Genomic DNA, 114,616 nt, shown 5'->3' with positions numbered 1-114,616 from the left:
GTGGAAGAATGTGCGTTCTGCGCAGGGCAAAGTGTTTTTGCTGGCAGTTGTACATATGCTTAGAGAGTGATTTTTCGAGCCGTGGGCGATTCGCGTCCATACCCAGCGCATGAGTTATCCACCTCTCGGCAATGGAGCGAGATTCCTCCGCAGCAGGTGAAACTCGACGAGCTGGTGACCACCAAAACAGTGCTTGACTTATCGGCACTGCTTTCCGAGGACTCAACCTTCTACGGAGATCTGTTCCCGCACGTGGTGCGCTGGCAGGGAACTCTGTATCTGGAAGATGGGTTGCACCGAGCCTTGCGTTCTGCGTTGCACCATCGAGCAATAATCCATGCAAGGGTATTGGATCTTGAAGGCTAACGGGTAGGCTTCGACTCAAGATAGCCTCACGTCGCAGGCCGAAGGGTGCGCAGGGAAGGTGGGTTTATGACCGAGCCGAAGGATCGTCGCGATCCGAGCAGCTGGCATGGGCAACACATCGTCAGCGAAGCAGAGCTGGCCTTTCAATCCGATGGGCAGGCCAAAAAGCGTCGCCGCAGTCGACAGAACGTGGTTTTTACGGTCATGGCCTCGCTGGTCGTGGTCGTTTTTGTGGTTTCAGTGCTGATATTCACCGGCAACTGGCCCTGGAATAAAGACCAAACACCACAGGCAGCAAGCGATGCTCCGGCGAATATCGAAAATCCGGTATGCCCTGATGTGAACTTTAAAGTACAAGACCCGGGCACAGTGATGGTCCGCGTACTGAATACCACCGGTGAGTCAGGATTAGCTGGGTCCACCGCCGAACGTCTTAAGGAGCGCGGCTTCACCATTACCTCGGTCACCGAATCGGCCAGTGACTACGCCGATGAGGTGGGAGCGGTGATTGCCGGTCCCAAAGGTTATGCGCAAGCGCTGAGCATACAACGACAAGTCCCCGGTGCGGTGTTCGTCTTTGACAAAGACCGCCGCGATGATCGCATAGATTTAGAGGTCGGTGCCAAGTTCGAAGGACTGGAAAAGGAGCGCAAGTTGAATGACGCTCCCGGAAAGCTTCGCTGCGCCGAATCAAAATAGCGGCAGCGAAGCACCGGTGGAATCTAGCTGACGGTTTCGGCGTGAACCTGAGTTAGCGCGTTGGTGAAAGCCTCGGCAGGCTGCGCTCCGGAGATCCCGTATTTGCCGTCAATAACAAAGAATGGCACTCCGCTGATGCCCAACTGACGAGCCTGCTCGATATCTGCATTGACTTCTTCGGCGTATTTCTGCGAACTCAGCGTCTGCGCGGTAGCGGTCTCATCGAGTCCCACCTCCGCAGCGAGCTTGGCAAGAACTTGGCGGTCTCCGGTATCCAGACCGCGCTCGAAATGTGCCGAAAGCAAGGTCTCTTTCATCTCATTGCCCTTGGATTCGGTCTTGGCCTGCTCAAGTACGCGCAGTGCGGTGAAAGAGTTAGCCGGACGCAACTGGTCAAATCTGTAGTTGAGTCCTTCGCCGGCGGCCTGCTCGGTGACATGTTCCAACATGCCCTTCACCTGCTCCGGATCCATGCCCTTGACCTGGGAGAGGTACTGCACCTCATCACCGTCATAGTGTTCGGGCAGGCTTGGGTCCAACTGGTATGCATGCCAATAAACATCCACATTGTCGGAGAACTCAAATTCTTCGACACCCTTTTCAAAGCGGCGCTTTCCAATGAAGCACCAAGGGCAGGCAATATCGGACCAGATGTCCACACGGACTCGTTTTTCACTCATGTAAGTTTCAACGACTTGGAGTCCTGCAACATTCCCGATAGCCAAGTGGCAAGATAGAAGCCAAACGAAGCTCGAGGCAGTCAGGAGGAAAGTGGCCAAGTCATTGAGCTATAAAGGGATCTTCTTTGCGGGTGGGATCACCATGATGGCCGGTTTTGTCGATGGTGTGGGATTTTTGCATTTCTCCGGATATTTCCTCTCCTTTATGTCTGGAAACTCAACACGTTCTTCCGCTGCACTTGCAACTGGTGACGTAAATGGTTGGTTGCTGGCGATGGGTTTTGTGGCCAGCTTCGTTCTCGGGGTGATCCTTGCGACGCTGATTTCTGCCAAAGCGTCGCGCTTCAGGCGGCCCAGGGTGATGTATCTATCTGGGGCGCTCTTATTGGTCGCTGCGATTTTGGGATCATCGGGAGAAATAGCGACGGCTTGTTTGCTGGCAGCGGCCATGGGGGCAGTCAACGTTAGCTATACCCGCTCCGGGGAAGTGTCGTTGGGGTTGACCTATATGACCGGGACGCTGGTGAAGCTTGGACAGCACCTGGCAGGAGCCTTATCTGGGGCAAATCGAACCTTGTGGGTTCCTTACGCGATCCTCTGGGCCATGATTACCCTCGGTTCGGTATGCGGTGCGTTTGCCTATTTGCAGTTTGGGCTAGCGGCGTTATGGTTGGTGGCTCTGGGCATGCTTGGTTGGGCGAGCCTCGGATTGATACGTGAACGACGTCTGATTATCGGCGCGCGCTGAACACAAAAAATCCGCCAGGTGATAAACGTGGCGGATTTTTTGGTTATAGACGGTTTAGCTTATTTGCTTGAGGCAAGCTCATCTTGCGGTGTACGCACGAGGAATTTATAGGCCAGACCAAGCAAGACTAGCCAACCGGCACCGGCGTAAAGTGCGACGCGAGTCTCCGCACTCAAAGCCAGCAGTACGACCACAAAGGCCATAAATACCAACGCAATCCAAGCACTGATGGTGCCGCCGGGAACCGTGAATCCACGTTCGAGAGCAACGCTCTTTTTGTCCTCACGGCGCATCGCCAAGTAGGAGGTGAGAATCATGATCCACACCCAAACCGTCGCGAAGGTGGCGATCGAGGCGATGATCATGAACAGCGATTCTGGCAGCAGGGCGTTGAGAACTACGCCGACCAGCAACACCAAGGACATGATGACTACCGTCATCCACGGCACTCCATGGCGGGAGATTTTTGCGAAGGAAGCCGGAGCATGGCCTTCTCGTGACATCGCAAACATCATGCGTCCGGCACCAAAGGTATCGGCATTGATCGCAGACACTGCGGCAGTAATAACCACTGCATTTAATATGTGTGCAGCAGCAGGCAGGCCCAGTGCATCAAAGATCTGCACGAATGGTGAGGCTGATCCATCGATCTGACGCCAGTCGAAGAGCATCATGACTACGGCAAGCGATGCTACGTAGAACAGCAGGATGCGCCAGGGCACGGTGTTGATCGCAGCTGGTACAGACTTCGCTGGATCTTCGGCCTCACCGGCGGTGATTCCAATGGTTTCGATGCCACCGAAGGCGAACATCACTACAGCGAACGACAGAAGTAGCCCCATGAATCCATTAGGAAATAGCGTGCCGGCGCTCATTAAGGTTGCAAAACCAGTAGCTGTTTCCGAACCCGGTGCGGTGAAACCGAAGACGATTAATGCCGCGCCACCGATGATCATCGCAATGATTGCGGTGACCTTGATGACTGCCAACCAGAACTCGGTTTCGCCAAAGACCTTAACCTTCATCAAGTTGATGACCGCGATCAGTAGCACCACGGCAAGAACCCAGATCCACTGTGAGACCTGCGGGAACCAGAAACGCATGTAAATACCGAAAGCGGTCACGTCGGCAATGGCAACGATCGCCATCTCGAAGGTGAAGGTCCAGCCGGTGACAAACCCGGCGAAGCGGCCTAGATAGCGCGACGCGTAGTGTGCAAAAGAACCAGAAACCGGATGCTTCACCGCCATCTCGCCCATGGCGCGCATGACGATAAATACCGCCGCGCCACCAATCATGTAGGCGAAGAGTACTGCCGGTCCGGCGGCCTGGATGGCAGCGGAGGAACCGTAGAACAATCCGGTACCAATGGCAGAGCCAAGTGCCATGAAGCGGATGTGGCGGGCCGTGAGCCCGCGGGCGAGAGAGCCCTTAATATCGGTCACGATGAAAATCTCGGATCTTGTTTGAGGTGCATGTGATCAGTGGCTGTGCGCGTGATTCAAAGAATTTAAGCCAGCGAGTGCCTCAAGCATTTTACGTGCTGTGCGGTGTTGCTCGGGGTTGTTTGTGGTCAAGATCTATCGTGAGATAGCTCATCTCAGGCATGCGCAGTGGCGCAGAGTGGGAGAATGAACTTATGGAACTTGGATTCATCAGACACGGTCAGACTCGCTGGAACCTCGAAGGACGCTTGCAGGGAAGTAGCGATATCGAGCTGAATGACACCGGGCGGGCGCAAGCCAGCGACGCGGTGCAGATCCTTGGCTCCGCACGCTGGGACGTCATTGTTTCCTCTCCACTAAGCCGCGCACGTGAAACCGCGCAGATCATCGCCGACGGGCTCGGCCTAGAACTTGGCCCAGCCTATGATCTGCTCATCGAGCGTGATTACGGCGAAGGCGAAGGGGTTTTGGAAACTGAGGCCGCACAACGCTGGCCGGGTAAAATCGGTGGTGGCATCGAATCTTTGGAATCGGTGGTTGACCGCGGGTTGCGCGCCATCGAACAGATCGCTTCCGATTACCCGGGTAAAAACGTTGCAGTAGTCTGTCACGGCACGATTATTCGGTACACGCTCTCGCACTTCGCCGGTTACCAGCTGGACACTATCCGCAACGGGTCGGTAGCGATCCTAGAATATGAAATCGATGGTTGGGAACTAAAACTGGTCAACGACCAGATGCCACAACCGCCTGTCAAAACCCAGTAGTTAGTCGCGTTCTACGGTGCGCTGTACCGCCCGAGCAATACCCGAGTCAGATTGCTGACTCTTAATGTTAGACAGCCATGATCCCAGCCGTAGGTATGCGTCGGAACGTATCGAAACTGGTGAAAGAAACACGTCATGCAGTGCGTTGGGTAGTCGAACCAAATGCAGTTCGCGGCCTAGATTAATGCTTCGTTGCGCGACCACCTGCACGTTCAATGCCACATCGGAGCGGCTAGCGGCGTCATTCCAGCGCGGCAGCAGATAGTCTTTGGCGCTAAGCATGACCAGCACCGGTTGCTTCAGATCCAGGCCCTTCTTGACCTTTGCCTGGGCAGCGAATACCGCGGAGATGAACCCGGTGTGCAAGGGAAAACCGTTGGCCGGACGCCAAGCTAAGTTGTAATCCCATTCGCCTTCAAAACGGTTGGATACCGTGCGGGTGTAAAACCCCGGGTCGATGCCCGGGAGGTTTCGGTAGGGGTTGCGATGGCTGGTTGCTTTCAGGATTTTTGCTAATGCGGTGCGTCCCAGCTCCGAGGCCTGAAATTCCAGCCACGGACTATTAAGCGCCAACGCATCAACCTTGGTGGGATTCGCCGCCGCGTAGAGTGATGCGCTGAGTCCTCCGGTGGAATGGCCGAGCATCACAAACCGTGTGCCCGGATGAGCGCTGGAGATAATTCGGTGCGCCGCATCAAATTCTTCGAAATAATCTTCCAGGTTAGTGATGAACCCCGGCACGCTGGAGGCGCTGAGGTTGCGCCCGTAATGACGCAGATCTAACGCATAGAAGTCGGCTCCGGCCTCGGTGAGGAACTGCGCTAACTCGGTCTGGAAAAAGTAGTCAGACCAGCCGTGCACATATAGGATCGCTAACCCACGCAAGGGTGGGGCAAAGCGTAACCGGCGACCAACCGGACGGTGACGGATCAATGTCGCGGTGGAACCGTCCGTGAGGGGTAGCTTGCGACTGGCATAATCTGCGCCCAGTACATCGGCGCCCCAAAGCTCCTCGGTGGGGGAACGAAATTGGAAGGCCATAAAGATATCCTAACCGCGCACGAAAAACGGCATCCCCCGGATGGGCTGGTTACCATCCGATGAATGCCGCAGTTCGTGGCAGTGCGCATTAAGTTGTTGAGTTTAGGCGCGGACCGCCGAGTTACTGTCCTGGACTAGCTGGCAATTTCGTAGGCCGGTGCTGGGGTGTCCAGGTAACGCTGGTAGGTGTTGGATGTCAAGAAGGTGGGGAAGTCATCGCGCAGGGCGCAAGCTTCGAAGATTTCTACCGCTTGTTCGAAGCGGTCCCCTTCAAAACGCTCGATCTTCTCGATGGTTTCATCGGTCAGCTCGTGCATCCAGGCCCGGGTGATGACCTCACCGGTGTCGGTGATTGCCGACTGGTGGATCCACTGCCACAACTGGGAACGGGAGATTTCCGCGGTAGCGGCATCTTCCATCAGGTTGCGCAGTGCCACCGCACCGTTGCCGCGCAGCCACGACTCAACGTAGCGGATGGCGATCTCGATGTTCTCGCGGATACCGCGTTCGGTGATTCGACCTTCCAGGCCCTCCACGTTCAGCAGTTCCTTGGCCGAAACTTCCACATCCTCACGGGTGCGGGAGATCTGGTGTGGATTTGCACCCAATACCCGGTCATAGACCTCACGAGCTACCGGAACCAGATCCGGGTGTGCCACCCATGAACCGTCAAAGCCGTCGTTGGCTTCGCGGGCCTTGTCCTCGGACACCTTTTCGAAGGCGATCTGGTTGATTGAAGCATCCTTACGGCTTGGCACGAAAGCGCTCATTCCGCCGATTGCGGTAGCCCCACGGCGGTGGCAGGCACGGACCAACTGTTCGGTGTAAGCCCGCATGAACGGGCTGGTCATGGTCACCAGCTCGCGGTCTGGGAAGACGAAGCGCGGACCGCGGGAACGGAAGTTCTTGATGATCGAGAAGATGTAGTCCCAGCGTCCTGCGTTCAGTCCGGCCGAGTGCTCACGCAGCTCGTAGAGGATTTCCTCCATCTCAAATGCGGCGGTGATGGTCTCGATGAGTACCGTGGCACGAATGGTGCCGCGCTCGATACCCAACAGTTCCTGAGCCAGCACAAACACGTCGTTCCACAACCGTGCTTCGAGGTGATTTTCCAACTTCGGCAGGTAGTAGTACGCGCCACGGCCCGAATCGATCAGACGCTGTGCGTTGTGGAAGAAGTGCAAACCGAAGTCTACAAATGCGCCGGCAATTGGCTTGCCGTTGATCAGCAGGTGCTTCTCTGGCAGATGCAGGCCACGCGGGCGAACCACGATGGTTGGCAGATCGCTCAGCTCGTAGCTGTTCAGCTTGTATTCCCGGCCATCAGGGTCGGTGAAATCAAGTTCCCCATCCAATACCCGCAACAGGTTGACCTGATTCTTGATCACGTTCTGCCAGGTAGGGGAGCAAGCATCTTCCATATCTGCCAGCCAGACGTTGGCACCCGAGTTCAAGGCGTTGATTGCCATCTTGCGTTCAATCGGCCCGGTGATTTCTACGCGGCGGTCCTGAAGACCCGGTGCAATAGGCGCAACCTGCCATGACGCATCTTCGCGGATGTGGCGTGTTTCCTCCAAGAACTTCGGGTCATGCCCATTGGCAATGCGAGCCCGGTTCAGCTGACGACGCTGCATTAACTCAACACGGCGGCCCTCAAAAGCCTGGTGCAGGTTGGAAATGAAATCCAACGCCTGTTCGGTGAGGATCTGTTCCTGGTAACGAACTGGGGTAGCGGTGATCTGGATCGAGTTCAGGGAGGTGGGGGTAAACATGATGTTCTTCCTTAAAAGTTTGGGGTCGGTGGGGCCGGCGTCATTGCCGGCCCCACCGTCAGGGCCCCAAGGGGTCCTGATTTAGTGGAACTGTCCTTCTTCGGTGGAACCAACCAAAGCCAGGGTGGAGGCGTTGGGGTTCAACGTGGTGGCGATCTTGTCGAAGTAGCCGGTGCCTACCTCGCGCTGGTGCTTGGTTGCGGTGTAGCCGCGGGACTCGGAAGCGAATTCGCGTTCCTGCAATTCGACGTAGGCACTCATGCCCTCTCGGGCGTAGCCCTCGGCCAGATCAAACATCGAGTGGTTCAGTGCGTGGAAGCCGGCCAGGGTGATGAACTGGAAGCTGAAGCCCATCGCACCGAGTTCCCGCTGGAACTTGGCGATCGTTGCATCGTCCAAGTGCTTCTTCCAATTGAAGGAAGGTGAGCAGTTGTAGGAGAGCATCTGATCAGGGAATTCAGCCTTGACCGACTCAGCGAACTTGCGAGCCAACTCCAGGTCCGGGGTTCCGGTCTCCATCCAGATGAGGTCGGAGTACGGAGCGTAGGCCTTGGCACGGGCAATACATGGTTCGATTCCGTTGCGAACCTTGTAGAAACCTTCGGCGGTGCGCTCGCCGGTGATGAACTGCTGATCTCGTTCATCAACGTCCGAGGTGATCAGGGTGGCTGCCTCGGCGTCGGTGCGGGCGATGACTACCGACGGGGTTCCCGCCACGTCGGCTGCTAGGCGGGCCGCATTCAGCGTGCGAACGTGCTGCTGGGTTGGGATGAGCACCTTGCCACCGAGGTGGCCACACTTCTTCTCGGATGCCAGCTGGTCTTCCCAGTGGACCCCGGAAGCGCCGGCGGTGATCATCGACTTCATCAGCTCGTAAGCGTTGAGTGGTCCACCGAAGCCTGCCTCGGCATCTGCGACGATGGGGACCATCCAGTCCTCAACGCTCTGAATGCCTTCGGAAAATTCGATCTGGTCTGCGCGAAGCAAGGCGTTATTGATGCGGCGGACGACCTGTGGAACCGAGTTGGCCGGGTAGAGCGACTGGTCTGGGTAGGTCTGCCCAGAGAGGTTTGCATCCGCGGCCACCTGCCAACCGGAAAGATAGATGGCTCGAAGTCCGGCCTTGACCTGCTGGACCGCCTGGTTGCCGGTCAGTGCGCCTAGTGCGTTGGTGTAACCACCGGTGGGGGTTTCCTCGGTGAGCTGCTTCCACAGTTTCTCCGAACCACGCTTGGCTAGCGTGTTTTCTTCTTGAACACGACCCTGCAGGTTTACGACATCAGCGGCACTGTAATCACGGGTGACACCGTTCCAGCGTGGGTTGTTCTCCCAGTCGTTCTCGATAGTTGCGATGCGGTTGTCAATTGAATTCTGCTCAGTCATTGTGCTGGCCCCTTCGCCCACATGTTGGTGTTCGTCCGTATTCATTCGAATGCGGTGAACTTCTTCGTGACATTGACTATTCCGCAGATGCAAGGGGTGCAATAGGGGTCTTTAGAGGAAAGATTTGCAGTTCTTTGACAAAGCTCAAAAATATTAAGTTCTTCGCATAAATTCGCGTCATTAGGGCAAAACTGCTCAAAAAGTGGAGAGTAGAAAGGAAAGAAGTTAGTTTTTTCAGAAACTGGAGCGTGCTCTGGCTAACTCTTGGGCGCGCTAAAGGGTGGGATGGTGCGTAAATGAGTGGTTTTACCGGTTAGGGCAGATCCAGTGAGACGACTGCCATGAAACCGCGACCAGAGACGGTCGGTTCGGCCGTATCGCCACCGATGACGGTGTCGCGCACTTCCAGCTTTTGTTCTTCGCCGTTGAGTTTCAGAATGCCGTTACCCTGCACCAATACACCTAGCTGGCCATCGAACAGGTACTGATCGCGTTTCTTGGACAGTTCAACGATGCGCACTGTGCCGCGCACGCGTCCAGACTGGGTCGTTAGGTGCAGGACGAGTAATTCCTCAGCGGGCTGGCTGGTTGTCACGGGGTTGGACGTTTCAATTTTAAGTGGGCGCAACGGTTCAAGTCCGTGAATCTGCCCGTCAACATCAAGCTGGAGGAAATCTCCTGCAATGAGGGTTAGCGCCTGTGCAATACCAGAGCCCTGAAAGGAGCCTGCTTTTTCAATTGAACGAATCGAGAGGTTCCAGCTCGCGGAGTCTTGCACGACGGCGGTGAGCTGACCCTCGGTGGTTAGCTCGCCGGCGCATATCTGGCGTACCTGCCCCAGCTCCCATTGTTTTTTGCTGCTCTGGGCTAGTGGGAAGATGGTTCCTGGGGCGAACTGCGCGGCTGCTTCACTCATAATTCGAGTTTACTTGTCCAGAACTGCTAGTAGCTCATCAACCACACCATCAACGCGTTGGGCGGAGCTGATCACCGTCCATTTATGTCTCGCCGCCATCTCTAAATATGCGTTGCGGCTCGCCTCAAGGAATTCCTTGGTTTCGGTATCCTCGCCGCGCTGTTGAATTCGTGAATACGCCGTGTCCGCACCAACATCCAGCACAACCACGTCAGCATCTTTTGCACAGGCGAGAGCTAGCCAGAGGAAGAATCGACCTTGTGGCAGTCCGCGCACCTGGCGAAGCGCAAGCTGGCAGGCTACGTGACGATCCATCACGGTGACTCCGGAGAATAATGAAGCTTTGATCGTATTGCGTGCGACATTAAACAGTCGGAATATTGATTCGATGCCATCCTGGGTGGCGCGTGAAATTTCAAAACGAGAATTGGCGACTCGGTGATTCAACCATTTACGCGCTGCTGGATTCGCCACTCGCTGGGCGAGAACATCTTCTTGCTTCAGGGCGTGGACGAGTGCGGCGACGGCGGTGCTTTTGCCTGAACCATCGATGCCGAGCACAATCAGGGTCCCGCTGAACCGTAAAGCTTTGGGGTGATGAACGGGGCGCTGTGTGATTTCGGTGGTGATAATCGCAGGTCCTTAAGTAGATGTCTTAATCTCTACAACGTTCAAGTACCCGGTGTTGATAGCGAATTGTTGCTGAGAGTTTCACGTGAATCCAAACCTTTAAGTCCTAGGGCGCGAGCTCGATAATTCACAACATGCGGTGGAGGAATTTCCCCAATGTCATCCCTTGGGTTATTGAAGTTTGCCAAGGCGCTGACCTAGTATGAAGATCAGCAGGCCGGCGAGGAAAATTTGATGTCGTGCAGCCTGAGTCAGTGACCGGACCAGAGAATGGATCGACCTTGCGACCTAAATCCCGACTCCTCAGCCTTGGCCTACTAACAGCGGCGCTTTGTCTGAGCACGTCGTGTGTTTCAAGTGATGGGGCCGCGACAAATCCCGGCGCAATTGACAACGGTGTGACTCAACCGCAGACTCTTTCTGAGGTCCAATGGGGCAGTGGGAAGGAAGTCAGCGCACGAGTTGTCGAGCTGGGCGCTGCCACTGAAGTCGCGTTTGAAGATCAATTCACCGTGCAGGATTCAACGGATAACTGGCAAAAGCACTCGAATTTCCTCTCGGGGTTGGGGCTAAGCAGCCAAGGCGAGGTCCTAGGCGAGCTGTCACAGCAGATGAGACCTACACAAGCAGATACCAAATTGAGTGACCATGGTGAAATCGGGCTTGCAAAAAATGGAGAGTTCACTGCATTTGGAAGTACTCGGAAGCTGGTTGAAGGTGATGGTAACCGTACCGTCACCTCCGCGCTTTCCACGGATGATGGTTATCTCTGGGTAGAAAGCCCCAATTATGGATCCGCCTCTAGAACCTGGCGGCTGTTCACCGGCGGCCCAGGGAATCAATCAAAGTTATTGGCGAAGTCAAAAAACGATGATGAATTTGGCAACGATGAGTGGAATGTCGAGGTAGCCGTCCCGGTGGCGGACGATAAGTCCGTATATTGGTCAACTTTGACCACCAAGGCTAACGGGTCAACTTCATCCGCGGTCCTCCAACATTCGCTATCTGAAGATGACAAAAGCAAGATTTTCGCTGATGATGCCACCAATCCCGCCGTGCTGGATCAGGGGATCGCGGTTTTAGATTTGGTGACTGAAAATGGCACCGAAAAGAATTCCGAGAAGCACGTAGCAAAATCAATTTCGCTTCATACCAAGCAAGCGGATCCTGAAGTTCTACTCACCGGAAGCTCGTTGCTCGATGACACTGTGGCATTTACGGGATTAGTTGGGCAAGGGGAAACTCTGATGACTCAGCTGGCTGACAAGTTCTTAGTGACTAATCTTCAGAATAAGGATGTTATAGCCGTCGCACTGCCAGCTGATTCACGCGCTGTGGGCTACGCAATCTGTGGACAGCATGCTGCCTGGCAGGTGGCGGACAGCGGAGGCGCGAGTGATGGTTGGCAGTACTTACTGGATCTAGAAACCAATGAACTTTCTAAGGTTGCAAAGGAAGGGCTAACAGGCACGGCCTTCTGCAACGGCGACTACTTTGCCTGGGGCGTGCGCGGAACAGGGTACTCAACAAATGATGCGTACGTTGAAGTCATGAAATGGAAGAAATAATTGGTTGAGTGAAACAGAAGCCAGCTAACGCTGCGATCGGTTTAGAGGAAAGAACAGAAAATCTTTTGACGCGGTTGTTCTTGTCGCACGCAATTATTGTCATTTAGGGCGAATTCCTAGAAAAATTGATTGTTCTTCGCTTAGGCTGTGAATGTGACTGCATCCACATGGAATCGTAATTTCTCCGTTGACATCGAATCCGAGTCTGCTCTGGACCCGGAGCTCGATACGCTTGCGCTTGGCCGACGAATTCGCCACCTGCGCAAAGCAAAGTCGTTGACGTTAGACGATGTCTCGGCGCTAGTGGGAACGGCTCCCAGCCAACTATCACTGATAGAAAATGGCAAGCGGGAACCGAAACTTTCGCTGCTCAAGTCATTGGCCAGAGCATTGCAAGTGGGAGTTGATGATCTTTTGGGATCCGAGCCCCCTACACGACGCGCAGCATTGGAAATTGATCTGGAACGTGCGCAACGAGGCCCGCTCTATGAGGCATTGGGATTACCGAAGGTGCGCGTAGGTACGCGTTTACCCATGGACGTACTCGAATCACTCGTAGGATTACAAAATGAACTAGAACGCCGTCTTGAAGAACAGGCTGCAACTCCGGAAGAAGCGCGGCGTGCAAACACCGCGCTACGCCAAGAGATGCGTCAGCGTAATAACTACTACAAGGAAATTGAGCAAGAAGCCTCGAAGGTGCTTGCGGCAGTGGGCCATGACGCTGGACCGCTATCGCATCACCGTGCAGCTGATATCGCTGAACACCTTGGATTCAGCCTCCGATTTGTTGGTAATCTTCCGCATTCCACCCGCTCGGTGACTGACTTGAAGAACAAGAGAATCTATCTAACACAGGCCAGTCGCTCCGAGCATGACCCACGTTCGGTACTGCTTCAAGCGTTGGGCCACTACATTCTGGGCCACGAAGCCCCCACCAGCTATGCGAACTTTTTGGACCAGCGCGTCGCGACGAACTACTTTGCCGCGGCCTTGATGATGCCTGAGAAATCAACCACCGAGTTCTTGCGGCAGGCGAAGGCCAAAAGAGAAATCGCGATTGAGGATCTGCGCGACGCCTTTGCGGTCTCCTATGAAACTGCAGCTCACCGGTTTACCAACTTGGCAACAGAACATCTGGGAGTAACCTGCCATTTTCAGAAGGTCCACGAATCGGGGATATTGCATAAGGCCTATGAAAACGACCGAGTAAATTTCCCAGCGGATCACACCGGCGCTATCGAAGGGCAGAGCATTTGCCGTTATTGGACAAGTCGCGTGGTCTTTGAACAGATGGATAAATTCCGTTCCTTCGAGCAGTACACCGATACGGTAAATGGCACCTACTGGTGTACTGCGCGTACCGAACGGCACTCTTCGGGGCTGTATTCGCTATCCATCGGGGTTCCTTTTGAGCATGTCAAATGGTTTCGTGGCCGCGACACCAAGGAACGTTGCCAGTCGACGTGTCCAGATGAAAACTGTTGCAGACGCCCGCCGGCGGAGTTATCCAGCGAATGGTTTGGAAACGCATGGCCGTCTACTCGCGCAAATACGCACCTTTTGGCAGCGATGCCCACCGGAGCGTTCCCTGGCGTAGATGAAACCGAGGTTTACCGATTCTTGCAACAACAGCGATAGACAACCTGTGGCGATGAATCAAAGTGACCTGTTCTTGCCCGTGCGTCGTGTGGAGTCGCTGGATCCGGGAGCACCACTTGCGGTGCAATGGCCGTTAGTTTTGCCACCGGTGCGACAACTGCTTCTCGAAGGTCTGGATTTGGGTCGAGTCACCGTGATCGTGGGAGAAAACGGTGTCGGTAAATCTACATTGCTCGAAGCGGTGGCGATCGCCTACGGGATGAACCCGGAAGGTGGGTCTACCGGCGCGATGCACGTGACCCGAGCATCGGAATCTTCCCTCGCGCAAATGCTCAAACTCCAACGTGGTGCGGCTGCCTCGCGAAAGGGGTTCTTTCTTCGTGCAGAAACCATGCATTCCTTCTACACATACTTAGAACAATCGGCGTTGGGCTCTGCGTTGCATGAGCGCAGCCATGGCGAATCTTTCTTGGATCTCGTCGATGAGCGAATAAACCTCAAGGGACTATGGCTTCTGGACGAACCTGAATCAGCTTTGTCTTTAGCGGGATGTACTGCCTTGGTGCGGAAGTTGAGCGGAATATTAGAGCGAGGCTCTCAGCTAATCATTTCCACTCATTCGCCCATTCTGGCAGCGTTCCCTGGCGCGAAGATCTTAGAAATTGGTTCGTGGGGTATGCGCGAAAGTGAATACGATCGACTTGAACTCATTAGGCAGTGGCGAGAGTTTCTGTCCGACCCACACGACTTTTTGAAGTCTTAGCTAAGCCGGCTACGAATAAACGTGGCGGTGGGCTCGGCTAATGTGGCGCCATCCTGAGTTACCGAACGGCCCGAGTAGGCGACCTTGAATGAATGGTCCCCACCTTCAAACCAGACAATTTGGCTCTCTGCGTTCAGGTTCGAGACCACACGATTGATGATCGCTGGATTGGCGAATGGATCACGGGTTCCCTCAAGAAAAAGCATGGGAATAGTTAGTGGGTAAAGGTGCTCGTCGCGGAGCTTGTCTTCCTTCTTCGGGGCGTGCAGTGGGTAGCCTAAGAAAATCAATGCTTCGGCGGGCATCCCCTCGCTGACAGCAAGGGAAGCCATGCGTCCACCGAAAGATTTTCCTGCGGTAAAAATGGGAAGTCCGGCCGCAAGGTTATCCGCGGCCCACTGGTGGACTTGTTTCCACGCGGCAACGGCAATCGGCGCCTTGTCTGGGAACTTTTTACTGGCGTCCATGTAGGGAAAATTGAAGCGCAACACCGAGACCCTGTGCTGCACTATGGCTGAAGCAAACCCAGTCATAAAGTCGTGATCTTTCCCAGCGCCTGACCCGTGAGCCAAGATGAGAAACGCAAATGCATCATCCGCAACGTCTAGAGATGCGCTTAGGTGGCCGTCTTCCCCTGGGATAAGTATTTCCTGGCTCATAGGATCAAGCGTAGTTCTTTCTGGGGTGTTCAAGGGGTCGGGACTGGTGCCCGTGGCGAACCTACTCCGTGGGAGGATTTTTGAACTCGGTGCTCGTTTCATCGGATCCCTCGACGATAACGGTCAGCTTTTCCACCTGTTCATTTCCATGAGCCTTGCTATTGATCTTGAGCATCATGTTTCCGGATACAAAATTAACGCCCGGAAGTGATTTCGTGTCGTAGGTGTTGTCTTGCCAATTGCCGGGGGCCAAGGTCACTACTAGTTCGCCAAAATCAGGGGATTCTACGGAATCAATGTACGCGTGTGGGTCGGTCGGGATGCAGCTACGATAAGTTGCAAGTTTCTTGATGGTCGCACCGCAAAATGACTCATAAGTATCATTCATCGAATCGAGCCACTGCACATACTTCTCTTCAGCCCAAGCGTCACGATCATTAGGATCGGCACCAGTTCGGGCTCGGGAGTAAGTGCCCGAGTATTTCCCATTCTCGGTAGCAAACGTTACTGATTCTAATTCTGGTGATTGTTCACCGATGCTTTCGAACATCACGAGGCCCATTATTCGAAGTTCATCGGTGGGACGTTCGTAGCTTTGAAGCATTCCGTCTTGGTTGAATCGATAAGAGTTATCAAGGACTATTTCGAGATGCCCCGGTTCTGAACCGCTCCAACTGATCATCAAATTGTTTGGGGGATAGAACCCCTTCACCGACTTGATGCCCGAATTATCCAACCAAGCTTGGATTTTCGAATCAGCCCAGTCCTGTCCGCTTGCCTTTAGCGTGGGCGAAACAGCCGCCGCCTCAACAGATGAAGTAGCTGAAACTGAAGTTGAAGTAGAAGCAACAGGAGCGTGAGTCTCTTTGTCGTTCGGTTCAGATGCCGAGACAATCGCGTCGGGCTGACTTGAGCATCCTGCCAACACTAAAGACACGGCAGCAATGGTAAAAAGAAGACGCGAGCGCATGAAACCTCCGGAGTATTGGTCAATTGTCAGTCTATCGAGGCCTTCCTACAGGACAAGATGCGCGTTTATTGTTCCGTAAAGACATAGAGCTAGGAATTGATAGTGACGATTAAACACAAGCGGGGCTAACGGATCGAAATGATCCGTTAGCCCCGCTTGAGGGAATTTCTTAGCTGCCGAAGTAGTCCATGACCGGTTCGCTTGGTGCGATTTCCGTGGCTGGGACCTGCTTGGCAACCTTTAGCTGTCCTGCCGCGAAGTCGACCTCTACGGTGTCGCCGGCGTTGAGCTCGTCACCGATCAGCAGGTCGGCAATGGCATCTTGGACCTTGCGCTGAACCAGGCGACGCAGTGGACGAGCGCCGAATTCTGGATCGTAGCCTTCCTTTGCCAACCATGAAACAGCAGCATCGGTGACGTGAAGTTTCAGTTCCTGCTCCGCCAGGTGCTTGCCGGTCTCATCAAGAACCAGCTTCACAATCTGCGCAATCTCAGACTCGCTGAGCTTACCGAAGAGTAGTACCTCGTCCAGGCGGTTCAGGAACTCGGGACGCATGAACTCACGCACCTTGCCCATGACCTTGGCCCGAATTTCGGCCTTCTCGCTACTCGCATTGACCGAGGTGAAACCAAAGTTACCGGCCTTGTTCGCGAGGTATTCGCCGCCGAGGTTACTGGTCATCAAGATCAGGGTATTGGAAAAGTCGACGGTGCGTCCGGCAGTATCGGTCAAACGTCCGTCATCCAAGACCTGCAAGAGCACGTTGAATACATCGGGGTGAGCCTTTTCGATTTCATCGAGCAAAATCACCGAGTACGGGTTGCGGCGTACCTTTTCGGTTAGCTGTCCTGGCTCGTCGTGTCCCACATAGCCTGGAGGGGCACCGATGAGCCGCGAGACGGTGTGCTTTTCTCCGTACTCGCTCATATCGATCCGTACTAAGGCATCGGCTGAACCGAACAGGTTATTAGCTAGAGCCTTAGCCAGCTCGGTTTTACCCACGCCGGTCGGGCCGAGGAACAAGAAGGAACCAATAGGACGTTGTGCCGGAGCTAAACCGGTACGACTACGGCGCACCGCACGGGAGACAGCCGCAACTGCGTCGTGCTGACCGATAACCGAGGCATGCAATTGTTCTTCCAAGGAGGCCAACCGGTTCTTGTCATCCCCGTTGATCCGGGAGGTCGGGATTCCGGTGGAGCGAGAGATGACCTCGGAAATTTGGGCTTCATCAACTACACGAGTAATCCCAGAATCACCGGCCTTTTCGGCAGCGGTGATGCGCTCAGTGAGAGCGGCATTATGATCGCGCCATGCACTGGCATCTTCATAACGTTCCTCGCCGATCGCACGGGCCTTTTCACGGTCTGCCTCGACCAGCTCATTGCGTAGTGCCTGTACGTCCTCGGTGCCACCAGCGGCGATAGACCTACGAGCGCCAGCAATATCGAGCAGATCGATTGCCTTATCCGGCAACCGACGGTCGGTCAGGTAGCGCGCCGACAGCGAGACCGCAGCTTTTAATGCCTCAGGGGTGTATTGCACCTGGTGGTGATCTTCATATGATTCTTGCAACCCTTCAAGGATCGCCAGGGCGACTTCCTGAGAAGGTTCTCCCACGGTGACCTTGCCGAAGCGACGTACCAGAGCCGAGTCTTTTTCAACCTTGCGGAATTCATCTAGTGTGGTGGCGCCGATCAGGTGCAGTTCACCGCGAGCTAGACGTGGTTTGAGGATATTAGCTGCATCCATGTTCCCGGATTCTCCGGAACCAGCGCCAACTAGCAGGTGCATTTCATCAATAAAGATGATGGTCTGCCCCTCCGCGTCAGCGACTTCCTCGAGCAGTCCGGTCAAGCGCTGTTCAAAGTCTCCGCGGTAACGCGTTCCAGAGAGCATTCCTGGAAGGTCAATGGAGATCAGTTGAGTTCCGCGGATTTGCTCCGGGACTTCGCCGGCAACAATGGCGCGAGCCAGTCCTTCGGCGATCGCGGTCTTACCCACGCCAGCTTCACCGATAAGTACCGGGTTGTTTTTGGTGCGACGAGCCAAGATCTCAACGACTTGAGCCAATTCGTCATCGCGACCGATGACCGGATCGATTTGCCCGTCAGATGCCAAAGCGGTCAAATCGGTGCCGTAGCGTTCGAGCATTGACACATCTTGTTCTTCGCCAGTCTCAGCTTCGCCGGACTGCGCACGCTGGGCTTGCTCCATGGCTGCCTGTTGCAGGCTTTGGCCAGTGATGCCGTGTTGTGCGAGCAACATACCCACGGGGGAGTCTGGTGAGAAGACGAAGGCCAGGAATAGGTGTTCCGGATCGATATAGGTCGAACCGTAGTTTCGAGCAACCTGATAAGCATCAAAGAGACTGCGCTGCGCAGCGGAGGAGAGACGAGAAGGCTTCTCGGTTGACTCCTCGCGGCGTGGCAGGCGCTGAATTGCGTCCTTGGATAGGGCTTCAAGATCCACACCCATTGCGCTCAGGTGTTGTCCGGCAGGCTCGGTGCGGAGCAGCGCGACTAGCAGGTGCAACGCATCAATTTCTGAATGTCCGTTTTCGTGGGCGAATCCGGCGGCGATGGATACCGCTTCGTGGGTGCGCTGCGAGAGCAGACGAGTGATGTCGATGGGGCGCGCGGCCTGGGCACGTGAGGAGAGGAACCGGGAGAGGAATTCCTCGAACGAGCCGTCTGACGGTGGTCCGAAAAAAGCTGGCAAGATGAGCCTCCTAGTAGAAACTTGAGTGGTCTATGCTCATGTTCAACGTAATACGACAGAATCTATTCCCGCAAAGTGGAGTTAGGCAACTAGAAGAGTGGTAGTTCACAGCTTTTAAGCGTCACGAGGGATCTCGATGAGCCCCAGCCGTGTTGCTGCAATGAGTGCCTGGACTCGGTCGCGTACTTCTAATTTCATAAAGATCTTCGCCATATGGGTTTTTACCGTAGCCTCGGAGATATTCAAGCGCCGGCTTGTCTCCGTGTTATTGAACCCCTCGGAGAGAAGTCCAAGGATTTGCATTTCACGATTAGTTAGACCCAGATCATCGATAAGGTCCGCCGTATCTTGGGGCGTTCGTTGAACGTTTCTAACCGCGGTGATTAAATCAGCCGAAACCGACGGTGAGATGGCCGCTGAGCCATTGTGAACGGAATAAACCGCCTTAATAATTTCGCCTGGTTCAGTGTCTTTAACGAGGTAACCGCTGGCGCCCGCAACAAGGACCGGGACTAGGTAGTCGTCCGAGGAAAATGCGGTAATTGCAAGGATTTCTGGGCTGTCCTCTAAAGATTTAATGTTCTTTGTAGCTTCAATGCCATCCATTATTGGCATTTGTAAATCCATGAGTACGACATCTACTTCGTGTGCTTCACAGTAGGTCACCGCTTCTTGCCCATTTTGTACCGAATTAACAGTTACAATTCCCTGATCCGTTGCTAGGATCGTGCTAAGCGCGTGCCGAATAAGAGGCTCATCATCAACGATGAGGACCTTAATCTGTTCCATTGGTTTCCTTTGAATGGGAGGCAGCTCAGGAGTCAACCTGCCTTAAATCGAAGTATATAAGTTCAATAGTTTTGGGGTTTGAAATGAAAGCTTTAAAGATTTTGGCAGTGGCCGCACTTGTAGCGGCGCCTTTGGCTGTAGCTGCACCTGCAACCGCGGCACCGGTGGCCGAGTCTACCTATTCGGGACTGGCTGTTGCGACTCCGGCAGGATGGGGAAATGACTTTTCAACCTGGCTCTGCCGGAACTATAACGTGGCGTGTAACTAGCACCTATTTGACTTCACCACCCCTCCGGTGAAGTATTCGGCGTATGAATTCACGAGTCAAGGCTGCCCTGACCAAATGTTTTGCGGGCCAAGGCATAATCGTTTTGCCGGGTTTGACGGTTCTAATCGGCATTACCGCCACTGAATTCCTAACACTACTTACCAGCGGAATCGAAAATACTCCGGAACGGTCGATTCGCGGTGCGGTAGTTGGACTGCTGTTGTCGGTGTCATTAGCAATTGGGCTCAGGTGGGCGTCTACCTCACTTGGAGCGTTTCTCGCGATCCTGTATTTCGGTTTTTGGGATGGCGGCCTTTTCTTGTGGCTAGTTTTTTCGCTGATTATTTTTAGTGTTTTTGCCGCCACCGTCGATTCTCGAATCATCCGCAATTGGTTTCTGGTGCTGGTGCTCGTTTGGATGGGTCAATATGGAGTTCGCGCCGGTGATGACGCGATCCTTCTGGTGGCACTTGTACCGTTGTCTGTTCTCTCATTTGTTCTCGCGCGAATTATTTTCAACCTCCGCGAACGCAATCTCAATGCGGTTCAGCTGATGGAAGAGAGCCGCGAGCAAAACCGAGTCGCGATTGAACTCGAACGTAAAAACATCGCTCGGGACTTGCACGATATTGTCGCCCATGACATCACCGTGGTGGCTATGCAGTCTAAAGCTGCAAAATTTGCTAACAGTGGCCAGGCGGCCATGGACGCAATCGACATTATTGCAAAGCTCAGTACCGAGACGCTCCACGACTTAAGACTGATGCTCAATGTATTGCGAACCGACGGGACAATGAGTGATTCGTCGGGCGGCAGCGCCGATAAGCCCGCGGCAACCACTGTTTATGCAGTTCAAGGCCTGCAGATCTTTTCGCAACGGCTAAAAGATTCCGGTTTTTCTGTGACCTCTCACACCGACGAAAAAATCTCTGAACTTCCGCGTTCTGCACAGACTGCGTTGTATCGAGTGATGCAGGAAGCGACGACGAATATTATTAAACACGGCAAGCGCGAGGGTTCCTGTGATCTGCGTTTAGAGATCTCTGGGTCCAACGCGATCCTTGAAATGACTAATCAGATACCGAAGTCGAAACCTATAAAGGGTGACCAGCCGGTCGGTGGAATTGGCCTTATTGGTATGCGAGACCGGATGAATGCCTTCGGCGGACGGTTCAATGCGGAGGTTGTAGATGGACAGTGGGTACTCACTGCCAGTATCCCGTTCTAGGCCCTACCCTCCTACTTAAGTATGATTTCGCTTTTCTTGGAATCGCGATAAGTTATAGATGTATCGGTGAAGACCGATCACCGCAGGGAAATTGGTGATGTTTTGCGAGTGGCATCATCAAGAGTTCCGCAGTGATTAAAAGGTACGTTGCGTCATGGACGAACTGATCTTTCTTCGGCGTTGTGCCCCCATCGCACGCCTGAGTTTGTTAGTGGCGCGACGTACCTTTTATAACCCCACCGATACCTGTTGTGTTACAGCTCACATGGCTGATGCGGAATGTCCTAGGCCGAGTTTTCCGTTATACCTCTTGGATACAATCAACTTTCGAGAGTGAGCATCACATGTCGGTTCAGACTGAAACCCAGCCATACGAAATGCTAAGCATTAACTCGGACGCGGCGGATCAGCTGTTCTTCGAAGCCCGTAGCGCAAACGCCTTTAGCGATGAGCCGGTCTCAGATGAAGTTCTTGATGCAATCTACGACACCATGAAAATGGGTCCAACTCTCATGAATAACCAGCCACTGCGCATCACTTGGGTGAAAAGCGCTGAGGCTCGTCAAAAGGTTTCAGAGACTATGGCCGGCACTAACGCACAGAAAGCGCTGACCGCACCGGCCCTGGCCATTCTTTCGTTCGATACCGAGTGGCACGAAGAATTCCCATCATTCTTCCCACATGCTCCAGAACGCAAAGCAATGTTTGAAGATCAGGGTGCGCGCACCGCTATCGGAAATAACAACGCATGGTTGCAGGCCGGATACTTCATCATGGCAGTACGCGCCGTTGGTTTAGCCGCTGGCCCAATGGCCGGCTTTGATGCAGCTGCGGTTGACGCCGTGGTGAACGCCGATGGCCGCAACAAGTCGTTCCTAATAGTTAACGTTGGTAAGCCAGGTGCTGACGCATGGTTTGGCCGGCTTCCGCGCCACGACGCACAGTTCGCTACTCGCAGCATCTAAGCACTGTAAAAGCATAAAGGGGGGGGCCCGGGCAGCAAATTTAATTGCTGCCCAGGACCCCCTTTTGGCCTTTTGCGCGAGGGTTACTCGCCAGCTCCCGACGGGTCATTTTCAAGAACGTGGTCCGACACCTTAGAAAGCGCGCGCTCAAGTGCAGCCCGCAGGATCACCGGTACGGTGATTTCCTCTGCCAGAGTCAGTAGGCCTTCGCGTTCAAAGGTGCGCAGGATAATTTCAACCTGTGGGACCGCGACCTCAAGGCTCGAGATGAGGTGGTGTTGCTCAACCGGCAGGTCGTCTTCGGAGGGGATGTGCAATGCAAATTCGGTCCGCGGCGGCTTCGAAGAGGCAGCGTGGGTGAGAAGTCCGGCGACCATCTCCGCAACCTGGGCCTGTCCGGGGGTCTGCAAGGTATTGATCAGCACATGCGAGTAGATGATCTCGGCGAGCAGTTCCTTGATCAGACGAGCGCCAGCTCCGCTGGATGCAAGGAGAGCCTCGCGAAGTGAATCGGTCGGAACAGCCTGCGGTGAGCTGTAGCGAAGCATGGCAGTGCCGATAAAGGCATCCCAGTAAGCGGCCAAGCGGGGAATTGATGCCAAGTCCGCTACCACGGTTCCGTCTTCGGGCTCCCACGGATTCGCTTCTGGTGTACTGGATTCATCAACGGTGACCATGAGGCCCAGAGCTTCTGCTGCTTCTTGGAGCGTTTGCCCACTGATCATTCCTGTTGGATCACTCGGCTTGCCTTCGCCGACCCATTCAATCAGTTCACGTGCAGCATAAACGAATGGCATGGATTCTAAGACCGAGTTGGCTTCCTCGTCGTCCATGAATGGAACAACGATGGGCGAATCGCCGGCCATGCGAGAGAGAAACTCAAAAACTTCCTTGAATTCCTCAACGCTGCCGCCAAAATTCGCGGTGGTGCCCAAGAAAGTTAGGTAGTGCTTGAGGATGGCGGCGCTAGCCTCGGAGACTTCTTTGCCTATGGAAGCTAGGTGCCCCAGCTGTTCGCCAAGAATGGTGGGGTCCAATGTGGTGACATCTACGCTCTTGCGTAGTTGTGCATGAGCGACCAACAAGGTGGTGAGACCTTCCAAGCCGGCGCGTGTTTCGCTTGACGGTTGGTCATCAGCTTGAAAATGGCGGAATAGCTGAGATTTGAACGGCTGTAAGGCCTGTCGAACTTCAGATTCAAACGGTGCGCTACTAGCCCCAGCTTGGCGTGCTGGATGGCCCGAGGAGGCCTTTTTCTTGGCGGGCTTGCGTGATGCCATGATCTGTTGTTGTTCCTTCGCTAAACGGGAAAAGGTCGTCACTTCCAGTCTACGCAGGACGCTCAAATCGACGTTGTTCAGTGGGAGCCAGCGTAATCGCGAGCCGGGGATAGCAAGGGGATACTTTCAAAGACCCGTATTTTCTACGGTAGAAAGTGCGAATCGCAGTTAAAAATACAAGTCACACAGATATGTGGTTGCCGTCACCGTTGAATCCTCAGTGCTCGTTGATTTTCCCTGCAGTTCGCGCGACAGTGAAGACATAAGGCTCTTTTGATGAGCTAAAAAAGTCTTTTGAGGAGAGTAGCCCATGACGGTAACACCAGCACCGGATCATGTCGTAATTGTTGGTGCCGGATTCGTCGGATTGTCGACGGCTTGGTACCTGCAAGAATCCGGCGTCAAAGTTACCGTAGTGGACCGTGGCGGCGTGGCTTCGGGTTCGTCGTGGGGAAATGCGGGCTGGCTGACTCCGGCATTGACCTTGCCTATCGCAGAACCATCAATCTTCTCTAATGGTTTGAAGATGATGTTTGACCCGGCCTCACCGCTATATATTCCGTTGAAGGCTGATGGAAAGCTTCTGCGCTTCCTTCTTGGTTTCACCTGGCACTCCACTCCTAAAAAGTGGGAAGAAGCCATGCGTATTTACTCCGAAATTGGTACCCACGGGTTGGATGCTTTTGACGAGCTTGCCGAAGGCACCTCGGCTGGTCCTGGTGTGGCAGAAAAAACCAAGCCAGCAGATCCTTTTCTTACCGGTTTCACCTCGTTCAAGGACCGCGATGCGCTTCTGCATGAATTCGAGATGATTCAGAAAACCGGTGGTTCCGTGGACTATGAGTTGCTCAGCGGTGATGAACTACGCGCTATCGAGCCGACTCTCTCCAATAATGTTGCAGCTGGCGTAGCGATCAAAAACCAGCGCTACCTCAACCCACCAAAGTTCATGGAATCACTGGCCGAATCCGTTGTGGCCCGGGGTGGAGACATCATCGGGTCGTTCAACGTCACCGATGTGCGCGATAACGGTGGATCGGTGACCGTTATTGGCTCCGAGGGACGGGCGATCACCGCAGATCATGTGGTGATGGCTACCGGTGCATGGATGACCGATCTGGCTAAGAAGTTTGGTGTTAACGTGGTGGTCCAAGCGGGCCGCGGCTACTCGTTCACGGTTGAGCCAGAAAGCATGCCAACGCACCCGATTTACTTCCCTTCCCAGCGCGTTGCTTGCACGCCATTGGGGGATCGGTTCCGCATTGCCGGAACTATGGAGTTCCGCGACGTGAACCACAAACTGGAGCCAAAGCGCATCGAAGCAATTGTCGCCGCTGCAGCACCGGTATACCAAGGAATCAATTGGGAAAACCGCAAAGAAGAGTGGGTGGGAGGACGCCCATGCACCGCCGACGGCATGCCGTTGGTTGGACAGACCTCCTCTCCACGCGTCTCGGTGGGCGGTGGCCATGGCATGTGGGGTGTTGCGCTAGGCCCATTGACCGGCAAGATCCTCGCCGAGCAGATTACCGGGCAGGCCGTTTCCACCTTGGCGCGTCACTTCAACCCTTTGCGTAAGGGTTTCTAACCCCGCGCAAACATCTGATCGCTGAGGGCTCGGTTTTTCATTGTTGATCGATGATAAACCGAGCCTTTTGCATTGCGATTTTAGGTCCGGTAATTCCTGGAGCCTACTAGCGGGAACTGTACAGAACAGCGTGGACTTACAACCGGGGCTTTCGAAACCGCAAGTGATGGCGCAAAATCTTCAATGGTATTGCTACGACTCATTGAAGACTAGGCAGTTGGTTCCCAGCGTTCACGGAGCCAACCGATGGTCGCTTCACCCTGTGCTTGTTGGAAACTGCGTAGGGTGGGCAGACCAGACGGCGCGGGCTGCCGAGCACCATCTATGAAATATCCGGACATCCCGGCAAGAAACCCATCAATATTTTCTGCCGATAGCCCTACGAAAACTGGGTGGGTACCCAGGACGGATGCTACATCGAACCCGGCGTCATGCAAGCGCACATTTATGAGTACCGATAACGCATCAAACCATGGAGCCCCAATACACGCCCAAGGCCAATCGACGATGTAGGCGCCTTCTTCGGTCAGCAAAAGATTGTCTGAACGAATGTCTGAGTGCACCAAAGCCTGCCCTTCGAGGCAAGATAATCCGGTGCGCGCACTGCCCTGAAGTCGCGGGAGATGATCAGCAATCCACGGATCTAAGTTCGATGGCATATCGATGTCGATGCGGTCCCACCCGGTGAACTCAGCAGCCACCTCGGTGTGCAACGCGGGCAGATGAGTCAAAGTGCTCGGTACCGGATGGCTTCCTAGTACATGCAACGAATCGAGTACCCGTTCAAGTTCGACACGTGTCCACGGTGTCTTGGGATGGGAGCCCGGAATATCTTCAAGGACCAGTGCCACCCAGCCCTGTTTGTCATATGATCCTAGGTACTTCGGGACCGGCAATCTTCCGGGTAGTAGGGCAGAGATCTTCGCTTCGGCTCGATGCAGCCGCGGCGTGACAGCATTTAGTGAGGTACCGACGGCTTTAACAAACGCCCTACGTCCGTCGGCGGTACGCACCCTGTCGGCCGTGCCAGGAGAAAACCCGCCTTGCTGGCCGTGCGCTTCAACGACCGGTGAGCCAAGTATGACTTCAACCGCATTACGGACATGTTCAGGAAGCTGCGCCCAGCTGATTCGCGGTGTCCACAGAGTATTCACGCTGCGATCCTTCTTTCACTGGGGCTTCGAGTTTAGCGGGCTCATTGTTTCCATAGGCCTTGTTCAACTAGGCATGACGAGACGAATCATTGGCAAGAATTGATTTGTAACCTTCGCGGTAACTTGGGAAACGTGGAATGAAACCCGACGCTAGAAGCCGCGCATTATTTAGTCGACGGTCCGAGGCGTTTCGCGACGCTGGAGGTTCGGTTGAGATTTCGGGGATTTTTGAGCCAAGTTCCTCGGCGAGGAAGCGATAAACGTCTGCGAGTTGCGCTGGTTCGCTGTCGGTAGCCAAATACAGTGCTTCGGCCTTTTGGTCTAGCGAAGCCACATGGACGATGGCTTGGGCAAGATCGTCGCGGTGAATCCGGTTAGTCCAGTGAGACTGCGTCGGTAGCTGGGCCGAACCTGAACGCACCAGATCGATCAGTCTGGTGCGTCCCGGCCCATAAATTCCTGGAGCGCGCAGAATTGTCAGTGGCAAACCACTTGCGGCCAGCAACGTCTCGGTATCGGCGAGCACCTGCGCGGTAGGACGGGCCGGTGCAAGGGGCGCGGTCTCATTGACCAGTTGCCCCTCGGAACCGCCAAGGACCGCCGAAGAGGACACATAAATGAGTCGTTTGAGGCGTGGGCAGGAGACTTTTAAAGTATCAATTAATCGGTGCGCTGTATGCAGATAGCCTCGCTCATATCCGGTCACATCACGGGTGGCAGGTACCGGGGTGAAGAGGACAAGATCAGTTTCTGGATCAATCTGAGGCCAAGAATCCGCTTTGAGTAGGTCGACGTTATATCCGGTGAAGACCGCCGGGAGCTTCGAGCTATCACGACGCCACGCGGTGACTTGATGTCCGGCGGCATGAAAGCGTAGTCCTGCCTCGGTCGCGACATCTCCACAACTGATCAAAAGTATTTTCATCTGGCACCTCCAACGTAGCGAGACACCCGAAACGGTGCCTTCCTTCTAACCATAAAGCGTGACGTGGCGCGCGTTAAACGTGAAGAAGCCGAAGGTGCAACACAAAACTCGATAAATCGATAAAATAGGGTGGTTGTATGCCTTTGGCCGCCGGTCGAATGATCGCGGGGTGCGGGTAAAAAGCCGAATCGGGCGGATTGGCTCAAAACGATCACCATAAGGGGTGTAAGAAGATTCGTTCTTCAATTTTTCGTAAGGTCCATCCAGGCACGGCAGTCCTTGAAATTCTGATGGTCGCGGCACTAGTTGTTGTGCTGGTTGCCATTGAACCGACCGGGTGGGATCTATCGGTATATCGCGAAGGTGCCTTGACGCTATTGCGTGAACCCGAAGCCCTTTATGGACCGTTCGTGGGTCCGGTGAATTCGCCTGGGCTACCGTTTACTTACCCGACATTTGCGGCTATTTTGTTCTTGCCGATGGCATTTTTCCCCTACTGGGTGTCGGTTACGCTCACCATGGCTGCCTCGATTACCCTGACTTTTTTTGTTGCCAAAGACTTGGCCACACGAGTGGCGGGAAAATGGCCTGCACTTAATTCGGTGCTCACGCCGCTGACCTTGACCAGCTTAATGCTGATGTCGGCTCCCTTCCGCGACACCGTATGGTTTGGACAGATCAACATCTTGATTCTCGGTGCCTGTTACCTCACCTTCGTGCGTTACAAGTCGTTGATGCCGTTTGTGATTGCCGTAGGAATCTGTGCCGGGATCAAGCTGACGCCGATCGCGTTTTTGATCCTGCCCTTTGCCATGCGTAAATGGCGTGCGATGTTCGTTGGAATTGCCACTTTTATAGGCACCCAGCTTGTAGGCCTAATTTTCCAGACACAGAACACCTTGGACTATTGGCTGGACGTGGTGCAGGATCCATCGCGGGTAGGAAACGTGGGGTATATCGACAACGTATCTCTGCAAGGACTGCTTGAGCGGCTGAACGCACCATCCTTAGTGTGGCTCATCTTGGCGCTCGGTGTAGGGCTTTCTTTTGTTGCCCTGCTGTGGAAGCTCTATGGGCACCAAAAACCTGTGGTGTTGCTCGGCATTGCTTCCGCCTGCCCCTTGCTTGTATCCCCGGTGAGCTGGTCCCATCACTGGGTCTGGTTGCCGGTCATCACGTTTGCGTGGGTTGTCGTAGCGTTGGAGCTCAAGCCGGTACTGCGACGCACGATGTTCGGTGCGTTGGCTCTGAGCTACCTGATTCTGTCGATTGGCTCTAAACAAATTGTGGCTTTTGCCGGATATTTCCCGGATGGAGAACTGCCCGCCTGGTGCTATGTATTACCCGCGGTGCCGGTGCTCACCCAAATCTTATGCCTTGTGATTGCTCTGGCGAACACCAAAAGAATCGTGAACAGCAAGCCTGTTTCGGCGCCAACCCTCAGCTGAGTTTAGTTATCACACACGCACTGTACAATTCTTAGTATTCGAATGTTTGTTCTAGCTAAGGGTGGTGTCTAGATGCGGGATGCCGAATCAGTGATGCCTCCAGGAGCAGCCCAAGGGCCGGTGCAGGCCGTTTCCGCGATGGGGTTTCCATCCCCAGCGCGTGACTATTTTGATGGCGGGCTGGATCTGAATAGGTTGCTCGTTCATGATCGGGTTGCCACGTTCATCATGCGGGTATCGGGTCACTCGATGCACTCTGCCGGAATTTATGACGGCGATGAGATCATCGTGGACCGTTCCCTGCCGGTTAAACACGGCACCATGATTGTGGTGAGCTTGAACGGGCAGATGCTGGTACGCCGGTGGCAGACAGAGGGCTCACAAGTGGGATTACTCAGCGATGAGTCACCGTTACCGGTGCTCCTCACCGAAGGAGACGAAGTTGAGGTCTTCGGCGTGATCACTAGGTGTCTGCACTATGTCCGCTGAACCGCGAACATCCGGGCACAGTGATCACGTTGCTTTAGTAGACGTGAATAACTTTTATGTCTCTTGCGAACGCATCTTTGACTATTCTTTGCGTAATCGTCCGGTAGTGGTGCTCTCCAATAATGATGGTTGCGTCGTCGCCAGATCACAGGAAGCCAAAGACCTAGGAATAGCCACGGGCGAGCCATTTTTTAAAGTACGCCGCCTCATGGACAGCCACAATCTTGCGGTGCGTTCGAGTAACTACGAGCTATACGGGGATATATCGGCACGGGTGATGGAACTCCTGGGCCGCTTCGGCACCTGGCAGGAAGTGTATTCCATCGACGAATCATTTATCGGCCTCAACGGAACGCTGGAACAAGTCCGTGACACTGCCGTGCAGATCCGCGCCGCAATTACTCAGTCGATCGGGGTGCCGGTCTGCGTAGGGGTATCTGCGACTACCGGTATTGTCGCCTATTCGTCAGTGGCGTATTCCACCCGATCCAGTGAAATGCTTAGTGGCATAACGAAAGAGGTGAGTTGACCTGAAAATGGCTAGAGCCAATCTCAAAGCGCTCCAGTGCGGCGTCCAATTCATCGGTAAGCAACCCGCCAACGAATTCGACGATGAAGAGTTCTACCAGCGCCGAGGCATCAGGAAGCTCATACCGCTTAGATCGCATCCACGATGATCACGGTGATCACCGGCTTGCGCCGCAGTGCACGGTCCGTCCACCGCGTGAGCGCCTCGACAATTATGCCCTCGACGGAGGTTCCGGCCTTGGAGCCCTTGGCCCCGGAGCAGGCCTTCTGCACTACGCCGGTGGCCTTGCTGCGTTCCTGCGCGGAGAATTTGAATCCCACCGGGAAGAACTCAGGCGCTTCCTCCAGGACGCCGGTCTCCGGATCCAGGATAATCAAGACGCTCAACGCGCCGTCTTCGGCCAGTCGAACGCGGTCCTGGAGGGATTCCTCGGTGGCGGCACCGGCGACCATGTTCTCGACGTATACATAGTCGGACGGAATGCTGCCGGCAACGCGTGCGCGGCCGTTGACGAGGTCGACAACGGTTCCGTCCTGGGTGATCAAGACGTTGTCAGGATCGACTCCGGTGCGGATCGCCAGCTCGGCATTGGCCTTCAAATGGCGTGGCTCTCCGTGCACGGGCATGACGTTCTTGGGCCGGACCAGGTTGTAGCAGTAGACCAGTTCTCCGGCCGAGGCATGCCCGGAGACATGCACCTTCGCATTGCCCTTGTGCACGACGTTGGCGCCAAGCTTGGTCAGGTCGTTGATGAGGCGGTAGATCGCCGTCTCGTTGCCCGGGATGAGGGAGGACGCCAGCAGGATCGTGTCATCCTGGACGAGGTCAATGACATGGTCCTGGCTGGCCATCCGCGCCAGTGCCGCCATGGGCTCGCCCTGGGAACCCGTGCAGATGATGACTACTTTTTCCGGTGCCATTTTTTCGGCCGCCTTGAACTCCACCAGAACCCCGCGTGGGATTTTCAGGTAGCCCAGTTCTTTCGCGGTCCCCATGTTCCGGACCATGGATCTGCCCACGAAGGCGACCTTGCGCCCGTGCTGATGCGCGGAATTGATAACCTGCTGGATGCGGTGCACATGCGAGGCGAAGCTGGAGACTATGACTCGGCGTGGCGCGGTGCGCATGACGGTGTCGATGGCCGGTGCGAGGTCGGCTTCAGCTGCCATGAAACCCGGGACATCGGCGTTGGTGGAATCCACGAGGAACAGGTCCACGCCTTCTTCGCCCAGTCGGGCGAAACCGGCCAGATCGGTGATACGGCGGTCCAGCGGGAACTGGTCCATCTTGAAGTCGCCGGTATGCAGGATCTTCCCGGCCGGCGTGGTTATGGCCACGGCGAGACCATCGGGAATGGAGTGGTTCACGGCAAGGAATTCGAGGTCGAATGGGCCGACTTTTTTCTTCTCCCCTTCCTTGACTTGAACCGTCTTTGGGGTGATTCGGTGCTCCTGCAGTTTCGTTTTCACGAAGGCCAGGCTCAACCGTGCCGAGATCAGTGGGATATCGCTTCGCTCGCGGAGCAAATAGGGGATCCCGCCGATGTGATCCTCGTGGCCGTGGGTAATCACTAGGCCAACGATATCGTCGAGACGGTCACGGAGAGCCGAAAAATCGGGCAGGATCACGTCTACACCGGGATGATGCTCCTCGGGAAACAGGACGCCGCAATCAACGATCAGCAGCTTGCCGGCGTATTCGAAGACCGTCATGTTGCGTCCGATCTCACCGAGGCCGCCCAAGGGGGTGATCCGTATGGTTCCCGCGGCGAGGGGGCGTGGCGGTGAATGTCGTTTTCTGGTCATGAAAAACCGTTCTCTAGTTGTGGCGATGGGGATATTGCAAGTGGGCGCCGCAGCAGCCGTGGCAACCGGATCTGCAGCTCCGGTTCCGGCCGCGCGGAAGTAAGCCGTGCGGGGCGCACCGTGGCGCAGGAAACAGCAGCGAAGCTCAGCAAGCGCCGAGTCAGCCAAAGCACTTTCATCCAGGAACCTCCTGCCTCTGAACAGGCGCAACGCCGGGTTTTACGGCGCTTCCGGGTGCAACTTGCGACAGAGCAGATGTCGGCCGAGCTTCACCTTTTTGGGCTAATTCCCTGCATTGCCTTTCCAGTCATTCGCTCTGCCATGATCCGAAGTTTACTTGGATCTGTTGATGTTGTGACCTGGTGTGGACGATATTGGTATCGCATATGCCCGGCCATCGCGGCTACGGACATGCCGCCGGAAGCCTGTTCCCCGGCGGGGCCTAGGTCCACCCGCAGCCCTGGTATTTGTCGTTAATGAATTACTGCCACGGGGCACGCGGCACGCTCCAGCACAGACTGGGTGACTGAGCCAAGCAGCAACGTGCGGATGGGTCCTTGCCCTCGGGTGCCTATCACCAGCAAGTCGGCATCGCCGCTAGCCTTGGCGATCTCCTCCGCAGCGATACCCTGCACCCGCCGAACCTCTGTCCGAACACCGGAAAAGTTCTCGGTTACCCTCGCGGTCGCCTGTTCGATGTGTGCGTCAGTGGCTTTTTCAGGCTGCTTGAAGACCTGGAGGGCAAGCACGCTTCTGGAAGTTTCTTGAGCATGGCGCATGGCAAACTCCAGCGCCCTGAGGCTGTGCTCGGACCCATCGACTCCGACTACGATCCGCCCTGCGCGCGCGGAGGGCAGCTCACGCACCACCACCACCGGTCCGGACGCGTGGCGTATCACGTATTGGCTGACGGACCCGTTCAGCACACTTTGCAGCGGACCTTGGGTGCGCGCCCCCAAGACCGTGAGGTAGGCCGATTCCGCCGCATCAACCAGCGCCTCCCCGGGCGTTCGAAGCACGGTGGACACAGCGGAGTTTCCGGTCTTTGCCGAGGCCAGAATCCGGTCGAGTTCATCGGAGACGTGGGCTGCCTGGTATTCCTTCGGGACATCCGCAACTGCGGCAACATGCAGTGCGGACACAAACACCTGCAGCGGCCGCGAAAGCTCGACAGCGAGTTCATCAGCCCATGCCAGAGCCGTTTTACTATGTTCGGAACCGCCATAGCCCAGGAGTATGGCATCGGTGATAGTCGTCATATTGGGACTCTAACATAACGTAACGGTCATTTTCCTTCGCCAGCAAACGGCCTGAAGGCGTCCATCCGCAGCCGCCCCGGCCATCAGAACCTAATGCGCCGCAAGGGCCCGGGGTTCGCGGATAAGCACCGACATGACGCCCACCACCAGGGGCAACGCGGCAAAAACCAGCAGCGGGCCGACGTAATTGCCCGCTATGTCGCGGGCCAGAGAAAGCAAAATCGGCCCGAGGGCGGTCGCCGCCAACCCAATCGAGGTGGCAAATCCGCGAATGGAACCGATATGGACCGTACCGAAGTAGCGCGAGAAAGCTGCCGCTTCAATACCGCGCAGGCTACCGCCCGCCGCCCCGAGCACTAGCCCAAAGGCAATGGCCGGCCACCCCGGGGAAACACTCGGGACGAGGAGCAGAGCCGCGGCCATGGCAGCCATCGAGAAGGTGACGCAGTATTTAGGCGCAATGCGGTCCGCCAGCGCCCCGGCGCCCAGCGTGGCCGCGATGCCGCTGATGGTTTGCGGCAGGAAGTTCGCTGCCGCCTTGGCCGGCCCCAGCCCCTGGGCGCCCAGCACCGAGATCTGGTGAAATGCCAAGGCGGTAGTCAGCAAGCCAGTGACGGACACGCCCGCGACGAGCATCCAGAACATTGCGGTGCGCGAGGCCTGAGCCAGCGTCCATCCGCTGCCATCCGCATCCGGGAACCCGGCGTCCAGGCGAACCGGCGGCTTCCGCCCGGACGCTCCGCGCAGCAGCAGCGCGGTCGGCACCACTATGCACAGCACGGCAAGCGCCTCCAGGCGCCACGCGGCCTGAATGCCCACGCCGGCCACGAGGCCGGAGAGGGCAAAGGGGGCAATGGAGATTCCGCCTGAGCCGATAGCACTCGATAAGCCCAAGGCCAGCCCGCGGTGGCGGGTGATGGACCGGGCGACCAAGGTCGTCGCCGCGAGTGAGAGCGCACCCTGCCCGGCCAGGCGAATCCCGGTGAAGCCCAAGGTGAGGCCGGTAGCGTCCACGACGAAACTCAGGGCATAAAGGAATCCGGCGAATGCCAGGCCGATTCCGGCGATGGTGGCACGCAGGCTCCAACGGTCCATGGCTCGGCCCAGAAAGGGCAGGGCGAGGGCTCCGATCAGCGTGCCGATCAGATAGCTCAGCGAGACCCCCGACCGGCTAATGCCCAGATCCGCAATAATCGGATCGGTGAAGACGGACAGGCCAGCGGTCTGCCCCGGGGCGCTCATCGCGGAGAGCACCCCGCCGGCCGCGACGATTCCCAGCCATGCGGCCGGGAGTCCGTGTGCGGCGCGGGCGCGGGTGCCTTCCATCCTCGGTGCCTGGCTAGCGGTTCTAGTGCCCGCCGCCGAGCTTGCCGCCCAGGCGTTCGCGCATCTTCAGACTCGCGGTATTCAGCCCTTCGATCTCCACGGTCTTGCCGTATTTCTCGTACTTCTCCGTAATGGAGTCCAGGGCCGCGATGGTGGAGGCATCCCACAGGTGCGAGTTGTACATGTCGATGACGATATGCCCGGGATCCTCGGCGTAGCTGAACTGCGTGTACAGGTCGTTGGAGGAGGCGAAGAACAGCTCGCCGTTGACCTCGTACTTGGCGATCTGCTCACCGAAGTGCTCCTCGACGGTGCGGGTCACGGTGACCAGGTGCGCCACGCGGCTGGCGAAGAGCACCATCGCGGCGAGCACCCCGACGCCCACGCCGACGGCCAGATTGTGGGTGGCGACGGTGAAGATGACGGTGACCAGCATGACGATGGTCTCGCTCTTGGGCATCATGCGCAGCGTGGAGGGCTTGATGCTGTGCCAGTCGAAGGTGGCCACGGAGACGAAGATCATCACGGCGACCAGCGCGGCCATCGGGATCTGCGCCACGATATCGCCCAGCGCCACCGCCAGGATGAGCACGAATACCCCGGCCAGGAAGGTGGAGATCCGGGTGCGCGCCCCGGAGGCCTTGACGTTGATCATGGTCTGGCCCACCATGGCGCAGCCGCCCATGCCGCCGAAGAATCCGGTAATGATGTTCGCCGCACCCTGGCCCCAGGATTCGCGCGGCTTGTCCGAGTGGGTGTCGGTGACATCATCGACGAGCTTCGCGGTCATCAGGGATTCCAATAGGCCCACGATCGCCATGCCCAGCGCGAACGGGAAGAGGATCTGCAGGGTCTCGAAGGTCAGCGGCACATTGGGGATGAACAGGCTGGGCAGGCTCTGCGGCAGCTCGCCCTTGTCGCCCACGGTGGGCACGTTCAACGCGAACACGATCGCTGCGGCGGTGAGCAGCACGATGGACACCAACGGGGCCGGAACCGTCTTGGTCAGCCGCGGCAGCAGGTAGATCACCAGTAGTCCGGCAATGGTCAGCGGGTAGACCAGCCAGGGCACATCGATGAGTTCGGGCAGCTGGGAAGTGAAGATCAGGATGCCCAGGGCGTTGACGAAGCCCACCATAACCGAGCGTGGAATAAACCTCATGAGCTTGGCTACGCCAAGGATGCCCAGAATGACCTGGAAGATGCCGGCCAGGATCACCGCGGCGATGAAGTAGTCCACGCCGTGGCTTTTGACCAAGGGCGCGATAATCAGGGCGGTAGCCGCGGTGGCGGCGGAGATCATGGCCGGGCGCCCGCCCAGGAAGGCGATGGACACCGCCATCGTGAAGGAGGCGAAGAGGCCGATCCGCGGGTCTACCCCGGCGATCAGCGAGAAGGCGATGGCCTCCGGGATCAGCGCCAGGGCCACGACGAGGCCTGCCAGGACCTCGGTTTTCAGCAGCCGGGGCGATTTGAGCGTTCGCCACACGGACTGCCTTTCTTCAGGGCTCAGCCCTGCCATCGGGGGTGTATGCATGCTAGTTGCCATCAGGCTCCCATCGGTCGTCGGCGCCGTGCGCCGGTAGGTCAATAAGTTTCGGCGGGGCCGCTCGTGCACGGTGGCACGGGCAGCCCGGATCATTCAGCGTTCGCTCCAGCTTCTGCAGGCGAATGCAACTTCAGCTTGGTTCTGCGTCGACGCCTTCTAGCCATGGCCATAGACAGGAATCAGGCGCCGCCCAGATCCGGTAAAAATAACGCGCATGGCACCTCGGAACCAGCTGCGCGAAGCGGCGTCCTGCCGGACGGCTTCAAAACTTCGGGGTTTCATGTTCGGGAAGCCAGCGCCTTTGCTCACGCAGGCATTTCCCATCACGAAAAACACTACCATGACGTAAAGGTAGTGTTTTGACCATGTGATCGACGCCACCACCACCGGTACCATTGCCGGCGCATCCCCTCAATCGAGTTCGCCGGCGGCGGCAATGCGGCCCAAACCTTACTCTTACGTTATGGTATGGTTGCGGTATTATGTATGCGACGCCCACCGAAATTACCCATGAGGCCGACCGCCGGCGCACCGTCGCAATAATCGCGCATCCCGACGCAGGAAAATCGACCCTGACCGAAGCACTGCTGCTCCATGCCCAGGCCATCGAGTCCGCCGGAGTCGTGCACGGAAAATCCGGCAGGCACCATACCGTTTCCGATTGGAGCGCCATAGAGCAGGAACGCGGCATCTCGGTCACCTCCTCGGCGCTCCAATTCGAGATCGACGGCACGGTAGTGAACCTGGTTGACACTCCCGGGCACGCCGACTTCTCCGAAGACACTCTTCGGGTCCTGGCGGTCGTTGACTCGGCGATTGTGCTGCTCGACGCAGCCAAAGGCTTCGAGGCGCAAACCCTGCAGCTGCTGGATGTCTGCCTGAAACGCTCGATCCCCGTGATCACCGTGATCAACAAATGGGACCGGCCCGGCAAGCATCCGCTGGAACTCATCGATGACATAGAGCGAGTGACCACGATGCGCCCCATGCCCATCACATGGCCCATCGGGGATGCCGAACGCTTCAGCGGACTGTACGAGCCCCTGTCCAAGAAGGCCTACCGCTACGAGCAATCCTCTGCGGGGGCACACCGGCCGGAGCAGACCCCCGTGCCTGAAGCAGATCTCGACTCGGTGTTCGGCGCTGATGGAAGCACCTGTCTGGATGAAATCCAGTTGCTCCAACTCGACGGTTATGCATTCAGCCCCGCGGATTTCCTAGCCCGTGCCGGAACACCAGTCTTCTTCAGCGCGGCGCATAGAAATATCGGTGTAGGGCAGCTATTGGATTTCATCTCCCGGCATGGCGCTAGACCGGGGGCACGAATCGACATCAGCGACAACCCGCGCCCCGTCAAAACAGATTTTTCCGGATATGTCTTCAAAATACAGTCGGGCATGAATCGCGCCCATCGCGATCGAATCGCCTTCGTTCGCGTTTGTTCAGGGGTATTCGAACGCGGAATGGTGGTCCACCACGCACAAACCGGGCGGCCCTTCACCACGAAATACTCACAACAGATTTTTGGAAGCCGCCGCTCCACTCTGGAAATAGCCTGGCCCGGCGACGTGATCGGACTGGTCAACGCAACGGCGCTAAGCCCCGGGGACACGCTTTACGGCGAGACACCGGTCGCTTTTCCCCCACTCCCGCACTTTGCGCCAAAGCATTTCAGAGTTGCGCGGGCAACCGACGGGGCAAAATACAAGCAGTTCCGGCGCGGCCTGGAACTGCTTCGGCAGGAAGGCGCAATCCAGGTGTTCATCGCCGAACGCCTCGGTGAGCAATCTCCGATCCTCGGTGCCGTCGGCCCGCTGCAATTCGAAATCGTCTCCTCACGCATGGCCGAGGAGTTCTCGGCACCGATCGATTACGAAGAATTGCCGATGACCCTGTGCTACGGCTCCACCACGGAAGCCCACGAGGCCCTCGCCAAACGATCGCAGGCCGAGTGCGAAGTGGCGACTCGCGCCGATGGTTCAGTTGTCGTTTTGTTCTCGTCAATCTGGAAGTACCAAGCCATTAAGCGCGACCGGCCCGAACTCGAATTTTTCAGCCTGTCTGGCTCCAACGAAACCAACGAACCCTAAGAGAGAAGCGATGGACAATCAAGTATTGAAAACCGACGATTACGAGCTGGTGCAGAACTTCCTAGTAAGTCAGATCACCGCCCAGCTGCATGCAGGAGCCGATCGGCAATCCTGGATCCGCTTGATCAAGGAGCTGCGACCCATTGATCGTGAGCAATGGGCCCGGCAAACCGGATTCCTCTTTGACTTCACGCTGGGGCGGTTCCTCTGCGCAATTCAGGAAACCGTTCCTGAAACCCTGAACTTCATACACGCCGGATCCGAATTCCTTGGCGACTTCCTCACCGCCGTGGCTACACAGAATTACGTCGCAGCCGAGGGGCTGTGGAACACCAAGAATGCGGCGCACATCAGCTACGACGGCTCATTGCTGCCTTCCACCGCGGAACTGGCGGAGCAGGCGAGCGCCATTTCCGAGATTCTCACGGTGCAGCAGCTCCTCCCGCACTTGCCGCCTGAATTCTTTCCGCCCAATTTCGTCTCCTGACCCTGAGACGTCAATCTTCGACAGTTTGGAGGATGCCATGGCGTGCACCGCAGAGCACACAATGCACATTGGTGAACTAGCCGACCGTACCGGTTTATCGCTCAGAACCATCCGGCACTACGGAGAAATCGGACTTCTCCCGGCCAGCACACGCACGGAAGGCGGATTTCGCGTCTATTCGGAGTCGGACTGCACCAAGGTCTTGGGCATCAAATGCCTGAAGTTCCTGGGATTCGATCTGGAGACGATTGCAGAAATGCTGGATGTCACCCAAAACCCGGATGCCGCGCGACTGCCGCGGATTCAGACTCTCGTTGCCGAGGCTCGGATTAGCCTCAACACGCTGGAGCAGCAGCTCGCGGAGGCACACAGCTTCATTGCAGCCCTGGAGCGCAAATCGGCAAGCAACGAGTAGCCGACCGGCCCGGCTACGCAGAAACCGGTGAATCCTTGAAAGGGGCCCCTTGACACTGACAGCACCAACACCTCGGCAACACAGCTCGCCGCCCAGCGCCCGGTTCCGCCCCGAGATCAACGGGCTAAGGGCTTTGGCCTTGGCCCTGGTACTGATCTACCATATCTGGGTTGGCCGAGTCTCTGGGGGCGTCGATGCCTTCTTGCTTATTTCTGCGTTCTTGCTGACCTCTTCTTTTGCGGCGCGTGCAGCAAACAACCGCCCCCTCGCCAAATACTGGCGCAAGATTTTCCTCCGCCTGACGCCGACAGCAACTGCAGTCCTGCTCGCCACGCTGGCCTCGATCATGCTGCTCTTCCCCGAAATCCGCTGGACGCAGCTTATCCAACACGCTTGGGCCTCGCTGCTCTATGCCCAGAACTGGGCCTTGGTCCTGGAGTCGGGAAACTATCAGATCGCTGATGCAGCGACAGCCAGTCCCTTCCAGCATTTCTGGTCCCTGTCCATCCAGGGTCAGGTATTCATCCTCTGGCCCTTGCTGTTGCTCATGGCTGCAGTCATTGCCCGACGGTACAGGCCTTCGTTCACGGCGATCGCCGCAGCTCTGTTCCTGACGATTTTTCTCGGCTCCATGGCTTTCGCGATCGCTGAGGCAAATGCCGGATCTGGCTCGGCCTACTTTGATACCAGAGCCAGGCTTTGGGAGTTTGCCCTCGGATCCCTGCTCGCGCTGGCACTGCCTCATGTGCGGCTGCGACCGGGCCTTCGGGTTGTCCTAGGCTGGGTTGGGCTGCTGGGTCTGGCCAGCTGCGGGATACTGATCCGCGATGTCGCGGCCTATCCGGGGTGGGGTTCCCTGCTGCCCACCCTCAGCGCCGCCCTGGTAATTGCCGCAGGATCCACCGCGCATCGGTGGGGAGCGGACCGTTGGCTGACCGCACGACCGATACAAAGAATTGGCGACCTGTCCTACGGGATCTATCTGTGGCATTGGCCGCTCCTGGTCGTCTACTTCGTGATAAAGCAGAAAGACGCGGTGACGATAGCTGAAGGGCTGGGAATCATTGCGTTGGCTGTCTTATTGGCTTGGTGCACGGAACGGTTTTTCGACCGTCCACTAAGATTTTTGGCAACCACCTATGAGCGAATAAGCGCCAGCTTTCTCGTTGTCTTGGCAGTGATGGTGGCCGTGCCACTGCTCGAATGGCAGAACCGCATACATCATGCCGAGACGCAGCTCCAGCACCAGAGCCGCGAGCTGAACCCCGGTGCGGCCGCGCTGGGCGCCAATGACTTCGAGTGGTCGACAAACGCGCTGCCCATCCCTGCGGCAACAGCATTGGACGAGCAATGGGGCAACGCCGGCCCTGCCTGCGAGCAGAAATACGCCCCCGATCATGCGGCCATCGACTCCTGCCACCAGATAGAACCGACGGCTCCTGCGCAGAAGACCATCGCCGTCATCGGCGACTCGCATGCCCGGCAGCTGATGACCGGAATCATGCCGCTCGCTCAGGAGCGGAACTGGCGAGTCATTTCATTGCTGAAAAACGCCTGTCGTTATGGTGCCGAGTCCACGGAGCGTGACCCGGCCTGCAATGCGCATAATGCAGCAGCGCGTGAGCACGTACTCGAGATTTCGCCCGATGCGGTGATTACCTTGGGCACCATGAGCCTGGCGCAGGCGCCCCGGGAAACTATGGTTCCAGAGTATGCAGCAGGCATTGAACCCTTCCTGGAGAACAAGATCGAGGTTCTCGCCATTCGGGACAATCCAAGGTTCGATTTCAACATGTACGAATGCGTCGCGCTGCATGGCAGCTCCGCCGCACAGTGCAACCCTCCGCGCAATGAAGTGATTCCACCGGATAACCCCTTGGAAGAGCTGTCCGCGGACGTGCCGCTATTGCACTCCGTAGATTTCACCGATGCAATATGCACGCAGCTGACATGTCCTGCCATCGTCGGAAATGTCTACGTGTACCGGGATTACGACCATCTCAACAAGACGTATGTTGAGACGATGATTCCAGCTATCAAACGGGAAATCCTTGAAAAAACCGGGTGGTAGAGGCCTTGGGCTGCGTTGCTCCAGAGCAGAACACCTGAAGCACAAATCGAAACCAACGCCAACTTGATTTGGTCGGTTGCGTGCTGAACCCGACTGCGCGCGGGGGCTCCTTGCCCGGACGCACTCACCGCGTCGGCACGCCAGCGGGGAGAATCTATTTGCTTGAGAAACGAAGATGAGTCGAGGCTGTGCCTACTGCCCAGCTGGGGCCTCGCCGGAGGAATCCAGTCGGTCGATCAGTTCATCAGCCTGGCGGAGATTGCGAATGATCTTTTCGCGCCGGCTCTTCGCTTCACCGGTCAGGAACGCCAAGCGCTCCCGGGCACCCTCGGTCAGCTCGCCGCTGTCGCGGTCGGCCAGAAGTGCCAGGATTTCGGCCATCTCATCAAGAGAGAATCCAAGTGGCTTCATCTGCTTGACTACCTGCAGCCGATGCATGTCGGCCACGGTGTATACGCGGAATCCGCCTTCGGTCCGCCCGCTGGCGGGCAGCAATCCGACCTCGTCATAGTGCCGGATGGTCCGCAGGGACAGGCCCGTGGTTTCAGCCAACTCACCAATGTGCATGGTCTTGACGTCGCGCTCATTATTCTCCACAGCGAAATTCCTCCACGGTAGCCATTTAAACCCTACCACTACGTTAGTTTACAATTTTGAAGCAGTAGGTATATCGTGCCATCTCCCCAGCCGTTTTGCATTTCAGGTGCCACCAGGCCCTGGCATCACCCTACGAGAAGCACCCATCCCGCGAGAGTTAGTTGAGCATTTTTCCGTGAGCACCAGCACCACAGCGGCCCGTTCCGCACTGAGCCCCACCGAGCGCCAATCGGTCCTGCGCACCCTGAAATCCCCGCGATTGTTGAAGACCGAGGTCCTCGCCGGCCTGGTAGTAGCGCTGGCCTTGATCCCCGAGGCCATCGCCTTCTCCATCATCGCCGGAGTGGACCCGCGCATCGGGCTGTTCGCCTCCTTCACCATGGCGGTATCCATCTCCTTCTTCGGAGGCCGTCCCGCCATGATCTCCGCCGCCACCGGAGCGATCGCGCTGGTCATCGCACCGCTGGTAGCCAGCCACGGCGTGGACTACTTCATCGCCGCGGTCATCATGGCCGGGATCTTCCAGGTGGTGCTGGCGCTGCTGGGCGTGGCCAAGCTGATGCGCTTCATCCCGCGTCAGGTAATGGTCGGTTTCGTCAACGCGCTGGCCATCCTGATTTTCCTGTCCCAGGTCCCCGAGCTGCTCGGCGTGACCTGGCTGGTCTATCCGCTGGTGGCGTTGGGCCTGTTGATCGTCTTCGGCCTGCCCAAGCTGACCACTGCGATCCCGGCCCCGCTGGTGGCCATCGTGGTGCTGACCGCGATCACGGTCATCGCCTCGCTCGCCGTCCCCACCGTGGGCGACAAGGGCCAGCTGCCCGAATCCCTGCCGACCCTGTTCTTCCCGGATATCCCGCTGAACCTCGAAACTCTGCAGGTGCTCTTCCCCTACGCACTGGCCATGGCCTTCGTCGGCCTGCTCGAGTCCTTGATGACCGCCAAGCTGGTCGATGACGTCACCGATACCCATTCGAACAAGACCCGCGAATCCTGGGGCCAGGGTGCGGCGAACATCATTACCGGATTCTTCGGCGGCATGGGCGGCTGCGCGATGATCGGGCAGACCATGATCAATGTGAAGGCGTCCGGGGCGCGCACCCGCATCTCGACGTTCCTGGCCGGGGTGTTCCTGTTGATCCTCGTGGTGGTTCTAGGCGATGTGGTGGCCTTGATCCCGATGGCAGCCCTGGTCGCGGTGATGATCTTCGTTTCCATCGCAACCTTCGACTGGCACAGCATCCGCCCTTCCACGCTGCGCATGATGCCCAAGAGCGAAACCACAGTCATGCTGATAACCGTGGCCTTCACGGTCGCCACCCACAACCTGGCCATCGGCGTCGGGGTCGGCGTGCTCACCGCCATGGTGCTCTTCGCCAACCGCGTGGCCCACCTGGTCACCGTCACCCGCACCGTCGAGGAGCACTTCGGCGAGAAGATCGCCAAGTACGTGGTCAACGGGGAATTGTTCTTCGCCTCCTCCAACGACTTGTACACGCAGTTCAACTACGCCGAAGACCCGCAGAGCATCGTCATCGACATGCACGACTCGCACCTGTGGGACGCCTCCACCATCGCGGCCTTGGACGCGATCACGGACAAGTACGCGAAGTACGGAAAGAACGTGGAGATCACCGGGCTCAATAAGGCCAGCGCCGCGATGCGCGAACGCCTTGGTGGCAAGCTCGGCGGCGGGCACTAATACATCGAATAACGTAAAGGCAGCGACGGAAACTGACTCCGTCGCTGCCTTTTATTGTGCAGCATCGCGAAAATGATCGTTTTTGAGACGTGTGTTAGACCCTTGTTTTTCCGCCGCAGTTCTTGGCGGGGCCGGTTTTTCGATGGGTGGGACAGTATCTACAGCCCCAGGCCGGCCAGCACCTGGCCAGATTGCGCATGTCTCGATTGGTGACGACTCGTCCCGAGAGGACGAAGGTTTTGTATGCGGTGGTTGATAATCATCCGATGCGGGTGATCCGTGAAGCGGTGCTACTGACTGAGCACGCGGTGGAAACCGCCGGGCAGGTGCCCAAGCATCACCGGGGTGAATCGTGGGGCGTGGCTTTGTGCCGGGAGCGGACCCCTTATAAGAAGTGTCGGCGGGGTGTGTCATGCTGAGCGAAAGTGAAATCAACCGGATTTCATGGCGCAAGAAGGAGTGAGATGGGACCTCTTCCAGGAAGCGGGCACGGATTCATCGCCTGGGTCAGGAATAATTTCGGCACCGAGATGGTGACGGTCATTCATCAGTCGGAGCAGGGCAGAGAAGAGCGCACTGAATTAGAAGCCCAGATGCAGTCCAAGGCAGCCTTCTTTGATGTTGAAGCACCGGTCTATGAGGGCGACCGGTTGGAGATTCCCGATCCGCGCGGTGGAGTGCAGCGCGTTTACATCACCGACGTGGAAGTGAATCGGGCCGGTGGACGCATACGAGCCGATATGAGCCATATCAAGGCGACATTCAGCACCTCGGCACCCCAGAGTAACCCTCCAGGAGGGCACTCGGGCACGGTGATCTACGGAGATCATGCCATTGTTGCTTCAGGCTCACGGGTGGCGATTGCCACCCATGGAGGGCGTGTGGTGCAGCATGAGGAAGTTCCTGCCGCCTTCACCGAGCTGGTTGCTGCGGTCCAGGGTGCGTTGGAGCTGCTGGAATCCTCGGATTGTTTCGGTCCGGATGACCAGGAGATTGGCCGGGATGCAGGATCGGTCATTCTGCAAGAAGTGATTAAGGAAGAGCCGGACCAGAAGAGCCTTAAAGGGGCGCTGGTGAGTTTGCGGGGTGTTTTGACGGCTGGGATGACGTCAGCCTCGGGCTCGGCGGCCAGTGAAATCATCAAACAGCTTTTCGTTCCTGGTAGTTGAAAGACGTGGCTGACCGCACGGTCTATGGCGGCGTGGTGGGTCCAGGGCGCTAGTTATCTCACTGCCGTGGACGGGTCGGCCTTCATTGCGTCAACTGCGGCTGCGCCAGGATGGTGCCGTATCGTCTGGTCTTGTTTATAACTGAAAAAACAGTCTTTTCGTACTGAAGCATCCCGCAGTCATCACGGGATGCTTCAGTGTTTAAGGACATGGTAGGTATCTCATTGGATCGAATGCCCATGTAGACCTAAAACGATCGGTAGTGACTAGACGATGAACAAAGCAATAAGCTAGACGGATGCTTCCTAACACCACTGCGCGATTGCGCTTTCGACAGATGGCTCAGACAGACTTAGATGACATGGCCGCCATGCTTGGAGACTCAGCTGTAATGACTTATTATCCGGCTCCCAAGACTCGTGATGAGGCGAGCAAGTGGATCGCTTGGAATGAGGAAAACTACGCTGAGTATGGCTTCGGCTTGTGGATTGTTGAAACGCTGGGCGGCGAATTCCTCGGGGATTGCGGACTGACCTGGCAGGAAGTTAATGATCACTCAGAACTCGAAGTCGGATATCACATGAGAAGTGAAGTCCAAGGCCACGGCTTCGCAACGGAAGCCGCTAATGCTTGCATAGAGTTCGCAAGAGACGTACTTCACGCCAAGAAAATAGTTGCAATTATTCATCCCGAGAACACTGCTTCTCGACGTGTTGCCGAGAAGCTAGGTATGGCACAAGTGGAAGATGACTTTGGCGGAGCGATTGCTGTTCGAACAGTCTTGGGAATGGAGCTTTAACTCAATACACCGCTTTAGAACCGCTGTCGGATAGTTACATTCAACAACGATCCATTACGAAGCGACTGCCAACCATCAGGAATTCCCTGGAGGAAAGGTGCCATCCGTCGCGACGATCGCCCGGCTCTTGGCAGAGGTTGGGCACGTTGATCGGAACCCCAGAAAACGGCCTAAGTCCTCCTACGTTCCGCTCGCCAGATCAACCGTGATGGCACTGTGGCAGTTGGACGCTTTCGAGTATCGAACCGGCAAGAATCAACTCCTCACTGTCTACCAGCTCATCGACGACGCCAGCCGCTACGATGTCGGATCCTCTGCTTTTCGACGTCATGAGAACAGCCAGGACGCACAAGCTGTCCTGGCGCGAGCAACCAAGGCCTACGGTGCTCCGCAGGAAGTACTCAGCGATAATTCCAAAGCGTTCAACCAGTTGCGCAGCGGCGTCATTGGTATGGTGGAGATATTCCTTGCTTCGAAAGGCACAATACCGATTTCAAGGCTCCCCGGCCGGTCCACCACGCAGGGAAAGAACGAACGTTCGCACCAGACGCTGCAACGCTTCTTGGAACAGAACAAGCCGCAGGATCTCGCCGAAGCGCAAAAGTTGATTCAACGATACCGGGAGCACTACAACCAGCATCGCCGGCACCAGTCATTGAACCAAGCGACCCCGCAAGCGGCATGGGATTTGCTGGAGCATACCCCGGCGGTTGAGCCGTTGCCGCTGGCGATGTCGGGAGCGAAAGCAGCGGAGTATTTGAGCAAACGACGTCTAGCCCAGAACGTGTCGCTGGTCAGCGATGTGGTGGTTTCCAAGCACGGCGAGATCATGCAAAGCACTCATGATGTTTCTGATCTGGTTCCTGGTTTGGCAGCGAATCAGATGGCGGTTGAGGTGACCAGAGAAAACAGGAAAACCTACTTCCAGGGGTTTCATATTTCCTTGCCGACCTCATTTGCGGGACGTCAGTTCGTCAGGACGATTACCGATGATGAATTCTTGCTTTCTGATCCTGTGAACGATGAGGTCGTGTTGTCGTTTCCTTTGCCTACGGTGGCGTTGAAAGTCAGAGGGAAGCTCGTGTCTTCGTATTCAATTAGGGGGATACAAGTTTCGTTGGTTATACGGCAATGGGAGAAGAAGGCAGAGCAATACCGGGCAGCGATTCAAGCGAATGAAGAGCTGATGCCAAACGTCTTCGAACACTAACGAGCGACTGTGGCGCAACTAACAACAGCTCCGATACTGCTGCTGATAGTTGTGCACAAAGTATTGAGGTTCAGTGTCCACTAAGCCATGAGTTTCGGCGTCTACGAAGTCACGAGATTTCACACCCGGTGGGTGGAATCGCGGTACTAGTTACGCGGGCTATCGGTTCTGGATACAGGCATGTAACAACGAGGAACAATCTTTGGCCTGGCACTGACAGCAGAGGTCGCGATATTCGTAAATAAAACGGCAAATCTTTCCTCGCTATCCGGTGAGAATAACTACCTCTCGGACAAGCCCCAGACTATATTTTCGATGCAGGGGCAAACAACTTCTCCAGAGAATATTACTGAGTCTTAGTGAAGTGAAGTTCGGCAGTGATGCAAACAGACGCCGGGCCGCTGTGTGCAGCTACTTCATATACAGCACAGGTATCGAAATCTAACGAGGTTCTGTCGTGATACGAACACGCGGGTAATCGGCCCAGTCGTGGCCGCTGTGGGTGCTCCAGCGTTCAGCGGCGTAGATGGAAATACCCAGGAGGTCGGCCAGAACCGATGGCGGGAGGTCCCGGGCAAGGATCATGAGCGCAACATTTCTCGCGGATCTGAGATTGATGCCTCTTGGTGCGAGCGGTCCCCGTATCGCCGCAGTGGTGAGGTGGCGGCCTGCTCGTTGGCCTTTGAAGAGCCATATGTTGTTGTCATGAAGCGAAGCTGGCGCTGTATCCAGGAGACGTCGCACGAGTGATCCGAGTACTTCGGGAAGCTTAATCGGTTCGGTTCCGAGCGAAAGATAGGTGCTATCGCCGTCCAGCTTGACGGCATCGCGTCGCAGCGAGACTACGCGTGTGAGCGCTGTTCCGTAGATGAGCGAAAGGAGTCCGCCGATGCGCGCATTCAACCCGAGGTCCTCGGCTGTGAGGAGGTCTTTTGCCCAGGCCCATCGCTCGTCGTCGGAAGCTGACGACGTTCCTAAGTGGCTTTGCTGGTACTCGCTGTGCAGACGGGTGAGGCCGCGGACGCGTGCCCAGCGAATGAAGGGTGTGAGCTGCTTGCCAGTCCGCCCGTGGGTGGCCACGTAATTATCGAAGGTACGCTGAGGTACGGTTCCGAGATCCAAATTGAGGCTATCGAGCGTGCTGAGGAGTTCGGAGACCGCGATCAGGTGGGCCTTGGATCCTCTATGTCGAAGGCTTTCATCCTTAGTGCTGAGGTGCCCTGCATCGGTAAATCGAGGGTTGACGATCCATGCTGCATATTGCTTGAGAAGCGATCGATGGGTTGGGTTTGGCAGAGTCCCGAAGTACTCTTCTTCCCACACCTCTAGCCGAATTCGGTCGAAATTTTCAGTGGGGACGACACCCGCTTCCATTAGTAGAGCGGCTAGATACCCGCTGGCGCCCGTGGCGCGAACTCTCGCTACGGAGAGAAGGGAAATGGGCGTGCGGCCGGCAGCCATGTCATGAACGACACGCGCCATTGGGCTGCGTCGGACCCAACTGATTACTGCATCGGCGTTGTTCCCGTTGCGGAGCAAGTAATTTTCGAGGGGCATCAGTAGAGGATGGGGAATGCCGTCATCGTCGGAGATCAAGATTCGAAGAAGTCGGGGAGCAATGCAAATGGCGCAGTAGTTTCCTTGGAGTGGTCGTTGGTCGTTGCCGCAGTCGGCACATTGGCCCCGATCGTATTGGTTCGCGCAGCTGGGGCAAATGGGGCCGTCGTCACGTAGATAGGGTGTGATGCGGTATTCCCCGCAGCGCGCGCAGCTGCGTGGTTTTTTGCGGAGTGATTGGTTGCACTTCATGCACAGCGGCTTGCCATCGTTTCGTGCAACCGCGGGCCGAACGTCGCCGCAGTGGGCGCAGGCCATTGGGGGTGAGGAGTAGCATCCCTGACAGATTGGACCGTGAGCCCGTCTCCCCACGATTACACCTGGAATCTCGCAGACAGCACATTTTTTATGGCTACGGGGATCTCTTCTCCAGCAGCTTACGCAGTAGGGTGCGTCGTCGATTATTCGGTATCCGCTCTTAGTGACATTGCCACAGGTAGTGCAGTCAGGGGTAGTCGCGCGACGATTGCAGGTAGCGCATCGTTTCCCTCCGTTCCCGTCCCTGTGGGGAAGCTTCTGGGCACGTCCGCAGGTGGAGCACCGTGGCAGCTGGATGTCCTCGAAACCCCTTGCCCGTAGGTTTTTGATGAGACGATAGGCTGTCGGCGATGCGTCTGAGCGGCCCGAAATGAGCAAGTCGGGCTTTGAAGCTAGTTCTTTTGCAAGCCAGGTACGAGCATGCGGGCCTCCTGCGCTGGTCGCTGCTGCGATGAGTATTGGTTCGGGGAGCTCGGGAAGCTGTTCTTTACACGCCGACACGATGCTGTCGAGGACAAGCTTTGGTTCCTGAATTGGCTTACTCATTTGCCCTGCGGTGTTAGTGGCGGGCGATGGATCCGTGCGGGCACCGGTCGCAGGTTCCCGATGGAACCGCGGGATGGTTCGACGGCGTTCACGACGGCCTTCTCGTCCACGACTCGAACCTCGATCAGGTCCGAGACTGTGCAATTCAGCGCGGCGCACACGGCCCCGATGAAGCTCAGATTCGCTCGCTCGGGTGTCTGGGTCACCAGCCTGAAAACCTGCTCCCGGGAGAGGTTGACGCCGAATTCCTCAAGCATGGGAATCAGCTCGGTGGTCTTGAATAGACCCTGATCGGCCATCAGACGACGCAGGTTCCACACGGTCTCAACTCGCTTGGTCACGGTACCTCCAGGGTGTTGAAGCGGCTCAGTGCGTCCGCAAGTATTCGGTTCTTGTAGTCGCCGCTGACGGAGGTATAGATGGCCGTCGTTGAGGAATGTTGATGGCCAACCTGCTCTTGGACAAATCGGTCTGCGTAACCGTACTCGATTAGGTGGGTGACATAAGAATGACGCAGACAATGCAACGTCAGGGCGGGGTCGAGACCGGCTTCGCGCCGGAGCGCCGTAAACCGTCGGTCAATGTATTCAAGCGACACTCGGGTTTTCCTTTCGGTTGGCCACAGCGCCGGAAGTTCCCCAGGCGCAAATAGTGCGCGGCCCTCGCCAACCCACTGCTGCATTCCATCTATCCACCAAGAGAGTTCCGGGATGAGCAAGACTGTCCGACGCTTCGGCGTACTTCCTTTGCTCGATTTTCCCCATCGAACGTGCAGGGCAGCGTACTGTCCCCATTGAGGAACGCGTGCGTTTGCGTGAAGGTCATGGATGTCCAAGCCGCGCAGTTCGGCCCTTCGCAGCCCGAAAGCGTAGGCCGTCTTGAACATTTGTGCGTCTCGAAGAGCCGCCAACGCGCCCTTACGACCATCCCTGATGGCAGTTTCAACTCGGGAGTCGGCGTAGTTGAACAACATCTCTATCTCATCGAAGGTCAGCGCTCGCTTGGCGGGGAGACCTTCGTAATCTGCGACGTGCTTTGTGGTGTTCCACGGTAGGCAGATTTGCGAAGGTGTTTCTCCGAACTGGGCTTCGCAAATTTCGACCCAGTCGTAGTCAGGACTGATCAAGTAGCTGCAGAATACCTGCAGGATTCCTTGTCGTTGTCTGATCGTTGAGATTGCGAGGCGTTTTGAACGCATGTGGCTGGTGTATTCGTCCATATCTGACGCTTGCCACTTCCACGGGTAGGAGCCTGCGTAGTCTGTGAAATGCCTGACGGTTGAGGTTCGGCCCTCAATGGTGGCTTCGGCTAGGCTTCGGCTTCGTTGTTGTTGCTCCCAAGAACCGAGCATCGATTCGTAGACCGCTTCATCGGGATGAAGGGCCGCGGTTCCGGAATCGAGCGATAGCACTTGCCGGAGGTTGCTGACGTCCAAAAAATGTTGCATCTAATTCCTGATTGTATGAATAGATGCAACAAATATCAATGGTCAATTCGATCTTTCATTGGCTAAGCTGTAGTTGCGGACGTCCCCTATCTCCGGCAGGCGCTATTGGTCATCAATACATACCTAGCCAGTTGCATTTAACGCAATAATCTATGGTTTAAAACCCTTGCTAAATTCTCTAACCACATCGCCAAACACAATCCGTCTATGGACGGAGTGTGCATTGAACAGTTGATGGAGCCGGCGCTGGTATCCAGAATCATGTCGCAGGTTCCCGCCACAGATGTGTGGGGTGTGGGCAAAAAGACCGGTCAAAAATTGACTGGGATGGGCGTTCAAAGCATCGCCCAACTCAAGGCCACCGACCCGCAGCTCATCCGCAAGAAGTTCTCTGTAGTATTGCAACGCACGGTGATGGAGCTCAACGGGCAACGCTGTATCGGGCCGGTGGAAGAGCGTTCGGATAAAGGCCAGGTAATGTTCACCCGTTCCTTCTCCACCCCTGTGCGAACACGTGAAGCGATGGATCAGGTGATGTCCATTTACGCACAGAAAGCAGCAAGCCGTCTGGCCAGTGAAGGTCGTTACGCTAGTTTGCTCACGGTGACAGCCGGAACCAGCCGCTTTGCTACCTCGGCCGCATCATTCCCTAGCGCCCAAATACGTCTAGTCAGACCCACCCGAGATCCCATTGTGCTGACGAAGATCGCGGTAGCAGCGATGAACGAGTTGATGGAGCCAGGTATCGACTACGTCCGTGGGGGAGTGATCCTCTCCGGGCTGAGCGAACACCCCGGAGCCGATGAGCTAGACCTAGGACTACTCGGCTCAACATCCGCTGAAGACTGCGAAAAAGTCAACGTCAGTGATGTCGTGCAGCAGGTCTCCCAACGGTTTGGCGCAAAAGCTATTGGCCTGGGCAGCGCCGGCCTGGCCAAGGCACCGGAATGGTCTATGAAACGCGAACATATGTCTCCGCGCTATACCAGTGACTGGGACGAGCTCTTTACCGTGCAAGCATGAAGGTTTTGGTGACACAATAACTCTCATGTCTACTGTGCTGCGTCGAACGGTGGGGCTGAGCTTGCTCGGCACACTTCTACTTAGTGGTTGTACGGCCCCCGCAGAAAACGCGGAACAGCCTACTCCGAGTACTGCCGGGCCAACTCAGCCCAGTTCACCAAACCCCTCGAGCTCCGGATCGGCTATTGAGCCTTCGGCTACAGCCAGCTCGGCCAGCCCCACACAAACGGACCCGGAAGCTGAACTACAACAGCAAGCGGTGGCGCTCGCCGACTCGATGAGCCTATCTGAACAGGCGCGGAGCTTGGTCATGGCGGGTGTCTCGGCAGACGGCGCCTCAGCGGCACACATCGCTTCGCTGAAGAAGTCGGGAATCTCTAATGCTTTTCTTCGTGGCAGGTCGCAGCTCTCGCACTCCAAGATTTCTGGCAGTGTGCGCAAACTCCACGAAGGTTTGGAAACCAACGTTCCCGATGGACTACCTGTCTGGGTAGCCACCGACCAAGAAGGTGGCTTTGTCCGGGTGCTTCAAGGGACCGGATTCACCAAGCTACCCACCGCATTAGAACAGGGTACTTGGTCCAAGAAAAAACTACGGTCGAATATTTCCACGCTCGGTACTGAGTTGTCCGAGGCCGGGATCAACGTCAACCTTGCCCCGGTAGCCGACGTGGTGCCACAGAGTTTGGGCACGGGCAACGCACCTATCGGGAAATTTGGACGGCAGTACGCCGATAATTCCGCGGATGTTGCGTCCGCGATTTTGGTAGTGAACCAAGAACTCAGAGATGCCGGAGTGCACCCGGTAGTCAAACACTTCCCGGGATTGGGCAGAGTAAGCCTGAACACCGATACCCATGCCCAGGTTACCGACACAAAAATCGGGGCAGAAAGCACCGATCTAGAACCTTTTAAGGCCGCCATTGAGCAGGACCTCGCGTGGATCATGATTTCAAACGCCAAATATACGCAACTGGATAAAGACAATGATGCACCTTTTTCAAAGAAAATCATCACCGGCCTGCTGCGTGAAGACTTAGGGTATGAACGCTTGATCATCTCCGATGATCTGTGTGATGCGAAACAGGTTTCCGCGGTGCCGGTAGGACAACGTGCGATTAAATTTGTTCAAGCCGGAGGCACGATGCCTTTATGCGTGGATGAGAATAAGTCGCTGACCATGGCGAGCGCCCTAGCAAAGCAGGCAGCAAAAGATGACAAGCTGGCGGCGCAGGTCCGCGAGGCGGCAACGCTGATTCTGGCCGAGAAGCTTCGCGAGAACTCATAAATTTTGTCTGGCTTGTTGCCGGATAAAGCTATTTTGGGCAAAGAGAAGACCCGGGCGGATCCCTACTCGCTAGGGAACGCCCGGGTCTAGCTTTTTGGTCTGCACGCTTACACGCAGACGCTGAGCTCAGGAAAGATTAGCCTTTTCCTTTGCCTTTCTTATCACCCTTGGTGATGTCCAAGACCTGTGCGCGGTCGCCGGTCTCGTTCTTCTTCTTTCCGAGCTTTCCGGTGCTGTTGTGCAGGTGCAGCAGCAGTGCCTTGGAGGCAACGGATGGATCTGCCACGGTCACCGGAATGTTGGTGCCCTTCAGATCGGTGAAGACGGTGCCCTGAGCCCCAAAATCAACCTGAGGTTCGGCAACGTTGAACTTGACCCAGTCGGTCTGATCCACGGGGATCATCGCGCCCTGATCGTTGGTGTGGTACCAGGAGTAGCTCGAAACACTGTAAGAGATTTCGGCTGAAGTCTCATCCAGTCCCAGTGCGGCAAGTGATACCGGCAGGATCGCTACGTTGGTGTCGAAGCTGTTGGTATCAACATCTCCGAGCACTCCATTGACTGGCTGCAGGTCTACCTGTGCACCGGTCGTCAGGTCGAAGGTGGCTGCTAGGTCAAGGTCGATTCCGTCAAGTGCGGTCGTGAAGGTCACGAAGTCGGCTTTGCCGTCACCGTTGGTATCGATGTTGACGTCCAACTCGGTACCGCCGGCAAGGTGTGCCCAGTTATCCCAGGTGGAGATGCCGATGTTCAGTAGTCCATCGGCCATACCGGTTACCGGCGCGGTGCTGGCTGCGCCAACGTGCTGCAAATCCATCGCGCGGGCTGCTGGAACGCTGTCCATCGACTTAGGACCGCGCTCGCTCGAAGCACCAAGTTCAAAGGCACCCAGGAGGGAAGTGACCGAGGTGGCCCCCTCGCCTACACGGATATCCTTACCCTTGAGTTTCAGCTCGGTGGTGTTTGCACCCTTCTTCAGCTTCTTGACTGAAGCGGTCATATCGGCTGCGAGTTTAGGTGCTGCCTGCACTGGAACACGCAAGGTGGGAGCCGTTGAACTGGTCAACTCAACGCGGCCACTAGCATCTGATACCCAGGCGCGGGCCAGACCCTGCTGGGCGGTCTCCATAGTTGGGTCCAAAGTCTTGACCCACTTCTTGGGATCCACCTGCAGAGTAACCTTGACCCGAGTCTTGGCACCTGGTGCCAAGCGCACGCTGTTGCGATCTAACGAAAAGCTGGTGCCAGGAATCTGCGTAGCAGGCACGTAGTTGACCTTGTAGGTCTGGGCCTTGTCGCTGGTGTTCTCTACGGTGATTGAACGTGTGTCGGAGAATTTCTTCTTACCGTCAATTTCAAGGACACCGAAGACCACGCTGGTCAGATCTGCTGCCTTCGAATCGTAGGCAATGGCTGGGGTATCAAGTGCTGCCTTGGCCATGACGCGGCCCGAGCCAACACGGTTTGGACCGTAAGCCTCGCCATTAGCCGCAAAAACATCCGCTGCTGCGGTGTTCATGATGGTGCTCTTGGCTTCGGCTGCGGTGAGGTTCTTGCCCTGCATGACCAGTGCTGCCACGCCGGCAACCATTGGGGTAGCCATCGAAGTGCCGGACATGACCGCTGGTCCGTTACCGGTTCCAACGCCAACCGAGCCGATCTGCGTGCCAGGTGCTGCAACGTCGGGCTTTACTACGCCGTTAGAGCCGTGCACGCCTCGTGAGGAGGACGAATTTAAGGTGTCCTTGACGCCTGATTCGCCGGAAGCAGCGCCAACGAAGGAAGCATCTAAGGTGACTTTCAGGTCTCCTGCCTCGGCGGCTGGGCGTAGCTTATTCGAGTAGTCCAAGGTGAACTGTGCACCTGGGATATTCGCGTTGCCTGCGATGCCAGCATCAAAGAGGTTAGTTTCAGCATCTAACAGGACACCGGTGGCACCGGCGGCTTCGGCGTTGTTGAAGCGTGCGCCGGATCCACAAGGGAACTCGCCGTCTTCGCTCCACTGCAGCCAAACCCACTTGCCTTCCAGCGAACCTGATTCAAATTCTGTACAACCAAAAGCGTTGTTGGCCGGAGCCATTACTACGTCACCGCTCAAGTCGGCCGGGTCAGCAGAAGTGTAATTGAAGTTTGACGAGTACTGGCCTGCGGCGGTACCGGCAACATCGTCAGGCGCATCTACTTGGACCTTATCCAAGGTGACCTGGGATCCCACGGTGTTTGCGACGGTCAACGAGGAACGAGAGTTACCAGGTGAGCCGCCAACGTCGGTGACATCACCAGCGTTACCCGAAGCGATGACCGAAAGGATTCCAGCTTCAGAAAGGGCATCGACAATGTCATTTTCTGGGTCTTGAACCGGTGAATGATCCGAGCCGAGGGACATGTTGACCACATCGGCGCGGTCAGAGAAATCTCCGTCACCGTTTGGATCAAGCACGTAGTCCAGTGCCTGCCCCACCACCGAGGATGAACCACCGCAACCGAAGACGCGGATACCAATTAGTTGAGCTTCGGGAGCGGTGCCCGGGCCAACCTTCATTTTGGCGACTTCATCGGCGGTCAGTGAGGAGTAGTCACCTGTGAAGGTGGAACCGTCGGCGTTAACGCCGTAGCCGGCCGCCGAGCCTGCAACGTGCGAACCGTGACCTGCAGCTTCGCAGTCCAGTGGATTCGGGTCTGGGTTAGGGACTGGCTGGTAATCCGGGGCGTCGGGGTCAGCGTTGTAGTCGTCGCCGACAAGATCCCAGCCACCAATGAACTTCTTGCTGTCAATCAATCCGGAATCCGCGGTAGGCAGTTCTTTGGAAGCCTGCGCCTTCTTGTAGCCCTCAATGGTGCCTGGTCCACCAAAGCCTGAGTGGGTGTAGTCAATGCCCGTATCGAGCACTGCGATCTTCACGCCTTCACCGGTAGTATCTAGCGCGGTCCATGCGTCCAACGCTTCGGTGTCAATGACCGCACCGCGGTTAGAAGGAGACTTGGGCACGATGGCGCTGATCTTCGCGACATCTGTACGTTCGGCTAGCGCACGGAGCTCTTTGGCATCACCGGTGAGTGCAACGCCTCTCAATGCGTTGGAAGTTGTGTAGATAACCTCGGATTTAGCTTCCTTGGCCAGCTCTTTACCCTTGGACTTAACCTGGGCACGGACAGATTTAACCTTGTCCTTGTCTTTTTTCTTACCGGACTTTTTGACCTCTTTGTATGCGCCGTCGCCTTCGAGCTGAACGAATACCGAGACCTCGCCGGTGGCCTTGGCTAGTTGCCCGCTGACTTTTAGTCCTGAAAGTGTCTGGCTTTTGACGATGGGCAGTGAGGCTGCATTTTCACCGTCGGACGGTTGGGGGATGTTGGCAGCTGATGCCGGGCCTGTCATTGTGACAGCCAACGCTAAAGCGGTGGCTGAGCCCAAGATGAGCCGCGGCAATCGTGGATTGCGCCGAGTGACCATGATTCTCCTAGCTGAGCTGAAAGCGGGATGCTTTCATGTGAAGATGCAACGGTTTCCACTCACAGCATGAAGGTGCGTATTGAGTGATGACCGGAGCCGACGTCCGCTAAAACGCCGAGTCTCCTACTGTGGAATCTTAGGTGACCCACGTCATATATCAAGGGGTTATTGAATAGTGATCTTTGGGAAAGAAAAGTATTCTGCACTTGCTTCATATTCAAAACCGCGAATCACCAAGCAAAACAGCGCCTACTCAGCACCTAGTGGTCGAGGACTTTTTAGATATTTTTAATCGATTGTTACCAGTGGGTAATGGTTTCATTGCTTAGTCGCGTTCAAATGTGCGCAGAGATCGCGGGGCGGGGTCGTGAATTTAGAAATAGCGGGCGCCACATACTCCGCTAGAGCATGCTGCGCCCGCTAAATGAACTTAAATCAGCTAACTGAAGTGGCGGTTAAACACGGCCGATAAAACTGTTCACTCTTTCGTCGAGCAGTTCGATACGTTCGGCAACAACTACCATCGGGTCAGGGTAAATCGCGTTCTTTGGAGGTGGAATGCGCACATTGGTTGAGCATTCAAAGTTGGAGCAAATCATGGTGCCCAAGGTGTCACCGTCGCGTCCTGGTTGGCCTGCCCGCCGGGTGCTGAACACCCCGACGTAACAAGGAATATTCACGTCTCGGCACATGTCGCACATGGCCAGGCTGCTACGCTTTCGTGTCCCATCTGCTGAACGCAGCAATAGCGCCCGCGTTTGGCCAGCAGCGTTGCTGTGGACAAGATAACCACGCTGTGGCATTTTGGGATCGCGCCATCCAAGGTACTCAAGGTTTTCCCAGTCCAACGTCGCAAAATTTTCTGGCAACGTTAGCTTCTTCGTCTCACTGCGAGAGGCATTAACGAAGGCGGAGCGAATGGTTTTTTCTGTCAGTGGCTGCAAGGCAGGTCCTTAAAATGTGCTGCGCGCACTCAGGGCGCAGGAAAGTTGTGTGGAAGAAGAATGTCCCATCAGCAACGAATTCACAGAAGGTAGCACAAATAAGCACCAGCAACGCCGGCGGCGTTGGCAGTGGAACTTTGGAAGCTACCCGTCCGTCGAGGGGACGAACGGGGCAGGTGTCAAAGTGGCTTGCATAGCCGACCTCCCTACCGCGTGCCCGGGCACACAACGTCTTGACAGTGTGAGCTCCAGAGTTAACTCTGGAGTCGTGATCTTTTAATCATAACAAAGGCCACACCCAACCGGATGTGGCCTTTGTCGCTTGCGGTGCCAGGCGCCTTAGCGCCGGCCGCCCTGCCATAGCGCGTCAAAGGGGGTGTTTCCTGAGACGCGGTTTCGGATACCCTCGGTGACAAAGGCTTTCGCGGTGCGTGCAGCTTCCAACGGAGTTGCGCCCTTCGCTAATTCGGCGGTAACCGCGGCGGCCAGTGAGCAGCCGGCTCCGGACACAGCAACTTCGCCGATCTTTTTCTCACGGAGTACTTCGAGCGTGGTTCCGTCGTAGAAGACGTCAATAGCGTCCTCGCCGGCAATGCGTACGCCGCCCTTGGCGAGTACGGCTGCCCCCGAAATCTCATGGATTTTCTTGGCAGCGGCAATGAGGTCATCCTCGTTATCGATCGAAAGCCCGGAGAGCTGTTCGGCTTCGAAGTGATTCGGGGTGACGAAACTAGCCAATGGAAGCAACGTCGATTTCAGGGCCTGGTCAGTATCTAACGCATGGCCTGGCTCCTGACCCTTACAGATCAACACTGGGTCAAGAAGTACGTTGTTCCATTTCTGGGACTGCAACGCGGTGGCGACGGTGTTGATCGTGGCTGGCGAGCCCATCATGCCGAGCTTGACAGTGCCAAGCTGACCTTCGTAACAGGTCTGAATGGCTTCGAGCTGATCTGCGATGACCTGCTGATCTACTGGAACGAAGCGGTGGTTCCAAGAGTCCTTTGGATCAAAGGAAACGATGCATGTCAGCGCAACAATGCCGAAGGTGCCGAGCTCCTGAAAGGTTTTCAGATCTGCTTGCGCCCCGGCGCCTCCGGTTGCTTCCGAACCGGCAATAGTCAAGGTCAGGGCTGGGCCTGAGGTATTTGATGAAGTAGTCATAGTCCCATTTGAAGATAGTACGGAATGTATTGGTGTTTAGCTTTGCTGCCAGATGCTGATACTAGTAGCTTTTGACCAGCCCTCGGTCATCGAACCCAGCTGGTCCGCACTAGCAACAAGCAAAATCCACGGCAAGCCGTGACTGTAGGCAGCCCCGGCAAAGTTTGCCAGTACCGCACGACGTACCAAGTCCGGATTGGTTGGCGCCTGCAAATCAGGGTCTGAAAGTAGCCCATAAGTTGATCCGTAATGCATGCGTCCACGGGCTACCGGGCGGTCGAATTCAGCGACTTCCACGACGTCGTAATTGTCCATGGGCGCTTCAAAAACGCTTGAGGTTTCCGCGAGTTTAACTACCTGCTCAACATCATCTGGTTTTGCAGCCAGCAGATTCATCGCGGAAGTTTCATTCCAGCCTGCCGCTTTAAGCGATTCTGCAACCTCCGTATTTGGTGCCCCGAGCAAGATCAGACGACGGTACTCGCTACTTGGGCTCCAACCGCTGGTCGGCCAATAACGTAAAAGTTCCGGGTCTTCACCATTGATGTCAACGGAGCGTAGCTGACCGGTACTCGGGAATGTGGCAATGCGATCGCGGAGCAGGGCATAACTCTCGGTCCACTGCGGCAGGGGAGTCGCGTTTCCGCTCATAGTGACATTAGCTCCTAAACACCTTGAAAATAATGGATCGGTACCTTCGACTTTACGCCTTAAAGATCGTGAATATGCAACGGCGAAGCCCGCGTGCTGATAGGTACTTATCGTGAGCTAGCGCAGGGTCTATTGCGCAAGGGGCGGGTAGCTGGAAAGACCCCTGTGCGCCTACGGAAATGGTAGCTAAGAGGCTTTGGCTTTGCTGGACCGGTGTTCATAGGCAGATTCACCGGTCGAGGTCGTTCGATCCTGTATGGAACTCGCACCTGAATCCATTAACGAGAGCACATCTTCAAAGAGCGAACGTACTACCGGCAGTCGGCAGAGGATGGCGAATTTGCCAATAACCGGGGCTATGCTGCGCATCAGCGCACGTGAACGGCGCTGATTGGGAGAACTGTCGTAGGCCCAAGTCGAAAAGATCTGCCGTGACAGCAGCCAGAGAAATCGGGGTAAATCACGCCGGATTGCCAGCGGGGGAAGCGGACGTGCTCGAACAACAACGCTTTCCCATAAAGTCATCTCGATCTGTGTGAGTTCGCTATTTTCGAGGTCTCTTGAGAGTAAAACCTTGAGAAAGGATGGCCCGAAATCGTGGTATTTCTCCATCACCTGCACGCTGGCGTCGAAGGCAATGCGGATATTCGTCTCTAAGGTGTTGCCTTCGTCGAGTTGTGCACTGCATAACTCAAATTGCTCGGTCCGCAGCGCGATGAGCAGTTCAAGAACTATGTCTTCTTTTGACCCGAAGTAGTAATAAGCGTGTGAAAGTGAAACTCCGGCACGCAGCGCGATAGCACGCATGCTGGCGGCCTGATATCCGTCTTCGGCAAACGCGTCCAAAGCCGTGCGCAGTAGTTTGGCTTTGGTTTGTTGTCCTTTGCCGGTGCGTGGCTGATTCAGTGGAGTTGGCTGGCTAAGAGTTCCCATACTCTATTGAGTGTATCTAAATATTGAACGCGTTCAAAAAGCTCTCCAATTTGCTGCAAATGATGCGGGTCGAGTCACGACCAATTTTCTTTCCTCGAATTCATATTTTGAAGAATGCAAGGTGAGATGGAAGATTAAGTATTTTGTGCTTCAATAAACCTAGTTACCGTGAAGTAGGTCACTGGAGTGGGTTGAGGTCTTCATGGGATACTTACTAGGTAAGTGCTAATACAGCGGGACAGCGCTCCGGCACATCATGACAGGTCAGCAAACTATTGTTGATTAATCAGGTGTCGGTCCATGCGGAGTCTTGGCGAACCACTTTTAACGAGGAAATTTTTATGGGCGAACCGAACGCCAAACCAATAAGTACCCGAGCCTCCAAAGCGATATTTGCCAGCGCCGGATCTCCATATTTTTCTGCAGTGCTCGCGCTCATGGGCGCCATAGTCATACTCTCCAATATCGGAGCCTCAAAGGGCGTGACTATCGGGCCGTTCATCACCGATGGCGGTTTCTTCCTTTTTCCCCTGGCCTACATTCTTGGCGATGTGATTTCGGAAGTCTATGGGCTCAAAGCTGCTAGGTGGTCTATCCTGGTCACGTTTGTACTAGCGTTCTTTGCGGTGTTCGCCTTTTGGATCATGATTCAGTTGCCGTCGGCCGAATTTTACGACGGGCAAGAAGCTCTCGAACGTACGCTAGGACCTATCTGGCAGATTGTTCTGGCATCAGGCTTGGGCTTTCTCGTCGGACAGCTGGCCAACTCGTGGGTCTTGGTCCGTATGAAGCAACGATTTGGCGAACGTGGACTGGTAGGCAGGCTCATCGGGTCAAGTGGTGTCGGAGAATTCCTTGATACCTTGATTTTTTGTGCCGTGGCGGCACCTGTCATCGGAATCACCGATATGCCTAACTTCATCAACTATGTAGTGGTCGGATTCGTCTACAAGACGGCGGTGGAAATCATCTTTGTACCGGTCACTTCGCTAGTAATTCGTTGGTTCAAGAAGCGTGAACCAAGTTATGCAGCACCCGCACCAGGTGTCTAAACTCGATTTTCAATCAGCAGTTAGGATGTCAGCCAAGTAACCTCGTGCTCGCTAAGCTAAATAAATGAGCTCAGGCGACAGGCAAATCGAAACCGACGAACTGCTGATTGGCTATGCAGGGCAGGCTCTTTGTGAACCAATTAGTTTCTCCGTGCAAACCGGAGCCGGGTTGGGGATTATCGGTCCAAACGGGAGCGGTAAATCGAGCCTCATTCGAACCGTGTTAGGACTGCAACCAGCGGTTTCCGGGACTGTCATTTATTGTGGTTCCCCCTTCGATGAAGGTTCGGCGCGGTTTCGTCAGGCAGTCGCCGTCCAGGTCACCGACGGTGTGTTTTTTGAAGAATTGACGGTGGCTGAACATCTTGAAATGGTGGCCCGTGGTCATCGGATCAAAGCGTGGCAGGCAGCGGTCGACAACGAGCTAGAATTTTTTGAACTCACTGAAGTGACGCAGCATCTACCTCAGGAGTTATCGTCTGGCCAACGGCGCAAACTACTGTTGGCGGCCGCCTTGATCCGCCCGGCGAGCTTACTCATCTTGGATGAACCGGAGCAACGGCTAGACCAGCGCATTCGAACTAAGCTCTATCGAAGGCTTCGTCAATTGCGTGCCAAACAGGTAACCCTGCTCGTGGTTACCCACGACCCCCAGCTGATTCGTGAATGTCTTGACGAAGTAGTGCTTTTGGATGGCGATCAGGTGCAAACGATTGACGCGCAGTCAGGGGCGTTGTGGCTTGAACGCTAAACGAGCCTCCGAGGTAGAACAAACCTATGACCCCAGAGAACTGATCCGCACAGTCAAGAAACTTCGGGATCGCTCAGCCCGCATCGACGCATTCTCCGATGGGTATATCTGGGTGCTGTTAGCGGTTGTCGCACTGGTCTATTTGTTTAGCGCACTTTCCGGGGTGATCTTCGCGCTGCAAGGTGCAGCGGGAAATGCAACGCGACTGCCCAGCGCCGTCTGGGATTTACAGGAACTGACGGTGGCCCTACTCCCAGTCATGCTGCTGAGTTGTTTTAGGGGACTATTATATCTGGGCCCCTGTGGTCTGCGGCCCGACAAAGCCGCCTGGTGGTTACCACTAGCGGTGGATCTCAGAGGGATACGAAAACGTTCATTTTATAATGCACTCATCCTCGGCGCTCTGCTCAACAGCTTTATCGGAATCTTGTGGCTGGCAGGCCTCTTTACTCTTTCTGGTCGTTTTGAAGTTCAGGTGTTCTTCTTTGGTTTCGTTTTCTTCGCCGTGACGGGAACTTTGCTCAGCGCGATTGCAACTCATGCGCAAATAGCTGCGCAGGCGCGGGTAGTACGCAGAATCTGCCGTCTGCTCTTGACGCTCTTTGCTATGGGACTGAGCATTTCGTGGAGCCTGTTACTAACTGAGAACGCATGGGCCCAAGGTGCTTATGGGCTGCTTGGAGACCTGGCCTTTGACCCAGGTTTCTGGGCCTCTGGCTGCGTGGGGGCACTGCTGCTGGCAACCATAGTTATTTGGCAGGCAACGCGCAAAATAGACCAAGTGAAGGCCAATAGCCTACGACTGGCGGGGCAGAAACAGAATGAGCTTGTCGGTTCTTTGGCTCAAACGGAATTGAGCGGGATGCTACCGGCTACAGAATCCGTAGGTCCCCGATCAAGAAATTCTTGGCATCGGCCGTTGCGCCACCTGCCAGTGGTTCTCCAGATTCTTCTATTGCGATATCTGCGCGGAGGATATTGGCGTGCACCAGGAAACTTGGTATTGCTGACTGTCGCACTGGTTTTAGCGGTACGTTCCATCGCTAACCCACTGGCAGTGACCGGATTTTTTGTGTTGCTGTTATGGGTGCTGACGGAGAGCTTCGGCCGGTTGAACCGCCCACTGGCCAGCGCGCCAGGGCTGGCACAGATGTTGAGCCAGCCGCGCACCGCCTTAGTCCGCCCGGCCATTGGATTCACGCTCTGCATGATTCTCGTAATTTTGAGCATCTGTTCGTTGCTTCCGTTAGCACTAGGCATGATCCCCACAGCGAACCTTGGATTTTGGGTCCTTGGCGTATTGGTGGCCGCCAGCGGTACGAGTGCTGCTGCCTGGGGCCGAGCCACGCGTGGAGAACGTGACTGGGAAGCACTGATTCTTGGTGCCAGCAATGAGATAAACACCGGTTCGCTGATGCTTATCGAACTCAGGTATTTCCTCCAAGCGGTAGCCTCGGGGCTGCCCCTGATCCTACTGTTGCTAACACCAGTCTCAACCGTGCCATGGGGAATCTGGGCGTTCGGATTGCTGTGCGCTTACCCGGGCTACGCGGCGCTGCGACGAGCCGGTGAATCAGCAACCTCACATCCGGTAACTAACGGCCAATAAAGCGCAACGGCGGGTATCGATGATTACTAAATTTCATCGATACCCGCCGTTATCAAAGAATGCAGTTAAAAGTTAGGCAGGCAGTCCTTGTGGATCGGGGTTGCCGGCGTAGTACTCCGACATGACCTTTGCCTTCAGCTCGAAGAAGCTACCGTCTTCAATAGCGTTGCGTGCCGAATCTACCAAGCTGACAGTGAAGTGCTCGTTGTGGATCGAAATGAGCGTGTGGCTGAGCAGTTCTTTGGACTTGTGCAGGTGGTGAATGTAGGCGCGAGTGAAGTTCTGGCAGGTGTAGCAGGAGCAGTCTTCAACCAACGGGGTGAAATCGCGCTTGTACCGGGCACCGGAGAGATTAAACCGTCCGTGTGGCGTGTAGAAGGCGGAGTTCCGGGCCACACGAGTGGGAGAAACACAATCAAAAGTGTCTGCGCCATTTTCGATAGCCGTAAAAATGTCATCTGGCTCGGAAATTCCCAACAGGTGGCGTGGCTTGTTTTCCGGAAGTTCTTCGGAACACCACCCCACGATGGTGCCAAGGTTTTCTTTCTCTAGGGCGCCGCCAATACCGAAACCGTCAAAAGCCATTGCCCCGAGATCTTGGCAGGCCTTACGGCGCAGGTCTTCATATTGAGCACCTTGAATCACACCAAACAGAGCTTGGTACTTTTTGCCCGCACGTGAATCGGTCAGGGAAAAATGCTCAGCAATGCAACGTTGAGCCCACAATCGGGTGCGTTCCAAGGACTCCACCTGATAACCGCGGGAGTTCTGTAAGGTGGTCAGCTCGTCAAAAGCGAACATGATGTCGGCACCAATCTGGTGCTGGACGTTCATCGAAATTTCTGGGGAGAAACGGTGTTTGCTGCCATCAAGGTGGGACTTGAACCAGACCCCATCATCATCAACATTTGCTAGGCGTTCTTTGCCTGGAGCAACCGCGTCATCCGGGCCAGATTGGTCCACGGATTTCATATCGATGACCTTCTTGAAACCCGACCCGAGGCTCATTACCTGGAAACCACCGGAATCGGTGAAGGTAGGACCTTCCCAGCTCATGAACTTGCCTAGGCCACCGGCTTCGTCGAGGATGTCGGAACCGGGCTGCAAGTAGAGGTGGTATGCATTGGCAAGCACCGCTTGCGCGCCGAGCTCTTCAACCTGTACCGGGGTTAGCGCCTTGACGGTGGCTTTGGTGCCGACCGCAATAAAGGCAGGGGTTTTGATTTGACCATGCGGGGTATTGATCACGCCGGTACGGCCCAACATCGGCTCACCCTCCGGAGAGGTCAGGCGTGTACCCACCTCAAAACCGAACTCGGCTTGGCGGGAATGCGGGGTGCTGGGGTTAAAGTTCTTCTCGGACACGTAACCAGTGTGCCGTATCAGGTGCCGGGTGAGGAAAACGACAGCCCAAAAGTGAGCCAAAACCTAGCGTTCGACTTGGTCAAAGACGAATAATACTGTTAACGGCACTGTGTCGTAAACGACGGAAGGATCTAGTGAATTTCCAAAATTTTAAGGAATCCGCACGTTCCTTGGTGACCTTGGGTCCTGCTCGGAAAGATCACTGGATCGGTCTACGCACAGGTATCGGCGTCTTCGCGCCACTGATTTTTTTACTCCTCATCAACCGGTTAGACCTGATGGTCTTTGTGGTCTTTGGTGCGTTCACCGGCGTTTACGGTCGTGTTGATGGGTACTGGAATCGGTTGCGCATGCAGAGCCGTTCCGGATTGCTCTTCTTCGTCGTGATTGGGTTGGCGCTGTGTGCCTCCACTTTCTGGATCGACCACGATAACCCCGAGTTCAAGGCCTGGCAGATTGTCGGAGCCACCACGTTGGTAGCCGGTATCTGCTCCGTAATTACGGGATATCTGCGGTTGCGTCCAGGCGGCTCTCTGTTTCACATCTTCGCCTTCGCCGCAATTGCCTCGATTGCTAAGCCGGCGCCCTTTGGCGAAGCCATGTTTGCTGCGGCAGCTACGATTTTGTTGGCGCTGTTCATTGGCGCCAGTGGGGCCTTGGGTCAGTGGTCAAGTCTGTGGAAACGCACACCCGTGCCACCGCTGTCAGATAACGTACGCAAGGCGATCTGGTGGGAGGGTTTGTTCTATGTGCTCACCGCCGGCGTAGCTGGCGCATTAGCGAATATTGTCGGTAGTCAACTTGAAGCTGGCCACAATTATTGGGCAATGGTCGCCGCTGTGGTGCCGTTGGCAGGGCACACTACGGCTCTGCGCGTACGTCGCGGCGTACACCGTGTGCTCGGCACGTTGGCGGGCATGCTGCTCATCGCGCTGCTTATCGTGCTGAACCCAGCCATGTGGATCCTCGTGGTCTTCATTGGGCTATTTCAGTTCTTGGCCGAAATGCTGGTAATGCGCAACTACTTCCTTGCTCAGGTATTTATTACCCCACTGGCTCTGGTAGGCACCAGTCTGATCACCGGGTTGTCCACCGCGGTGATGTATGACCGTGTAGTTGAAACGGTCATCGGTTCCGCGGTGGGCATCCTTGGTGTGCTCGTTGGTAGCTGGTTCGGCAAGCGCATGCGCCCGCGCCTAGGTGTTTCCGAGCAGGGTTAATAATGATCTACTTAAATATTGATTCCGACATGGGCTAATGCCTGTCGGAGAATATTTTCTCGACCCCCGGCGAACTCACCTTGAATGTCTTCGCTCAGCGCTTCGGCGGGGGAGAGCCAAGTCAGTTCGAGGGCGTCTTGACGCGGAGTTGATTCACCACGTACCGGAACGATATAGCACATCGCTACGGCATGCTGACGGTCGTCAGTCAGTCCAGTTTCACTGGGCGAGGGGAAATACTCAGCAACGGTGAAAGGTACCGGAGACGCTGGGAGCTGGGGGAGCACCATGGTGCCCAGATCCTTTTCAATGTGACGGATCAACGCCGCCCGAATCGTTTCTCGGTACATCACACGGCCGGAAACGAAGGTGCGTAACATCTGCCCGGACTCATCCCCGGTCAGTAGCAGGCCCACCTCGTTGACATAGCCCAGTGGATCGAGGCGCACGGGGATAGCCTCAACATAGAGCATCGGAAGACGTTGGCGGGCTTCGTAGAGGTCTTCTTCGTTGAGCCAGCCTGGATATGGGTCGGGCGTACGCACATTCATAGAACCATCTTCATACATAATTGCTTGTGTGTGGTGAACTTGGCGCTGTGTTGCGTAATTCACTGCCAATGCGCAGCACCCGCTCTAGTGCGTAAAAAGTGTGAACTGTAGGATTAGTTGAGTCGTCTCATCAAATTTGGCGGCTTCTCTCCCCCGACTTCTCTCGGAAGCAGTGTCCTGCCTTGACGAACGCCCCAGAGCGCTTGAGCAAAAAGAATTTCACCACGATTGCGGTACTGATCGTATCTAGCTTCGTGGTCATCCTCAACGAGACCATCATGAATGTGGCACTGCCTGTGCTGATGGTCGAATTTGATGTCACCGCTGACGCGATCCAGTGGCTGGCAACTATCTTCATGCTCACCATGGCCGTAGTCATTCCAATGACAGGTTTCCTCTTGCAGGTGCTGAGCACCCGCAAGGTTTTCCTCTTGGCGATGGGCATGTTCGCCTTAGGCACCACACTGGCCGCGTTGGCGCCAGGTTTCGGAGTACTGCTGGTAGCCCGCGTCATCCAAGCCTGCGGTACCGCGGTGATGATGCCATTGCTGATGACCACGATTCTTGATCTGGTTCCGCCAGCACGACGTGGCGTACTGATGGGCAACGTCTCCATCGTCATTTCCGTGGCACCAGCCATTGGCCCGACGCTGTCCGGTTTGATTCTGCAGTACCTGTCCTGGCGTTTCATGTTCATCGTGATCATCCCAATTGCTATCCTGGCGCTGGTTATCGGCACCCCACGATTGGGTAATGAATCCGGGCAGGCAAAGACCCCATTGTCCGGGCTTTCAATCTTATTGGCGGTACCCGGCTTCGGTGGCCTAGTCTTCGGGCTGAGCCGGTTGTCTGCCGGTGGCGCCTCGGCACTAAATGTGGGAATCCTTATTCTTGCGGTGTTGTGCCTGGCAGCATTCGCATTCTTGCAGGGCCGATTGCAGCGCGAAGATAAAGCGCTATTGGACCTGCGCCCACTGACCTACCGCGATTTCACGCTGTCGCTGGTGCTGATGATGTTTGCGATGGTGGCATTATTCGGCGTAATCATTCTGCTTCCAATGTTCTTCACCAATGTGCTTGGAATGGAGACTCTGACTACCGGACTGGTCATGCTTCCTGGAGGCTTGTTGATGGGTATTCTGGCTCCATTTGTCGGCAGAATGTATGACAAAGTTGGTCCTCGTCCACTGGTAGTTCCCGGTGCGCTGGTACTCACCGCGGTGTTATTTGCCTATGCATTGATTCTGGATTCCACCACGCCAATCTGGCTATTGGTAGTGCTGCACCTGGCGATGAGCCTAGGTATGGCACTGATCTTCACCCCGGCCTTCACCACGGCGCTCAACCCACTGCCACACCACTTGCACTCCCATGGTTCGGCCCTGCTCTCAACCTTGCAGCAACTCGGTGGCGCGATGGGTACCGCGTTGGTAGTCGGCGTGGTTGCTGCGACCACAGCTTCAAAGCTTGCTGCCGGAAGCGACGAGCTTGTCGCAACGGTGGAGGGATTCGCTCCTGGTTTCTTCGTGGGAGCTGCTTGCGGCGTGGGAATCCTGGTCATCGGGTTCCTGATGGGTGGCAAAAAAGAGCTTGCGGCTCAGGAGCCTGAAAACGCTCCGGCAATGCACTAATTCAGTTTTTATGGCGGTGCCAATGGCCATCGGATTCCGGGTTTTCCGGAAACTGCTGGCCATTTCCGTCTGAACAAATGCTAGGTATCCTAGACGCCACTGGGACAGTCTGGCTTGATGAAAAAGCGGCCAAGCTCATTCAAGCGGGCAGTTTAGGTGTTTAGTGCTGGAGCTCGCTCGTACCTCAGGAACGAGTTTGAATGGCAGTACCAAAATACCTGATGAACAGGAATAGTGTTGACGTATACACCGGCGTCACACTCTGAGGAATAGGAAAGAAAATGTCACTCAAAGAGCAGCTTCGAACAGACAGTATCACGCAGCTGAAGGCAGGTAACAAGATGGAACTGACCACCTTGCGCAATGTCTTGGGCGAAATTGAAACTCGTGAAAAGTCTGGCAAGACTCCTACGGAACTGAACGACGCGGAGGTGGAAACGCTCATCCGCAAACAGGTTGCTAATCGCCATGAAACCGCGAAGACCTACACCGACAAGGGGATCTCCGATCGAGCTGCGGCTGAAATAGCTGAGGCAACGTTCCTTGAAGGATATTTACCTCAAGCTTTGAGTGATGATGAGGCTCGTTCGATTGTTGATTCGGTGATGGCTGAGTTGTCTGCCGAACGTGAGCTGACGATGAAAGATATGGGCTCCGCAATGAAGCTAATCAACGCTCAGGTCGCTGGTCGCTACGATGGTAAAACTCTTTCAACGCTTGTTCGCGCAAAACTCGCCTAAACATGTAATTGGTGGTCGGAAGGTAAACTTCTGACCGCCAATTTTTTTGGTTAACCTGAGGGCTGGGGTATGCGCCGGTAGTTGTTGAGGATCTTGTGCAACCGTTAGGGATCCAACGATGGCTTCGGCGTTTTGCCATCTCAACTAACGGATACTTCTCAAATCTCCTCGCGAAGGTTAGGCTAAATTTCACGTCAACAACGCTCAAAAGGGGATTTGATGGAACTGCGAGATACCGTCGCGCTCGTCACCGGAGGACTATCCGGTCTGGGACGAGCTACAGCACAAAAACTTGCCGAGAGTGCCACGCACGTGGTGGTGCTGGATCTTCCTCGTGAAGATGGTGATGAAATTGCGGCACAGATTGCTGCAAATGTTCGCTATGTTCCTGCTGATGTGACCCAAGCAGAAGATGTGGCCGCCGCGGTGCAACGAGCCACCGAACTCGGACACCTGAGAACCGTGGTGAACTGCGCAGGAGTCGCCACTCCAGGAAAGGTGCTCGGACGCGAGGGCGTTATTCCACTGCAGAAATTCGCTAAGGTCTTGGAAATTAACGTCACCGGTACCTTTAACGTGGTGCGTCTGGCGGCTGAAGCTATGGCGCACAGCGAAGCGGTTGTCGACGCAAACGGCACCAGTGAACGCGGAGTGATAATCAATACCGCGTCGGTGGCCGCTTTTGATGGTCAGATTGGTCAGCCCGCCTATGCTGCTTCGAAGGGTGCGGTGGCCGCAATGACGCTGCCTTTGGCTCGCGAACTGGCAGCTCACCAAATTCGAGTGATGACTATAGCACCGGGAATCTTCCACACGCCCATGATGGATGGACTACCGCAAGCGGCTCAGGATTCGTTGGGCGCACAGGTGCCTCATCCGTCTAGGCTGGGACGTCCCGACGAGTACGCGGATCTAGTGGCGCACATTGTTGCCAACCCAATGCTCAACGGTGAAACGATCCGACTCGATGGTGCCATTCGGATGGCCCCACGTTAAGCTTCGGCGCGTAGCCCACGCTGGATTCGATGTTCTGCGTGAGCTATGTGGAACCGTCGGCTTTCGGCACAGATAAAGACGATTATTGCCATGAAGACCAATAACGCGGCAAACCATAGAGGTGCGCTTTCTTGGCGCCAAGCACTGAACGCGGCCGATAACATGCCGAGGCCGAAACCCGCGGCGAAGGCGTGACGGCCGCGTTCTGTCTGCGCGAATGCTGCCGCCAGCAGTGTCACCACAACACTTACGATACTGATCCCCAGTAAGTGTCCCGAGCTGTTCCAACCGGCGGCGGAGAGCCACAGTTGCACGGTGAATACCAGCGAAAAACCACTGAATAAGCTCACGGGTAGATCGGTGGCAATGCGCTCTAAATGATTACGCGCGGTATGTAGATTCATTTGGAGCATCCCATACAACCCGAAGCCGGTAGCCAAAGTTGCAAGTATCGCTCCTGGCCAAAGCAAAAAACCGGCGGTAAAGGTCAGTGCACAGGCCATCAACGCTGCGGCGGAGAGGCCATAGACGGTGATGGCTCGTTGCCTCCGTGAGGAAAGCTGATGCGGCAACACCGAATAAATGGCGCTGGCGATCATCAGCACCGCAATGGCTGGCCAGATGAATGCCAAAATTTGCGAGGTGTCCAAAATGTTTGTTCGGGAACCAAAGCTGGTATCCAGCGCAGCATTTAAGGAAGTGATCAGTAAGAGGACTGCGGCTAGTCCAAACAGTCCGGAACGAACCTTGTCAAAGGTTTCTACTGCAGGATTTGGACGACGGTCAGGAGCGGCGTAGGGCAATTGCAGGCTCTGCTTTTGTGAGGCGGCGGCAATAGCCTGTTGGGCTGAGTCCACTAGCGAACGTAAATTCTCGGTGGGCTGCGGCTCTGCCATCGGTTACCGTCCTTAGCTGTGTGCTTCAAGACCCCTGACGCTACTCGTCAGGTGTGTGCAACAGCCTAGGATAATCCACTGGCTTTTAGAAGAAGGGCTTGGTCTATGGCGCTTCTATTAGGCGTTGTTGCGAGCTGAAACTACGCGGTTTTCCGGTGAGTGGGTCGGTAAAAGAAATTGTGTGGGCCAGCAGCTGTAATGGGCGAGAGTAGTCATCGGGAGCCAAATCCCACAGTCGCGGATAAAACGCATCATTGATGATCCCCAGCCCCAGAGAAGCTAGATGGACACGTAACTGGTGGGTTTTGCCGGAGAGCGGGTCCAGATCCATCATGGCTACCTTCAGGCCCGTATGGTGACCCTTGCTAGTGCCGATGGCCCCCAAAGAAATTTTGGTTTGTGCGTTGGGTACGCCCTCTTCAACCGAGGAACGAAGTTGGCCCTTAAGCTTGGCCATCCGGTTTTCAAAGACCAAAGGCATTGACTGCAACAGCGCATTTAATTCTTGGGCAGTGCGGACGTTGGGGTGTTCTCCATTAGCTTCGAGCACCCGACCGGTCTCTAGGCCTGTCCCAGGTTCTAGAGCAACGACCGCCTGATATTTTTTGGAGATCTTCCGATTTTCAAAAAGCAGTTGATAGGCGCCGCGAGTTTGCGGGTTTGCCGCGAACAAGATCACGCCGGCGGTGGCACGATCCAATCGGTGCATGGGAACCAGATCCGGGTTCCCTACTTGGTTTCGCAGGCGGACCAACGCGGATTCCTGGATGAACCGACCTCCGGGAGTGGAAGGCAAAAAATGCGGTTTATCCAAGGCTATAAGGTGTTCATCTTGATGCAAGATTTTTGCTTCAAAGGGGATCGGAGTTTCTGCCGGCAATGACCGGTAATACCAAATGAACTCGTGTTCTCCCAGTGTGGTGTTGATGTTCAGTGGAACCCCACCGAGACCAACGATTTCCTGCTCGTCAAAGCGGCGCATGAGACCGTCCGGATCCACATGGCCGAAGCGTTCCAGCAGGTAGTCTGCGACGGTGTCCCATGGCCCAACCTTGGGCACACGCAAACGTGTTGCATTGACGCCGTTACGTACCGGGAGTGGGGAGAGCATAGCCATAAGGGCTATTCTTTCATTTCCTGGCACGCGGGGCAGTAATAGCAGTCTCGTTCTAGCCCGGTATTCTGTGCGGCAAGTTTAAACAGCTGAATTTTAGTTCCGCAGCGTAGACACGGTTTTGCTGCACGCCCATAAACCCACAGCGGCTCTCTGCTGTGCGGATCCCCGGTAGTGACCCGTTTGCCACGATCTTTGTTAACCTGTAGCAGCCGGTGGGAGAGCTCAACAATCCGCGCTAAATTCTTGACCCTACCTACCGGCGTCAACGGGTGGGTCCTGGCTAGAAACAGCACTTCACAGCGGTATACGTTACCGATTCCGGCCAGCAAACGTTGGTCCAACAATGCGTCGCCAATGCTTCGCTCGGGGTCAGCCAATAGGTTCTTTCTCGCCTGCTTAGAATCCCAATCAGCGCCTAACAGATCCGGTCCAAGGTGGTCGACTAGGTCTTGCTCTTGGTCGGTAGGAATCAAATCCACCTGAGCAATATCAAAACCGACGGCGGTGGCATATTCGGTATAGAGAACTACTCGGGCCGTATGCGCTGGACGTTTCCAACGCTCGGCAGGAGAATACACATCCCAACGGCCCTCCATTAATAAATGAGAATGTAGCGTCACCGGCTGAAAATCGCTACCGGCAGGTGGGACTAGGCGCATCAGCAGGTGTTTGCCTCGCGGGCGGACCGCGTCAATCGTATAGTCTTTCAGATCCGTGGTGGCTAACTGAGGAACTCGAAAGTCACTGCGTAGTAGCTTGTGGCCGGCCAGGGCATGATGCAACCGAGCGGTGGCACGATAGACGGAATCGCCTTCGGGCATGAACCCTCCTGAACTTATAGTGGTTAGCGGCGGAACCGAATTCCCTGTGGAGTGGAATAAAATCCTGCGGCAAGTAGCGGAGCTGCCAAAGGATGTGAACTGACCGATTCGCCATTGACCGTGGCCATGGCAATCTTGTCTACCTTTGCGGTGCGCAACGTCGTCACAAGTTCAGATGCGAGCAGCTGCCACGCATCTTCTGAATGCTCACCAAAGGTTAGTACGGTTCGGCCCCCACGTTCCAAATAGAAACAGAGCGAACCGTCGATCAATCCGACTAAAGCGCCAGCCTTACGTCCCGGACGGTGCCCGGTATCGCCCACCGGCCAAGGCAACGCGCCACCATAGGGATTCGCCGGGTCTGTGGAAGCTAAGACCGTGGCCGTGGGTTTGCGGCGTGGATCATCAGCTAACACAAAACCGCGTAAACGGTCGATGGTATTGGAAGTGGAGAACTGGGCGGCACCGAGTTTCTCGATGAAGTATCCGCGGCGGGCGTGGCCTGCTTCTTCGAGTTTGGACAGCACGCGGTACAGCTGCCCAAATCCTCCGGGCACAGCTTCGGCAGCGACCGAACCCCGGGTGAGAACGCCGTAGCGCTCTAGGAGCACCTCGGCGGTGGCATGGGCGGCGATGGTCAGGTCCGTGACCGGAGGCGGGAGTAAAGCCCACCTTGCACCACCACGGACCGAACGAGCGGACTGCCCTGCTTGTTCGCGAGCCAAGCGGTTTAATCCCGATAACCTGTTAAGTCTTGCCGCGCGTGCTCGCGGGGCAGGCTTAGCGATTTTATGCGCGGTGCTGCCACCTGCAAGGTAACCACGCACCGGAGTGAGTGTGTCCGGGGAGATGAAACCGGCCCAGAACAGGTTCCAACAGGACTCGGTGATTTCTTGGTTGCTCGGTGGCACCTCTTCGCTGTGGTGTAGTAGCGCCGCAATTTCTTCGGTGAAATAAGCACCGGTACTTTGAAATGAGTTCAGCACCTTTAAGTCCAGCGCGCTCAACTCGCTGGTATTTCCCCCGGGCAGGGTGAGCGCCGCATGTTCGGCGGTGTGTAAGGACAGCCATCCGTCGTTGCCTCCGGCGGCTCCCGCACCACAAATCAGAACATCACCGGAGCTAGTTAATTCATCTAACCAAGCACTCTGATAATTGCGTAGTCGGGCTGGAAGAATGAAGGACTCAAGCGCGGAGGCAGGAAGATCTGCGCCAGCTAATTGAGCAATCACTTCGTAGACTCCATCGCTTCCGGTCAGCTGGGAGGCGACCTGCTGCCAGGTGGGTAAGAACCGGGCATAGGTGGCTTGGTCTACCGGTTCCACCTCGGCACGCAAAGCCGCTAACGAGCGGGTGCGGATAGTGCGCAATACCTGGATATCGGTATATTCATCCCCCGAAACACCGTCCGGGACTAGCTCTAAAGGACGGAAAGCTCCTAGCGATAATCGTCCGGCGGCCACGAGTTGGTCCATCACCGGACGCAGCATCGCAACACCCAGCCCCAATGCTGTTGCTAATTCGCCGGCCGTAAATGGGGTGTGAGTGCGCGCGTACCGAGAGACCAGGTCCTGAACCGGTTGTGTTGCGGGTTCCAAGAACGAGGCGGGAATTCCAGTGGGTAGCGGGGTGCCTAAAGCATCACGAAGATTAGCGGCATCTTCGATGGCTGCGTAAGAGTGCTTGCCTCCCAAACGTAGGGTGAATGCGCGGCGGGTGGCCACCAAAGCTTCGGCGTGGATTCGGGCGGTCTGCTCATCAAGTGCTTCATCCTCGTGCTCCGGATGGCGTAATCGCAGTGCAAGCTGGGCTGCACTCATCGGTCCGAGTAGACGCAACAGATCCGCCACTCCTTCAACGCCGCTGAAGCGGCGGGTTGGCGCTAAATGTTGCAACTGGTCGCCAAGTTGCGCGATCACCTGTGCGTCGAGGACCTCGCGAACGTCGTTGCGGCCTAGTAGTTCACCAAGCAGTACCGGGTCTAGGCTGAGTGCCGCGGCACGGCGCTCAGCTAAAGGCGCATCGGATTCGTAGAGGAATTGAGCTACGTAGCCAAAGAGCAAGGATTGCGCGAAAGGGGACGGGAGTTCTGTTTGTACCTCCACCAGCCGGATGGCGCGGGAAGAAACGTGGGAGAGAATTTCACGCAGCGCAGGTAGGTCATAGACGTCGTTCAGGCATTCGCGCACGGTTTCCAAGATGATCGGGAAGTCCGGGTAGTTACGCGCTACGTCTAGTAGCTGACTGGCGCGTTGGCGTTGCTGCCATAAGGGAGTGCGTTTGGTGGGATTGATCCGTGGCAGCAACAAAGCACGCGCGGCACACTCACGGAAGCGGGCGGCAAATAACGCGGAGTTCGCTACCTGGGAGGTAACTACGTCAACGATTTCATCTGCTTCGAAGGCGAAGAGTTCAGCCCCTGGCGGTTCATCATCCATCGCGGGGATGCGCAAAACAATCCCGTCATCGGCTGCCATCGCCGAGGCATCCAGCCCCCAGCGTTCACGTACTCGGGCGCCGATGGCCAAGGCCCACGGTGCGTGGACGGACAGCCCGAAGGGGGAGTGCAGCATCACGCGCCAGTCGCCCAGTTCGTCGTAGAAGCGTTCGATGACAAAGTTTTGATGGTTCGGCACCTGACCGGTGGCGCGTTGTTGTTCGCCCAAATAATTCAACAGGTTATTAGCGGCGTACGAGTCCAGTCCGCTATGTTCCAGCCGTGAGGCGGCCTCCCCGCGTTCTTCGGCGAGCAGCCCGGCGGTAAATTTGCCTAGTTCGGCGCCCAGCTCTACCGGGCGGCCTAGCCCATCGCCATGCCAGAACGGTAGTTTGCCTGGCTGGCCGAAGGCTGGGGTGACAAGCACCCTGTCGTGGGTGATGTTCTCGATACGCCAGCTGGTAGCACCGAGTGCGAAGACGTCTCCCACCCGTGATTCATAGACCATCTCTTCGTCAAGTTCGCCCACTCGTTTGGGGGCTTTGTCATCTTCCGAGCCGGCGAGGAATACACCGAACAGTCCGCGGTCCGGAATGGTGCCTCCGGAAATCACTGCAAGGCGTTGGGCCCCGGGGCGGGCGGTGAGGGTTCCGGCATCACGGTCCCAGACCAGTCGTGGCTTCAGCGTGGCGAACTCATCGGAGGGGTACTTGCCCGAGAGCATATCTAAGGTGGCGAGGTAGACGCTGCGTGGCAGCTGCTGGTAGGGGGCTGCCCGGCGAACCGTATCAAACCAGGCCTCGACGTCCAGTTCATCCATGGCGACCGCCGCGAGGGTTTGTTGGGCCAGCACATCTAGCGGGTTGGCGGGGATGACCATTTTTTCAATGACGCCATCTCGCATACGGGTGACTACAAGCGCGGTAGAGAGCAGATCTGCGCGGTGTTTGGGGAAGAAAATACCCTTGGAAACGGAACCCACCTGGTGTCCGGCACGTCCTACGCGTTGTAATCCGGAGGAGACAGAGTTGGGGGATTCGACCTGGATGACCAAGTCAACCAGTCCCATATCGATGCCCAATTCCAGTGAGCTGGTGGCAACTACCGCACGTAGCCTGCCAAGTTTGAGGTCTTCCTCAATTTGGGCGCGAGAATCCTTGGACACCGAACCGTGGTGCGCTCGCGCGAGCAGTGGTGCTTGAGGGTCGCTGGCCGCGCTGGATCCTGCCTGAGCCATCATTGCTGCCGGGCTGGAAGTTGCGGCGTTTTCGGCAGCGAATCCCTCACGTTCGGCGTAAATTTCATTTAGTCTGCCGGTGAGCCGTTCGGCCAGACGGCGCGAGTTGGCGAAGATAATTGTCGAGTGGTTCTCCAGGACCAGATCAACGAGTTGGTTTTCCACATGCGGCCAGATACTTGCCCCTGCTGTGGGCGAGGAACCTGGACCGAGATCGTGGGCTCCTGCCGCAGCAGGAAGGTCTGTCATGTCCTCCACCGGAACGCGGACCGCTAGTTCCCATTTTTTAGTGGATTTTGGGCGCACAATATTTGCTGGCGCAGAACCTGCAAGGAATCTAGCTACCTCTTCGGGTGGCTCAACGGTGGCCGAAAGCCCAATGCGTTGGGCAGGCACCGACAAGAGCGAATCGAGGCGTTCTAGGGACAAAGCTAAGTGGGTGCCGCGCTTGGAACTAGCGATTGCGTGCACCTCATCGATGATGATGGTGTGCACACTGGTCAAGGTCTGCCGTGCCTGGCTCGTCAGCATCAGATACAAAGATTCGGGTGTCGTGATCAGGATGTCCGGCGGGTTCTTTAACAGCTGCCTGCGCACGTTCGGGGGAGTATCACCGGAGCGCACCCCCACGGAAACCGAGGGTTGAGTGATCCCCAATTCATGCGCGGTGGCGCGGATCCCCGCCAGTGGGGAACGCAGGTTGCGTTCAACGTCCACACCCAGGGCCTTGAGCGGTGAAATATAAAGCACTTTAGTGCCGGCACCAGAGCCTTGCGTGGTTTCAGGTTCCAGCCCTGGCAGTGCTGGTTTGGGAACTTCGGCTTGGTGTAGCCGGTCTAATGCCCAGAGGAACGCCGCTAGGGTTTTACCCGAACCAGTGGGCGCGATGACCAGCGTGTGGTGGCCACTGGAGATTGAATCCCAGGCGCCTACTTGGGCTGCCGTTGGTTCGGTGAAAACGTCCGTGAACCACTGACGGGTCGCTGTGCCAAACCTGGAAAGAATCTCGTTCATGGAATTGATACTACGTCGTGGGGACCGACAAGAAGTGGCATTATTCGCCAGCCGTAATTTCGCGTAAGGCTGCCACATGTCCGACGTAGGCATCCCGACCGGCCCTGGTTAAGGAGACCCGCATATGGCTGCGGCCTAGCTTTGTGAATCGTTCGATTTGGATATAACCGGTGTCGGTAAGTTGCTTCAGATGTTTGCTGAGCACCGAGTCAGCAATGTTCAAAGCATCACGGAGATGGGCGAATTCTGCCCATTGCACGGGCGCAAGACTGGCGCAGATGCGCAGCCTAATCGGTGCATGGATCAGCTCGTCGAAGCGTGCCGTGTTAGCTTGCTTGTTCATTCCCATCCTTGATGCGAGAGGTGATCGTTTCTCGGCGCATGACCCACAGTGCGGTGATAAGCACCGCGAATAGTGCCATGAACTTGAGCGCGATTAGCAGCCAAGTCTGCGGAATCCAGAAATTACCGAACTGCATCCCACCGATCATGAGAAATACTCCGAGCATGTATTTGCCGGAGTGCTTCAGCGCCGGTCGGGATTTTGGGCGCTTGCGAGACCAATAGATGTACCAAACCAGCAGTGGCAAGAAGAGTAACAAGGACCAGTACCAGAGTGCTGAATTGATGATTCCGTGAAGTGAGAAGATGCCCGCGTAGGTCAATGCCAAGCTAAGTAGGAATCCGAGCGGTGGCTCTGTAGCTCTCACGCTGGCAGTGGATGCTTCCTCGGCTTGAGCGAGAAGTGCTTGAGCATCATGCGTTGGCGGATTCTGCGATGCCGGGTTCAAAGTTGCCTCCTCTTCGTGGATAGATGCGGACGCTTTGGTTGCGGGGTGACTTAGCAAGTCATGCGGCTCGTTCCTGCGCGTCCTGCACCCGATCCTTATCCAGGCTTCGTTGCGCCGCAGAGAGCAGGTGCCACATGACAAAACACGAAATGATCCATTTGGATCCGATAGCCCATGGGTCAACGGCCGTCCACATGCGCAAGCAGAATACGGCAATCATCGCCATAAAGGAATACCAGCCGTAGATAGCTGAACCATCGAGCACAGGGCGAGCCTTGACTCGATTACGCGTGGAAAAAAATTGCACCAGCAAGACCGGGATGATCAAAGCTGCCAGCCACAAAATGGCGGTTCCTGAAATAACGTCCGCAAGGCTCAGCCCCGTGCTGCCGATCAAGACATATACAAGCAGGACGACACGAGTTGAACCACCAGTAGAAACCATCGTATGGGAAGCTCGATCAGCGGTTACCAAAAGCTCAGCTGCAGTCAGCTTATCGATCCGCTCTTGTTCACCAGTCATGATTTTCTCACTTTCCGTTATGGAAAGTCTTGACTTTCCATAATAGAAAGTCGAGGGGCGTGCTTAAACGTGGTGGTATTTGCCACCGGCGAGAATATCTTGGGCCCGGTAGAGCTGCTCGGTGAGGATGAGTCGCACCAGCTGATGCGGAAAGACCAGCTTAGACAAGGACCACTCAAAGTTCGCGCGCTGATGAACCGAGGCGTCTACGCCGTAAGCCCCGCCAATGATGATGACGACGTTGCGTGAAGAATCAATTGGGGCTCGTAGTGTGTTCGCTAGAGCAGGGGAGTCCACGTTCTTGCCACGTTCGTCGAGCAACACCACAAAATCACGGTCATCGATCTTCGCGAGGATTCGTGCAGATTCCTCGATGCGTGCCGCATCGTTCTCACGCGATGAATGGTTAAGTAACTGCCACGACAGGTCAAAAGGCTTCTTCAGGCGCTTTTCGTAGCGAGCGATTCCCTCGTCTACCCAGGATTCATGTTTTTTGCCGATGGCCAAGATCTTGATCGTCATGGTTCTATTGTTCCGTATAGCCCGGGGCGGAAGTTGCGTACCGACGTGCCCACTACGATGGAAGCTATGAGATCGTCTTGGAACTTCCGTCAGGGGCAAAAGCCTCGTGGCATACAAATATTGTGGATCATTTTTGGTCTTGTGGTTGCGATGTTCTTTTTCACTCGACGAGTGCTAGTTTCCTTGCATGTCGGTGGTTGGGCTAAAGACATGGACCAACCCACATACCAGTGGGTTTTAGATCATCAAACTCCAGCACTACAAGGTATTTCTGACTTCCTATATTTCTGGGGGTCCACCCCCGGAATGACGATGATCATGCTCGTGCTGACCGGCTTACTCTGTTGGTGGACGCGCAGCGTATGGCCATTGGCAACGGTTGCTTTCACCGCGCTGGTCTCGGTGCTGCTTACGGTCATTCTCAAAGCGAGCCTTCAAGTCATCCGTCCGCAGGGGATTCCCGGTGGACCTGCACCGCCGGAATCGTTTTCATTTCCCAGCGGCCATACACTCAACGCGGCCGCGCTAATTGGTATTGCCAGCTACCTGGCCATTGTTTACGGTCTGCAAAGATACGCATACCTGATCAGCATCATCGCGGCGCTCTTTATACTCGCCATGGGCGCATCACGCATCTACATTGGGCACCACTGGGTGTCAGACGTAGTGGTAGGACTGCTGATCGGTGCCGCTTGGGCCGCGGTAGTCGCAATCTTGCACTTCTACTTTGTGCCTCGGAAACCCGTGGTTAGAGACCCATCACGCGGATCGGTGAACCCTTAGCCCACGCACGAATATTCTCAGCCGAATCCTGATAGAACATTTCAAACTGTTCGGCAGTTACATAACCAATATGCGGTGTAGCGATCAGCCCGCGGGTACGGGACAGCTGATCAAGCACCGGCAATGGCTCAACATCAAAGACATCCACCGCTGCCAAACGCAGCATCCGGTTCTCCATTGCGGTGATCAACGCCGGGGTTTCAACAATGCGGCTACGTGAGGTGTTCACCAAAATGGCCTCGGGTTTCATCCAAGATAGTTGCTTGGCACCGACCACTCCGGTGCTCCGATCGGAAAGCTTCAGGTGGATGGTCAATACGTCGCTAGTTGCGAAGAGCTCAGCTTCCGAAACCAGCTCGACACCCACCTCTGTAGCCCGAGCTTTGGTCAGATTCTGGCTGTAAGCAATAACCCGCATACCGAAGGCAAGGCCGACCTTGGCCACGCGCGACCCAAGATTACCTAGACCGTAAACGCCGAGGGTTTTGCCTGCCAAACCCATTCCGAAGGTTGACTGCCAAGGCTCTGCCTCACCACGTGGAGACTGTGCAGAGAACAGCTCCACGTCAAGCCTGCGCGCGGCAGCCAGGATGAGCGCCCAGGTGTGTTCCACGGCGTCGGTTGGTGAATAGCCAGTATGTGAAACCACCACATTATGCAGTCCTGCGGCGGCCAAATCGATCGAACCGTTGCGTCGCCCGGTAGAAACAAGCATTTTCAGGTTGGGCAGCTTTTCGAAACGTGCCCGGGTGAACGGGGTGCGTTCGCGCATCGCCACGATGACATCGAAGGGTTCTAGCGCCGCGCTGACCACATCGTCTTCGTGGCCGAGGTGTTCGTTGAACACCGTGAGATCGGCGTTGAGCTCTGCAGCCAATGCATCAAAATCTGCGAAGTCGCGAGCCGCGTTCTGATAGTCATCCAAGATAGCAATACGCATGGTCTCATCCTATGCGTTCCATGACTCATAGGCCCCGATAGGGAGCCTATGAGTCATGAATATGGCGGTGCCCAGCTGACCTAAGCTGGCACCGCGAAGACCTACGCTCGCTTACGAAGTGACTTCAAAGGTCAGTTGGTCGGTGAAGGTACGTCCATGGACGTCTGTGGCTTTCACCGTTGCCGTGTGCGAACCCACCGCAAGATCCGAAGGTATTTCAAACCGCCACAGGTGGGTGGTCTTCTCGGCCAGACCGCCACCATGCACGAACTGTTCGGCGATAGCTACCGGATCGGAGAACTCGGCGCCTACGCGTGGACGCTCACCGTTCAATTGCTGGGTACGTGTAGCAGTGGCTGATGTTGCGCCATCAAGGCTCACCTCAACTTTTGAGCCGGTACTTCCCAACCAGAAGTTTGTGGTGAGCCAGGTGTCCTTGGACAGATCTGCTTGGCTGACCGTTAGCGGATCTTCCAATGCGCTCACGGTGCCACGTGGCTTGGTGATGTTTTGCTCGTACCACGTGCGGTAGAGCGGGGTGTTAAGTCCCAGCGACATTTGTTTTGATGTATCGCCTCCGGTAATAGTGAAGCGTTCGGTGATCTTGGTGTTTTTGATATCTAGGGTCAAGACTCCTGGCGGGGTGCCATCACGCTGGATGGATGTTGGATAACCATTGCCGGTGACCCGCCCCTCATACCACTGTCCGGAAACCGCTGGAACTGTCAGATGGGTGAACGGCAACCCATCGGCGCCCACTTCATCCTGCCATCCGGCCATCAAATCACCGGCACGTAGATTCTCCGACATGTGGGTGTGTCCACCGAGGGAAACAACTTCGCGGCCTTCGAGGATCTTATAGATTTCTTTAATCTGTTTAGTGGTGTGCTCATCGCTGTAGAAGAATTCCAATAAGGGGCTGTGCCCGGCTAAGACAATGGCTTTGTTCTTAGGAACCTTTGCAATGTCGGCGCGCAACCACTGCAGTTGTTGTTCGCCAAGGTCATAGGTGTAGTCGCCTTTTTTGGCTGGAACCTTGGTGGGGTAAGCGATGGTGCTCAGCGCAACGACGTGTGTTTTTCCTGTGTCGTAGGAGTAATATTCTGGCCCAAACTGGGCGCGGAAGCTATCGAATTCGTGTTGCCCATCCAAGGAGTCGTAGTCGATGTCGTGATTGCCGGGAAGGAAACGCGCTGGCCCGTTGAGCATGGAAGTTAGTTCGCGCGTCGCGGTGAACAAGGACAGATCGTCGCCCACCAAGTCGCCAATGAACAGTGCCCCGCATCCGGTGTAGTCGGTGCGCTGCGCCAGATCGGTGAACACACCATTGCGAGCGAACTCAACTTCCTTTTGATTGTAGGTTTGCACGTCCGCGCCGATCAGGCAGCTCTGTTCTGGGCTTTGGGTGGCGGAGCTTTGGGTGAGCGGGAAGTTGACCGCTTCAGGCAGGTGGCCGGTTGGCGCGATCCCACCGTATTTGAGCTCCGGTGACCCTTGGGGAAGATGAGTATAGAAGAACTGCGTGACGTTATGTTCATCGACTGGGACCTGATAGCCACGAGGCTGGGTAACGAACATGGTCATGTTCTCAAATGCAGGAAGTTCATAGCGGCCTTGGCCATCGGTGGTGGTCACCTCGCGTCCGTTGGACACCGTGACACCTGGTCTGCCTGGTTCGTTAACATCCCGTGCGGAGTTCTTGTTGCGGTCATCAAACACCACGCCATCGATGGACTCGGGAGTGATATTCGTCTGCTCAGCGTTGGCGGGAATTACTTCGACGTTGCCACGGTAGGCGGTGCTTTTCCAGCTGGCGGCGGAAGTACTGGCTTGTTCTGGAACGGGTGCAGAATTCGCCGCGGTGAGGGCGGCCGAGGTTGCGAGAAGGACAAGTGAACCTGCGGTGATCCGAAGTGGGGTGAAACGATTGGTCTTGCCGGGTTGAGCGAATGATTTCACGAACGTTCCTCCGGGGTGGTGACATTCGGTCAGTCTGTTGACCAGCCAGAGCCAACGTTGTCAGCCGGAGGTAAATAGCAGTGAGCTCTGGGGTAATGTCTAATAATCGATCTCGTAAAAACTAACCCGGTGTCTTGGGAAGATTTATCGTTTTGATTCGCCGATTGCAGGAGTAAGCCATGGATATCGTCGAGCTGTTGCTTAGTGGTCGGCGGGGGCGTCGTGTGCTTTGGGAATTTGCGTTGGACAGTGAAGCCCAGGCGCTGTCTGAATTCGCTGATCACCCGCTGCATTCGGCAATGTATTATGCGTCGTACCAAGTAGAGGCATGCCGTGGTGATTCGGTCATCATGTTTGGTCCGGGTGCGGACGAAGGACGCACCGTCACCGTGAGCGTGGAGGAACTTGCCAAGCTGATAAGCGCCACCACGCTGTTGCCGGTCACCGATCAGCTCTTGCAAAAGTCGCTGGAAAGTACTGTTGTCCATGCCAGATACTGGCAAGAACCAGATGGGGAGGACACCTTGTTAGCTGCGCCCGCGCTGCAAAACGCCTTGTGTCGGGTTGCCGAGTATATTGTGGCCTCTGGTCTCACGCAGCAGTGGTTAGCCCCGGTTGATCTGCGCACACAGTTTCATGTGGAATTTGACCAGCCTGATCCCGCCGGCTCGATGACGAGCACCGGGTCAAGCGTCTTTGACAAGCTGCTGCGATGGAAAGAGAACTTGATCCTCACCGAGGCACGTGCGCGCGCAGAAAAGCCAACACCGGTCACCGCCATGATTGGAGGTGAATGGTGGTCCAGGCCTAGTTGGGACTTGCGGGCCACTACAGGGGTGTTCACTAACCAGCAACCAATAGGAGCGAGCTGCGTTGAAGATGCCTTCACCTAGGAGCAAGCAGTCACACGGAAAGCTAGCGTTCCTCCTTCTGTCAAAGTTCTAGAAATCTCCACAGCCAACGATTGGGTGCAACTATGCCGGGACTACGGCATCGAGGTCACCGCCCATAAACGGCACGACTGGTATCGGACCACCGGACGAGACGGAGCGTGGGTGATGCCCGACTGGTTTGCGGTATCCAAAGACTATGACGGTGTACATCTGAGCATTGCCGGTTACTTGGCGCTCGCCGGAGAATGCTTGGTCGTAGACGAAAACTTTGCCAGCGTGATCGCCGGGTGGGACCCGGGGAAGACCTACTGGTTCACCGATGAGCTGAGATTTTATGCGGAGCCGGACATTTGGAACTGTCTTGACGCTTACAACGAAGATTGTCGTTGGGAACGCATTTCAAAAAACTGACACAAGATAGCACGTCACCCAACTAGGTGCACAGGCCAAATTTTGATGAAATGGATGTCATGAGTGAAGCAAGCCAGCAGGATTTAGCCGCAGCTACCGAAGTACTATTACAACTTCGCTGGTCTGATCAGGACGCCCTCGGACATGTTAACAATGCCCGCATCGTCACGCTGATGGAAGAAGCGCGAATTAGGTGGACGCGCGAAGACGGCAACACCGGACGTTTTGAGTATGGAACGGTGGTCGCCTCGATTAATATCGATTACCTGCGCCCGCTCTATTACCAGCCAGAAATGCTGATCCGCATGGGAATTAGCCGCGTGGGAAACAAATCCTTTACCGTTCGCGGGATCGGCTATCAGGACGGCCAGCAGGTCTTCGATTCAACCACGGTCATGGTCCCGCTAGCTCAAGATGGCAAATCCGCACGCGCGCTCAACGACATTGAACGCGACTGGCTGGGGAAGTCGCTGATTCCAGCACGTAGCTAAGCATTGCCAGATGAAAAACCAGTGCCCCGGACGAATCCGCTGATTCGTCCGGGGGCACTGGTTTTTGGCGGTTGGAAGACCTTGTTAGTTGGTTTCTTCCGCGGCGTACTCGTCCAAGACCTTTTTGCCGATCTTGAAAGCAACGTTTGCTGCAGGAACCGAACAGTAGATGGCACACTGCAAGAAGACTTCCTTGATCTCCTCCGCGGTCATGCCGTTGCGCAGTGCGGCATGCACGTGCATTTCCAGTTCTTCCCAGTAGCCGCCGGCAATCATGGCGGTTAGCGTGATGGCGCTGCGGGTGGTGCGCGGCAGTCCGTCACGGGTCCAGACGGTGCCCCATGCGTAGCGGGTGATCATTTCCTGGAATTCGTCGGTGAATTCATTTGAGTTATTGGTGGAGCGATCTACGTGCTCGCTGCCGAGCACCTCGCGGCGCACAACCATGCCCGCATCATAGGTGTCACCGGGCTGGCGCTGAGAATCTGACATCAGTCTTAGACCTTCTTTAGTTGGAGGTGAAGAAATCGACCAGCAAGGCGGCTGTCTCTTCGGGGGCTTCAGCAGGTGCAAGGTGGGCCGCGGAATCAATGACTGCCGCAGTGCCCTTCGGGGCGTGCTCGGCAATGAATTGTGCATCGGTCGGCGGGCAGACCTGATCTTGAGCGCCGTTGATGGCGAGGATCGGGTCTGTGGTCGACGCCAGTTGCTCACGCACATCAAATCCGGCCAATGCACCGCAGGCATGAGCGTAGGCGAAACGATCCGCATCCTGCAGGCTGTGCAACAGATCGGTGGAGACCACCGGGTTCTTCTCGATGAATCCGGGGGCGAACCAGCGCTGGGCGGAACCAGCAACCATGGTGGGAGTTCCGGCCTTTGCTACTAGCTCAGCACGTTCGGTCCATCCTTCGGGGGTGCCGATCTTCGCTGCAGAGCAGATGGATGAAATGCCGTTAAAGACACCCGGGTAGTCCACTACCAGCTGCAGTGCGGTAGCGCCACCTACTGAAACGCCGGCGTAGTACAGTTTGGAGCCTTCGGCGATAACACCATCGGCGCGTAAAGCATCAATCATCGCAATCACGCCGGAGGCCAGCTCACCTAAGGAGAACGCCTGAGTGGAAGGCTTGCTTTCACCGTGGCCAGGCAGATCCCAAGCGACGACCTGGAAGTGCTCTTTCAGATACGGAACGGCTGGCCCCCAAAGTGGCAAGGCCGCGGTGCCCAGCGAAGGGCCTGCGATGAGCGTGGGGAGGTCCTTATTGGTGTGTAGCAATGAGGGGGTTAGCTGTGGGACTGCCATATTTCCTTCCGTGCCGAATATTCGGCGAGAACGGTTGTAGTGAAACGATCTGCGGCACCGAGGTATCCGGCTGGATCAAGTAATTCGGAGAGTTCTTTGTCAGATAGCTCGGTGCTGGGGATTTCTAAACGCAGTAGTTCACCGAGACTGACTTGGTCGGTCAATGAACGTCGAACTAACGCTTGAACGGCGGCTTTGCCTCCGCTGACGAATCCTGCGGCCACAGAGGTAACGCGTTCGGACATGATCGCATCGCCGCTCAGGCGCAGATTGCGCTCCATAGAAGATTCATTAACTTCCAGTCCCAGGGCTAGCGCCCCACCGTGATGAGCGGCTCCGGATGCTAAACGCAGCAGTTCACGTAGCGCCTGCCATTCGGAGTGCCAGCCTCCATCGGGACGTTCATCAACCGCGGTGCCGGCGGCGGTGAACAGGGTTGCGACTAACCCAGGGGCGCTGATTGCAGCGTTGCGCAGCAACAGTGAACGCACCGGGTTTTGTTTATGCGGCATGGCCGATGACCCGCCTTTGCCGGCCTCGCGTGGTTCGGAAAGCTCCGCAATTTCCGGGCGTGAAGCGGTGAGTACATCGGCTCCAAAGGTGCCTAAAGCTGCCACGGCACTTGCCAACGCCGAACCAATCTGGAGGATTGGCATGCGGTTGGTATGCCACGGGGCGCCGACATCTGCAAGACCGAGAATGCCTGCGAGCTTGGTACTCAACTCTGCGGACGTGGTCTTTACTTTAGGATGGGTGGCGAGAAGCTGCTCTAGCGAAGCGAGCGTACCTACCGCGCCACCCCACTGCAGGGCAAGATGCTGCTCTGCCTGTTGCAGTCCAGCTTCGGCGCTGAGCACTGCCGACAGCCAGCTGGCAGCCTTCCAACCGAAGGTGGTAGGCAGTGCATGCTGGGTCAGCGAGCGCGCAATGCACACAGTCTCGCGGTGATCTGCGGCCAAGGAGGCTAGGCCTCGAGCGGTCTGGCGAAGATCTGCCAGCGTGGTCTGTAAGGTTCGTGAGACCACGAGCATAAGTGCTGAATCGATAATGTCTTGGCTGGTGGCACCCCGGTGTAACGCAGTACCAGCTTTGGGGGAGGCACCATCTTCCACCAGCAGTGCGCGCATCATGGCCAACAGTGGGATCAGCGCGTTAGCGCCATCCGGTGTTTTAGCAGCCAAGGACACCAGATCGTAGCGGGAGACCTTGGCGACCTCGGCAACGGACTGTGCTTCTTCGGTGGTGCACAGCCCCACCTCGGCTTGCACTTTCACCCAGGCGGCTTCAACATCTAGCATGGCCTGAACAAAAGCCACATCGCTGGCGGTGGTTGCAGCATTTGTTCCGGCCCAAGCTGGAGCGAGTACACCGTAATCCACGCTGTTCATCCATCTCTCAATTCTTTGCTGGCTGTATTTTAAACTTTAGTGCCCGGCAACGGGCAAAACCCCGTGGGCGCACCAGCACCGAATTTCTTCGGATGCCGGTGCACTGACACGGGGCCTGTAACGAGTGCTTAACTCTCGCGTGGGTAGGCGAGGAACACCGTTTCGTCCTCGCCCTGCAAGTGAATATCAAAACGTAATGAGCCGTCTTCTTCGCGGGTAGCAATCAAGGTTTTGCGCTGTGCTTCAGTCAGTGAAGACAACAACGGGTCATTGGCCAGAGCTTGGGTGTCCTCGGGCAAATAAATGCGGGTGAACAGGCGGTTCAGCAGCCCACGGGCAAATACGGTGAGCATGATGAACGGGGCCTTGCCGTCTTCGGTGGCACCCGGATTCACCGTGGTGAAGGTGTAATGCCCAACGTTGTCCACCGCGGTACGGCCCCAACCGGTGAAGGTGTACCCGTCACGGACTAGCGAACCATCGCGGGAAACCACGTTTCCGTTCTCGTCTGCCTGCCAAATTTCAAGCAGTGCATCCGGGATAACCTCACCCTTGCCGTCGGTGATGACCCCATGCAGTCGTATCGAATTCGGGTTGGCCTGATTGACCAGCTCGTTGTCTTTTTCAAACGGCAGAGCGTAACCGTAGAACGGGCCAATGGTCTGTCCCGGAGTGGGAGCGAGTTTGAGTTCTGGTGCCTGAGACATTTAGTGATCTCCCTCTTCGTCTTCCATCCAAGTACGGTTTGAACCGGTCAGGACGATGTCCCAGTTGTAGCCGGTGGCCCATTCATGACTGGTAATCGAGTGGTCATAGGTGGCGACCAAACGGTCGCGTGCATCCGCATCGGTGATGGCCTGATAGATCGGGTCCAGGCTGAACAACGGGTCACCGGGGAAATACATCTGGGTGATCATCCGCTGGGTGAAGTCCGTGCCGAACAGCGAGAAGTGAATATGCGCCGGGCGCCACGCATTGTGGTGGTTTTTCCACGGGTACGGTGCCGGCTTGATGGTCGTGAACGAGTATTCGCCGTTCGGACCGGTAATTGCGCGCCCCACACCGGTGAAGTTCGGATCGATCGGGGCGGGGTGCTGGTCACGCTTGTGGATGTAGCGGCCGGCGGCATTGGCCTGCCAGATTTCCACCAGCTGGCCGGCCACCGGGCGACCGTCACCATCAAGCACGCGTCCAGCCACAACAATGCGCTCACCAATTGGCTCGCCGTTGTGCTGAATGGTTAGATCCGATTCCAAAGCATGGACGTCGCGCTGACCGAAGGCAGGGGAGTACAGCTCAATGGTTTCCGGATCCACATGGTGCAGGTTCTTCGTTGGATGGCGCAGCAGCGAGGAACGATACGGGGCAAAGTTGATGCGTGGCTGAGTTTCAGCCTTCTTCCCGGACACCACTTCTTGGCGGTAAGCCTCGTGAATGCTGGTGATCTCGTCGGTGATTTTTTCCTGCGAGTCGGCGGTGGCCGCAGGGTCTAGGACGTGCGAATTCTCGAACGATTCGTCCTTGGTGGTTTCGGTGCTCACTACGTGCTCCTTTCGGAATGGAGGGTTGTTGATATGACTGTGATTTAGGAGTGTGGCCAGCCGGTGTACGACTCGGCCAAGTACTGCTGGCCATACCGGGAAGAGGTGACTGTTTCCAGTTCACCCAGTGCTCGCTTAGCCATGAATGGGTCTGCGTTTACGGGGGTGTGCAGCATGGACGTCATCCAGTAGGAGAAGTTCTGTGCTTTCCAAACGCGCTTCAACGCAAGATCTGAGTAGCCGCCTAGAAGCTTGTCGCTGCCCGTGGAGAAGAAGGAATCTAGTGCTTCGAAGAGCACTTTCACATCGGCGAAGGCAAGGTTTAACCCCTTGGCGCCGGTCGGTGGCACGGTATGCCCGGCATCGCCAATTAAGAACATGCGCCCGTGGGAGAGTGGTTCGCGGACAAAGGAGCGGAAACCCAATACGGTCTTGTCAAAGATCTTGCCGGTCTTGAGCTGGAAGTTATCAGGACCATCAACGCGCTTTTGAAGTTCTGACCAGATCTGATCATCACTCCATGCATTAACATCTTCATTCGGGTCGCACTGGAAATACATACGCTGTACTGTTTCACTGCGTTGGGAGATGAGGGCAAACCCATGAGGCGAGTTTGCGTAGATCAATTCCGGTGAAGACTTTGGAGCTTCGGTGAGAATGCCGAACCAAGCGAATGGGTAAGCGACCTTGAAGTCCTTGCGAACGGTGTCTGGCATCTGCCGGCGAGCGAATGAACGTGAGCCGTCGGCGCCGACGATCACGTCTGCATGGACCTCGAAGAGGGTGCCCTGCGCATCGGTGAAACGGAACTTCGGGGTGGAGGTTTCCATGTCCAGTATCTCGGTGACTTCGCAGTTATAGCGAACGTCGCCACCGTCGCGCTGGCGGGCTGCTGCCAGATCTACGAAAACCTCGTTCTGTGCGTACAAGGTGACCGTGGCGTTAACGAGATCGCGGAAATCCAACGGATGCGACTCACCGTTGAAACGAAGGTCGATTCCGGCGTGCTCGTCTCCGTGGGTGAGTACTCGCCCGTTGACTCCAGAGTCGGAGAGCATCTTAACTGCTTGCGCTTCGAGAATGCCCGCGCGGTGGGTGTTGCGAATTGTCTCATGGTCGCGCATTTCGACTACCAAGTTGTCGATGCCGGATTTAGAAAGCAGATGCGAGAGCATCAGGCCTGCGGGGCCGCCACCGATGATGCCGACCTTGGTCTTGATGATGCGTGGACTCTGAACCATGGGATCCTGCCTGTCTGTGCGGGACCAGCAGTATAAGAATTCGGCAGCATTGCCGGATTCCCCTTGGTGGTCGAGGATGTGGAACTTCCTCAAGAATGCTGTGGAACCCGGCGGGCCGGCACCAAGAGTCTCAATGAATGAGAAAAGTGAATGGTTGGTTACGCTTCGCGGCTCAGTGCTACACGCCAGAGCAGTCCTGCCGGAATTCCGAAGTCAAAATCGGCGCACCGGCCTTGAGTGATTCGGTGAACGGTCATCGATCTTGGCCGATCATCGCATGGCGCCGAGGCTAGGGGCGCTAAGGGGTATTAGTCAAAAGCAGCGCTCGGGAAATACCTCGGGCCGCGGTGCGTAGCGCCATCGCTGCAGGCTGCAGAGACGTTGAATCGCGGGGAACTACCACCGAAAGCACGGCAACTTGGTAACCGGAATTATCCAGGATCGGTGCCGCCGCGCCGGTGGTCTCGGGATCGATGAACCCGTCAAACGAGGCGTATCCGTTGCGTCTGATCTCTGCCATCTCGGCGCGGAAGTTCGGGTGGGTTGAATTCATGATTTCACGATGGCGGTCCAGGAACTCGCGGATCACTTCTGGGCGGGAAAATGCTAGAAGTGCCATCCCCATGGAAGTGCTGTGCACCGGCATTCGGCCTGCCACGCTGGCTTGGTTGACTACGGAGCCAGGACGGGACAATCGTTCAATGATCAGCACTTCGTCTTGGTGGAGCATTGATAGCTGCGTGTTCTGCCCTAGAAGCTGGTTGATGTCTTCCATAAAAGGTAACGCGGTCTTGCGCAGATCTTGCGTGGTGGTGCTGCGGTTGGCCAGCTCCCACAACCGCAGTCCGAGGCGCACTTGCCCGTCTTTGTCCCGCGCCAGCAGACCATGGCCAACCAGCTCATCGAGTAGCCGATACATGGTGGCTTTGGGAATTTCTGCCCGGCGGGCCAGTGCGATGACGCTCAGTGACTGATTTTCTGAGTCAAATGAATCCAGGATCCGCACTAAGCGATCCAGCATTGAATCCCCGCTGGGCGAATTGGCCATGACTCTACTGTAAACCAGGGTTTTGACGAGTGCCTTTTGCTGTAACACGACGAGGTAACCATACGGCTAGCTGACATTTTCTTAGTACGTTATTCTCAGTGAATTTGAGTTCGCCTCGAAGCGCCAGCAGTAGGCTGAACCCAAGTAAGCGAAAGGATCAACCGTGGAAATTACTCCCACTCCGCCTAGTCTGGACTTCGTGGCAACCATCGAAGTTGCGGTAAGCGAGACGATCACCATCGGCAACACCGCGCAAGGCGTGCGCCGGGTCGCTCCGATTCGTGGTGGTAGCGTTAGCGGTCCTCAGATGAGGGGACGCGTATTAGATGCCGGGGCAGACTTCCAACGCTATCCAAGCGCAGATCTTGCCCTGCTCGAAGCGAACTACGTGCTTGAGCTCGATGATGGGCACCGAATTTTGGTCGAGAACCGTGCTGTACGCACGGCTGACCCTGCGGACCTTGAGCGCATGATGTCGGGAGAGCACGTGGACCCGTCCCGTGTTTATTTCCGTTGTGTGCCGGCTCTTTCTGCCGATGAATCCGGACCCTATGCATGGCTGAACCGCACGTTATTCCTTGGCACCGGTGAACGCCTTGCCCAGGGGGTCCGGATCGATGTATTTCGCGTGAGGTAGAGCGACGTGGAGCCTTACCTTTGAGTGGGGGAGTATCAAAACACGTCCGTGATGCGCGCGAAGGGGGTGTTCAGTTTGCGAAAAGCAGGGACTGCCTATGACTCGGTCGGTGAGCCCTCGCATAAGTTTGAGGCTGTGTCCTACAAGGAAGCCATCGCGAACTGGAACGAAATCGTCTTCGACAAGGATGGTAATTTCATTGGCTCGATCTGTGGGCTTGCTGTATCGGATGCGGAATTTGATCAGGACACCGGATGGAAGCCACTCAATCTCGCATACAGCGCCCAGTAGCAGGCGAAATATCTGCTTCGCCTCAGAGCATGTTTGACGATCAATATCCACGAACTGGAATGTGGGTAAGCTTCTGAACCGAGATCCGGGTATGACTTGGATCTCGGTTCAATTATTTTCTTTCGTGGTCGGGTCTCGGCGTTCCAGCCACTTCGATGAGAAGGGTTGAGCCGACGAGACCTGTGATTTCGCGGGCCTGACGTTGCCGTTCGGGGAAAGGCAGACCTGCAAGCGGGACGGAGGCTATTGATATTCAACGGCAGCGTTTGCGCCGGAGTGGAGGGTGCGTATCGAACCGAGGAATCGTCCAATAAAAAGCAGGGCAGTTGCTCGTGAAGGGGTGTACTCTCATGTCGGAAGATTTATTCCTTGAACGTTGGAGCACCGTAACCGTTGCGGGCTGGTGTCTCAAACTCCTTGCCGGCGTGGTTATGGGAGAAAAATGGATTTTTCTCGGAACAGTCAAAGCAAGCGATATTTATTGATGGTCGCTGGTGCCTGGCATTGGCACCGCCTACGATAAAAATTGCAGAGACCCAACGGTGTACTGTGCCATCGTGTCCGCATTGTATGACCCAATGCCGCGCTAGTTAGATATGCGGGTCGTTAGCCACAGTGTGGACTCTGACTTTAGGAGGACTGCATGGCTGATCACCACGACGCTTCGGACGAATTCAAAGACGAGCTTCAGCCCACGGTGGAACGCAGCCAATTTGGCGTCAGCAAGAAGCCTAAAAATCCTGTTGTCGAAGAATTTCGAGCCCCGATGACCAGCTCAGAACTGAGCAAAGGGCCTGAAGAACTCACGGAGCAACGCGGCACGAAGGTCAACTGGCGCGTTTTTGTGATTTCGTCATTGCTCATCATTGCATTTTCCGCTTGGGCGATGCTCACCCCGGATCATGCCGCTTCGACGATGGCCACTACCGTTGCATGGATTTCGACTAATCTCGGCTGGTATTACGTCCTAACCGTCACCTTGGTGGTGCTCTTCGTTCTGTGGGTGGCGTTCTCGAAGGAAGGTAGCGTCCGTCTGGGGCCGGACCATTCTCGTCCGCAATACAACTTAGTCACCTGGGTCGCGATGCTTTTTGCTGCCGGTGTGGGTATCGACATGTTGTTCTATTCGGTCACCGGGCCGATTACCCAATTCATTGCTCCGCCTGCGGCTGACCCTGAATCCGCGGCCGCGGCCCAGGACGCGGTGGTCTGGACCATGTTCCATTACGGTGTGGCCGGCTGGTCCATGTACGCGCTATTGGGCATGGCCATGGGCTATTTCGCCTACAGGTGGGGAATGCCGCTATCCATCCGTGCGGCGCTCTACCCTCTGTTGGGGAAACGGGTGCGCGGTGCCACCGGGGATGTTATTGATATCTTTGCGCTGGTCGGGACGGTCTTCGGTGTAGCGACCTCCATGGGTATCGGCGTGGTGCTGCTCAACGTGGGGTTCGCCTCGATTTTCGGGTTTTCCGAAGGGCTGGGCCTGCAGATTGCCTTGGTGGTGGTCGCCGTGGTGATGACGATTGCCGCATGCACCTCGGGGGTTGATAAGGGCATCCGGATTATCTCCGAGTTGAACCTTTGGTCTGCCGCGGCAATGATGCTTTACATATTGGTGACGGGAAAAACTTCGTTCCTGCTGACCGCCTTGGTGGAGAACATTGGCCGTTTTATCTTCACTTTTCCCGAACGAACCTTGCAGACCTTCGCCTATCAGGACGATGGTTCTGAATGGATGGCCAGCTGGACGCTATTCTTCTGGGCCTTCTGGTTGGCGTGGGGTCCCTTCGTGGGCATGTTCCTGGCGCGTATCTCGCGTGGACGCACGTTACGAGAATTCGTGATCGCAGCGATTACCGCGCCGGTGCTCTGTGATTTCCTGATCGTGTCCATTTTCGGCAATAGTGCGTTGAAGGTGGTGATGGACGGCAATAGCGGGTTCGCCCAAGAAGCCATCGACTCTCCAGAACATGGTTGGTACAGTCTTTTGGAAATGTTCCCCGGAGCTCCCTTCTTGATTGGTCTTGCCACGCTCTCCGGCCTGCTTTTTTATCTGACCAGCGCCAACTCGGGCGCGATGGTGATGTCTAACTTCTCTTCAACGATTCCCGACCCGTCACAAGACGGACCCAAATGGCTGCGGATCTTCTGGGCTCTGCTGACCGCGTTGCTTACCGTAGCCATGCTCGTGGCCGGGGGCGTCACCACCATGGAACATGCCACGCTGATCTTTGCGTTGCCGGTGACGATTATTGCCTACTTGGTGATGGCTTCGTTCTCCAAGGTATTGCGCATGGAACGAGCCGAACGTGAGGGCCGGATGAATCGCCGGCGGGCTACTGCCGCGCATGGCGGGGCGGCCCCGGATAAGACTTGGCGTCAGCGTCTGGCGCAGCTGCGTTCTTACCCATCCAATAAGCAGGTCGCACGCTACGTGGACAAGGTAGTTCATCCTGCTTTGGAGGATGTGGCCCAGGAATTCATGAAGCTCGGTTACCACGCCGAGCTGACCACCACCCCTAACGAGCAGACCCAGATCGCCGAGCATGCGCTGGTTGTCTATATTCCGGAACACCGTAATTTCCATTATCAGGTGGCAGCGGTGGAAGCTCCGGTCCCAATGTTTGGCGCGCGTTCGATGTCGCGAGAAATCGACGTGTACTTCAGGCTTGAAGTGTTCACTCAAACCGGAACCGAAGGTTATGACGTGATGGGCTTGGACCGCGAGCAGGTCATCAATGACGTACTTGACCGTTATGAAGCGCACCTGTCGTTCTTGAAGTACTCCACCGAACATGATTCCGCCTCGGTGCTGACCCCGCCAAGGCCGGCGACCGGCGTGGTGCCACGCGTTGATGCTGCCGGGCAACCTCACGGTGCTGAGCCTGAAGACCAGGACAAACCGAAGGTGGATTAATCCACGCAACACCTGGAAACCCGCTCAGTCTGCCGTTGCTCAGCGATGGCTTCCGTAGAAGCTCTTTGCTCAAACCTCTTGAAAACGAAGACAATCAACTGCTAAAGTTCATATCACGAACTTAAGTTCACGATGTGAACAAGATATAGCGATGGAGCAGTGGATACATGCAGCAGGCCTACCTATACGACGCAATTCGAACCCCCTTCGGAAAAATTGGCGGAGCGCTTTCCTCCCACCGCCCCGATGACTTGGCCGCGCACGTGGTGCGCGAGCTCGTGGCACGCGCGCCCAAGCTCGATACCAGCTCCATTGACGAGGCAATCTTCGGTAACGCCAACGGTGCCGGCGAAGAAAACCGTAACGTTGCACGCATGAGTACCTTGCTGGCAGGTTTGCCTACCTCCCTGCCGGGCACCACCATGAATCGCCTGTGCGGTTCATCGCTGGACGCAGCCATCGCAGCCACCCGCCAGATCGCCACCGGCGACGCGGACCTGGTACTGCTTGGCGGAGTCGAATCCATGAGCCGTGCCCCATGGGTACTGCCAAAGACCGAGCGTCCCTTCCCGATGTCCAACCTCGAGCTGGCCAATACGACCTTGGGCTGGCGCCTGGTTAACCCGGCCATGCCCGGTGAGTGGACCGTGTCCTTGGGTGAAGCCACCGAACAGTTGCGCGAAAAGCACAACATCTCCCGTGAAGACCAGGACGCATTCTCGGCCCTGTCCCACCAGCAGGCAGCGGCCGCATGGGACGCCGGTAAGTATGACAACCTCGTCGTTTCGGTTCCACCAGCGAACAAGCGTGGAACCGAGCTGACCCGCGATGAGACCATTCGCGCGGATTCCACCGCAGAATCCCTGTCCAAGCTACGCACGGTGTTCCGCACCGGCGAGAATGCCACGGTCACCGCGGGCAACGCCTCGCCAATGAACGACGGCGCCTCGGCAGCCTTCATCGGGTCCGCCCGCGGCGGCGAGCTACTGGGCGCAGCGCCGTTGGCGCGCATCGTCTCCAACGCTTCTTTTGCCTTGGATCCACAGTTCTTCGGCTTTGCCCCGGTAGAGGCAGCAAATAAGGCATTGGCCAAGGCCGGTCTGAAATGGACCGATATTTCCGTAGTTGAGCTCAACGAAGCCTTTGCCGCGCAGTCCCTTGCCTGCATCCGCGCTTGGGATATCGACCCAACCATCGTCAATGCTTGGGGAGGGGCTATCTCGATCGGCCACCCGCTGGGTGCTTCGGGATTGCGCATCCTCGGTACCGCTGCACGCCGTCTGCAAGAATCCGGTCAGCGCTACGGTGTCGCAGCAATCTGCATCGGTGTTGGCCAGGGGCTGGCAGTAGTCATCGAGAACGAAAACGCTACCAAGTAGTCCAACTGCTTCGGTCCCCAAATCTTTAGAAAGGCAGAAACATGGCACCACGTATAGCCAACTCGGCGGCGGACGCCGTCGCCGAAATCAAGGACGGCTCCACCGTCCTAATCGGTGGCTTCGGCAACGCCGGCCAGCCGATGGAACTGATCGATGCACTCATGGAGTGCGGCGCCAAGGACTTGACGGTTGTGAACAACAATGCCGGGCAGGCTGACGCAGGCCTCGCGTTGTTGATCAAGGAACGCCGGGTGAAGAAGATTATCTGCTCCTTCCCGCGCCAGTCGGACTCGTGGCACTTTGATGAGGCTTACCGCGCCGGTGAAATTGAGCTGGAACTGGTTCCGCAGGGCAACTTGGCCGAGCGTATCCGCGCCGCAGGTGCCGGCATCGGTGGTTTCTTCACCCCGACCGGTTACGGCACGCTGCTGGCCGAAGGCAAGGAAACCCGCGTCATCGACGGCAAGGGCTATGTGCTCGAAACCCCGATCAATGCGGACTTCGCACTGATCAAGGCGCTGAAGGCCGACACCATGGGCAACCTGGTGTACCGCAAGACCGCGCGTAACTTCGGTCCGATCATGGCCACCGCCGCCAAGCAGGCCATTGTGCAGGTGGACGAGGTCGTCCAAGCTGGCGACCTGGATCCGGAGAACGTCATCACCCCGGGCATCTATGTAGATACCGTTGTGGCACTTGGAGGGAACAAATAATGAGCAACTACTCCAACACGCAAGAAAAACTCAGCCGCGACGACATGGCTCAGACGGTTGCCGCGGATATTCCGTCCGGCGCCTTTGTGAACCTGGGCATCGGCCAGCCGACCAACGTGTCCAACTTCCTGACCAGTGAGCAGGGCGTGACCCTGCACACCGAAAACGGGATGTTGGGTATGGGGCCGGTAGCCACCGGGGATGATATCGATGAAGATCTGATCAATGCGGGCAAAATTCCGGTGACTGAGCTTCCCGGAGCTTCCTTCTTCCATCACGCAGATTCCTTCGCGATGATGCGCGGCGGACACTTGGATGTCTGCGTACTTGGAGCCTTCCAAGTTTCCGAAGCTGGCGACCTGGCCAACTGGCACACCGGTGCCGAGGGCGCGATCCCTGCCGTCGGTGGCGCCATGGATCTAGCCATCGGTGCGAAGCAGACCTGGGTGATGATGAGCCTGTTCACCAAGACCGGTGAATCAAAGCTTGTCGAAGCACTGAGCTACCCGGTCACCGGTCTGGGTTGTGTCTCGCGGATCTACACCGAAGTGGCAATTTTTGAATTGCGCGGCGGGAAGGTCTTCGTGCGTTCCTCGCACGGAATCAGCTTCGAAGAACTGCAGTCCAAGCTGCCGGTTGAACTGACCAAAGCCTAAAAACACAGTAGATTAGTGGGGGTGCTTTACCAATATTTTGTGTAAGGCACCCCCACTTTTTCAATACCAGCGGGCCGTGATCACGGCTTGTGCAAGGAGTCCCGTGAGCGAGCAGGCCGCAACTACTACGTCCGTGCAGTCTTTAGCGCGCGGACTTCAGGTGATCAGCAGCTTTGATGCTGAGCACCCGTCAATGACGCTCTCAGAAGTTGCCGTGCTGACCGGGCTGTCGCGCGCCACCGCGCGCCGATTTTTGCTGACCTTGCAAGATCTTGGTTATGTTCGCTCGGACGGCAAGTACTTCGAACTAACCTCCAAGGTCTTGCAACTGGGATACGCCTATCTATCCAGTGCTACCTTGCCGCAGCTGATCGAGCCGGTGTTGGAAGAACTGTCGGCCAAGGTGCATGAATCGGCCTCGGCCTCGGTGCTTGACGGTTCTGACATTGTTTATATTGCCCGCGTCCACACCCGCTCGATAATGCGCGTGGGTATCTCGGTCGGTACCCGCTTCCCGGCGGTGAACACCTCCATGGGCAGGGTGCATTTGGCTTACCAGCCTGCACAGGTGCAACAATCCGTGCTGACCGCAGGCATCCACTCGGTCACCGGATTGGGGATCGATAACCGTGAGGAAATGCTCCAGGAATTGGAAAAGATTCGCACGCAAGGTTTCGCGGTGGTAGATCAAGAACTGGAAATTGGGTTGCGTTCGGTGGCTGTGCCCGTTTTTGGTTCGGAGCACACGGTGCTGGCCGCATTAAACGTGTCCATGAGTGTGCGCCCGAATACGACGGAAACGGCCGAGCAGTCCGCGCAGAAGTTCTTGCCTGAACTATTAAACGCGGCGCAACAGGTGCGTGAAGCCTTGGCGGCAAGCCGCTGAGCGCTACCGTTCACTTTGCCTTTGAGCCAGGTGATCGGTAGACCTTCGGGAAATTGATTGTATCTTCAACTAATTCCTGTATGGTTGTTATATCGAAGATTTTCCGTGGCGACGTGCCTGTGCGATCTTTGCATTTTCCGGGCGCGACCCGGGCATCATTATGAGGAGTTGACCCGCCATGGGCAAAATATTGAGCGACGTGCGATCCGAAAAGTGGAATCGCACCCCGGATTCCGAAGCCGTGTTGATTTTTCTGCATGGTTTCGGCTCCAACGAAAGTGACCTCTGCTCGCTTGAGGCACCGCTAGGTCTGAACTTGCAGTGGGCTTCGCTGCGAGCCCCCGTGGAACTGGGGCAAGGCGGCGCGGCCTGGTTCCAGATCACCACCCCGGGAGTGCCCGATGTGGCCCCGGTCGAAGCCGCTACCGAGGCTATCTGGGCTTGGATCGACGCCAATCTGGATCAGACAACGAAGATCATCCCCATCGGCTTCTCGCAAGGTGGCTTGATGGCAAGCCAGCTGCTGCGAACTCGTCCGGAACGCGTGCTGGCCACTACGATCCTTGGCGGTTTTGTCCTCGGTGGCGAGCAGCCGGCGGACGCTATACTCGCCGAACAGCTTCCGCCCGTATTTTGGGGCCGCGGCACCGAAGACCGCGTGATCGCTCCGATAGCTATCGAGCGCACCACCGAATTCTTGCCTCGGCACTCGACCTTGACGCAGCGGACTTACCCTGGGTTGGCTCACGGTATCAACATGGATGAGCTGAACGACGTGCGCAATCATGTCGCCTCGCGCCTAGGTGCGCTGCAGGGCGACGAGGCCTGAGCCGGTCGCCTCTGTTGGTGAATGGCATTCCCAGCTTCGGCGCCAGTCGCAAGGGTAATCTGGTGCCATGGCTACGCTGAATCAAACGCTGGACGAAGTACGCGAGGCGATCGCAACACTGCACCGCGCAGTGGTGCACGACCGGGATTCGCGGCGCTCCCGCACGGCCGATTGGCTCGATTCACTTTTCGCGGACATCGAAACCCCTGCGCAGCTGCGCGAATCGGCTAACGAAGCCTTGAAGCTTTACCGCGGAGGCATGGGGTCATTTCAGGACGTGGGTACTGCCGTGATGGCCCAGGCCGTAGACGGGCTGCACGCTGCTTTGGGTGCCGCCCGTTCGGCGGCGCTGCGCAACTAACCGCGTAGCTGGCCACCTTGGGGTGAACCGGCTATTGAATATGCACTTGGATGAGTTCAGCTAGACCGCGACGGTCTCTTCGACTTCCTTGATCGTGGCCTTCTCGTTGGCCAAGCGGGTATTGCGCACGCTCCAAGTGTGGGTCAAAATAATCAAGACCGCACCGGGAACGAGCCACAAGATGAGTCGCAAAATATCCATGCCAAGTGCTTGGTCCGGGAAATAGACTAGGGTCTGCACCGCGTGCAACCACCCCGCCCCGTTCCAGAAAGTGTTCAGTGCGCCGTAGAACCCCGGCTGCATTTCTGGTTGAAAAATCCCGCCAGAACTGGTGAAATTCAAGGCGACGAAGCACAGGGTCAGTGCCGGTGTGGTCCAGTGCCGCAAAAGTGGATGCAGGCCTAGGCCTAGCAGGGTGATGCCTGCCGCGTAGACCCATGAAATCAGCCAGATGCCGGCAAAGTGACTGTTGATGATCTGATATACCGGTCCTGCAATTACCACCGCAATCGTGGCTACCACGGCAGCCGCGACGGCAGCCATAAGAAAGCGAATCGGAAGCTTGACCTTGCTCATGAAGCCAGCGAGCGGAACCGCGCTGGCATAACCGCCGATACTGAGCGCCACTAACAAGAAGAATAGCCCCTGTCCGGTGGTGTCTTGTTCCCCGGTAGGAACCACATCTTCGATGTGGAATCGCTGGTTCTGCTCAAAGGCTAGATTCATGAATATCTTCTGGGCAATATTGAGCGAGGTTTCCGACGCCGCGCTGGAGGCAAAGAGCGTTGCCGTGGAATCCTTGGTTTCGTAGGCCGCCACGATTTCTCGCTGTGCGACAAGTTCCTTGGCGGTCTGCGCGTCGGTGACGGTGCGCACGTTCAGGGCTCCGTCGGCCTTGTCCTGGAGGGACTGGGCGAAGACCTTGATCTGTGCGGAGTCGCCAACCACCGCCACCTGAACGTTGTGAGGGGTGGGTGCATGGAATGCGCCCAAGTAGAACAAGCCCATCACCGCGCAGAGAAAGAATGGGATCAGCATGGTCAAGACCAGCTTTCCCCAACCAAGCTTCGCGGGCTTAGCTGCGGGGGACTTCTTCGGTGCGGGCGTGCCTGCGTGCTTGGAGGAAGGAATTTTAGGCGGGGTGGTATCGGTGAGAGTCATCAAAATTAAAGATTACTCTTAATGTTGCATTATGCAACATTGAGATTTGATCTTTGCGCCACGTACTAGACTCGAACTATGGGCAGGGAACAGCGCGAGACCGATATTCAATCCGTCTACCACCACATGCAAATGATCACCCGACGTGCCAATGCGCGTGCCCGGCACCTAGCCGAACCGCTGAGCCTGGTGGAACATTCACTCCTGCGATTTATCGCCGATACTCCCGGAACCAGGGCCACCGATATTGCCGAGGCGTTCGCACTGAACCGCTCGACGGTCTCCCGGCAGGTTGGCACGCTGCTGGACCTAGGCTATGCCGCCTATGACGATGCCGAAGCGGGCCGCGGTCGGGTGCTAGAACTAACGGATTTAGGGCGCAACCGGTTAGCGGAATCTGCCGCCGTGCATCGGGCCGCGGTCAGCGAACGCTTGAAAGACTGGAGTGAAGAGCAGATTTCCTCATTCGCCGCCGCATTAAGCCGTTACAACGTGGCTGATTCGCAGTAGCCACGAGTATGCCTTACCAACGGGTTGACTAAGCGATCCGGGTGAAGCGTGGACCTTTATAGCCATCACGTTCAATCACTTCGTCGAACATCGACAAGGGGCGTGCCCAGAAGCTGTAGTCATCGTAGAGCTTGCGGTAGAAGACCAGTGGCTCTTCGGTTTCGCTATGCCGGCCCACGGCCAGCACCTCATAGCGTTGGCCCTTAAAATGTTGGTAGATACCAGCTTCAACGCTCATCGTTCAGCCTTCCTAGTGCAAAGATCATTAGCGTGGACCGTGGCCGGTGCCGCCGCTGCGCTGAGTCAGCAGGTGCTCCAAAATTGGGTCCAGCACGGCCAACCCGTCCTTCACCCCGCCGGTGGAACCTGGCAAGGTGATCACGAAGCAGTCCCCGGCGAACCCGGCGACCCCGCGGGTAATGATGGACAGCGGTGTTGAGGCTTCGCCGCGGCGGCGAATGGCCTCGATAATTCCGGGCAACTGCACGTCGAGCAACGGAGCCACCATTTCGGGGGACTGGTCATCGGGGGAGACCCCTGTCCCGCCGGTGATGATCACTACTTGGACGCCACGAGCCAGCAACTCATCTACGGCAAAACGCACCGGCTGCCCATCGGCAACTACCTGTGGTTCACCGGTTTCAAAACCATGCTCGGTCAGCCACCCGGCAATCAGTGGCCCGGTCTTATCCGTCGCGGTTCCTGCTGCGGCACCGGTGGAGGCGACAACCACCGCAGCGCTACGGTCAGTCTCCACGAACCCAGTCACCACTCTTTCCACCAGACTTAGCCAACACCTTCACCGAGCGGACCTCAGCTTGCTTGTCCACGGCCTTGACCATGTCATAGAGCGTCAGTGCCGCAACGCTGGCAGCAGTGAGGGCTTCCATCTCCACCCCGGTCACACCCTTGGTGGTCACCTGCGCGGTAACCCGCACGGCCGAATCCTCTGCAGTGAAGTCAATGGAGACCTTGGAGATGGGCAGCGGGTGGCACAGCGGGATCAGCTCCCAGGTGCGCTTGGCGGCCATGATTCCGGCGACCCGCGCGGTGCCCAGTGCTTCGCCCTTGGGCAGGTCTCCGGTCATCAGCATTTTAATGACCTCCGGGCGGGTGACGAAGATAGCTTCGGCGGTAGCCACACGCTTGGTGACAGCCTTGTCGCTGACATCGACCATATGAGCGCTGCCGTCTTCGCGCAGGTGGGTGAGTTTCTCAGACATTCATTCTCCAAATTTCAACGCTTTGCCCGGCGGCCAGCTCGCTGACTCCGACCGGGATGTGCACCAGCGCGTCGGCGCGGGCAAGGTCATGGACCAGATGGGATCCCGGGTCCAGAATGGTGACCTGGCCATCGCGGATCAAGGCTCGGCGCACCTGGTGCTTATGTTCCGGTGAGCTCACTGTTTGCGCCAAGGGGAAGTGCTCCGGTTGCGGTTCAGGCAGTCCATTGAAGACGCGCAGCAACGGGGTGAGAAATAGTTCAACCGAGAGCAACGCGCTGACCGGGTTGCCCGGAAAGCACAGCACTACTGAGTGCTCCAGCGCGGCGAAGCCCTGTGGCCCTCCGGGCTGGATCGCCACATGGTGGAAATTTCCTCCGCGCCCGGCGAGCGCTTGCCGGACCACTTCGTACGCGCCGGCACTGATCCCACCTACGGTGAGGATCAGATCGACGTGTTCTTGCAACTGGTCGATAGCCGCCGCGAACCGGTCTGGGTCATCTGGCAACTGGGCGGTGCGCACTTCCACCCCATAGCGGCGCAGCAGGGCCGCGAGCATCGGGGAGTTCGCATCCGGGATCTGGCCTTCGGCTGGGTTATCGCCGCCCAGTTCGTCGCCGGTGGTGCACAGTGCCACCGTCAGTGTCCGGCGCACCGGGATTTCGCGCAGTCCGCTGGACGCCAGAGCTGCAATCATGGTGGGGGTCAGCCGGGTGCCGGCACTTGCCACCAAAGCTCCGGCTTCCAGATCAACGCCGACCGGTCGGATGAAACGTCCAGGGGCGCTGGGTGCGGTGAACTGTGCGTGGCCGCTGGCAGTGCCCTGGCCCGCACGAACCAGTTGCGGAAAAGTACCGAGGACGCTTTCTTCCACGGGGATGACGGTGTCTGCTCCCTGGGGAATCATCGCCCCGGTCATCACCGGGCTCACGGTGCCATGCTGGAGCGGGATCTGCCGGTCTCCGGCTGCCGCGGTGAAGCCCAAAGGCAGAGTTACCGGGGTGGTGGAGGAAGCCGCAAGCAGGTCGGCGCTGCGTGCGGCATAACCATCCATCTGCGAATTGGTGAAGGCGGGGATGGGCAAGGCGGCAAAAAGATCTTCGCTGGTGACCTTGTCGCAGAGCTCGGCGCTTGCCACCGGTAGTACCTGGGTACCTAAGGAGTTGAATACCGGGCGCAATAGCGCCTCGAGCTCGGTGCGATGGTTTTCTAAGGTGCAGGACATGGATTATCCGCCCGCAAAGGGCGGAAGTACGTCCACGGTCAGCGGCTCATCGGTGCCCAACGCACCGGCGTCGCGCCGGACTACGCCGTTGATCAGGAAGCTTCCGGCACGCAGTACCTGGGCCATCGCCGGGCCGTAGGCTTCACTGAGCTCTGCACGCAATTGGGCTAGGGTTTCTGGTTTGCTCCACAGCTCCTGCTCGGTCCCCGCCGCCGCGGCGGCGGCAGCGAAGTAGCGTATCGTAATCTTCGACATGACTTCATGCTATCGCGCCGGTGCGCGGAGGACACGATGATGAGCGAACTCGACTTTCCAGCCCTTGTTGGCCCCGGGGCTGAACTGAGCGACGAACAGCGGCAACGTGCCGCGCGTCAACTCTCGCTGCCCGGGTTTGATCTCCTCGCCCAGCGCCGGTTGGCAGCGGCCCGGGTACTGGTCATCGGCGCCGGTGGGCTAGGCAGTGCCTGCATCCCGTATCTGGTCGGCGCCGGAGTGGGCACGGTCGGGATAGTTGATGATGACCTAGTTGAGCTATCAAATTTGCACCGCCAGATCACCCACACCACTGCAAATATCGGGGTTGCTAAGACCGCTTCACTGGCCCAGGCAGCCACCGCGTTGGACCCCAATGTGAGAATCATCGAGCACACGCTGCGGTTGGACTCGGACAATGCGCTGGAAATCTTTGCGAATTATGACCTCGTGATCGATGGAAGTGACAACTTCCCGACACGCTATCTCAGCAATGATGCCGCGCAATTATCCGGGATCCCGCTGATCTGGGGATCAATCCTGCAGCACCACGGCCAGGTCTCCGTGGCCTGGCACGAGCACGGCCCGGGCTACCGCGATCTCTTCCCGGTGCCACCAGCCCCGGGGACGGTGCCGGACTGCGCGGTCGGGGGAGTGCTGCCCGGATTATGCGGAACCATCGGTTCACTGCTGGCCACCGAAGCGCTGAAGCTGATTGCCGGAATCGGCGCCCCGCTGGTGGGCAAGGTATTGATCTATGACGCACTGGCCGCCAACACCCGCACCCTTGAATATTCCCGTGACCCGCAAGCCGCAGAAGTGACTGAGCTGATCGACTACGTGCTCTTCTGCTCCGGATCGCTGCCCGAAGTGCAAGGCATCGACGCTGCCGCGCTCGCCGAAGCGCTCGCTGGTGGTGAAGCACCAGTCCTGTTGGATGTTCGCAATGAAGATGAACGCTTCGAACGGCACATTGCCGGTTCGCTGTTCATGCCTTTGCCTGAATTGGAAGCCGCCATTGAAGCTGGCGCGGCACTGGATCAGATTCCCGGGCAGGTCACTGTGTACTGTGCCCGCGGGCCGCGCTCGCAGCGAGCCGCAGCATTCCTGGCCGGACGCGGAATAAATGCAAACTATCTTGAGGGTGGAATTCCTGCCTTGGCGGCCCTGGCCCCGAACCTGCTGGCCGAACCCTCAAACGTTGAAGGAGTCTGACTATGAGCTATGCCCTGATTACCGAAGAACCCATCGACGAGGCTGCGGTACGCACCGCGGTGCAGTCCGATACCGCCGGGGCGGTGGTGCTCTTCCACGGGATCATCCGCAACCACGATGGCGGACAGCCGGTGAACTCGCTGGACTACTCACATCACCCGCAGGCCCAAGAATTCTTGGAGAAAATCATCGCGGAGGAGGAGGAACGCACGGGACTGAAGCTCTCGGCTGTGCACCGTGTGGGTCCGTTGAAAATCGGTGATGCCGCGTTGGTGGCTGCCTCGGCAGCAGCACACCGCAAGGAAGCGTTTGACGCAATCGAGAACCTGGTGGAACGCATCAAGGCCGAGGTCCCGATCTGGAAGAAGCAGCACTTCACCTCCGGCAGCTCCGAATGGGTGGGGCTGTAACCGTTTGGTTCATAGCCCGCGCTTGCTGGGCTATTCGCGTTCGATTCCTTTGTGGTCATTTAACGAAAGTTGCTCTGGCGCGTGCAGGATGGGTCTGCCAGAAGTACGTGAATTAATTACGACTTGAATTTCCACAGAAGTCAGTACCGCGAGATGAGCAACCGTTGGCGAAATGTCTAAGCAATCCTTCATGGCAGCGGGGAACATGGTTGATGCGTGAGGTGTTGGCTAAATGTGTCTCGCAACGGACAGCGGTGTGACTGTTAGTTTCATTTGGCGGTTAATAACAGTGAGAATGACGGTGATAAGTGCGTCCAGTGAAGCTAACAGTCACATCAAGCACTTACGCGAAATGGAACTTTAGCCGTCGTGCTCATGCTGACGGTGCTGCGGCGCTAGGAGATCGGCGTAGCACCTGGATTGTCAAGACGCCTCGTCTGACGCCGTCAGCACAGATGAGGGACGTGGTGTGCGCCAGGAGATGAAGGCAAGTACGGTGCCGACCAGACCGATTCCCACGAGTATCAAGGCAGTACTGGTTAATCCGAGTGCAGCTCCCAGCGTCCCCGCCAAGGGGTAGGTGATCAGGAAGCACGCATGCGACAAGGAGAATTGAGCGGCGAAGATTCCTGGCCGATTTTGCTCTGTGCTGTTGCGGCGAAGCAACCTGGAAGAGGGGGTCAAAATGGTTGCCGTGGCCGCGCCAAGCAGCAACCACAGGGACAGGAGCTGGATCCACTGGCTTGCCCCTTGCCCCCAATGAATTATCGCGGCCGAGCCCAGCAGCAACAGGGGAAGGGAAGCTGCGCCGCAGAGCATGACCCGGCGATCGGGGAATCGATCCAGCAGCGGTGGAACGCTGAGCGCCACGATCATTGACCCGGCCCCGTAGGCACCGAGGAGCAGCGCCACATCTGATTGCGATCGCCCTAGCTCGCCTTTGACCAGGACTACGGTGTTCACGATGACCATTGCGGTGGTCGTGGCCACCACAAGGTTCAACGCCATGAGGCTGCGCAATTCGGGCTGCGCCCAAAAAGCCCTGGTTCCGGCGGTGAGACGGTGGAAGAACCTGGTTTTGGCTGGAGGCTCAACCTCGGGAAAGTGCGTAAGCCCGACGAGCGCTGCGGAGCTGACGAATCCTACGACGGTTCCAAGGAATAAGTTGTGGTAGCTCGTGACCGTCAGCAGGATGGCGGCGAGCATGGGGCTGATGAGTGATTCCATGTCGTAGGCCAGGCGTGAGAGCGACAGGGCGCGGGTATATTCGCGTTCCTCGGGCAGGATGGAGGGGATGATCGCTTGGAATGCTGGGGTGAAGGTGGCTGAAGCTGATTGCAGCACGAAAATCAGCACGTAGATTTGCCAGGCTTCGCTCACGAATGGCAGGCACACCGCGACCAGGGCGCGAACCACGTCGGCACCGATCAGCAGGGGTTTGCGAGGGATGTGGGCGACTAGCGCGCTGATGAGAGGTGCCACTGCGACATAGGCGACCATTTTGATGGTCATGGCCAAGCCGAGGACCACACCGGCATCGCTCCCGGCGACGTCGAAGGCCAGCAGGCCCAGGGCGACGGTAAGCAGCCCGGTGCCGACCAGAGCAATGATCTGGGCGCTGAAAAGTTTTGCATAGGCCGGGTGGCGAAGAACTGCGAGCATGGTTTGAACCTTAGGTGAGGACCGGATTATGCCTGGGCGCGGTGGTGGTGTGACGGGGTGTGTCCGTTGGCTACCGAGTGCTCGGCCTGTTTGACTGCTTCGGCGACAAGATTGACGACGTGTTCATTGGTGAGCCGGTAGAGGACTTTGGTGCCCTCTTGGCGGGTGGAAGCCATCCGGGCCATGCGCAGGCGGGCGAGATGCTGGGAGACTGCCGCGGGTTTCTTTTCCACCAGTTCGGCCAGCGCATTGACGGATAGTTCGTTAGCCTTGCGCAAAGCCAGGATGATCTTAATGCGGGTGGGATCCGAAAGGATGCCGAATACTTCGGCGGAGAGCTCGACGAACTCCGAGGAAGGATCTAAGCCGCATATCTGCTTATATGCATTCATGCGTAGATAATAGCATTAAGGTGCAGGGCAAAGAAGACGGCCCCTAGTTGTCCCTAGGGGCCGCCTGGTTATGGGGTTGGCGCGTCGCGTACGACGTGGCCGCCGTCGCGGCGCGAATCGGTGGCTCCGGTGAGGCTGCGGTCTTCGTAGTTGATTCGCAGGGCTTGAACCGATCCGAAAATGCCATCAACACGTTTTGTTTCGCGGATTTTCCAGTCCTGCTTCTTGGCTGCTTTGAGGATGTCCGCGGATGCGGATCCCTCCACGGCCAAGGCGCCCCCCTGGAGGTGGTAGCGGGGGCCGTCGATTGCTTCTTGGAGCGGAGTTTCGTGGAGCAATGCAGGGATCAGGACCGCCGAGAGGATGTTGGGGATTTGCTGGCCTCCAGGGCTCCCCAAGCCCAGCACGGGGCGGCCTTGCTGATCGAGAACCATGGTGGGGTTGGACCAGGTGACTGATTTTCGCCCTGGTTCAGGCTGGTTCGCGGGTGAATCCACGGTTTTGAAGCGGCTGAGCTGGTTGTTGAGGAAGAATCCTCCGACAACTTCGCTCTTTGTCCCTCCCCAGAAGCTGGTGATCGTGTTGGTCATCGAAACCATCATGCCCTGGGCATCGACCACCGTCAGATGCGTAGTGTTTCCGGGATCGATTGGCCCTGAAGGGGTCTTGGTGTTGGCGGATTCCTCAAAATTTTTGCCAATATCGAGGTTGGCTTGGCGATCGAGTATTTCTTCGGTATCCACGGTCGTGAATCGCTGGTCGCCAAATTGCGTGGTCACCGTTTCATTGGCGTTGCTCCAGGCCCTCATCAATTTCTCAGCGTATGCTCCCGAGGTAGGGGCGTCTTCGGCAATGCCAGCACCTTCGGCTTGCTGCAGCATTTGGATGAGACCTGCTCCTGGCAAGGCCGGTGGCGCGCTGACAACAGTGTATTGGCCAACTTGCCCTTGGACAGGCGTGAATTCTTCCGTGCGATATTTACTAAGTGTTTTGGAGTCCAGGCCTTCAACTTGTGTGAGCTTCTTGGAGATGCTTCCGGTATAGAAGGCGTCCCGGCCCGAGGCAGCTAGTGTTTCGATGGTATCTGCGAGGTCATCTTGGACCAGGAGTTCGCCTTCTTTGAGGACGCGGGTGCCCTTGGAGTTGCGGAATTGCGGGTATTGGGACACTACTTGCGAGCCCACGCCATCATTCATTCGTTCACTGAGGAATTTGGGAATCTTGAATCCTTGACGTGCAATGTCTGCTGCTGGGGTTAGCAACGTTTCCCAGGGCAGCTCTCCATACTTTTGGTGCAAGGTCCACATTCCGTCAACAAATCCCGGGGTCCCGGTCCCGGAAGCCGGAATTTTCCCGTTTTCGGCGACGACTTCGCGGTAGTCGAATGCCGCTGGTTTAGCACCGGGGACAGCGACCAGGCTGACGCCGCCGCCGCCAATGCCTGAAGCATGGGGTTCAAGCACGGAGACCGCGAATGCGGTGGCGACGGCGGCATCGACCGAGTTGCCTCCGGCTTCCAGGACATCAACTCCGATTTCCGCTGCATCGGGATGGCCAGCTGCTACACCTATCTGGCTGAGTGGTGTTTGGGGGGTAGGTACGGGCGATGATCCTTCCAAGCGTTCTTCTGGTACCGCTGAACAACTGCTGATAAGAAGCGCGGTACCTATGAGAGTTGCAAGGACCTTCGAGTTCCGCGCCTTGGGGCGCAGGACGTTGGTGTGTGTTGGCGAGATCATTATTAGCCCCCTGGATTTTGGGTATTGCGGCGCTTGCGAGCCAGGAAAAATGCTGAGAGTGCTACGGCCAGAAGTACCACGATGGTCAGGCCGATGAGCCCGGGGGACCAGAAAGAGTGGTCCTTGGCGGGGGCGGATGCTTCAATGCGCGCAGCGGCGCCCGTTTCTGCAGAAACTTTCGAGCTGGTGGCGCTGGGTTCCGGGGTCGGTGCCGCTGATGAGGCCGACGCGGCTTCTAGCGCGGGGTCATTGACCGTGAAGGTGTAGGGTCCTTCGTTGGCGACCGGGTGCCCGTCCCCCGACAATGCGCGCCAGGAGACGGCATAGGTGCCGTTGGTGGTGATTTCCAGGTCGGCAATCAAGTATTGTTCGTCGACTTTGGTTTCTCCCTTGACTACGGACTGGCCGTTTTCATCGACCACCTCGATCTGGTTGGATGCTGAGATTTCCATTTCCTGGAGCGGCCCGGTGAATTCCAGTTTCATCTGGGCCGGAGCACCCTGCAGCGTTGAGCCTTGTTGAGGTGTCCCCGATACCAGTCCCTCATGGGCGAAGGCCGGGGAGGCTGGGAAAATGGAGGCGGCCACGAGAGCAAGCGCGGCGGACAAGCCAACGAGCAGCCTTGAGTGACGCATAGGGAAGCGCTGGTGCTGTGTCATCTGGTTCCTTATCGGGATGAATCGATGAGCCGGCGAAGGAAAAGAGGGGGCCGCAAGAACCGTTCGAGCGGACCTTGGCCCCGGATTACCACCCACGCGTGGGCACAGACGATGCAGAAGATCGAAATAAGCAGCGCGTAGGCAATGCCTTCAGGAGTTGTGTGCGGATCAGGGCGCACGAAGATCGCGATGAGGATCAAATGGGCGACATACATGGTGAGCGACAGCCGCCCGAGGTTTGCCAAGGCCTCAGCGCGGCGAGACAGCCAAGTTTCGATGAGGAGCAAGAAACCTAAAAGGGCGATGGCTGAACCGATCCCGGACACGAGCCACAGCGGGGCCTGGGAATGATCGTAACTGGCCAAAAGCCGGGCAAACCCGCCATCTGTCGGGTCTATGCCGGTAACTGCGGTCAAAACTCTTGATACCGCGAGGCTTCCCACCGTGAGCACCAGGCCGCCAACCATCATGGTTCGCTGAAGCCGCCTGTTCGAGAGATTCAGTCGGCTAAGCGTCAATCCGGCAAGGATCGGGACGATCCAGATCATGGCTGGGTAGGGGCCGGTGAGGATCATTCCGTCAATCACGTGCAGTGGGTTGGCATCGAGCGTGATGGGAATGCCCTGGAATTCCAGGCCACGGAGCGATAAAACGGTAATCCAGAGCAAGGGCGCTACGAAAGTTAGTGCAGCGGTGAGGATGGCCAGGGTGCGGGTGCGCCATTGTGTGAGTGGAAGAATGCACAGGAAGAGGAGTCCGTACACCGTCAGGATGACGCTGGCCCCGTGATTGATTTGCTGCAGGATCAGTCCTGCAAGGAAGAGCAGTGCTGCACGCCAGATGATGGTCAGGCGGATTTCCTGCTTCGAGCGGTTTTTAGATGAATGGGTGAGAATGCCCAGGCCAAGACCGGCGAGGACCATGAAGAGCAAGGATGCGCGGCCGAAGGGCAGCATGAAGATCTTGCCGATGATGTCATCGGCTTGCTGAGGGCCGACGTTGACGGCGATCATACCGATAATTGCCAGTGCGCGTGCTACGTCGATGGCGATTCGCCGTGGGGGTGGCGAGTTGTCGTTGACGGATAATAGAGGGTATTGAGCTTGCTGATTCACTCAGCATCGAATCCTTCACTTGTGCTTGGGAATGGTTTTGGCGGGTTCATTGAGAAAAGGCACCTTAAATGAAAGTATATGCGTATGCACGCGAACAGTAATGATGGGTTGCACCCGATTGAGCCAGAATTCGTAGAGCTTGCCGCAGAGGTCCTGGGGATTCTCTCGGACCCCACGCGGATTAGGATTCTGGATGCCCTGGAATCCGAGGGGGAACTTCCAGTAGGCGAAATAGCCAAGCTGGTTGGAAAATCCCCTTCAGGCGTATCGCAGCACCTGGCCAGATTGCGGATGGCGCGAATGGTGACGACCAGGCCCGAAGGGACCAAGGTGTTGTATGCCGTCGTTGATGCCCACCCAATGCGCGTGATCCGCGAAGCGGTCCTGCTGGCAGAACACGCAGTTGAAGCAGCTGGCCGCATCCCTAAGCACCACCGCTAATTTGCCAATCGGTAAATGCAGAACGCTGGGCCTGATCGAAATGGTCGACGACCACCTTGCTTGCGTCCAAGCCGGCCATTTTTGAGTTGCCAGGGAACGATGTCGTGATTCGATTAGGTTTGACGGATGACTATTGTTGCAAGCTCTTTTAGAGCAGAGCAAAAACATTCGTTTTTGACACACTGAAAATGCCGAAATCACATCACGCCATTTCAGTTGAAAATTCAAGGGTCAACTTCTCGCATAAGGGTTCAAAACTCAGTTCCATAATCTATGTTTCAGTTCTATCGATGCTTGACGAGTTTTGATACATTTCAAGGCATGGGACATCTTCTTGGATATGCGCGAGTGTCTACTGGTGATCAAGACGCTCGGTTGCAGCACGACGCGCTTACTGCTGCTGGGTGCTATCGGATTTTCACCGATACCGCATCCGGTGCACTTGAGTCTCGCCCCGAACTGGACGCAGTGATAGATCAGCTGCGCCCGGGCGATACCTTGGTGGTGTGGAGGCTCGATCGCTTGGGACGGTCCATCCGGCATCTGATTGACTACCTTGATACTTTGCAGCAACGGGGTATTGAGTTTCGTTCGTTGCAAGAGAACATTGACACCAGCTCATCCGGTGGACGGTTAGTCTTCAACATTTTCGCGTCACTTGCCGAGTTCGAACGGGATCTGATCAGAGAACGCACAAAGGCCGGCCTTCAAGCAGCTCGCGCCCGTGGCAAAGTCGGAGGCCGTCCCGCGTTGCTCACTGCCGATAAGCTGCGCACCGCCCGACAACTCTATGAGCAGCAGGAAATGACCCTAGCGCAAATTGGTGAAGTGCTGGGAGTGAGTCGAAGCACCGTCTATCGTGCTTTGTCGAAAACAACCCAAGACTAAAACCCTCGACCTCAGACCGTGCCAAGGTTCAGAATGTAGCCATGCCTTCGAATGGTGCACGGCCTGAACCAGCGAGTCATCAGGCGCGCGAAGAAACAGCCGCCAACCGATGGGACATCCTTGCCCGGCATATCAACGGTGGGCAAACCCTCGTTGAGTTAGCGGATGAAAGCAGTGTAGGGCTGCGCACCTTGCAGCGATGGAAAAATGCCTATGCCAACGACGGAATCGCTGGGTTACTGCCTGCTGCGCCGGCTGGCCGGGAATCGAGAATCCACCCGCAGCTGGTCGCGTTTATTGAACGTTCAGCGCTACAAACACCAGTACAAAGCATCGCTCAGATCTACCGCGAGTCCAGCATGGCGGCCAAAAAGAATGGATGGCCAGGTATTTCCTATAGCAGTGTTCGTTCAATCGTACAGAACCTCGATCCCTCACTGCGAACACTCGCGCTTCAAGGGCCAGTGGCTTACCGGGATAAATATGAGCTGGTGTGGCGGCACCGGGCCGAGGAACCGAATTCAGTCTGGCAGGCCGATCACACCGAGCTGGATATTCTCATACTTGATGCGAACCAGAAGCCGGCCCGTCCATGGCTGACCGTAATTCTCGATGACTACTCACGAGCAGTATGCGGCTATATGGTGTTTCTCGGTGCACCCTCTGCATTCTTCACGTCACTGGCACTTCGAGACGCTATCTGGCCCAAGAACGAGCAAACCTGGCCAATGTGCGGGATACCCGATCGGCTCTACGTTGATCACGGCACCGATTTCACCAGCTTGCACCTGGCGCAAACGGCTAAGGATTTGCATTTCGAGATTGTTTACTCAGCGGTCGCCAGACCGCAGGGACGAGGAAAAATTGAACGGATCTTCGGAACACTCAATACTGAAATTCTGCCGACGCTGCCAGGGCACATCATCCGCGGTAAACAATCCTCACCACCCAAGCTCACGCTCAATGAACTAGACAGCAAGATCAGGTCTTTCATTACCGATACCTATCACCAACGAACACACCCGGAAACGAAAACGGCTCCTACAATAGCCTGGCTTAATCAAGGCTGGCTCCCACGCCTACCCGAGTCCATTGACGCTCTGAACGTTCTGTTGCTCACCGTGGCCAAACCACGAATGGTGCACCGCGATGGAGTCCACTTTCAAGGACTTCGCTACATTTCCCCCTTATTGGCAGCCTATGTGTGAGAGCAAGTCACCATTCGCTATGACCCCAGGGACATTTCGGAAATCCGAGTGTTTCACCGAGACTCTCTTATTTGTAAAGCGGTCGATCCTGAACATGAATCAAGTACGGTGACGCTCAAAGATATACAAGCCGCACGCAATGCTCGAAAGCGAGAACTAAGGAATCAAATCAACCTCAAACTGTCATTCGGATCCCCGACACAGGTGAACACAGATACGGAACAAGATCCTATGACGAGCGCCGCGCCATCAACTAGGAAGAAGCTGCGCACGTACCAGGAGGGAAGCTGATGGCAAGCTCTAAACTCATCGTGACCAAAGAACACCGTCGCTTTATAGAGTTCGCGGACGCGGTCAGGCGGCAGAAAACTATCGGTATTTGCTTTGGCCAAGCTGGCGTAGGCAAAACAAACTCAGCTCGGGCCTATGCGAGTTGGGACAAGTTGGAGCCGTTCCTTCAAGACTGGGGGCCGCGTACTGACGAGGATGAACGGATGTATGCGATGTGCAATCGGAAACGTGCGGTGTTCTATAACCCGCAAGTCATGACCACAGCGAAGCTGCTCAAATCTGAACTACGAGTCGTATCTACGAGATTAAGCATCTGTGTTGATGAACATTTGATCAATCAGAATAATCGCAGTTCACCGCCCCATGACCGGCCCGGGAACGTCCAGCTGATTATCGTTGACGAGTGTGAACGCCTGAACGCTGTTGCTGTGGAGTATCTGCGGGACTTTCATGACCGTACCCAAGTCGCATTGATTCTTATTGGTATGCCCGGGATGGAAAAGCAGTTCAGCCGGTATCCGCAGCTCTACAGCCGTATTGGGTTTGCCCATGAGTACAAAGCGCTTGGGCAAGAAGAAATAGTCTTTGTCCTGCAACGGTGGTGGACGAAACTTGGGCTGACGCTCAATATGGATGATTTCACTGACGCGCAAGCTGTCGGGGCCATTCTTCGCGTGACCCGAGGCAATTTCCGGTTAATCATCAGGCTCTTCGCTCAAATAGAACGCGTCATGAAGATCAATGAGCTCACGACTATCACAGATGAGGTGGTCGATGCTGCTCGTTCGACGCTCGTCATCGGGTATACCTAGACTCGCCATTCCTTGGTGCAATTAACCGCCAAACGAAACTAACAGTCACAGACAGCGGCGTAACGATTTTACGTAATTGGTTGCAGCACATGGTTACGAGAAAGTCCTAGCTTTGAGTTATCAAGGATTTTAATCTGAAGGAGCGGTGCGCGCCGAGACGTCTTGCAACCCATAGGTTGGAAGACGTCTCACCTCGAACAAGCTGTCGTTATGAACCGTCCCGGAAATCATGCCGCCGTCTTATGTGCGGCAGCGTCGGGAAACGAGCCTG

At 56.5% G+C, this 114,616-nt stretch carries 107 protein-coding genes and 2 pseudogenes; 52 read left to right on the top strand and 57 right to left on the bottom strand.

The window, feature by feature from the left end:
• Positions 1-66 precede the first annotated feature (66 nt).
• Together IEX04_RS16830 and IEX04_RS16825 are read left to right on the top strand one after the other, a co-directional pair.
• Positions 67-366 carry a type II toxin-antitoxin system VapB family antitoxin gene (locus IEX04_RS16830; protein WP_096254069.1) on the top strand — a complete coding sequence of 100 codons (300 nt, stop codon included), beginning with the start codon at positions 67-69 and terminating at the stop codon, positions 364-366.
• 66 nt (positions 367-432) lie between these two features.
• Positions 433-1,065, top strand: a complete 633-nt coding sequence (locus IEX04_RS16825) for a LytR C-terminal domain-containing protein (RefSeq protein ID WP_188687274.1) — start codon at positions 433-435, stop codon at positions 1,063-1,065.
• Positions 1,066-1,088: 23 nt separating this feature from the next.
• On the opposite strand, the gene IEX04_RS16820 is transcribed toward IEX04_RS16825, so the two are convergent.
• The gene (locus IEX04_RS16820) at positions 1,089-1,745 is read right to left on the bottom strand and encodes a DsbA family oxidoreductase (RefSeq protein ID WP_188687273.1); all 657 of its coding nucleotides are present in this window, start codon (positions 1,743-1,745) and stop codon (positions 1,089-1,091) included.
• Between the two features lie 91 nt (positions 1,746-1,836).
• Between IEX04_RS16820 and IEX04_RS16815 the strand changes: the two genes are divergently transcribed.
• A complete protein-coding gene (locus tag IEX04_RS16815; protein WP_188687272.1) occupies positions 1,837-2,493 on the top strand; it encodes a YoaK family protein in 657 nt (218 codons plus the stop codon).
• 59 nt (positions 2,494-2,552) lie between these two features.
• Here IEX04_RS16815 and IEX04_RS16810 read toward each other — a convergent pair whose 3' ends face one another.
• Complete coding sequence (locus IEX04_RS16810; RefSeq protein ID WP_188687290.1) at positions 2,553-3,881, bottom strand: amino acid permease; 1,329 nt, start codon at positions 3,879-3,881, stop codon at positions 2,553-2,555.
• 251 nt (positions 3,882-4,132) lie between these two features.
• Between IEX04_RS16810 and IEX04_RS16805 the strand changes: the two genes are divergently transcribed.
• The gene (locus IEX04_RS16805; RefSeq protein WP_096254082.1) at positions 4,133-4,705 is read left to right on the top strand and encodes a histidine phosphatase family protein; all 573 of its coding nucleotides are present in this window, start codon (positions 4,133-4,135) and stop codon (positions 4,703-4,705) included.
• Here IEX04_RS16805 and IEX04_RS16800 read toward each other — a convergent pair whose 3' ends face one another.
• The 5 genes from IEX04_RS16800 to IEX04_RS16780 all read right to left on the bottom strand — a co-directional run bounded on the left by IEX04_RS16800 (position 4,706) and on the right by IEX04_RS16780 (position 10,378).
• Positions 4,706-5,746, bottom strand: coding sequence for an alpha/beta hydrolase (locus IEX04_RS16800; RefSeq protein WP_188687271.1), 1,041 nt, complete (start codon positions 5,744-5,746; stop codon positions 4,706-4,708).
• Positions 5,747-5,880: 134 nt separating this feature from the next.
• Positions 5,881-7,518: a malate synthase A gene (aceB, locus tag IEX04_RS16795; protein ID WP_188687270.1), complete on the bottom strand. Its 1,638-nt coding sequence runs from the start codon at positions 7,516-7,518 to the stop codon at positions 5,881-5,883.
• Positions 7,519-7,599: 81 nt separating this feature from the next.
• Positions 7,600-8,901 carry an isocitrate lyase gene (aceA, locus tag IEX04_RS16790; protein WP_096254098.1) on the bottom strand — a complete coding sequence of 434 codons (1,302 nt, stop codon included), beginning with the start codon at positions 8,899-8,901 and terminating at the stop codon, positions 7,600-7,602.
• Between the two features lie 313 nt (positions 8,902-9,214).
• Positions 9,215-9,817 (bottom strand): HutD family protein, encoded by a 603-nt coding sequence (locus IEX04_RS16785; protein WP_096254088.1) that lies wholly within the window; start codon positions 9,815-9,817, stop codon positions 9,215-9,217.
• Positions 9,818-9,826: 9 nt separating this feature from the next.
• Positions 9,827-10,378, bottom strand: coding sequence for an AAA family ATPase (locus IEX04_RS16780; protein WP_170947702.1), 552 nt, complete (start codon positions 10,376-10,378; stop codon positions 9,827-9,829).
• Positions 10,379-10,845: 467 nt separating this feature from the next.
• Here IEX04_RS16780 and IEX04_RS16775 point away from each other — a divergent pair, with 467 nt between their 5' ends.
• The 3 genes from IEX04_RS16775 to IEX04_RS16765 all read left to right on the top strand — a co-directional run bounded on the left by IEX04_RS16775 (position 10,846) and on the right by IEX04_RS16765 (position 14,380).
• Positions 10,846-12,015, top strand: coding sequence for a hypothetical protein (locus IEX04_RS16775; RefSeq protein WP_188687269.1), 1,170 nt, complete (start codon positions 10,846-10,848; stop codon positions 12,013-12,015).
• Positions 12,016-12,168: 153 nt separating this feature from the next.
• The gene (locus tag IEX04_RS16770; RefSeq protein ID WP_382344658.1) at positions 12,169-13,656 is read left to right on the top strand and encodes a helix-turn-helix transcriptional regulator; all 1,488 of its coding nucleotides are present in this window, start codon (positions 12,169-12,171) and stop codon (positions 13,654-13,656) included.
• A gap of 13 nt (positions 13,657-13,669) precedes the next feature.
• Complete coding sequence (locus tag IEX04_RS16765) at positions 13,670-14,380, top strand: AAA family ATPase (protein WP_188687268.1); 711 nt, start codon at positions 13,670-13,672, stop codon at positions 14,378-14,380.
• On the opposite strand, the gene IEX04_RS16760 is transcribed toward IEX04_RS16765, so the two are convergent.
• From IEX04_RS16760 to IEX04_RS16745, 4 genes are all read right to left on the bottom strand, one after another.
• Positions 14,377-15,039 (bottom strand): alpha/beta hydrolase family protein, encoded by a 663-nt coding sequence (locus IEX04_RS16760; RefSeq protein WP_188687267.1) that lies wholly within the window; start codon positions 15,037-15,039, stop codon positions 14,377-14,379. The two genes, IEX04_RS16765 and IEX04_RS16760, sit on opposite strands and share 4 nt — an antisense overlap.
• A 61-nt stretch (positions 15,040-15,100) precedes the next feature.
• The gene (locus IEX04_RS16755) at positions 15,101-16,009 is read right to left on the bottom strand and encodes a hypothetical protein (protein ID WP_188687266.1); all 909 of its coding nucleotides are present in this window, start codon (positions 16,007-16,009) and stop codon (positions 15,101-15,103) included.
• 169 nt (positions 16,010-16,178) lie between these two features.
• The gene (locus IEX04_RS16750) at positions 16,179-18,731 is read right to left on the bottom strand and encodes an ATP-dependent Clp protease ATP-binding subunit (protein WP_096254551.1); all 2,553 of its coding nucleotides are present in this window, start codon (positions 18,729-18,731) and stop codon (positions 16,179-16,181) included.
• 114 nt (positions 18,732-18,845) lie between these two features.
• Entirely contained in the window at positions 18,846-19,520 is a 675-nt protein-coding gene (locus tag IEX04_RS16745) for a response regulator (protein ID WP_188687265.1), read from the bottom strand.
• A gap of 312 nt (positions 19,521-19,832) precedes the next feature.
• On the opposite strand from IEX04_RS16745, the gene IEX04_RS16740 reads away from it, so the two are divergent.
• Complete coding sequence (locus IEX04_RS16740) at positions 19,833-21,017, top strand: sensor histidine kinase (protein ID WP_188687264.1); 1,185 nt, start codon at positions 19,833-19,835, stop codon at positions 21,015-21,017.
• Between the two features lie 344 nt (positions 21,018-21,361).
• Positions 21,362-21,982 (top strand): malonic semialdehyde reductase, encoded by a 621-nt coding sequence (locus IEX04_RS16735; RefSeq protein ID WP_188687263.1) that lies wholly within the window; start codon positions 21,362-21,364, stop codon positions 21,980-21,982.
• Positions 21,983-22,065: 83 nt separating this feature from the next.
• Here IEX04_RS16735 and IEX04_RS16730 read toward each other — a convergent pair whose 3' ends face one another.
• Positions 22,066-23,262, bottom strand: a complete 1,197-nt coding sequence (locus IEX04_RS16730; RefSeq protein ID WP_188687262.1) for a hypothetical protein — start codon at positions 23,260-23,262, stop codon at positions 22,066-22,068.
• Positions 23,263-23,572: 310 nt separating this feature from the next.
• Here IEX04_RS16730 and IEX04_RS16725 point away from each other — a divergent pair, with 310 nt between their 5' ends.
• Positions 23,573-24,850 (top strand): NAD(P)/FAD-dependent oxidoreductase, encoded by a 1,278-nt coding sequence (locus IEX04_RS16725; protein WP_188687261.1) that lies wholly within the window; start codon positions 23,573-23,575, stop codon positions 24,848-24,850.
• A gap of 209 nt (positions 24,851-25,059) precedes the next feature.
• Here IEX04_RS16725 and IEX04_RS16720 read toward each other — a convergent pair whose 3' ends face one another.
• Positions 25,060-26,004: an aminoglycoside phosphotransferase family protein gene (locus IEX04_RS16720; RefSeq protein ID WP_188687260.1), complete on the bottom strand. Its 945-nt coding sequence runs from the start codon at positions 26,002-26,004 to the stop codon at positions 25,060-25,062.
• Positions 26,005-26,071: 67 nt separating this feature from the next.
• Positions 26,072-26,929, bottom strand: coding sequence for an NAD(P)H-binding protein (locus tag IEX04_RS16715; protein WP_096257519.1), 858 nt, complete (start codon positions 26,927-26,929; stop codon positions 26,072-26,074).
• Between the two features lie 290 nt (positions 26,930-27,219).
• On the opposite strand from IEX04_RS16715, the gene IEX04_RS16710 reads away from it, so the two are divergent.
• From IEX04_RS16710 to IEX04_RS16700, 3 genes are all read left to right on the top strand, one after another.
• A complete protein-coding gene (locus IEX04_RS16710; RefSeq protein ID WP_188687259.1) occupies positions 27,220-28,377 on the top strand; it encodes a glycosyltransferase 87 family protein in 1,158 nt (385 codons plus the stop codon).
• Between the two features lie 72 nt (positions 28,378-28,449).
• On the top strand, positions 28,450-28,866 hold the full coding sequence (locus IEX04_RS16705) for a LexA family protein (protein WP_096257523.1): 417 nt from the start codon (positions 28,450-28,452) through the stop codon (positions 28,864-28,866).
• Positions 28,856-29,395, top strand: coding sequence for a Y-family DNA polymerase (locus IEX04_RS16700; RefSeq protein WP_308422432.1), 540 nt, complete (start codon positions 28,856-28,858; stop codon positions 29,393-29,395). The genes IEX04_RS16705 and IEX04_RS16700 overlap by 11 nt, the downstream gene beginning before the upstream one ends.
• 128 nt (positions 29,396-29,523) lie before the next feature.
• Here IEX04_RS16700 and IEX04_RS16695 read toward each other — a convergent pair whose 3' ends face one another.
• The 4 genes from IEX04_RS16695 to IEX04_RS16680 form a co-directional block, all read right to left on the bottom strand.
• On the bottom strand, positions 29,524-31,200 hold the full coding sequence (locus IEX04_RS16695) for a ribonuclease J (protein ID WP_188687258.1): 1,677 nt from the start codon (positions 31,198-31,200) through the stop codon (positions 29,524-29,526).
• A 473-nt stretch (positions 31,201-31,673) separates the two neighbouring features.
• Positions 31,674-32,459, bottom strand: coding sequence for a universal stress protein (locus IEX04_RS16690; RefSeq protein ID WP_188687257.1), 786 nt, complete (start codon positions 32,457-32,459; stop codon positions 31,674-31,676).
• A gap of 90 nt (positions 32,460-32,549) precedes the next feature.
• Positions 32,550-33,785 carry an MFS transporter gene (locus IEX04_RS16685; RefSeq protein WP_229677213.1) on the bottom strand — a complete coding sequence of 412 codons (1,236 nt, stop codon included), beginning with the start codon at positions 33,783-33,785 and terminating at the stop codon, positions 32,550-32,552.
• Between the two features lie 22 nt (positions 33,786-33,807).
• On the bottom strand, positions 33,808-35,307 hold the full coding sequence (locus IEX04_RS16680; RefSeq protein WP_229677212.1) for a SulP family inorganic anion transporter: 1,500 nt from the start codon (positions 35,305-35,307) through the stop codon (positions 33,808-33,810).
• Positions 35,308-35,816: 509 nt separating this feature from the next.
• Between IEX04_RS16680 and IEX04_RS16675 the strand changes: the two genes are divergently transcribed.
• The 4 genes from IEX04_RS16675 to IEX04_RS16660 are packed head-to-tail and all read left to right on the top strand — an operon-like array spanning position 35,817 to position 40,397.
• A complete protein-coding gene (locus IEX04_RS16675) occupies positions 35,817-37,424 on the top strand; it encodes a peptide chain release factor 3 (protein WP_188687255.1) in 1,608 nt (535 codons plus the stop codon).
• A 10-nt stretch (positions 37,425-37,434) separates the two neighbouring features.
• Positions 37,435-37,911, top strand: a complete 477-nt coding sequence (locus IEX04_RS16670; protein WP_188687254.1) for a hypothetical protein — start codon at positions 37,435-37,437, stop codon at positions 37,909-37,911.
• A 37-nt stretch (positions 37,912-37,948) separates the two neighbouring features.
• The gene (locus tag IEX04_RS16665; RefSeq protein WP_188687253.1) at positions 37,949-38,326 is read left to right on the top strand and encodes a helix-turn-helix domain-containing protein; all 378 of its coding nucleotides are present in this window, start codon (positions 37,949-37,951) and stop codon (positions 38,324-38,326) included.
• A gap of 49 nt (positions 38,327-38,375) precedes the next feature.
• Positions 38,376-40,397 carry an acyltransferase family protein gene (locus IEX04_RS16660; RefSeq protein ID WP_194446477.1) on the top strand — a complete coding sequence of 674 codons (2,022 nt, stop codon included), beginning with the start codon at positions 38,376-38,378 and terminating at the stop codon, positions 40,395-40,397.
• Positions 40,398-40,589: 192 nt separating this feature from the next.
• Here IEX04_RS16660 and IEX04_RS16655 read toward each other — a convergent pair whose 3' ends face one another.
• The gene (locus tag IEX04_RS16655; protein ID WP_188687287.1) at positions 40,590-40,964 is read right to left on the bottom strand and encodes a MerR family transcriptional regulator; all 375 of its coding nucleotides are present in this window, start codon (positions 40,962-40,964) and stop codon (positions 40,590-40,592) included.
• Positions 40,965-41,169: 205 nt separating this feature from the next.
• Here IEX04_RS16655 and IEX04_RS16650 point away from each other — a divergent pair, with 205 nt between their 5' ends.
• From IEX04_RS16650 to IEX04_RS16635, 4 genes and pseudogenes are all read left to right on the top strand, one after another.
• On the top strand, positions 41,170-42,693 hold the full coding sequence (locus IEX04_RS16650) for a SulP family inorganic anion transporter (protein ID WP_188687286.1): 1,524 nt from the start codon (positions 41,170-41,172) through the stop codon (positions 42,691-42,693).
• Positions 42,694-43,157: 464 nt separating this feature from the next.
• Complete coding sequence (locus IEX04_RS16645) at positions 43,158-43,862, top strand: hypothetical protein (protein ID WP_188687252.1); 705 nt, start codon at positions 43,158-43,160, stop codon at positions 43,860-43,862.
• A gap of 298 nt (positions 43,863-44,160) precedes the next feature.
• Positions 44,161-44,661, top strand: coding sequence for a GNAT family N-acetyltransferase (locus IEX04_RS16640; RefSeq protein ID WP_188687251.1), 501 nt, complete (start codon positions 44,161-44,163; stop codon positions 44,659-44,661).
• Positions 44,662-44,707: 46 nt separating this feature from the next.
• Positions 44,708-45,871: pseudogene (locus IEX04_RS16635) on the top strand (integrase core domain-containing protein); the annotation flags it as partial.
• Positions 45,872-46,312: 441 nt separating this feature from the next.
• On the opposite strand, the gene IEX04_RS16630 reads toward IEX04_RS16635, so the two are convergent.
• Positions 46,313-47,353 (bottom strand): hypothetical protein, encoded by a 1,041-nt coding sequence (locus tag IEX04_RS16630; RefSeq protein ID WP_188687249.1) that lies wholly within the window; start codon positions 47,351-47,353, stop codon positions 46,313-46,315.
• A gap of 84 nt (positions 47,354-47,437) precedes the next feature.
• Between IEX04_RS16630 and IEX04_RS16625 the strand changes: the two genes are divergently transcribed.
• On the top strand, positions 47,438-47,605 hold the full coding sequence (locus tag IEX04_RS16625; protein ID WP_188687248.1) for a hypothetical protein: 168 nt from the start codon (positions 47,438-47,440) through the stop codon (positions 47,603-47,605).
• A gap of 683 nt (positions 47,606-48,288) precedes the next feature.
• Here IEX04_RS16625 and IEX04_RS16620 read toward each other — a convergent pair.
• On the bottom strand, positions 48,289-48,633 hold the full coding sequence (locus IEX04_RS16620) for a helix-turn-helix domain-containing protein (RefSeq protein ID WP_188687247.1): 345 nt from the start codon (positions 48,631-48,633) through the stop codon (positions 48,289-48,291).
• Positions 48,630-49,739 carry a tyrosine-type recombinase/integrase gene (locus IEX04_RS16615; RefSeq protein ID WP_188687246.1) on the bottom strand — a complete coding sequence of 370 codons (1,110 nt, stop codon included), beginning with the start codon at positions 49,737-49,739 and terminating at the stop codon, positions 48,630-48,632. Before IEX04_RS16615 ends, IEX04_RS16620 begins: the two co-directional genes overlap by 4 nt.
• 261 nt (positions 49,740-50,000) lie before the next feature.
• Here IEX04_RS16615 and IEX04_RS16610 point away from each other — a divergent pair, with 261 nt between their 5' ends.
• Complete coding sequence (locus IEX04_RS16610; RefSeq protein WP_229677211.1) at positions 50,001-50,762, top strand: DUF4113 domain-containing protein; 762 nt, start codon at positions 50,001-50,003, stop codon at positions 50,760-50,762.
• A 25-nt stretch (positions 50,763-50,787) separates the two neighbouring features.
• Positions 50,788-52,050, top strand: a complete 1,263-nt coding sequence (locus IEX04_RS16605; RefSeq protein ID WP_188687244.1) for a glycoside hydrolase family 3 N-terminal domain-containing protein — start codon at positions 50,788-50,790, stop codon at positions 52,048-52,050.
• A gap of 136 nt (positions 52,051-52,186) precedes the next feature.
• On the opposite strand, the gene IEX04_RS16600 is transcribed toward IEX04_RS16605, so the two are convergent.
• The 5 genes from IEX04_RS16600 to IEX04_RS16580 form a co-directional block, all read right to left on the bottom strand.
• Complete coding sequence (locus IEX04_RS16600) at positions 52,187-55,504, bottom strand: S8 family peptidase (RefSeq protein WP_188687243.1); 3,318 nt, start codon at positions 55,502-55,504, stop codon at positions 52,187-52,189.
• A 455-nt stretch (positions 55,505-55,959) separates the two neighbouring features.
• The gene (locus IEX04_RS16595; RefSeq protein WP_188687242.1) at positions 55,960-56,448 is read right to left on the bottom strand and encodes an FBP domain-containing protein; all 489 of its coding nucleotides are present in this window, start codon (positions 56,446-56,448) and stop codon (positions 55,960-55,962) included.
• 339 nt (positions 56,449-56,787) lie between these two features.
• Entirely contained in the window at positions 56,788-57,612 is an 825-nt protein-coding gene (locus IEX04_RS16590; protein WP_096257532.1) for a hydroxymethylpyrimidine/phosphomethylpyrimidine kinase, read from the bottom strand.
• A gap of 36 nt (positions 57,613-57,648) precedes the next feature.
• Positions 57,649-58,263, bottom strand: coding sequence for a hypothetical protein (locus IEX04_RS16585; RefSeq protein ID WP_096257533.1), 615 nt, complete (start codon positions 58,261-58,263; stop codon positions 57,649-57,651).
• Between the two features lie 186 nt (positions 58,264-58,449).
• Positions 58,450-59,196, bottom strand: a complete 747-nt coding sequence (locus tag IEX04_RS16580; RefSeq protein ID WP_188687241.1) for a TetR/AcrR family transcriptional regulator — start codon at positions 59,194-59,196, stop codon at positions 58,450-58,452.
• 341 nt (positions 59,197-59,537) lie between these two features.
• Between IEX04_RS16580 and IEX04_RS16575 the strand changes: the two genes are divergently transcribed.
• The 3 genes from IEX04_RS16575 (at position 59,538) to IEX04_RS16565 (ending at position 62,608) form a co-directional block, all read left to right on the top strand.
• Positions 59,538-60,248, top strand: a complete 711-nt coding sequence (locus tag IEX04_RS16575) for a queuosine precursor transporter (RefSeq protein ID WP_096257535.1) — start codon at positions 59,538-59,540, stop codon at positions 60,246-60,248.
• Positions 60,249-60,312: 64 nt separating this feature from the next.
• A complete protein-coding gene (locus IEX04_RS16570; RefSeq protein WP_188687240.1) occupies positions 60,313-60,999 on the top strand; it encodes an ABC transporter ATP-binding protein in 687 nt (228 codons plus the stop codon).
• Positions 60,989-62,608, top strand: a complete 1,620-nt coding sequence (locus IEX04_RS16565) for a hypothetical protein (RefSeq protein ID WP_188687239.1) — start codon at positions 60,989-60,991, stop codon at positions 62,606-62,608. Before IEX04_RS16570 ends, IEX04_RS16565 begins: the two co-directional genes overlap by 11 nt.
• 72 nt (positions 62,609-62,680) lie before the next feature.
• Here IEX04_RS16565 and tgt read toward each other — a convergent pair whose 3' ends face one another.
• The gene (gene tgt / locus IEX04_RS16560) at positions 62,681-63,973 is read right to left on the bottom strand and encodes a tRNA guanosine(34) transglycosylase Tgt (RefSeq protein ID WP_188687238.1); all 1,293 of its coding nucleotides are present in this window, start codon (positions 63,971-63,973) and stop codon (positions 62,681-62,683) included.
• Between the two features lie 134 nt (positions 63,974-64,107).
• On the opposite strand from tgt, the gene IEX04_RS16555 reads away from it, so the two are divergent.
• Positions 64,108-65,193, top strand: a complete 1,086-nt coding sequence (locus IEX04_RS16555) for an FUSC family protein (protein WP_229677210.1) — start codon at positions 64,108-64,110, stop codon at positions 65,191-65,193.
• Between the two features lie 11 nt (positions 65,194-65,204).
• On the opposite strand, the gene IEX04_RS16550 is transcribed toward IEX04_RS16555, so the two are convergent.
• Positions 65,205-65,744 carry an NUDIX hydrolase family protein gene (locus IEX04_RS16550; RefSeq protein WP_096257539.1) on the bottom strand — a complete coding sequence of 180 codons (540 nt, stop codon included), beginning with the start codon at positions 65,742-65,744 and terminating at the stop codon, positions 65,205-65,207.
• Positions 65,745-65,926: 182 nt separating this feature from the next.
• Between IEX04_RS16550 and IEX04_RS16545 the strand changes: the two genes are divergently transcribed.
• From IEX04_RS16545 to IEX04_RS16535, 3 genes are all read left to right on the top strand, one after another.
• The gene (locus IEX04_RS16545; RefSeq protein ID WP_096257540.1) at positions 65,927-67,375 is read left to right on the top strand and encodes a DHA2 family efflux MFS transporter permease subunit; all 1,449 of its coding nucleotides are present in this window, start codon (positions 65,927-65,929) and stop codon (positions 67,373-67,375) included.
• A gap of 281 nt (positions 67,376-67,656) precedes the next feature.
• Positions 67,657-68,115 (top strand): GatB/YqeY domain-containing protein, encoded by a 459-nt coding sequence (locus IEX04_RS16540; protein ID WP_188687237.1) that lies wholly within the window; start codon positions 67,657-67,659, stop codon positions 68,113-68,115.
• Between the two features lie 219 nt (positions 68,116-68,334).
• On the top strand, positions 68,335-69,111 hold the full coding sequence (locus tag IEX04_RS16535; protein WP_188687236.1) for an SDR family NAD(P)-dependent oxidoreductase: 777 nt from the start codon (positions 68,335-68,337) through the stop codon (positions 69,109-69,111).
• On the opposite strand, the gene IEX04_RS16530 is transcribed toward IEX04_RS16535, so the two are convergent.
• The 8 genes from IEX04_RS16530 to IEX04_RS16495 form a co-directional block, all read right to left on the bottom strand.
• Positions 69,108-70,007, bottom strand: a complete 900-nt coding sequence (locus IEX04_RS16530) for a TspO-related membrane protein (RefSeq protein WP_188687235.1) — start codon at positions 70,005-70,007, stop codon at positions 69,108-69,110. The two genes, IEX04_RS16535 and IEX04_RS16530, sit on opposite strands and share 4 nt — an antisense overlap.
• Positions 70,008-70,110: 103 nt before the next feature.
• Positions 70,111-71,118: a pseudouridine synthase gene (locus tag IEX04_RS16525; protein WP_188687284.1), complete on the bottom strand. Its 1,008-nt coding sequence runs from the start codon at positions 71,116-71,118 to the stop codon at positions 70,111-70,113.
• An 11-nt stretch (positions 71,119-71,129) separates the two neighbouring features.
• On the bottom strand, positions 71,130-71,945 hold the full coding sequence (locus IEX04_RS16520) for a DNA-formamidopyrimidine glycosylase family protein (protein ID WP_188687234.1): 816 nt from the start codon (positions 71,943-71,945) through the stop codon (positions 71,130-71,132).
• Between the two features lie 23 nt (positions 71,946-71,968).
• Positions 71,969-76,633, bottom strand: a complete 4,665-nt coding sequence (locus IEX04_RS16515) for an ATP-dependent helicase (RefSeq protein WP_188687233.1) — start codon at positions 76,631-76,633, stop codon at positions 71,969-71,971.
• A 40-nt stretch (positions 76,634-76,673) separates the two neighbouring features.
• Positions 76,674-76,976, bottom strand: coding sequence for a transcriptional regulator (locus tag IEX04_RS16510; protein WP_096257546.1), 303 nt, complete (start codon positions 76,974-76,976; stop codon positions 76,674-76,676).
• Entirely contained in the window at positions 76,960-77,424 is a 465-nt protein-coding gene (locus tag IEX04_RS16505; protein ID WP_141392984.1) for a hypothetical protein, read from the bottom strand. The genes IEX04_RS16510 and IEX04_RS16505 overlap by 17 nt, the downstream gene beginning before the upstream one ends.
• A 58-nt stretch (positions 77,425-77,482) precedes the next feature.
• Entirely contained in the window at positions 77,483-77,947 is a 465-nt protein-coding gene (locus tag IEX04_RS16500; RefSeq protein WP_188687232.1) for a hypothetical protein, read from the bottom strand.
• Positions 77,948-78,010: 63 nt separating this feature from the next.
• Positions 78,011-78,469, bottom strand: coding sequence for a 23S rRNA (pseudouridine(1915)-N(3))-methyltransferase RlmH (locus tag IEX04_RS16495; protein WP_170947926.1), 459 nt, complete (start codon positions 78,467-78,469; stop codon positions 78,011-78,013).
• Positions 78,470-78,535: 66 nt separating this feature from the next.
• Between IEX04_RS16495 and IEX04_RS16490 the strand changes: the two genes are divergently transcribed.
• Positions 78,536-79,252, top strand: a complete 717-nt coding sequence (locus IEX04_RS16490; RefSeq protein WP_194446474.1) for a phosphatase PAP2 family protein — start codon at positions 78,536-78,538, stop codon at positions 79,250-79,252.
• On the opposite strand, the gene IEX04_RS16485 is transcribed toward IEX04_RS16490, so the two are convergent.
• Positions 79,218-80,192, bottom strand: coding sequence for a D-2-hydroxyacid dehydrogenase family protein (locus tag IEX04_RS16485; RefSeq protein WP_188687230.1), 975 nt, complete (start codon positions 80,190-80,192; stop codon positions 79,218-79,220). The two genes, IEX04_RS16490 and IEX04_RS16485, sit on opposite strands and share 35 nt — an antisense overlap.
• A gap of 111 nt (positions 80,193-80,303) precedes the next feature.
• Entirely contained in the window at positions 80,304-82,151 is a 1,848-nt protein-coding gene (locus IEX04_RS16480; protein WP_188687229.1) for a calcineurin-like phosphoesterase C-terminal domain-containing protein, read from the bottom strand.
• A 179-nt stretch (positions 82,152-82,330) separates the two neighbouring features.
• Here IEX04_RS16480 and IEX04_RS16475 point away from each other — a divergent pair, with 179 nt between their 5' ends.
• The 3 genes from IEX04_RS16475 (at position 82,331) to IEX04_RS16465 (ending at position 83,946) form a co-directional block, all read left to right on the top strand.
• Positions 82,331-83,044 (top strand): hypothetical protein, encoded by a 714-nt coding sequence (locus tag IEX04_RS16475; RefSeq protein ID WP_188687228.1) that lies wholly within the window; start codon positions 82,331-82,333, stop codon positions 83,042-83,044.
• A gap of 75 nt (positions 83,045-83,119) precedes the next feature.
• On the top strand, positions 83,120-83,455 hold the full coding sequence (locus tag IEX04_RS16470; protein ID WP_188687227.1) for a hypothetical protein: 336 nt from the start codon (positions 83,120-83,122) through the stop codon (positions 83,453-83,455).
• Positions 83,456-83,514: 59 nt separating this feature from the next.
• Positions 83,515-83,946, top strand: coding sequence for an acyl-CoA thioesterase (locus IEX04_RS16465; protein WP_188687226.1), 432 nt, complete (start codon positions 83,515-83,517; stop codon positions 83,944-83,946).
• Positions 83,947-84,030: 84 nt separating this feature from the next.
• On the opposite strand, the gene pcaC is transcribed toward IEX04_RS16465, so the two are convergent.
• The 7 genes from pcaC to IEX04_RS16430 form a co-directional block, all read right to left on the bottom strand.
• Positions 84,031-84,438: a 4-carboxymuconolactone decarboxylase gene (pcaC, locus tag IEX04_RS16460; protein WP_188687225.1), complete on the bottom strand. Its 408-nt coding sequence runs from the start codon at positions 84,436-84,438 to the stop codon at positions 84,031-84,033.
• 16 nt (positions 84,439-84,454) lie between these two features.
• Positions 84,455-85,252, bottom strand: coding sequence for an alpha/beta fold hydrolase (locus tag IEX04_RS16455; RefSeq protein ID WP_188687224.1), 798 nt, complete (start codon positions 85,250-85,252; stop codon positions 84,455-84,457).
• Positions 85,234-86,640 (bottom strand): lyase family protein, encoded by a 1,407-nt coding sequence (locus IEX04_RS16450; RefSeq protein ID WP_188687223.1) that lies wholly within the window; start codon positions 86,638-86,640, stop codon positions 85,234-85,236. Before IEX04_RS16450 ends, IEX04_RS16455 begins: the two co-directional genes overlap by 19 nt.
• Before the next feature lie 128 nt (positions 86,641-86,768).
• Positions 86,769-87,347: a protocatechuate 3,4-dioxygenase subunit alpha gene (pcaG, locus tag IEX04_RS16445; RefSeq protein WP_188687222.1), complete on the bottom strand. Its 579-nt coding sequence runs from the start codon at positions 87,345-87,347 to the stop codon at positions 86,769-86,771.
• Entirely contained in the window at positions 87,348-88,181 is an 834-nt protein-coding gene (gene pcaH / locus IEX04_RS16440; protein ID WP_188687221.1) for a protocatechuate 3,4-dioxygenase subunit beta, read from the bottom strand. It lies immediately after the preceding gene.
• Between the two features lie 44 nt (positions 88,182-88,225).
• Positions 88,226-89,422, bottom strand: a complete 1,197-nt coding sequence (locus IEX04_RS16435; RefSeq protein ID WP_188687220.1) for a 4-hydroxybenzoate 3-monooxygenase — start codon at positions 89,420-89,422, stop codon at positions 88,226-88,228.
• A gap of 298 nt (positions 89,423-89,720) precedes the next feature.
• The gene (locus tag IEX04_RS16430) at positions 89,721-90,470 is read right to left on the bottom strand and encodes an IclR family transcriptional regulator (protein ID WP_096255092.1); all 750 of its coding nucleotides are present in this window, start codon (positions 90,468-90,470) and stop codon (positions 89,721-89,723) included.
• 163 nt (positions 90,471-90,633) lie between these two features.
• Between IEX04_RS16430 and IEX04_RS16425 the strand changes: the two genes are divergently transcribed.
• From IEX04_RS16425 to IEX04_RS16385, 10 genes are all read left to right on the top strand, one after another.
• Entirely contained in the window at positions 90,634-91,107 is a 474-nt protein-coding gene (locus IEX04_RS16425; protein ID WP_229677209.1) for a DUF3237 domain-containing protein, read from the top strand.
• Positions 91,108-91,182: 75 nt separating this feature from the next.
• Positions 91,183-91,398, top strand: coding sequence for a hypothetical protein (locus IEX04_RS16420; RefSeq protein WP_141392895.1), 216 nt, complete (start codon positions 91,183-91,185; stop codon positions 91,396-91,398).
• A 350-nt stretch (positions 91,399-91,748) separates the two neighbouring features.
• Positions 91,749-91,883 carry a hypothetical protein gene (locus IEX04_RS19045; RefSeq protein ID WP_256382685.1) on the top strand — a complete coding sequence of 45 codons (135 nt, stop codon included), beginning with the start codon at positions 91,749-91,751 and terminating at the stop codon, positions 91,881-91,883.
• 158 nt (positions 91,884-92,041) lie between these two features.
• The gene (gene betT / locus IEX04_RS16415; RefSeq protein WP_096255073.1) at positions 92,042-94,318 is read left to right on the top strand and encodes a choline BCCT transporter BetT; all 2,277 of its coding nucleotides are present in this window, start codon (positions 92,042-92,044) and stop codon (positions 94,316-94,318) included.
• 167 nt (positions 94,319-94,485) lie between these two features.
• Positions 94,486-95,697: a thiolase family protein gene (locus tag IEX04_RS16410; protein WP_188687219.1), complete on the top strand. Its 1,212-nt coding sequence runs from the start codon at positions 94,486-94,488 to the stop codon at positions 95,695-95,697.
• A 41-nt stretch (positions 95,698-95,738) separates the two neighbouring features.
• Positions 95,739-96,410, top strand: coding sequence for a 3-oxoacid CoA-transferase subunit A (locus IEX04_RS16405; RefSeq protein WP_188687218.1), 672 nt, complete (start codon positions 95,739-95,741; stop codon positions 96,408-96,410).
• Entirely contained in the window at positions 96,410-97,066 is a 657-nt protein-coding gene (locus IEX04_RS16400; protein ID WP_188687217.1) for a 3-oxoacid CoA-transferase subunit B, read from the top strand. The genes IEX04_RS16405 and IEX04_RS16400 overlap by 1 nt, the downstream gene beginning before the upstream one ends.
• Before the next feature lie 103 nt (positions 97,067-97,169).
• Positions 97,170-97,952 (top strand): IclR family transcriptional regulator domain-containing protein, encoded by a 783-nt coding sequence (locus tag IEX04_RS16395; protein ID WP_096255077.1) that lies wholly within the window; start codon positions 97,170-97,172, stop codon positions 97,950-97,952.
• Positions 97,953-98,130: 178 nt separating this feature from the next.
• Positions 98,131-98,781, top strand: coding sequence for an alpha/beta hydrolase (locus IEX04_RS16390; RefSeq protein WP_188687216.1), 651 nt, complete (start codon positions 98,131-98,133; stop codon positions 98,779-98,781).
• Between the two features lie 67 nt (positions 98,782-98,848).
• Entirely contained in the window at positions 98,849-99,142 is a 294-nt protein-coding gene (locus IEX04_RS16385; RefSeq protein ID WP_188687215.1) for a DUF6966 domain-containing protein, read from the top strand.
• A 60-nt stretch (positions 99,143-99,202) separates the two neighbouring features.
• Here the strand turns inward: IEX04_RS16385 and IEX04_RS16380 are convergent, their stop codons facing one another.
• Positions 99,203-100,303 carry an ABC transporter permease gene (locus IEX04_RS16380; protein ID WP_188687214.1) on the bottom strand — a complete coding sequence of 367 codons (1,101 nt, stop codon included), beginning with the start codon at positions 100,301-100,303 and terminating at the stop codon, positions 99,203-99,205.
• A gap of 78 nt (positions 100,304-100,381) precedes the next feature.
• On the opposite strand from IEX04_RS16380, the gene IEX04_RS16375 reads away from it, so the two are divergent.
• Entirely contained in the window at positions 100,382-100,813 is a 432-nt protein-coding gene (locus IEX04_RS16375; protein WP_188687213.1) for a MarR family winged helix-turn-helix transcriptional regulator, read from the top strand.
• 28 nt (positions 100,814-100,841) lie between these two features.
• Here IEX04_RS16375 and IEX04_RS16370 read toward each other — a convergent pair whose 3' ends face one another.
• From IEX04_RS16370 to IEX04_RS16350, 5 genes are read right to left on the bottom strand one after another with little or no spacing between them, the layout of a single operon-like run.
• On the bottom strand, positions 100,842-101,051 hold the full coding sequence (locus tag IEX04_RS16370; RefSeq protein ID WP_096255082.1) for a DUF1653 domain-containing protein: 210 nt from the start codon (positions 101,049-101,051) through the stop codon (positions 100,842-100,844).
• 27 nt (positions 101,052-101,078) lie between these two features.
• Positions 101,079-101,582, bottom strand: a complete 504-nt coding sequence (locus tag IEX04_RS16365) for a MogA/MoaB family molybdenum cofactor biosynthesis protein (protein ID WP_229677208.1) — start codon at positions 101,580-101,582, stop codon at positions 101,079-101,081.
• On the bottom strand, positions 101,560-102,036 hold the full coding sequence (gene moaC / locus IEX04_RS16360; RefSeq protein WP_105677910.1) for a cyclic pyranopterin monophosphate synthase MoaC: 477 nt from the start codon (positions 102,034-102,036) through the stop codon (positions 101,560-101,562). The genes IEX04_RS16365 and moaC overlap by 23 nt, the downstream gene beginning before the upstream one ends.
• Positions 102,029-103,261 (bottom strand): molybdopterin molybdotransferase MoeA, encoded by a 1,233-nt coding sequence (locus IEX04_RS16355; protein ID WP_188687212.1) that lies wholly within the window; start codon positions 103,259-103,261, stop codon positions 102,029-102,031. The genes moaC and IEX04_RS16355 overlap by 8 nt, the downstream gene beginning before the upstream one ends.
• A gap of 3 nt (positions 103,262-103,264) precedes the next feature.
• Positions 103,265-103,516, bottom strand: coding sequence for a MoaD/ThiS family protein (locus tag IEX04_RS16350; RefSeq protein WP_188687211.1), 252 nt, complete (start codon positions 103,514-103,516; stop codon positions 103,265-103,267).
• 36 nt (positions 103,517-103,552) lie between these two features.
• On the opposite strand from IEX04_RS16350, the gene IEX04_RS16345 reads away from it, so the two are divergent.
• Positions 103,553-104,728: a ThiF family adenylyltransferase gene (locus IEX04_RS16345; RefSeq protein ID WP_188687210.1), complete on the top strand. Its 1,176-nt coding sequence runs from the start codon at positions 103,553-103,555 to the stop codon at positions 104,726-104,728.
• Between the two features lie 2 nt (positions 104,729-104,730).
• Complete coding sequence (locus tag IEX04_RS16340) at positions 104,731-105,138, top strand: molybdenum cofactor biosynthesis protein MoaE (RefSeq protein ID WP_229677207.1); 408 nt, start codon at positions 104,731-104,733, stop codon at positions 105,136-105,138.
• Positions 105,139-105,561: 423 nt separating this feature from the next.
• Here the strand turns inward: IEX04_RS16340 and IEX04_RS16335 are convergent, their stop codons facing one another.
• From IEX04_RS16335 to IEX04_RS16315, 5 genes are all read right to left on the bottom strand, one after another.
• A complete protein-coding gene (locus IEX04_RS16335) occupies positions 105,562-106,800 on the bottom strand; it encodes an MFS transporter (RefSeq protein ID WP_188687209.1) in 1,239 nt (412 codons plus the stop codon).
• 26 nt (positions 106,801-106,826) lie between these two features.
• On the bottom strand, positions 106,827-107,192 hold the full coding sequence (locus IEX04_RS16330; protein ID WP_188687208.1) for an ArsR/SmtB family transcription factor: 366 nt from the start codon (positions 107,190-107,192) through the stop codon (positions 106,827-106,829).
• A 68-nt stretch (positions 107,193-107,260) separates the two neighbouring features.
• On the bottom strand, positions 107,261-108,931 hold the full coding sequence (locus IEX04_RS16325; RefSeq protein ID WP_188687207.1) for a gamma-glutamyltransferase family protein: 1,671 nt from the start codon (positions 108,929-108,931) through the stop codon (positions 107,261-107,263).
• A 2-nt stretch (positions 108,932-108,933) separates the two neighbouring features.
• Positions 108,934-109,590, bottom strand: coding sequence for a copper resistance CopC family protein (locus tag IEX04_RS16320; protein WP_188687206.1), 657 nt, complete (start codon positions 109,588-109,590; stop codon positions 108,934-108,936).
• Positions 109,591-109,598: 8 nt separating this feature from the next.
• Positions 109,599-110,705 (bottom strand): DUF418 domain-containing protein, encoded by a 1,107-nt coding sequence (locus tag IEX04_RS16315; RefSeq protein WP_188687205.1) that lies wholly within the window; start codon positions 110,703-110,705, stop codon positions 109,599-109,601.
• Positions 110,706-110,789: 84 nt separating this feature from the next.
• Here IEX04_RS16315 and IEX04_RS16310 point away from each other — a divergent pair, with 84 nt between their 5' ends.
• From IEX04_RS16310 to IEX04_RS16295, 4 genes and pseudogenes are all read left to right on the top strand, one after another.
• The gene (locus tag IEX04_RS16310) at positions 110,790-111,146 is read left to right on the top strand and encodes an ArsR/SmtB family transcription factor (protein WP_188687204.1); all 357 of its coding nucleotides are present in this window, start codon (positions 110,790-110,792) and stop codon (positions 111,144-111,146) included.
• Between the two features lie 321 nt (positions 111,147-111,467).
• The gene (locus IEX04_RS16305) at positions 111,468-112,034 is read left to right on the top strand and encodes a recombinase family protein (protein WP_188687203.1); all 567 of its coding nucleotides are present in this window, start codon (positions 111,468-111,470) and stop codon (positions 112,032-112,034) included.
• 41 nt (positions 112,035-112,075) lie between these two features.
• Positions 112,076-113,533: pseudogene (locus IEX04_RS16300) on the top strand (TnsB C-terminal domain-containing protein).
• A complete protein-coding gene (locus IEX04_RS16295) occupies positions 113,533-114,345 on the top strand; it encodes an AAA family ATPase (RefSeq protein WP_188687202.1) in 813 nt (270 codons plus the stop codon). Before IEX04_RS16300 ends, IEX04_RS16295 begins: the two are co-directional and overlap by 1 nt.
• The last annotated feature ends 271 nt before the right edge of the window (positions 114,346-114,616 follow it).

The sequence above is a fragment of the Glutamicibacter ardleyensis genome (assembly GCF_014644555.1).
Classification (GTDB): Bacteria; Actinomycetota; Actinomycetes; order Actinomycetales; family Micrococcaceae; genus Glutamicibacter; species Glutamicibacter bergerei.
This window is presented reverse-complemented; position numbering and strand designations above follow the sequence as displayed.

Excerpts from the sequence above, each read along its gene's own strand:
- IEX04_RS16825 (WP_188687274.1), top strand. The coding sequence starts at position 433 with ATGACCGAGCCGAAGGATCGTCGCGATCCGAGCAGCTGGCATGGGCAA.
- IEX04_RS16820 (WP_188687273.1), bottom strand. The coding sequence starts at position 1,745 with ATGAGTGAAAAACGAGTCCGTGTGGACATCTGGTCCGATATTGCCTGC.
- IEX04_RS16810 (WP_188687290.1), bottom strand. The coding sequence starts at position 3,881 with ATGGCACTTGGCTCTGCCATTGGTACCGGATTGTTCTACGGTTCCTCC.
- IEX04_RS16805 (WP_096254082.1), top strand. The coding sequence starts at position 4,133 with ATGGAACTTGGATTCATCAGACACGGTCAGACTCGCTGGAACCTCGAA.
- IEX04_RS16800 (WP_188687271.1), bottom strand. The coding sequence starts at position 5,746 with ATGGCCTTCCAATTTCGTTCCCCCACCGAGGAGCTTTGGGGCGCCGAT.
- aceB (WP_188687270.1), bottom strand. The coding sequence starts at position 7,518 with ATGTTTACCCCCACCTCCCTGAACTCGATCCAGATCACCGCTACCCCA.
- aceA (WP_096254098.1), bottom strand. The coding sequence starts at position 8,901 with ATGACTGAGCAGAATTCAATTGACAACCGCATCGCAACTATCGAGAAC.
- IEX04_RS16785 (WP_096254088.1), bottom strand. The coding sequence starts at position 9,817 with ATGAGTGAAGCAGCCGCGCAGTTCGCCCCAGGAACCATCTTCCCACTA.
- IEX04_RS16765 (WP_188687268.1), top strand. The coding sequence starts at position 13,670 with ATGAATCAAAGTGACCTGTTCTTGCCCGTGCGTCGTGTGGAGTCGCTG.
- IEX04_RS16760 (WP_188687267.1), bottom strand. The coding sequence starts at position 15,039 with ATGAGCCAGGAAATACTTATCCCAGGGGAAGACGGCCACCTAAGCGCA.
- IEX04_RS16755 (WP_188687266.1), bottom strand. The coding sequence starts at position 16,009 with ATGCGCTCGCGTCTTCTTTTTACCATTGCTGCCGTGTCTTTAGTGTTG.
- IEX04_RS16745 (WP_188687265.1), bottom strand. The coding sequence starts at position 19,520 with ATGGAACAGATTAAGGTCCTCATCGTTGATGATGAGCCTCTTATTCGG.
- IEX04_RS16740 (WP_188687264.1), top strand. The coding sequence starts at position 19,833 with ATGAATTCACGAGTCAAGGCTGCCCTGACCAAATGTTTTGCGGGCCAA.
- IEX04_RS16735 (WP_188687263.1), top strand. The coding sequence starts at position 21,362 with ATGTCGGTTCAGACTGAAACCCAGCCATACGAAATGCTAAGCATTAAC.
- IEX04_RS16730 (WP_188687262.1), bottom strand. The coding sequence starts at position 23,262 with ATGGCATCACGCAAGCCCGCCAAGAAAAAGGCCTCCTCGGGCCATCCA.
- IEX04_RS16725 (WP_188687261.1), top strand. The coding sequence starts at position 23,573 with ATGACGGTAACACCAGCACCGGATCATGTCGTAATTGTTGGTGCCGGA.
- IEX04_RS16715 (WP_096257519.1), bottom strand. The coding sequence starts at position 26,929 with ATGAAAATACTTTTGATCAGTTGTGGAGATGTCGCGACCGAGGCAGGA.
- IEX04_RS16710 (WP_188687259.1), top strand. The coding sequence starts at position 27,220 with ATGGTCGCGGCACTAGTTGTTGTGCTGGTTGCCATTGAACCGACCGGG.
- IEX04_RS16705 (WP_096257523.1), top strand. The coding sequence starts at position 28,450 with ATGCGGGATGCCGAATCAGTGATGCCTCCAGGAGCAGCCCAAGGGCCG.
- IEX04_RS16700 (WP_308422432.1), top strand. The coding sequence starts at position 28,856 with ATGTCCGCTGAACCGCGAACATCCGGGCACAGTGATCACGTTGCTTTA.
- IEX04_RS16695 (WP_188687258.1), bottom strand. The coding sequence starts at position 31,200 with ATGACCAGAAAACGACATTCACCGCCACGCCCCCTCGCCGCGGGAACC.
- IEX04_RS16690 (WP_188687257.1), bottom strand. The coding sequence starts at position 32,459 with ATGACGACTATCACCGATGCCATACTCCTGGGCTATGGCGGTTCCGAA.
- IEX04_RS16685 (WP_229677213.1), bottom strand. The coding sequence starts at position 33,785 with ATGGAAGGCACCCGCGCCCGCGCCGCACACGGACTCCCGGCCGCATGG.
- IEX04_RS16680 (WP_229677212.1), bottom strand. The coding sequence starts at position 35,307 with ATGGCAGGGCTGAGCCCTGAAGAAAGGCAGTCCGTGTGGCGAACGCTC.
- IEX04_RS16675 (WP_188687255.1), top strand. The coding sequence starts at position 35,817 with ATGTATGCGACGCCCACCGAAATTACCCATGAGGCCGACCGCCGGCGC.
- IEX04_RS16670 (WP_188687254.1), top strand. The coding sequence starts at position 37,435 with ATGGACAATCAAGTATTGAAAACCGACGATTACGAGCTGGTGCAGAAC.
- IEX04_RS16665 (WP_188687253.1), top strand. The coding sequence starts at position 37,949 with ATGGCGTGCACCGCAGAGCACACAATGCACATTGGTGAACTAGCCGAC.
- IEX04_RS16655 (WP_188687287.1), bottom strand. The coding sequence starts at position 40,964 with ATGCACATTGGTGAGTTGGCTGAAACCACGGGCCTGTCCCTGCGGACC.
- IEX04_RS16645 (WP_188687252.1), top strand. The coding sequence starts at position 43,158 with ATGGGACCTCTTCCAGGAAGCGGGCACGGATTCATCGCCTGGGTCAGG.
- IEX04_RS16640 (WP_188687251.1), top strand. The coding sequence starts at position 44,161 with ATGCTTCCTAACACCACTGCGCGATTGCGCTTTCGACAGATGGCTCAG.
- IEX04_RS16630 (WP_188687249.1), bottom strand. The coding sequence starts at position 47,353 with ATGGCGCGTGTCGTTCATGACATGGCTGCCGGCCGCACGCCCATTTCC.
- IEX04_RS16625 (WP_188687248.1), top strand. The coding sequence starts at position 47,438 with ATGGGGAATGCCGTCATCGTCGGAGATCAAGATTCGAAGAAGTCGGGG.
- IEX04_RS16615 (WP_188687246.1), bottom strand. The coding sequence starts at position 49,739 with ATGCAACATTTTTTGGACGTCAGCAACCTCCGGCAAGTGCTATCGCTC.
- IEX04_RS16610 (WP_229677211.1), top strand. The coding sequence starts at position 50,001 with ATGTCGCAGGTTCCCGCCACAGATGTGTGGGGTGTGGGCAAAAAGACC.
- IEX04_RS16605 (WP_188687244.1), top strand. The coding sequence starts at position 50,788 with ATGTCTACTGTGCTGCGTCGAACGGTGGGGCTGAGCTTGCTCGGCACA.
- IEX04_RS16600 (WP_188687243.1), bottom strand. The coding sequence starts at position 55,504 with ATGGTCACTCGGCGCAATCCACGATTGCCGCGGCTCATCTTGGGCTCA.
- IEX04_RS16590 (WP_096257532.1), bottom strand. The coding sequence starts at position 57,612 with ATGACTACTTCATCAAATACCTCAGGCCCAGCCCTGACCTTGACTATT.
- IEX04_RS16585 (WP_096257533.1), bottom strand. The coding sequence starts at position 58,263 with ATGAGCGGAAACGCGACTCCCCTGCCGCAGTGGACCGAGAGTTATGCC.
- IEX04_RS16580 (WP_188687241.1), bottom strand. The coding sequence starts at position 59,196 with ATGGGAACTCTTAGCCAGCCAACTCCACTGAATCAGCCACGCACCGGC.
- IEX04_RS16575 (WP_096257535.1), top strand. The coding sequence starts at position 59,538 with ATGGGCGAACCGAACGCCAAACCAATAAGTACCCGAGCCTCCAAAGCG.
- IEX04_RS16570 (WP_188687240.1), top strand. The coding sequence starts at position 60,313 with ATGAGCTCAGGCGACAGGCAAATCGAAACCGACGAACTGCTGATTGGC.
- IEX04_RS16550 (WP_096257539.1), bottom strand. The coding sequence starts at position 65,744 with ATGAATGTGCGTACGCCCGACCCATATCCAGGCTGGCTCAACGAAGAA.
- IEX04_RS16540 (WP_188687237.1), top strand. The coding sequence starts at position 67,657 with ATGTCACTCAAAGAGCAGCTTCGAACAGACAGTATCACGCAGCTGAAG.
- IEX04_RS16535 (WP_188687236.1), top strand. The coding sequence starts at position 68,335 with ATGGAACTGCGAGATACCGTCGCGCTCGTCACCGGAGGACTATCCGGT.
- IEX04_RS16530 (WP_188687235.1), bottom strand. The coding sequence starts at position 70,007 with ATGGCAGAGCCGCAGCCCACCGAGAATTTACGTTCGCTAGTGGACTCA.
- IEX04_RS16525 (WP_188687284.1), bottom strand. The coding sequence starts at position 71,118 with ATGCTCTCCCCACTCCCGGTACGTAACGGCGTCAATGCAACACGTTTG.
- IEX04_RS16520 (WP_188687234.1), bottom strand. The coding sequence starts at position 71,945 with ATGCCCGAAGGCGATTCCGTCTATCGTGCCACCGCTCGGTTGCATCAT.
- IEX04_RS16515 (WP_188687233.1), bottom strand. The coding sequence starts at position 76,633 with ATGAACGAGATTCTTTCCAGGTTTGGCACAGCGACCCGTCAGTGGTTC.
- IEX04_RS16510 (WP_096257546.1), bottom strand. The coding sequence starts at position 76,976 with ATGAACAAGCAAGCTAACACGGCACGCTTCGACGAGCTGATCCATGCA.
- IEX04_RS16500 (WP_188687232.1), bottom strand. The coding sequence starts at position 77,947 with ATGACTGGTGAACAAGAGCGGATCGATAAGCTGACTGCAGCTGAGCTT.
- IEX04_RS16495 (WP_170947926.1), bottom strand. The coding sequence starts at position 78,469 with ATGACGATCAAGATCTTGGCCATCGGCAAAAAACATGAATCCTGGGTA.
- IEX04_RS16490 (WP_194446474.1), top strand. The coding sequence starts at position 78,536 with ATGAGATCGTCTTGGAACTTCCGTCAGGGGCAAAAGCCTCGTGGCATA.
- IEX04_RS16485 (WP_188687230.1), bottom strand. The coding sequence starts at position 80,192 with ATGCGTATTGCTATCTTGGATGACTATCAGAACGCGGCTCGCGACTTC.
- IEX04_RS16475 (WP_188687228.1), top strand. The coding sequence starts at position 82,331 with ATGGATATCGTCGAGCTGTTGCTTAGTGGTCGGCGGGGGCGTCGTGTG.
- IEX04_RS16465 (WP_188687226.1), top strand. The coding sequence starts at position 83,515 with ATGAGTGAAGCAAGCCAGCAGGATTTAGCCGCAGCTACCGAAGTACTA.
- pcaC (WP_188687225.1), bottom strand. The coding sequence starts at position 84,438 with ATGTCAGATTCTCAGCGCCAGCCCGGTGACACCTATGATGCGGGCATG.
- IEX04_RS16455 (WP_188687224.1), bottom strand. The coding sequence starts at position 85,252 with ATGGCAGTCCCACAGCTAACCCCCTCATTGCTACACACCAATAAGGAC.
- IEX04_RS16450 (WP_188687223.1), bottom strand. The coding sequence starts at position 86,640 with ATGAACAGCGTGGATTACGGTGTACTCGCTCCAGCTTGGGCCGGAACA.
- pcaG (WP_188687222.1), bottom strand. The coding sequence starts at position 87,347 with ATGTCTCAGGCACCAGAACTCAAACTCGCTCCCACTCCGGGACAGACC.
- IEX04_RS16435 (WP_188687220.1), bottom strand. The coding sequence starts at position 89,422 with ATGGTTCAGAGTCCACGCATCATCAAGACCAAGGTCGGCATCATCGGT.
- IEX04_RS16430 (WP_096255092.1), bottom strand. The coding sequence starts at position 90,470 with ATGGCCAATTCGCCCAGCGGGGATTCAATGCTGGATCGCTTAGTGCGG.
- IEX04_RS19045 (WP_256382685.1), top strand. The coding sequence starts at position 91,749 with ATGTCGGAAGATTTATTCCTTGAACGTTGGAGCACCGTAACCGTTGCG.
- betT (WP_096255073.1), top strand. The coding sequence starts at position 92,042 with ATGGCTGATCACCACGACGCTTCGGACGAATTCAAAGACGAGCTTCAG.
- IEX04_RS16410 (WP_188687219.1), top strand. The coding sequence starts at position 94,486 with ATGCAGCAGGCCTACCTATACGACGCAATTCGAACCCCCTTCGGAAAA.
- IEX04_RS16405 (WP_188687218.1), top strand. The coding sequence starts at position 95,739 with ATGGCACCACGTATAGCCAACTCGGCGGCGGACGCCGTCGCCGAAATC.
- IEX04_RS16400 (WP_188687217.1), top strand. The coding sequence starts at position 96,410 with ATGAGCAACTACTCCAACACGCAAGAAAAACTCAGCCGCGACGACATG.
- IEX04_RS16390 (WP_188687216.1), top strand. The coding sequence starts at position 98,131 with ATGGGCAAAATATTGAGCGACGTGCGATCCGAAAAGTGGAATCGCACC.
- IEX04_RS16385 (WP_188687215.1), top strand. The coding sequence starts at position 98,849 with ATGGCTACGCTGAATCAAACGCTGGACGAAGTACGCGAGGCGATCGCA.
- IEX04_RS16380 (WP_188687214.1), bottom strand. The coding sequence starts at position 100,303 with ATGACTCTCACCGATACCACCCCGCCTAAAATTCCTTCCTCCAAGCAC.
- IEX04_RS16375 (WP_188687213.1), top strand. The coding sequence starts at position 100,382 with ATGGGCAGGGAACAGCGCGAGACCGATATTCAATCCGTCTACCACCAC.
- IEX04_RS16370 (WP_096255082.1), bottom strand. The coding sequence starts at position 101,051 with ATGAGCGTTGAAGCTGGTATCTACCAACATTTTAAGGGCCAACGCTAT.
- moaC (WP_105677910.1), bottom strand. The coding sequence starts at position 102,036 with ATGTCTGAGAAACTCACCCACCTGCGCGAAGACGGCAGCGCTCATATG.
- IEX04_RS16355 (WP_188687212.1), bottom strand. The coding sequence starts at position 103,261 with ATGTCCTGCACCTTAGAAAACCATCGCACCGAGCTCGAGGCGCTATTG.
- IEX04_RS16350 (WP_188687211.1), bottom strand. The coding sequence starts at position 103,516 with ATGTCGAAGATTACGATACGCTACTTCGCTGCCGCCGCCGCGGCGGCG.
- IEX04_RS16345 (WP_188687210.1), top strand. The coding sequence starts at position 103,553 with ATGATGAGCGAACTCGACTTTCCAGCCCTTGTTGGCCCCGGGGCTGAA.
- IEX04_RS16340 (WP_229677207.1), top strand. The coding sequence starts at position 104,731 with ATGAGCTATGCCCTGATTACCGAAGAACCCATCGACGAGGCTGCGGTA.
- IEX04_RS16335 (WP_188687209.1), bottom strand. The coding sequence starts at position 106,800 with ATGCTCGCAGTTCTTCGCCACCCGGCCTATGCAAAACTTTTCAGCGCC.
- IEX04_RS16330 (WP_188687208.1), bottom strand. The coding sequence starts at position 107,192 with ATGAATGCATATAAGCAGATATGCGGCTTAGATCCTTCCTCGGAGTTC.
- IEX04_RS16325 (WP_188687207.1), bottom strand. The coding sequence starts at position 108,931 with ATGATCTCGCCAACACACACCAACGTCCTGCGCCCCAAGGCGCGGAAC.
- IEX04_RS16320 (WP_188687206.1), bottom strand. The coding sequence starts at position 109,590 with ATGACACAGCACCAGCGCTTCCCTATGCGTCACTCAAGGCTGCTCGTT.
- IEX04_RS16310 (WP_188687204.1), top strand. The coding sequence starts at position 110,790 with ATGCACGCGAACAGTAATGATGGGTTGCACCCGATTGAGCCAGAATTC.
- IEX04_RS16305 (WP_188687203.1), top strand. The coding sequence starts at position 111,468 with ATGGGACATCTTCTTGGATATGCGCGAGTGTCTACTGGTGATCAAGAC.
- IEX04_RS16295 (WP_188687202.1), top strand. The coding sequence starts at position 113,533 with ATGGCAAGCTCTAAACTCATCGTGACCAAAGAACACCGTCGCTTTATA.